A 110,125-nucleotide genomic window follows, 5' to 3' on the forward strand; every position below is an offset into this window, starting at 1 on the left:
TTCATCAAGGCGTCATAGTCCGTCTCGACCGCGAGGGACTTCAGCACCACGCGAACCATCATGCCGTCCGGACTCTGCCCCATGGGCGTCAGAGCGACCGGCGCAGCGAAAGCGACCCCCGTCAGACACGACAAGAGGACCAGCGCAACAGCAAGGTTCTTCAGTTTCACAATGACCAGCCTCCCACGATTTTTTTACGGCGTGCTCGCAGCGCGAACCCGATCAAACGACCAGGCGAACGCATTAAACTGGCGCCGCGTTGAATGTCATCATTCTAGAGCACTTCGCCCGTTTGTCAAACGATCGGCGCGGCTTCTGGAAGAGTGCCGACTAAAAGGAACCTTATCCGTAATTTTAAATCACAGGGGGATGGCACAATTTACTGTGCCATCCCCCTACAATTCTTCTTTCACCGCCGAAACACTGGCTGCGCTACGAACGCTTGCGCGCCACGTCAGCCCAAACCGCGGAAACGTCCGGCACGTTAAACTTCTTCGGGTCAAACAATGGCTTGACGCCACTGCGTTTCTGCTCCTCGTAGTCCTTCAGGATCGCGCAGGCCTTCGAGGAGAGGAGCAGGATAGCGATAATGTTGAACCACGCCATCAAGCCACACCCCGTATCGCCCATGCTCCAAACCACCTTGTTCTCAATCAGCACGCCCGCAAAGCAGGAGATGAGGAAAGCGATGCGAAAAGCCCAAATGGCCTTGGGGTTGCCGCTGGAAAGATAGGTCACATTGCTTTCAGCCTGATAGTAATAGCCCATCAAACTGGTGAAGACAAAGAGCACGATAATAATGGCCAAAAACTGACCGGACCAGGATCCCACGGCACGCACCAGCGCCGTCTGTGCCCACAGGATGCCGTAAGCGACGCCTGGAATGTGCTCCACGATCGCCTTTTCCTGAAGGTCCACAACGTTGTAGCTGTTCGTGAGGATGATGATGAGAGCGGAGGCCGTACAGATGACGAGCGTGTCGACGAAGACCGAAAAGGCCTGTACAAGCCCCTGCTCCGCAGGGTGATCGCACTCGGCTGCAGCGGCAACGATAGCACCCGACCCCTGCCCGGCCTCGTTGGAGTAGACACCCCGCTTGACGCCCCACGATATCGCCGCCCCGACGATTCCTGCGAACGCTTGCTCCATGCCGAAAGCGGAGCGGAAGATCAGCGCGAAAGCGCCAGGGACCTTGTCGATATTGACGGCGAAAATGTAAAGGGTGATCAGGATATACGCAACGCACATGACGGGTGCAAGGAGTTCGGCCACGACGCTGATTCTTTTAATTCCACCGCAGATGACCATTGCGACAAGAACCGTACACAGAACGCCGACGACAATGTCGTTGACCTGGAACGCCATGTCAAAGCTCAGGGCGATGGATTGTACCTGAACGCCAGGCATCAGAATCCCCGGCCCCAGAATCGTCGCAATCGCAAAGAGGATGCTCAGCGGCTTAAAGTGAAGCCCCTGCTCCGAGAAGTAAGCCGCGCCGCCTGCGTACTGGTTGTTGACCTTGACCTTATAAGCCTGAGCCAAGGCTGATTCTGCAAAAGCAGCGGCCGCGCCCAAAATGGAGATGAGCCACATCCAGAAGATAGCCCCCGGTCCGCCGAAGTAGATGGCTGTGCTCACGCCCGCAATGTTCCCCATGCCGACACGAGAACCTACCGTCGTTGCAAACGCCTGAAAGGAACTGATGCCGGACTGCGACCCCTTGCCGATCAGGAGGCGAACCATATCCTTGATCAACCTGATCTGAGGAAATTTCATCCGAACCGTAAAATAGACCCCCGTGATGAGACAGAGATAGACGAGCGCATCGCTCCAGACCAGATCATTGAACGCATTAACGTAGCTGCCGAAGCTTTCCATGAAAAACGACACCTCCCAAGCGTGATTGAATGAGTGTTGATCAGTTAATCATCAAAGCTGCCGGCGGGATAGAGCGGAAAATTAGCAATCAGTTTTTCCGCCTGTTCCCTGCAAGCCTTGAGGTTGGCTTCATCCTCCGGGGCACTGGAAACTTTGTCCATGATCTTCGCGATCGCCTCGATTTCCTTCTCCTTCAGCCCGCGCTGCGTGACCGAGGTCAGGCCAATGCGCACGCCGCTCGCGATCGTTGGCTTCTCAGGATCAAAGGGTATCTGGTTTTTGTTGACGGTAATGCCCACAGAATCCAGCGCATCCTGGAACACCTTGCCCGTAATCCCCTTGGGGCGAAGGTCGGCAAGGATTAAATGGTTATCCGTACCACCGCTGACGATTCGGAATCCGTACTTCGCCAACTCCTCGGCCAGCTTTTTTGCGTTCTTCACAACCTGCGTCATGGCCACCTTATACTCGGCGCCCGCCATTTGCTTAAAGCACCAGGCTTTCGCCGCCATCGTGTGCAGGTGCATCGAACCGAGTGCACCCGGAAAAACGCCGCGATCCAACTGTTTCGCAAACTCTTTTTTGCAGAGGACCATGCCGCTTCTCGGACCGCAGAACGTTTTTGTCGTCGATGACGAGACGAAGTCGGTGTGGGGAACCGGGCTGGGGATCACCTTCGCAGCAATCAATCCGCTCACGTGAGCCATGTCAACCATGGAAAACGCGCCAACGGACTTGGCAATAGCCCCAATCCGTTCGTAGTCGATCAGCCTCGGATAAGAGCTGCCACCCTCAATAATGAGCTTCGGCTGGAATTCTTTAGCCTTCTTTTCCAACGCCTCATAATCGATGGTTTCTGTCTCCTGATTTACACCATAGAAATCAAATTGGTAAACTTTTGAGAGGAAATTTGCAGGTGAGCCGTGCGTCAGGTGGCCTCCCTGGTCCAAGCGCATACCAAGCACCCTGTCGCCTGGCTTTAGCACAGCGGAATAGACAGCGTAGTTCGCCGTAGAACCCGAATAAGGCTGAAGGTTGACATGATCTGCACCGTAGAGGTCCATAGCGCGCTGATTGGCTAACGTTTCAAGCTTATCGGCGACGTGTGATCCCGCCTGGAAACGGGCCCCTGGATACCCCTCAAGCGTCTTGTTCGTCCAAATCGATCCGGTGAGTTCCATCACCTCAAGGGCAGCCGTGCTCTCTGAGGCGATCATTTCAATGTTGTGCTCCTGGCGCGTCAGTTCCTCTAAAGTCAACTTATAAACCTCGGGATCTGAAACGCGCGCGTGTTTCAACATGATTGATCACTCCTTGGATTTTTTAAATTTTCAGAAAGCGTTAGGGGAACGTCATGAAAAACCCCTCCGTTAGTGTTTAGTCTATCATCAGTATTTTATCACGTCAACTATTCATCACAATAGATTAAGCTCGAAATAAAATCCAAAAGTGCAATCTATTTCGGTGAGTAAGTGCGCTAAAAATTCAGAAAAAGCCATAAGCACTTCAACATCAACGACCGTATTCTAAAAGTGAGAGCAGGCTGAATTCAACACGGTCTGTCAAAACCATTACGTTGTTTTTTACAAGCCTGTTGCCACCATCGCGTCAGGCAAAACAAAGGGCGGCACCCGAATCCCCCGGTGCGCCGCCCGACCAACTCGCTTCAATGAACGCCTGACGTCTCCTCACTCTGCCGGCGCGGCTCCCTTCGCCTCCCAGCAACGCTCCACCTCGGACCTGGCATCCTCGGCGGTGAGGTTGAACCTCCTGGCCACCCGCGCCAAAGCCTCGTTCCTGGAGACGCCAAAGTCCCGGCAGGCGTTCACAAAGCCCTGAACGTTGCCCTTAGCAAGGCCTTTGGCGAGGCCTTCAGCGTTGCCCCTGGCAAGGCCTTCAGCGAGGCCCTCAGCGTTGCCCCTGGCAAGGCCTTCAGCGAGGCCCTCAGCGTTGCCCCTGGCAAGGCCTTCAGCGAGGCCCTCAGCGTTGCCCCTAGCGAAGCTTCGTTCCGCTGCCTCACGGCGCACCCTGTCAACGTAATTCCGCGTCGCCGTCTCCTGGTCAAACAGCATCGTCATGATGTCCATCACCTCCGCCTCCCTGTCCTCCAGATATTCCTTCAGCACGTCGCGCTCCTTGCAGATGCGTATCGTCTCACGGATCGTCCGCCTCGTCCGACCGTAAAGCTTCACCTGACCGCCGAGAACCCTGCAGAACGACGCATACTGGCTGATCACGTCCCCAGTCCCCTCGCCGTAGAGCATCCTGGCCCGCACCTCGATCGCAAACGGCTCCCCGCAGAAAAACTCCTCCGAAAGGGAGAGAACTTCAGGGCGCGCAACCCTCTCGCCCGTGTAGAGAACGTAGAACTCCGGTCGGGGGAGCGCAGCCCTGGGGGCGTGGTAAAGGTCCGCACCCGTCCTCGCAAAGTGGTTCCGCCACGTCTGCACAAGGTACATCGCACCGCGAATCAAAACGTTCTCCGTCCACGTGCTCTGCGCCTCCACGAGAACCACCAGACGGTCCGACACCATAAAACCCAGGTCGTTATAGATGTCGTCAACCAGCACGTTGTTGATGCTGACGTCCGTCAGGTCGTCCTCCACGGTCGTCGTATCCTCGGGGTGCAGCGTCCGGTAGAGCTGAAACAGGTACTTCTTGATCTTGAAGAGGTCGGAGAACACCGTGGCCTTGACCTCGCGGTTCATGCTCCCCGCCTCATCCCGCTCCGCCCTGTCCATGCCCTCGCCTCCCTCACTCTGCCGACGCGGCTCCCTTCGCCCCCCAGCAGCGCTCCACCTCGGACCTGGCATCCTCGTCGGTGAGGTTGAACCTCCTGGCCACCCGCGTCAAAGCTTCGCTCCTGGGGATACCAAAGTTCCGGCAGGCGTTCACAAATCCCTGCACGTTGCCCCTGGCAAGGCCTTTGGCGAGACCTTCAGCGAGGCTCTGTTCCGCCGCCTCGCGGCGCACCCTGTCAACGTAATTCCTCGTCGCCGTCTCCTGGTCAAACAGCATCGTCATGATGTCCATCACCTCCGTCTCCCTGTCCTCATTATACGCCTCGCGGATGCCCTGTCTTCCGTCCTGTTTCCGGAAAGTGCGCACGAATCGCAAAATCGGAGACGCCCACCTGAGGACCATCCGGCCCAGGGGACAACACAATTCGACGTTTCAGGGGAAGAGGTGGGGGGATAATGGATTATAATTAGGGAAGCGCTGATTAATTTTCAAAAGTTGTTGAAAGCAATCAAGGAACATCAATAAAGGGTATCCTTCAGCGCTTCCCTAAAATTTTAAAATGGGGCTACGCCCCAAGCCCCACGCGCTTCGCGCGGCCTGGTGAAGTTTCAGGCACTGAAGGGAGTCTATGCGGTTGACAGTTCTCAACGACTTAATCAGTGTTTCCTTAGGTGATTTGCCACCGGGAACACAGGCGGACGCGACGAGGTTCAGGCCTCAGGCGAAAGCCCTCGCGAGCGCCCGAGGGGACCGGCAGGGCAGGACGCCGGCCCGCCCTGTAGGCTGGGCCATGGAGGGACAGAGGGCAGGCAGGGCGAGCACGGGAGCTTGAACGCAAATTCCCCCGACAGGGCGCGACGGGGTACGAAAGGCGAGGTAAGGTTCATGAATCTTCAAGTGTTTCAGGGAATCCTGATCCCCTTTTTGGGGACGTCCCTCGGCGCAGCCTGCGTGTTCTTCATGAAGGGGGAGCTCAACGACACCATTCGGCGGGCGCTGACCGGCTTTGCCGCGGGGGTCATGACCGCCGCGTCGATCTGGAGCCTGTTGATCCCCGCCATAGAGCAGAGCGAGCCCCTTGGGGCCTTCGCCTTTTTCCCTGCGGCGGTCGGCTATTGGGCAGGGACCTTGTTCCTCCTCCTGCTGGACCGGGTCGTCCCGCACCTGCACATGGACGCTCAGGAGGCGGAGGGGCCCAAAACCCGCCTCCCGCGAACGACGATGCTCTCCCTCGCCGTCACGCTGCACAACGTCCCCGAGGGTATGGCCGTGGGGATCGTCTACGCGGGACTCCTGTCCGGCGTGGAGGAGATCACTGCGGGCGGCGCCATGGCCCTGGCGCTCGGCATCGCCATTCAGAACTTCCCGGAGGGCGCCATCATCTCCATGCCGCTCCACGCGGAGGGGGAGAGCCGGCGCCGCGCCTGCGTCGAGGGCATCTTGTCCGGCGCGGTGGAACCCATCGCCGCCGTCCTGATGCTCTGGGCCGCGGAGGTCTTCACGCCCCTCATGCCCTACTTTCTGAGCTTCGCGGCCGGGGCGATGTTCTACGTCGTGGTGGAGGAGCTGATCCCGGAGTTCTCGTCGGGCAAGCACTCCGACGTCGGCGGCCTGATGTTCGCCGCCGGGTTCACCCTGATGATGGCCCTGGATGTGGCCCTTGGGTAATCGAATGGGGCCTGCGGAGCCGCGTTTTTCAATTTTTATCGACTGGAGGGATTTCTCATGAAACCGAACTACAAGAACTGGGTGCCGAAGGGCCTGCTCGTCGCCCTCGCCGTCGTGACCGCCGTCGTCCTGCTGTTCTTCCTTGCCCTGGGAGTCCTGGGGACCGGCGTTTCCGACACGGCGCGGGGCGTCCTGGCCGTCGTGCTGGGGCTCGCAAGCGCCGCCTGCCTCGTCTTCCTGGCGCTCGGCACCGCGCTGTACCGGGCCTTCGACTACAACGGCAAAAGGCAGCTGGCGCGGGCCATCGTCGAGGGGGTCGCGCAGTACGTCCGTCTGCCCGACGGCGGATGCGGGCTCGACGTGGGCTGCGGCAGCGGTGCGCTGACCATCGCCTGCGCGAAGAGGAACCCTGAGGGAAGCATGACGGGGATTGACCTGTGGGGGATCACCTACGCCTCGTACAACAAGAAGCTCTGCGAGGACAACGCCCTGGCGGAGGGCGTGGGCAACGTCCGCTTCCTTCAGGGCAACGCGGTGAAGCTCGACTTCCCGGACGAGAGCTTTGACGCGGTCACCAGCAACTACTGCTACCACAACATCGTTGGGGTAAATCGACAGGACGTCCTCCTGGAGACACTGCGGGTCCTGAAGAAGGGCGGGACCTTCGCCCTGCACGACCTCATGTCCCGCGCCAGGTACGGGGACATGCAGGCGTTCGTCGAGAGGCTGCGGGGCATGGGGTATCAGGAAGTGCAGATCATCGACACGACGCAGGGCCTGTTCATGAGCCCCAGAGAAGCAAAATTCCTCTTCCTTGGAGGGTCCACGCTGCTGGTGGGACGAAAGTAGCCCGTCCAGCGCCGCCCCCTCAGGGGACGGAAACGCCATCCTCTCTCAGGGCCGGCCCTTGTCCGCAAAGGCCGGCCCTTCGCCCGCCCCCCTTACAACAGCGACTGCACGAGCGCCGGGGACGGACGGGGGATCACCGTGGAGGCGACCATGAGCTCCACCTTCGCGGCGGCTGCGGCCACGGCCGTCCTGACCGCCGACACCTGGCCCGTCAGCGTGACGAACCCCTTGCCGCCGACGGCCAGTCCCATGCGGACCTCGATCAGCGACACGTCCGCGGCCTTCGCCGCGACGTCGGCCGCCTTGACGGCGCTCGCGATGGAGAAGAACTCAAGCACCCCGACGGCTCCGAACGTCCGCACCTGAGAGGTCATCGCGATGGCCGGGGCCACCTGCGGATGGACGTTCGGGAGCAGAAGACAGTCCACAAGCGCCGGTCCGGCATTGGCGCGGCCCGTTTTCATGGAGGACTGCACGGCGCTGACCTCTCCGCCGACGATGACGATGTACTTTCCCGGACAGATGGTGGACGCCCTCAGGAGGTCCACCTGAGCGGCCTTCACCATAAAATCACACGTCTCTATGCCGATCGCAATGCTGTTCAGCTCCACCATGCCGATCGCGTTGTTCAACGTCCTCTCCCCCCTCTTGATTGTCCTTCCCCGATGCAGCCATCCTCACAGCGGGATGGGGCCGTCAACCGGCGACGATGAGCGCGCCGCTCTCGTCGATGGACTGCACCAGACCGGCAAGGCCCGTGTGGACGTTTGCCGACACGCCCTCCTGAGCGGAGGCGATGAGCGCGCCGCGCTCCACCCGGTCCCCGACGTGGACGATCGGGGCGGCGGGCTTGCCTATGTGCTGTCGGAAGGGGACGTAAACGCACTGAGGGGCAAGGGAGCGATGAGGCTCCCGGACGTGGACTCCGTGCCAGTCTCCCAGGCCAAGGCGGGCGTAGAGGCGGGACGTGGGCACGCGCCGCAGGTCGAGGAAACGCTGCGCCAGCGGCTCCATGTTGCGCTCCTTGTTCAGCCCCTTCTCCCGAAACCTCTGTTTGAACCAGCCGTTGATTCGCCTCGGAGAGAGCCCCATGGGGCACGAGAACATCTCGCACAGGCCGCAGTCGCAGCAGTTGAGGGCGCTGCCGAAGCAGCGGACGTACTCTTCGTCGGGAAGCGTCTCCTCGCGCCACACGTTTCGCATCACCTGGTGCGGCGCCACCTCGTGCCCGATGAGGTGGCGCGGGCACATGTCCGTACACATGCGGCACTGCACGCAGGCGCTGCGGGCCTGGTGCTTCATGTTCTCGATGGACAGGACCGACCGCGTGACGAGGTAGTGGTCCATCGGAAGGATCGCCAGGTTCCCCGTCGTCTTGGTGACGACGGTCCCGTCGATCGCCTTCGGGTCCGTCAGCACCCTGCCCATCATGGGGCCGCCCACCAGCACGGCGTAATCCCCTCCGACGGCGAGGTCCGCCGCGGCGATGCACTCGCGGACGTTCGTGCCCAGCGGCACGCGAAGGACGATGGCTTTTCTCGGAGAAGATGAGAGAAAGTTCCTTTGAGGGCGATTCTGGAAGTTGGCTGGTGGGGCGGGTTTGCGGGAATTGGAAATGAGAATTTGAAAACGGCGGTGGCGGAGATTTTGCCGGTTTTTCCGATTTTCGCTCGGATTTCGGCTTTTTGAAACCCTGACCATTTTAGAGCCTTCAAAAGCCCTTCAAATGTTTCAGACCCGGTTTAAAACTGAGGTTTACGAGGATGGCCCTGCCCCGTTGGCGGGGCTCTTTTTGTGCCCTTTGGTCAAATTTTAGGCTCGACTAAGCAACCTGGAGTAAGCAACTAAAAACACAGGTTGCTTAGTCTTTCTGTGGATAACTGGGGGCGAAAGTGTTACGATTCGCCCCTCTTGTCGTCCGGCCAGAACCACCAGTGAGACCGGGGGATGAGGCGACCAAACTCCTCCTCCATTCGTTCCCGATACTTCTTCCAGGTGAAACGGCTTCCTTTGGTTTCCCGGTAGCGCTGGAAGAAGATGCCCTGCTCGCGCCACCCCGCATACTTCTCAATCCAGCCGTCCAGGATGCCCCGCTCCTCCTCCGACAGTTCCGGGCGCAGGAAGTCGAACGCCGACAGCAGCTCCAGCTCCGGCCAGTCGTTCATGCGCTCCCACGGCTCCCAACCATCTTCTATCCAGAACGTCCCCGACACGGCAGCGATGTGCTCCAGGAGCTCGCGGCGGCTCATGTTGTTGTAGGATTCACGCTCTTCATCTATATAGGCATGAACCTTATCCATTTCATCACGCCCCTCGCGTTTTCCAGTTTCAGGGAGATGTCGTAGCCCCTCAGCAATGTCTCAAAACGCTTGTTGTTCGGCCTGAAGAACGTTGCGAACTGCTGCCCCTTGAGGTTGATGACCGCCGTTTCCTGAGTGCGTTCATCGCGGAAGATCAGGACCGGATATGGATGCTCCTTCTTCCGGATCACCAGATACACGTCCCGACCGGCTCGGCGCACCAGTGAAACAAGTCTTTGATTATACTCCTCCAGTGTCCGAAAGCCCATCTCCCTTTCCCCATGAGTTTTGAAGTGGACAAAAGCAGTTGGATGCTGGCGTCCATCGCCTCCGCGGGAGCGCTCCCAAACTCTCGGATGCGTACCCCACCGGGCGTTGCGGGCATAGTCGAGGAGCCTGGGTATCTCCCTTTTGGGGGCCTCCCCGTCAATGACCCAGTGACTGGCCTTCTGCCAGGTGTCGGCGGGCTCGAAGTGTGCCACCGTCGTGGTGCGGCACCGGAAGTGATACGGCGGCATCCCCACGCCCTGAGCGACGATCTTCGAGGTCTTCGGCTCCAGCAGCACCGCCGCCTCGCTGGCGCCGGACAGCATCGGCTGCGCCTTCCTGGCGGCCTTCATGTCCAGCTTTTTCGCCGCTTCCAGCAGGCGCTCCTTCTGGCTCGATAAGGCTGACGTCGGGATGATGCGGCCGTGCAGGTGGCGGCATATCGGGCTGGTGCGCTCGTCCAGCACCGCGACGATCTCTACGTACTCCACGCCGGCGCGCTCGTAACCCGTGACGTGCCCTATCTCCGCAATCCGCGTGGCGTTGTGGTCGGCCAGCAGGTCGAAGTACCCCTGCATGGTGGGTTCCTTCGACGTCAGGAAACGCTCCAGCCTCGCGGCCAGCTCGATGCGGGTCTTCCCCTCGGTGAAGTACTCGTTCAGCGCCTCCACCATCTCGTCCTGAAGCCAACGGGTGTAAGAGTTTTGCACCCAGAAGAGCGTCTGCCCCCGCAGGACGTCCAACGCCTCCATGTCCGGTAGCGTGAAGGAAAAATCGGCCGAGACGGCCTGAAGTCCTACGCGGTACGCGGCCACGTCCGCCTGCCAGACGGGGCGGCGGGCCGCCTCCGCCAGCCCCATGCCGAGGTATCCCTCCGCCCTGCCGACGAGCCGGCCCAGTTCCGCCTTGCTGGGCGACTCCTGGAGGCCCAGCGTCCGCCCATCCTCCAGCACGTCGAACAGGAGCGCCCGCCTCTGTTCCGTCCAGGTCTTGGATAGCGCCGTCTTGAGCGCCAGGATGATGGCGTTCAGAGGCAGCGCCGTCTTACGAACGGTATGGGGCGTCAACGCGCCTTACCTCCTCCTCCAACGTCCTGAACCAGGCGCGGCAGGCCTTGCACTGGCGAATCCGCTCGACGCTGTCGCCGAGGTCGTTCGTCACGCGCACGCCGGTCTTGTCCGCGCCGCACTTCGGGCATCGCATCTATCCCACCACCTTGAAGTTTCTTGCCGTCAACACGCGCCTCCGTCCCCCGAACTCCTTCACGGCCAGGGCCAGCGCCCAGAAGAGATCCGCGTGCTTGATCTGCTCGTTCCTGTCCGCGTCGTAGGTGAAGCCCTTTTCCGTGGGCTTGCGCTTGATGGCATGGAGCTGCATCACCAGGTCGCGGTCGTTCGGGATGCGGATGCGCTGCGTCTCGAACAGCTTTTTGACCGACAATGCCATCTCCTCCTTCTTCTCCCGTGTGAAGTGGACGCGCTCGACCTTTCCGGGATAGAGGCGCTGCATGTCCTCGGAGAGCTGCATCCCGATGCCGGTAGCGTCCATTGCCAGGCGCCGTATCTTCCAGCCCTCGACCAGGCCGGCCATGTGGGAACGCTGGCCGTCAAAGGCCATGCGCGCCAGCGTCTCCATGTGCCGGACGAACACCAGCTTCTCTGCCTCCACCTGGAGCTGTTCGGCCAGGACGATGGCCGTCACGTCCTTGGTGCGGCCGATGTCGACGCCGCCGTTCACCCAGGCCGAGACGTGGCGTAGGCAGTCGTCGTCGAGCACCGCGCGGACCTCGTCCGGCTGCAGCAGACAGAGTTCGTCGGCGAAGAACCGGCACTCGTAGGCTTGCGCGAAGGTTATGGCGTCGAACAGACCGCGCAACTCCTCGATGTCCACCTGATGACCGTCCTTCACTGCATCGTAGATCGTCACTGTGTGGCGGGAGAAGCGCGGGTATTTGTCCGGGTTCGTGACGATTTCCCCGAACATGTCCGTCTCGGTGTAGGGCGTGCTGGTGACGGTGAGGCGCTTTCCTTTCGTCGTTGCAGCGGGCACGGCAGCCTGCCACATAAGGCGGCCGCGCATGTGCCACGCGAACTCGTCCAGGTAGACGTCCCCGGTGTAGCCCTGCACGGTGCGCGGGTTGCAGGGCAGGAAATACGCAATGGCTCCACCGGGGAAAATGATATTGCCTCCATCCTCCAGGTAATCCACGTCCAAGTCTTTGCACCACTTGACGGCGTAGTTCCGCACGATGTCGGACTGATCCTGAGAGGCCGAGATGACAATCTGGTTATCACCTCGTTCAATCGCGCCCAGCAGGACCTCGAGCCCCAGCAGGAAGGAAAAGCCGATCTGGCGGCTCTTCAGGCAGACGCGAAAACGCGAGTCGTCCAGTAGGAACGAGCGCTGGTAAGCATAGAGCTTATCCAGCGCTTTCTCCTTGATATCCCCGATGACCTGGGCGTCCAGACCGGGCGGCGGGTCCCCTTTTTTTCGTTTCCGTCCCTTTTTCTCCCTGGCCTCCCTGGCTGCCGACCGTTCCATCCGCTCGACGGCCCTGGTGAGCTTGTCCAACTTCCGGGCCTGAGCCTCAGAGAGGGGCTCGTCGGATGCGCCGATGGCGGCAATCTGGCGCTTCACGCCCTCGATGCTCTCGTCCGCCGTCTCCTCGTCCCATTGGTACCGGGCGCGCCAGCGAAACACCGTATCCGGGTTGAGGTTCAGCTTCTCCGCCACCTCGTTGCAGCTCCAGCCGGAGCAGTACAGGCGTTTTGCCTCGCGCTTGATGGCTTCGCTGTAGGCCATTTACACCTCCGCATGTTCTTCGTTGTACTTCAGGATGCGCTCCAGGCCGGTGATGACGTTTCGTGCCTGCTCCACCGTCAGCCAGCGGACCTCGTCGACGCCCGTCACCCTGCGCAGCCACGCACTCAGGTTCTCCGGCTTCCATCCGAAACTGCGCGTCATGGCCATGATCTTTCGGTACTGCGGCTCGGTGAGCCTGTCGGGCCCCAGTCCGGCCGCTCGGCGGCGGAGCTCGCCGATGAACAGCTCCGCCTGGGCATAGGTGAGCGCGGACATCCGCTCGGCCTCGAACATCCCGAAGATGGCCGCGTACAGCTCGTCCCTCTGGATGCCGAGCTGTTTCCGGGCTATCGACCAGATGATCTTCTTCTGTGCTGCCGTTATGGTCTTGACCTGCACCATGCACACCTCCTTCGGCTGCTCATCAGACCCCGGACGCCGCTCCGGGATGACGCCCTCAACCGCCTTGGTCGAGGGCGTTTCGCAATGGGAAGGATACGGCCTAATTCTCCGCCAGCTTCTCCTGGGATATCTCGTAATAGAACTCGTCCTTCTCGACACGCTGGACGCCCACCAGTTCCAGGCGCTCCTTTGGCCACTCGGACATCGCTTCCTTGTCCGGCTCCTCCTTCACGCGGATGGCGTCCCTGAAGCCGTACTCCTTGAGCTTGCCCAGGACCTCCTTCCACGTGGAGCAGATTTTCTTGAGTGTTGCCAGCGACGTGCTCTTGCGGAACCCGATGGTTCCGAAGCCCAGGTCGCGGCTCTTGCGCTCCAAAAGCGGCGCGATCTCGTCCTGAGTGTTCTTCTTGAGGGCGTCGATGTCCTCGTTGAGCTGCTGGTTCGCCGCCGCAACCGCTCGGTCGATCTCCGCGATCTCCGCCAGGGCGTTGTCGGCCTCGGTCAGGTCCCGAATGGGGGCGATGATCTGCTTCGGTTTCTCTCGCGCCATTACCAATCCCGTCCTTTCAATGCGGTGTATTTTGTTCTGACGTAGGGGCCATCGACGTAATCCAGCCAGCGGGGCGGCTCCTGCTCCGTCGCCGCCAGAAGAAGCTCCAGAACGCAGAGCAGCGCGACCGCGGAAAATCCGGTACACAACGAAATGGCCAACATTTTTATCCGACTCCTTTCATAATCTCGATTTCCTTTATGTTTGTGAGATACATATCCTGATAGTCATCAAATTCGATGGACGCTTTCTGGCCGATGTGCCCGTTCAAGATGGCCTGGGCTTCCCACTCATGGCGGGCCACATCCAATAAAGGGTCTTCGTCTCGCGTCTCCATAAAGTCTCGGATAAGCTTTTTTGCCTGTTCTTCAGCCGTCTTTTCATCCTCCGCTTCTATCTCGATCGCGAAGGGGCTAAGCACTGTGAAGGTGGCCTCGCAGGCAACTTTCATTCTGAATTTCTTCATGTCAGGCTCCCTTTACATGGCCGCTGGCGGCGAAGAGGAACCGCAGGGCCTCCACCATGTTGTCGCCCAGCTGCCGGGCGATGTGCGCCGCCTTCTCCACGAAGCGCATGGAGCCGTTCTTCGGGGCCAGGGACAGGGCCCGCCGCGCCCCCTCCGTCTCCGGATCGACGCCCAGGTTTGCCATGTAGTGCCCCAACTCCCGCGCCGACGGGGCGCTCGCGCGTCGGAACATATCGATGCGGCTGGTCACGTAGGTCTCACCTACCGTTCGGAGCGCGGTGTCGAAGCTCTCCAGCCCGATGAGGGAGACGCCGATTCCGGCCTCCTTCACCTCCCGAAAGACGGATATCTTCTTGAGTATCTTTGGCCGGCTGCCGTCCGTCACCAGCAGGTCGGCCTCGTCCACCAGCAGCATCCGCACGCCGCCCTCAAGAAGCGCCCGGATGGCCCTTCGGAGCCTCTGGCTGTTGCTACCATAGCAGGGCGTTCCGGTCAGTTCCAGCAGGGCGTCGATGACGTCGCCCATACACATGCCGTCGGCGCAGCGCAGGTACAGGACGTCGGAGTATCCCTCTTTGAAGTTCAGGGCCGTGTAGGTCTTCCCTATTCCGGACGGGCCGACCACGACGGAGAACCCCCGCGTCGCGTAGGTGAGGCCCAGCATGGACTGAATGAGCTTCTGCCCGTCCGTGAACCACGCCTCACGAACCTCCTGCCGTTCCCTCTGGGCCTTGCGGTAAGCGACGAGCGACGCCTCAATCTCCCCAATCACCTCCGGACGGCCTTTGTACTTGCCGCCAAGGGCCTGCGAAACGGTCCCGGTGGACTTCCCGGAGATTCGGGCGACGTCCGCGTTGCTCAGCCCAAGGGCCTGTATAACTTCCTGAAGCTGGTTTATCTCGTTGCTTTGCATATCTTCCCCTCCTTGTGGTACCCTTGGAGCGTCGCCACGGTTTTCTAAACGAGGTGGTTCCCGTGGGGGTACTCGATAAAGAAAAAATTGATCTTCCATGTCCTGAGTGCGGGCGAGATATTGCCGTTACCTTCGGCGATATCCAAAAGAAGAAGTCTTTGCGGTGTAATCGTTGTGGCGCAACGGTTACAATCGATTCCAGCTCTGCCCGGAAAGCCTTGAAAGCTCTGGAGTCCATGTTCTCTAAGCTTTAGACTTTCCCCTCTTTACCGTGGCGACAATCGTGAATTCAGGCTGACAGTCCATGAGTGCGTTTAAAGCCTCAAGCCATCTCCTGTATTTCTTGAATCCTCTTGCAGAAAGGTGTATCCTTGCGACAGCTTTCCCCCTTTTCATCTTCCGGCACCTCCTTTCTCCGCTATTTAGCCTGTGCCGTCGGGCCGACGCCCATGCTTTCGGCCAGAGCGATGATCTTCCGGTCCAGCTCCGCGTCGTTCACGACCAACTCCTCCCGCACCGCCGCAAGCTCCTGCACCTCCGCGGCAGCCTTCGCGTAGGGCGTGAGGCGATGGACCTTCGTCTCCGGCCTGACAAGCTGCTTCGTCAGCTCCAGCCAGTGTTTGATCAGCTCGTTTTGGCGGCGTATCTTGCCGACCACGGCGTCCATGTCGTGCGGGTCCTCCTTGCCCCATTCCTCGGCAGTACAGATGAGCCCGTGGCTTTCCAAATCCAGACAATGGACGACGCTCCGGTCGTAGGGGTTGAAGCGAACCTCCACCTTCTTCCCCGTGCCTCGTCCGCAGTAGGAGGAAAGCTCCGGCGCGTACCAACGGCATTTCCCGAACCCCGGCAGAGTCATCTCGACCTGGCTGTTCCGGGCCTGCCGGACGACGGCGGGCCAAAAGAGGAAGTCGAGCGTCCGGTCATCTATACGGGTCAGCGGGCGCTGGATGCCCTCCAGGAAGCACCGTCCTGGCTCGATCTTCTCCTCGACCATCGTGTGCCGGTGCCACTCCTGTATGGTCTGGAGGACGATCTCGAAGAAGTCCCGTGCGTGGAGCAGTTTCCCGTCCTTGATCTCCTCGCGAAGCGTCGCCTGGATGAACTCGTTCCGCTTCTCGTCCTTCTTGTCCTGGCGGCTGTAGCCGGGAAGGTTCTTCTGCATCAATGGGTTTTCCAAGGCATGGAAGAACCAGCTCTCGATGGGCTTGGCCTGCGCGTTGCGCGGCTTCGCCTTCTTGTGGCCGATCTGTTCCTCGTCGCCGTCCATTGCCCTGAAAGCCGCATAGCCGGAGAGCTGCTTGCGGAGGTAGGCCACGTAGTCGCTGCGCTCCGGCCGTCCCCAGTCCGTGTACAGGTTCTCCGGAATGCCCCACCGGCAGGCCTCGCGGAGCGCGAACCCGACGGCGTATTTGTCGTAGTTGCCCATCACGGGCCAGATGCCGGAGAAGTAACGGCTTCGGAAATCCGCCCAGGCGAACATCTGCGGTCGAATTGGCGTGCCGTCGTCGTCAAAGACGGTGTAGTCAAAGATGTGCTGGTCGCCCACCAGGACCTCGTAGACCTTGTAGCAGCTGAAGTCGCGAAGCACGGCCGGCTTGACCATCAGCTCCAGGCCCCGGTGTCCGGTCCGGGTGAGAACGCGAACGGCGTCCGGCATCTCGTTCCACTTCCTGTAAAAGGAAGCCAGCGACCCCACCTCCCAGCCCTGTTTCTCCGCTTCCTCCGCGGTCTCAAGGTAGGCGCGCTTGACGTCCATGCGGGGGTTATTGGCTAGCAAGGACAGGCCGTACTCCAGTGCCTGGGGCGCAAAGGTGCGGCTCTTCACCGCCACCTCAAGCGGCCCCGACGAGAAGGAGAGTGCCACGGCAAGGGGCGCGCGGTCCGAGACGACCTTGCCCCTCTTCCGCTCCGTGAGCCAGCGGTAGATGGTGGGGACGGAGACGTGCTCGTCGGCCGCGATGCGGGCATACCACTCGCCGACGGGGATGCCTGCGGGGCACTCCGCCGCGCGCTTCAGGACGCGCAGGCGCTTTGCGGTCTTCTTGTCCAGTCGTTCCGGTGCTATGCCCACTTTCTCCGCCTCCTTCGCTGCCCGCACCCTCTCCCAGCGATCTCCCTTCAGCCCCAACGCCTCCCGCACTTCGTCCGGCACCGCCGGGTCCAGGGCCGAGACTTGCCAGACCTTGCCGCCTTGACCACATCCATGCCCGTCAATCTGCTGAATGTGCTGGTAACGACCTTCCTGCAGTGCTTTGCGCACGGCTTGAGGCGTTATATTCAGGAGTCCGGCAAGTTGGGAGACGGTCAGCCACATGTGCGCGCTTCCTTTCATGGTGTTCTGATGGAAACTGGCCTCATCAGCGTGGGGTTGACCCACGGACGCCCCCGGCCTTTCGACCGGGTGCAGAGGCTATGCCCCTGCGGGCGTTTCGGCCTGCCAATGCTCACGTGCTCCTGGGCGTCACGGCCATTTCCTTGAACTCCCTGCACAGTCGGTAAAGGGAATGGACGCTGCCGATCTTCCAGCCGTTCTCCTCCGCAAGGTCCTTCAACCGGTCGTAGGTTCCCTTGACCTCAAGGTCGGGGTTTTCGGCAAACTCGTTCAAGAACCACTGAACCGCTTCCTCATCCGCAGATTTTGATGCCTGTGTCCCGTTCAAGAGCTTCGATTACCCTCAAGGAAACACCACTCTTAGGGCGCTTTTCTTTCCCTGCAAAACGACTGACAAGCCCAGTCACAAGATTGGCAGTGTAGCCGTTTTCTCTTGCCCAAGCAGATAAAGTCAGTCCCTTCAACAGCAAAAGTCCCCTCAAAGATTTTTTTGTTGCGGTAGTTTGCAACATGGGGTATCATCTCCTCAAAAAGTGTCGTTTTAGGCAACTTTATTGAGTAGGATAATAAGACAAAATGGGCATATAGTCAAGGGGAAGATGTCATTTTGGACAACATTTATACTCGCCTCATTGAAATCCGTAAGGCTTTAGGCTTGACACAGAAGCAGGTGTCTGAAGGCGCGGGCGTAGCTCTTAGGACTTATTGTCGCTATGAATCAGGGGAAGGAAGTAGGGATATACCTTCGTCCCTTCTTAAGTTTATTGCCCAAAATGACGTCAATGTTAACTGGCTCCTAACCGGCGAGGGAGAGATGATGCGGGGCAAGGGCGAAGCTGAGAGCGTGGCCGCGGAGGCAATCGAGGCGTTGAGCGAGGACCGAATGCTGGAGAAGATCGTGCTGATGCTCGCGGAGATGTCCGACGATGAGCGGCGGGAGGTGTTTGACCATGTTTCAAAAGCGAAACACCTGAGCGACTTGGAGCGTCGGGTGCGGGAGTTGGAGCGGGCGGAGTAAGCTGGGCTGGAGTACCTTGTCGGAGGATGGGGTGTAGGAAGAAGTAAAGGAGGAGTCGTGATGTTACCACTGTTAATCTTGGTTTCTGGGTTACTTCTTGCCTTATATGTCGGACGCTTTATCTTTCGTCGTCTGCGTTTGAAGGGCCGCGGGAAATTTTTAAGCGGGTTCATTGCTGTCATCGTTGGGCCTTTTGTCTTTTTCGTGTATGTCGGCAGTCTCGCGAATGTGGCAATGCTTAAAGAGCAGGGGCCTTCTCTCTCAAAAGATGCCGTTCTCGATTCTCAGAAAGTATCTTCAGAAACAAAGCCAGCCGACGTTACTATCCTCGATCTTCCTGAAGAACCTCAGGAGGAGGTGCAGGATGAATCTGTGGTCCCTTTGCTTGGCTGCGATTCTAAAACATTCCAGAAAAAATTCAATCAAGCTGCAAAAACCTTTAAGTCAAACCTGCGCTGTGAGACTCTGAAACTTGAAACAGGAGCCGTCAACGATTCGTTTATTGCTTCGGTGACGGAGAATATTGCTTTGATTGGCAGCATTGATAAAAAGACGCAACAACTTCAATCCGTCACCATGATTGCCCAAGGAGATGGCACCATGCACAGCGGGGCTAACATCATGCTTGGGATCGGCCAGTTGATCATGGCAACAGCACCAGAATTGGACGCAAAAGGGCGCGGTCAACTGTTGAAGGATATGGGGCTCACGCCAGAAAATTTGGAGGACGGCAAAGAAGGCAGACACGTTATAGGGAACAAAAAATTCTTTTTCTCGATGTCTGACCTGATCGGCCTTTGGTTTGGAGTGGAGGCTGTCGAGCCTAAAGGCAAGCCATGAAACGTGTTCTTTCGCTTGGCATTCTCGCGGCGTTCCTGTTGTCTCTTGGGGCCACGCTTGTCTTTCAGGTGAGCGCGGAAGGCGAGGAGTACATGGTCTGGATCGCCACCTCCGGCAAGGGTAAGAAGTATCACGAGGAAGACTGCCGCACGCTGAAGAAAGGCAAACGCTCTATCCCGCTCTCCAAGGCGAAGGCTATGGGGTACGAGCCATGTGAGGTGTGCAATCCGGGCGATGGCGAAGACTGGTGAGCGCGAGGTGCGGGCGTTGAGGGTGGGGAAAGCAGAGTAGAGGTTCAGGATGATGACGGTCATCGCCCCGCCGGAGGATGGGGTGGAGGAGATAATCGCTTTTTATTTTGAGGGGGTATCCTATGAAATTCGAGTTCATTCACAACGACCTCGGTCAGCGTAACAAAGGGGAAATCGTAGAAGTCACTCTGACAATGGCTGCTAATGTCCAACTCATGGACAGTTCCAACTTTGCAAATTATAGAAATGGGAGAGACTACCGTTATATTGGCGGCTTAGCAAAACAATCCCCATTTTACCTTAGTATCCCCAGTCCAGGTCGTTGGCATGTCGCTATTGATACTCGTGGCCTTGCTAATGGCACGCGTGCATCTGTACGGATATTGCCTGCCCCTCTGCCAGAAGCGAAAGGGATTTCTCTATCTTCAATCCCCTCGTTGGTCAGGCAAGATGTGTCTCCTCCTTACACCACAAATCGAGATACCTACGATGTTTTTATCTCTCATGCTTCCGAGGATAAAGACGGCATTGTTCGGGAACTGGCGGAAGCTTTGCGAGAAGAGAGATTGAGGGTTTGGTATGACGAGTTCACACTTCAGATCGGAGATAGCCTTCGGCGAAAAATAGATCAAGGCTTGGCAAATAGCCGTGTCGGCATTGTTATCTTGTCTCCGGCCTTCATGAAAAAAGGCTGGACGAACTATGAGTTGGATGGGCTTGTAACCCGTTCCGTTTCCGGTGAGCAAATTCTATTGCCCATCTGGCATAACGTCACCAAGCAACAGGTGATAGATTACAGTCCATCTTTAGCCGACAAAGTGGCGCGTAGCACAGCAACGCATACACCAGCCGAGATAGCGAGGGAAATAGCCGATTTACTGCGTTCTTTTGTGAGATAAGGCACCGACGAAAGTAAGCTTTTGCCTCCTTATGAGGGATATTTCCCTTGCGATGCAAAGTGGGCATACGGACAGGAATTCTCCAGTGTAAACATCTTGAAAGACTAGAAAAAACTCTCCTTTATGAAGGACGGTTTTTCGGTAGGGAGCTTCTATTGCGCATAAACAGCAGTTTTTATCGATATGGGTATCCATCTTGGCGCCTTTTACCTCTTATATGATCCTGCACGCTATCCTTACTCCCAGTGTGGCGGCAAAAGCAAGGCCCCCCAGCGCCACCCATATTCCAAGCATGAGATTGGCCCACCAGATCAGGTGTTTGAGACACCCTATGATGACGTAATGAAAGCACTCTGCTGGGACAATAACAAGGGAGCACAGGATCAATATGGGGAGCAGTGCAAGCGTTATTTTCGTTGAGGGCAAATACGTGAGCATGAGCATGGTCACCATCAGTAACCATTTAGCTGCACTCAACAGGCTTGTTTTACAGATTTTCATTTTTTCTCCTCCTTGGAGGGCGTTTGCATAAAAACGGCGAAAGTGCAAAACGTTGGCATGCGATAGATGTCAACACTTTGCACTTTTTGCGCGTTTATGCAGGGACGCGGTTAAAACCCAAATACTACCCGCCAGCTTCGTCATAGGATTTAGGCTTACGCCTGAAAATACGAAACGCACAACTTGAGTTAGCCCTCAAGTTATGCGTCAGTCGAAGCTTAAGAGGCGCTTCGTCGGTTGCAATGCTACTAAGCATCAGTAATTATACCTACTGAAATAGTTTTGTAATCGGTAAAATCCCTGCCTCTTGGAAGGGATGTTCGTTCATGACAAGGGGGAATTTGCCGGAAAATGATGATTATGAGATCATTTACCGGTCGTGGATCACTCGCAACGGGGTGCGGATATATCCTCCGCGAGGACTGAAGGCATGGCCCTTGAGGGTTCCCAAAAGGGTGGTAGATTAGGTGAAGAAGGGGCCGGCTCGGCCCCTTCCTCATTTTCTAAAACCCAAACACGCCCCGGCGTGGTTTCTCGTCCACGCCGACGTGGACGCGGGTGGTGGTGCGTCCCCGGATGAGGTAGCAATACCGCAGGTATGGCAGCAGCTTGCGCCGGTGCAGGTCCTTGATGACCACTCCCAGGTCCCGGTTGCTCAGTCCCTCCACCCAGATGTCCGCGGCCTCTCCGGTCAGGTGCCCAGAGTCGGGTTTGCCGCCTATGTCGGCGTTCTTCTCCGCACAGCGGCAGCCGCTCTCGATGTGCACCGACTTCCCCACGGCCTTGCGGATGGCCTCAAGCGTGGCCAGGAGGCGCCCTCTGGCGTTGAACAGTCCGCACCCGCAGCGACACGCCAGCTCGTGCCTCGAAAAATGTTCCGTCAGGTCTCCCATGAAAAAATCCCCTCCAATTCAGCTATAGACTGCACCGGATCATTTCGTTGACGTCAACGAAATGATCCCCCCGTTCTCACAAGGCGATAGAAGCGCCTACTGTACCTTTACGTCAATTCCCTGCTTTCGGAGGTTGGCCGCCAGGTGCTCGGCCAGCTCGTCGTCCAGGGCAATACCGGCTATTTCCTTGTCAAGGTTCTGCTCGAAGAGGTCCGCGGCGCTGCGGAAGAACGGGCGGCCCTTCCGCGCCGGCTGAAAGACCTTCTTCGCAAAGAGATACTTCCCCTCCCCGCCCTTCCAGCGCAGGGCCTTCCTCCGCCTGGGCCGGATGATCAGGGCCTGGCGTCCCTCGTGGACGGCGCGGGCGTAGACCTTGTTGGTCCCTACCATGGCGCCGCCGGGGACAGAGGAAACGTGGATGGACTTGCGCAGCTCGCCGCCCGTGCGCTTTCCGCTATCCGGGTCGGGCTTTCCAACCGGCACCAGCTTTTCCCTTATAGCTATAGCCCGTATCCGGTGCGCTATACGGAGAGCGACCTTTTGGAGGTCAACCTCGCCGGCCATCAGAGCCCGCCCAAAAGATCGAGCCCCTTCAGGATTTCCGCCTCCACCACGGCCTTATCGGTGTCCCCTGTTTTTGCGTCGGCCTGCTCCTTCGGGATGGACGGCGTGATGCCCTTCAAGCGGAACTCCTCCGGCAGGCCTGCATCCCGCAGCAGCAGGTTGATTCGATTCTCCAGGTACTTCATTCGGGGCCGGACCTTCATCTCGATGAAGCTGAGCATCTGCCCCTCCATCTCGGAACCGCCGCCCAGCTGCCCGGCGGTGACGATGCCGACGAGTCGCGGAGGTACGCCGTGCGCCGCCAGAATCTCCTCCCGCGTAGCCTGGCTGAGCTTGTCGAAGGGCATATCCTTCAGTTCCGCCGTCAGGCGCTGGAACTCTATCTTGCTGTTCTCGAAGGGAACAGAGAGCAGCATGGTCTTGTGTGCGTTGTCCACGCCCTTAACCTGCTTGAAGCCTTCGCGTATGGTCTTCTCCGTTTCCTCGTCGAACTCGGCCCCCGTGAGCACCACGGCCAGGGACGGCACGGCGTAGTTGCGGAAGAAGGCGGCATAGAAGCTCTTCTTCTCCTGGTCGAGCCGCAGGGCCTCCAAGGCGGCCACCCATTCGGGCAGGCCGTACCAGGTGGAAAGGGGCGTGTAGCGCCGGAAGGCGAAGAGCTCGTTTCTCCCGTCCCGCGCGCCAAAGGCCGCGAACTCCACGGTTCCGTCCGTTTCCTGGACGTACCCGACCAGCCGGTTCTCGCGAACCCTGGAGAAAACGGTCTGGGCGTGGACGTGGTAGAGCTCGCCAATCTGCCCTTTGCGGGAACGCGCCACCTCCAGATAGGCGTTGCCGGTACACTCCCAGTCGAAGGCGACGCGGTGCAGGAGCTCCAGGAAGGGCTCAGGTCCGGAGATGGACTCCAGGAACGCCTCCGCCGGCTTCGGGGCCTCGTACTCAAGGCCCACGGCCATGTCGGCCTTGAGCGCGATGCACTGGGTATGGAAGGCATTGGAATAGGTCAGGGAAAGGATCTGTGAGAGGGGCAATGGTGGATAGACAAGGCCGTCCGCGAATCCCATCCCCTCCGCGGGGCGGGAGATTCGCGCCTTCAGTATGGGCTCCAGCCGTTCTCCTGCAACAGTTTGAAAGACAGGTACGGACACGTTTTCGCCTCCTCTCCGTTTTGCCGTTAGTTTAAGGGTCACGGTGGCTCATAACAATATAAATATATAGATTTATATTGTTTTAACAATAAAATTTTAATAATATCACACCGGGCAAGAGCCATGCGACAGGAGGCGATGAGCAGGATGCCTGTGGAACTGCGGGATATGAAGGTGGATTTTATATCGCTCGTGTCGAAGGGGGCGAACGGCAAGCGGATCATCTGGAAGGCTGGGGATGAGAGGCCCGAAGGGGCCGACGCCTTCGAGACGCCGCTCCGCAAGCTCGTGAAGAGCGACGAGAAGCGTGTGGTCTACGGGATCGTGTACGGGCCGGGCCAGGTGGACAGCCAGGGCGAGTACGCGGAGAAGGGCGAGATCGAGAAGGCGGCGTATGGGTTCATGAAGGGCCTGCGCCTGTTGAACGTCGACGCGCAGCACGACTTCGACCCCAAGGCGGCGTTTGTAGCCGAGAGCTGGATCACGAAGGGAGCGGACCCCCTCTTCCCGGACGAGCCGGAGGGCAGTTGGGCGGTGGGGATCCGTGTGGAGGACGAGGCGCTCTGGGCGAGCGTGAAGAAGGGCGAGCTGGCGGGCCTGTCGATGGCCGGGTACGCCGCGAAGGTGCGGAAGGGGGAGGACGGGGTATTGGCAAAGATGGAGCAGTTCTTTACCAGCCTATTGAAGGCGGTCGAAGGGGCGGAGGCAAAAAATGCCCAGCCTGGACAGCCTGCTGAGACAAAGCCTGGCGCGGGAGCGCCGGCTGGCGAAGCGGCGGCTGAGGCCGAAGCCGTGGCGAAGATCGCAAAGGCGCTCGAGGGCATTCCCGCATTGACCGAGAGCATCGCCAAGCTGGATGAGCGCATCAAGGCGCTGGAGACCGCCACGCCGGGGCAGATGTCCAAGGGCGTGGACGGCAACGGCGCGGACGACGGCAGTTATGGGTTTCTGTAGGGGGTGGGACGATGCCTGACAAAAGCTTCAAGGCAATGATGGAGGAGTTCCGAAAGGCCGGGGAGTTCACGCCGGAGATGGTGAACATCGGCGGCGTGGTACGCCCGGAAGAGACTGACAGGTTTATTGACCTGGTGGTCAAGGGCAATCCCATCCTGTCGCGGGTGACGGTGGACCGCGCCCGAAAGCTGACCAAGGACGTGAACGTCTGGGAACTGCTGCGCGGCGTGCTGCAGCGCGTGCCGCAGGGCACGAAGCCGGATAAGTTCACCAGCTTCAAGAACGTGGGCAAAAAGCTGGAGATGAAGGATGCGCAGCTCTTCGCCCATATCCCGATGGACTATCTCCGCGACAACCAGCACCGGCCGGGGCTCGAGAGCATGGTCGGGAGCCGCCTGGCGGAGACCTACGGCAACGACGTGACGCTGCTGGCCTTCACGGGCACAGCGGACGACTTTGCCGGGAAGGCCTTCGACAAGCTGAACAAGGGCTGGCCGCAGCTCCTGAAGGACGCTTCCGACAGCCACAAGGTGGATGTATCGGACCACACGGGCGGCACCCCTGCGGCCGTGAACTGGGAGGGGCTCTTCAGCGCGATGGTGGAGCAGCTGCCGGACGTCTACAAGGGCGAAAAGACCGTCTTCCTGATGAGCCGCGGCGACGCGGAGCTGTACCAGCGCCAGATTGGCCAGATGGTCGGCGGTCTCGGGCACCTGCTTGCCAAGCAGAACCTGACCTACCTCGGCTACGAGATCGTGTCCCTGAACGAGATGCCGCGGGGACACGTCATCTTCACGCCCCTGCCGAACCTGGTCTACGGCGTGAACACGAGCATGGAGCGGTACCGCGAGTACAGCGGCGAGGAGCGCTGCATCAAGTACACGTTCGACAGCTCCTTTGACTTTCAGGTTGCGGTGGACGACGCGGCCGTCATCGCCTGGGACAAGCCCTAGTAGAAGCGAGGTGAGTGAATGAGCGCGGAGAAGCAGCGGCTGACCGTCCTGAACCGCCTGAGCGCCGAATACCCCGCCTCCGTGTCTCTCGAAGAACTGAGGAAGGACACGGCCCTCCACGAGGCGGACTTTCGCCGGACCGTGGCGTACCTGGAGGAGAAGGCGCTAATTGACGTAGAGGACCTCAAGGAGGGGGTGGGCGGGGTCTTTGGCATGGCGCGCATCACAGCGTCCGGACTGGACTTCGTGGAGTGCAGCGCCAGGCGCGTGCGGGCGTCGTGGATTCGGTAGCCCATGCCGGAGATCGAGATCGACGTCGCCTATCTGCGCCGCCTGGGGAACCTGCCCGGCCCCGTCCAACTGGGGAATTCGGTGCTGGAGCCGCACGTCGAGAGCGCGGTGTCCGAGGTCCTGGCGATTCTGGGAGCGCGTGTTCCCCAGGGCGCGGTTGAAGAGGGACGCGTTCGTCTGGCGATGGGGTGCTTCGCGATGGCGAACGCTCTTCCCGTGCTGAACACGTTCTACCTCTCCCAGGCGGAGAAAGTGCCGCGCCAGGTGGCCCTGACGGATTACGTCTTTCATGACGCAGGCGAGCTCCTGAAGCTGGCGGCGTACTGGAAGAACCGGGGTTACGAGGCGTTGCGCGATGTGGGACGCACCGGCGGAACGGTCGGCGTGTCCGTGATCTGAACGAGGAGGTAAGGAATGAACTGGCTTTTGGAGAACGCGGCCCTTCTGAGCCTTATTGTTTCGACGGCCAGGGGCGCGCAGGTGCCGCCCGAAGTGGCGCTGGGGATCATCAAGATAGAGAGCGGCGGGGACCGGTATGCGGCGAAGATCAACCCGACGTATCCCTACATGATGATGCAGGCGAAGCGTCCGGCCGGATGCTCCGTGGACGTGGAGCGGTTGTTCCAGAAGACGGCCTGGGGCTTGATGCAGGTCATGGGTGCGACGGCCCGTGAGCTGGGCTTTGACGGCTGGCTGTCGGAGCTGGTCGTTCCGGAGACGAACGTCCGGCTCGGCATCGAGTTTCTGGGTCGGAAGATGTCGCAGCACCTTGAACGGGACGGCATCGAGGGCGTCGTAGCCGCCTACAACGGCGGCGCTCCGAGGCGCAGACCCGACGGGAAGTTCGTCAACCAGACCTACGTCGACAGGGTGATGGAGGCCGCGAAGCGTTTTGAAGCGGTCGTTTCAAAATTTGAAACCCTTGAAACACAGCCTGCCGCAAAGGTTGAGCGCAAAAAGAAGCGGGGCGGCCAGCTCGAGGAAGCAGCGCCCTCCGAAGAGGCTGAAACGCGAGACCCCGTAGAAGGGGCGTAGAGGCCCCCAGCAGGATTTCGGGGCGTGAGGCAACCTGCCCTACCTTAAAATTCTTAAAGCACGCCTCAAACGCTTTTTTAATCAATTCTAACGGGGGTATCGAATAGGGGATGGCAGCCAGGACACAAGAGACGGAAATGGAGCGACTCATTGAGACGATGCGGGGCATCGTCGGGGCGCTGAATGCCCACGGGCTGGGGTTGGGCGACGGGGTTTCCCTCGTCGACCGCCTGGCCCGTCTGGAGACGCGGCTGGATCATCTGGAGAAAACGCTGAACAACACGCAGAAGATTCTGGTGGGGCTGGCAATAAGCGTCCTGACCCTGCTCATCAAGATGGCGATCGAGGGGCTGTTGAAACGATGATCCCCCGCGTCGAAGAGGCCCTTATCGCCGAGCTGGAACGCCGTATCGTGGCGGCCATGCCGGAGACGGCTCCCGGCGATGGGAACATGCCGGAGACGTTCATAACCACCATTGAAAGCCGGACGGTGGTACCGAACGTGCAGGAGGAAAACGACCTGACGGTCTTCTGCATGGTGACGGCCGAGGTTTCCGTGATCTTCTACAGTCAGAAGACCCGCTGCGACTACTCCCCGTTGCTGGCGGACTTTTGCCGTCATCCCTGGATCGACCTGGGCGGGGTATATGCGAAGGTGCGGATTGAGGGGAGTGAGGCCGCGGAGGGGCCATACCTCTCCAACGACGCCTGGCTGTTCCGGGCGGAGTATCCGGTGTTCGAGGTCGAACCCGGCCACGCCTGGCAGACCCCGGCAATAGGGCACGTGTCGGTGGGCGTGCAGGATATCTACCCCAGAGCGCTACCGGACACGACGAACGAGCCGGAAGGAGGCGGACGATTTGTCCGGCGGTAGCGAGTTAGAGCGGCGGATTTCCGAGGTGCTGCGGGTCGGGGTGGTCTCCGAGGTGCAGCCGGAGAAGGGACTCTGCCGGGTGAGTTTTGGCGAGCGAGTGTCCCCTCTGTCGCCCTGGTTCGCCCCACGGGCCGGGAAGGACAGGGAGTTCTGGCATCCGGACGTCGGGGAACAGGCGGTCTACTTCTCGCCCTACGGCGACGGGTCCGAGGGGTTTGTCCTGCCGGGCATCTTCTCGAACAAGATGCCGCTGCCCAATGGAGCCCGCGAGGGGCTGCATATTATCGAGTACGAGGATGGCACGCGGATCGAGGTGGACCGGAAGGAGCACGTCGTGGAGATCAAGGACAGTTACGGGAGTTATATCCGCATGGAGGACGGCGACATCCTCATCCAGGCGACACGAGAGCTTCTTTTGAACGATGCGACTTAGGAGGCGAATATGCCCAGAGCGGCGAGAATCGGGGATATTGGGGCTTGCGCCGTACATGGTCCGAATTCTTTGGCAACCGGCAGCCCCAACGTTAAGATCAACGGCATACCGGCGCACAGGATTTCGGACTCGTGGAGCTGTGGAGCGGCACAGGCGGAGGGGAGCCCGAACGTGCGCGTCAACGGGTTGCCCCTGGGGCGCATCGGAGACCAGGGGGATCACGGCGGCCCTGTCGCTACGGGCAGCCCAAATGTATACGTTAACGACGGCCGCAGGGTGAGAGCATGAACCTTCTGGATGCCATCCCGGAGATAGGGAAAATTCTGGACGACCTGATCTCCACCCCCGAGGAGAAGCGTGAGGCGCAGCTCCGGTTGCGGGAGATCGACGTGCGCGAGGTCGAGGCTCGCCTGGGCGTACAAAAAGCATGGCTCTCGAACCAGTCCGTCTTCGTGGCCGGGGCCATCCCGACGGTGCTCTGGATGGTGAGCCTCGTCATCTTCTTCAATCACATCCTTGCACCGCTCCTGGCGCACTGGGTGCAAATTCCGACGCTGGATCTCCCGGCGTGGTACTCGCAGCTTGCGGGGACCATCGTCCTGGGGCTCTTCGGAAAGAAGGCGTGGGACTCCTCCGAGATCCACTGGGGCGGGCAGGTCGTGAAGCCGGCGAAGGAGAAGGTCGCAGCGGAGATCGAGGAGCCGAAGCCACAGGGAAAACCATCCAGACCTAAACCAACCCCTCGCAAGGCTGCTGCAAAGCCGGCAGAAAGCAAGGAAGAGGGAAGCCCCGAACCCAAGGCGGTCTCCGAGATGAGCGCTGAAGAAGTGGACGCCCGGCTGCGGCAGATGTGCGAAGAGCGCGGCATCGAATGGTGATGCAGACTGGGATGTCCCGTGCGCCGTCGGACGGGCGTTTCACCGTCCTGGAGCCGCTGGACCACATCAGGCAGTCCATTCTGGACATTGTTTCCACTCCTGTCGGCACGCGCGTGATGCGTCCTGAATACGGCTCCAGGGTGCCGAGGTTGGTGGACCAGCCCGTGACGAAGGGCTGGAAGCTCTCGGTCTACACGGCGGTTGCGGAGGCGTTGCACCGCTGGGAGCCGCGGGTCCGGGTGGACCGCGTGCGCATCGATGCCGTCGGCCCCGGCGTGGTCGAACTGGCCATCCTCTACAGGCTCCAGGATGGCACGACAAACGAAGCGAACGTAAAGGTGGGACGCCCAAAATGAGACACCTCATCGACCTCTCGAAGCTCCCGGCCCCGCAGCTCATCGAGGAGCTGGATTATGAAGCGATTTTGAACGAGATGAGAAAAAAGCTGCGCGAGCTCCTGCCGGAGTGGACGGGATACGAACTGGAATCCGACCCGGCGAACAAGGTTTTGGAGGTTGCGGCGTATCGGGAGATGCTGCTGCGCCAGCGCGTGAACGAGGCTGCGCGCGGCGTCCTGGTTGCCTTCGCCCAAGGCAGCGATCTGGACCATCTGGCGGCGTTCTACCCCGATAAGCGCCTGGAGGGGGCGTTGGCTACCTTTGCGGGCAAGTTGACCCTTGCGGCGCCCCTCGGCATGGATGTGATGATCCCAGCGGATTACCGCATCGTTGCTAAGAACGGAGCCGTCGAGGCCCGATTGATGAGAGCCGTAACGATTCCCAAAGGGGAGACGGTCGGTGCGGCCCACTTCGAGGTTGTGCGCCCCGCCGGATTGGACGCGAACGGCCTGAATTACGCCCGGAGCTGGGAGGCGATCAATCCGCTTCCGTTCGTCGTGCTGGTCGAGCAGACGGAGGTCTCCAGCGGTGGCAGCGACCCGGAAAGCGACGAGGCGTTCCGGAACCGTGCCCGCGAGTCGCTCCACCAGCACAGTACCGCCGGGGCCTACGGAGCGTATCGCTACCACGCTCAGTCGGCGGACGTGCGCATTCGCGACACGGAGGCCTGGAGCCCCGAACGGGGGCACGTGAGCGTCGCCGTGCTCTCGTCCGAAGGGGACGGCTCCGCGGACTCGATCATGCTCCGGCGCGTGGAGGAGCGGCTCTCCGGCGAGGACGTCCGTCCTGGCACGGACTTGGTGGCGGTCGTCAGTGCAGAGATCGTTCCCTACGAGATACAGGCCGTCCTGGAGCTCTACCCCGGCGTGGCAGGGTCGCCGCCGCTTGATGAGGCGAAGAAAAGACTGGAACGCAAGGTTGAGGAGCTGCACCGACTTGGCTGCGATGTCCCGCGAAGCGCCCTGATCGCCGCAGCGCACGTCTCCGGGATCAAGAAGGTCGAGCTGATCAAGCCCGAGGCGGATATCCCTATCGGACGTCATCAAGCCGCGCACTGTACCAGGATTGAGGTCGGGAGCCGGGTCGCCGATGAGCCGTAACCTGGACCTCCTCCCCTCGAACGCCCTACCGTCCGAGCGTGCCCTGTCCCTCGCGGCACGGTTCAGCGACGACATCCTGCCTGAGGACATCAAAAAGCTGTGGCGGCCGCAAGAGGCCCCAGCTGCCTTCCTTCCCTTCCTGGCCTGGGGGCTACACGTGGATTTCTGGCGCGACGAGTTGGCCAGCCAGGCGAAGCGCAATCTCATCGCTGGGGCGTTTGAGTGGCATCGCCTGGAGGGGACATTTGGGGCCATCCGCCGCATCTGCACGGCCGTGTTCGGCGAAACGCGGGTCCTGCCCTGGTATGAATACAGCGGCGAACCCTACGGCTTCAGGGTCACCACCGAGGGGCGTATGGGAACGATAGAAGACTGGGAATCGCTGCGCAAGGCCATCTGGTTCGCTCAGGCCCTGCGCGACTGGCTGGACGGCATAGAGATTCATCGCAACCTCAGGCTGGACCTCTCCCACGGCACGGCGACGTTCCGGAGCGGCCTGCATGAAATACGTCCGGAGTATCCGGAGCTGAACGAAACACGCCTCACGGTCGGTATCGCGACGGTTCAGGGCGGGTACGCGAGCGTGGGGCTCTCCAGGCCGAAAGGGACCCGGACGGCGGTGTTCTCCGGTATTGCGATGGTCCAGGTGCATTACGTTACCATCGGCCCCGCCGGGGCCTGACAGGAGGAATAGACAATGGCGAAATTCGGGGGCATGACCCTCACCAAGGAAGGACGGAACCTGCTCGCCAAGGCATTGACGGGCAAGGACCTGAAATTCGTCCGCGTGGCGGCCGGAGACGGTCGCCTACCGGGCGGACAAAGCATCTACGATATGACGGCGATGGCGCATCCGGTCCAAGACCTCCCCATCGCATCCTGCACAGTCACGGGTGTGGGCACAGCCACCATCCAGGCCGTGATGACGAATCAGGGGCTCGCCATGGGGTTCTTCGTACGGGAGATAGGGCTTTTCGCAACCGATCCGGACTCCGGGGCCGAGACGCTGTACGGGTACTGCAACGCCGGCAACGAGGCGGACTACATGCCCGGACAGAACGGGCCGGACGCGGTGCAGTATCTGTTCTCGCTCGTGACCGTCATCGACCAGGCGCAGAGCGTCACGGCCGTGATATCGAGCGACCTGGTCTTCGTGACCCATCCGGAACTGAACGCCCGCATCGACGAGCTGTTCACCGCCTCAGCGCCCATCTTCGAATTCTGGACGCGCGCGCAGGGCGACGACAAGAAACTGCGTCCGGCATCGCTGGACAAGGTTAAGCTGTCCATTCTCGGCACGCACGACATCGAGAACCTGGACGGCCGCATACGGGTCCTCGAGGACGTCGTCGCCCAAACGCTCCTCGAACTGGAGGTTTCTAACATCTACCCCAACTACACGCACTTCATCATCGAGGACTTCCGCAAGCCAGACCAGGCGGACATGTTCTCCTGCAAGGTGGTTCACGTCGTTGCGGGGTCGAGCGCCATCGACTGCGAGCGCATACAGGGGCTCGTCCCAGGCTGCACCTACACGCTGACGGACGGGGCGAGCCGGGAGCTGGTGCAGGTCCGCAGCGTAAATGTCGAGAACGGTCTGAACCGCATCGTGACGTCCGAGCCGGTCAAGAACACCTACCGAGGCGGCAAGACCCTCCTGTACCGCACCTCGGCAATAATAATGCCAGATAGCGCGGAGGGCGTTTCTGCCCCAATGATTGCTGCCTGGCGACCGATGGAGACCTGGAAGGGCGTAACTGGCAACACGGTGTTCGACGTTGTCGCGCCGACCAACCTGGCGTCGGCCGGTGCGTTCGAGCTAGAGGGAGATATCTCCTGGTCGGGGTCGACCGTAACTTTGGAGGTGAGCGCATGAGCATTCGGATGAGAAAATTCGGGGGCTACGGGATGGGCTCGCGCGGAACGGCAACCCTCTCCTCCGGACAGATAAACAGCTACGCCCCGATCTCGGCCATGACGGACAGAACCGTGACGATCGGCCTGAAGAACGTGGGGACGCTCGACGACTTTGCGCCTGACGTCGAGGTCCTGCTGCACGTCTCTGCGACGAAGGGCTCCGAGACGGCGAAGCTGGGAGAGTACGCCTTCGCCAGGATTCGGAGCATCGAGGGCTCGGTCCTGACGCTGGACAGGATGCCGGTCTGGTCCGTCTCGGATTCCGACCTGCCGAACTATTGGATTCAGGCGGTGACGGTCCCTAACTTTGAAACCCTGACGCTGAAGGGGGCGCTCCAAGCTGCCACCTATAGCGCAAGCACGCACTGCGGCGGCATCCTGGCATTGAAGTGCTCAAAAGAGCTGGTTTTCAACGGCGGACGCATGGACGTATTGAACAAGGGCATCCCTACGGGGGCGGCTGCGCTGCGTCCCGCCATTCCGGAAGAGGCTACCGAGGAGGGCAGGCTTTTTATCCATTCCGCCCTGCCTGTGATGAACAGGGGCAATGGCGTGGTGATGGTCTGCGCCAGGCGCACCACGTTCGACACCGTGGCCGTGATCGGGGCGTCGGAGTTCGGGAACCCCGATAAAGGCGCCGGAGAAGGCGGGGCTTCCATCCTGTTCGTCTCGGACGAGCTCGTTAACTTCAGGGCGGAGGCCATTTCCACGGGTGGCATCAGTGGCGGGGTCGGCCGGGGACGCTGCCGCATTGCCACCCGGTCGGAACCGGCGCTGCAGATCCCGTCACGCGAGCTCCTCTACGGGCACGACCTGATCCACGACCCGGATGCGCTGCGCAGACTGGGGTTCCGGAGCTTTGGGGACGGCCGACACAAGAGCGTGACGAACCCGACGGAGGTTCTGTGCGGCTACGCTCCCATCAGCCGCATCGGGGCGGACCTGAAGACCGCCGAGACGCAGTACCTCCAGAATGCATTCTACGCTCCGCTGGAGGAGGGCGCCCTGGCTCTGTTCCACGTCTCAGCTACGAAGTCAGCGCACATTCAGGATTACGGCCGGTATGCGATACGCCGGATAGTGCACCGAACGGCGAGTGGCAGCAATGCCGTCTTCTTGCTGGATGAACCGCTGCCCGTGCCGCAGAACATCACGGACAACTACTGGTGCCAGCTGATAGGCATCCCGCAGTTCGAGACCCTGACACTCCGGGACTTCACGCTGAACGTTCCCGCGTGGAACGACTCTGTGAAATGCGGGGCAATCCTGCCCCTGGCATGCAGTAACCTGCTGAGTCTGACGAACGCGAAGGTTTTGACGGAGCCGGGGAAATTCCCCGTCGGCAGGAGATGGGGCGATGATGATAACAAACGCTTCATCAATCAGACTAACGCGGTCGGAGCAACCCGCATGATGCTGGGTGAGAAGAACGGAGCGGTCCTGCTGTTGGCGAAGCAAATCGCGGCGGACGGGGCAAGCCGTGTCGGAGGCGAGCAAAGTCCCCTTCTGTTGGGTGGCAAGGGCGGAGAACCGTTCCTGTTTTCCGATTGCAAGTATCGGGATGAAGATGTTTGGGATGCTCCGTCCAAAGCAAGGGGAAAATCCGGGGGCTCCGGCTTCGGAGGCGGGCAGGGGGCCCACAGTGGCCAGGGTGCGTCGATCAATGTGTTTGGTGTGGCGGTCGTCAAGGGAACGACCCCTTGCCCCGCTGGAAACGATGCCGTTGACGGCTGGGGGGCTCCAAAAACGTCACAATATAGCGGCTTTCGCTACAGTATGCCCGGATACACAGGGGGTGGAGTCACCCAAGGCACTTGGAGTGGCCACGCGGAAGGCACAACTACTTATAGTGGTGCATCCGGGGCCTGCATCCTCGTCGTTTCGGAGACTTCCCCGGACGAATTGCATGCGGTGATGAGTAGCGGCGGACACGGTGGGAGGCCGGATATTGGGGTGGGCACCAAAAAAGACGGAATACGATTTTACCCCGGCTTCTGCGGCGGTGGTTCCGGACAGCTGATGTATTTCCACGTGGGAGGTGATGCGTGATGGTGACGACAAACATCCTGCGGTACGGTCTGGACGAGGCAGTTCTGGACCGTCGCGGTATGATCCGCACCCGAGATGGCTCCGAGTTGGACTGTTCAGGCGCGACCTCAGTCGAGGGTATTGAGGTTGGTGGTTCCGAGCCTCATGGAACGAAGCGCCGCGTCGCGTTCCGTGTCGGTGGAGCCTGGGGTGTCCTGGAGCCGTCCGGCACGCCCGGAACGGCTTTATTCGTCCCCTTCCTGGAACAGGGCATCTCGGCAAACTCCGTGATCGACGAGGGGAATACGGCGGACGAGCTCCAGGCGTTCTCGTCCGTCCCCGACTTCGCGGGGAAGAAGGTCGGCCTGGCCGTTGCCCTGTGTGCCAAGCTCGACGCGTCCGAGATGCCGACCCTGTCCCTGGCGCTGAAATGCAGGAACGTAAATGACACCTTCGTGAAGGTGCTCACCTCCCCGGAGCTGGACTTCGGCACCGCTTCCGAGATATCTTCCGCGCGGGTCGATCAGGCGTCCTCGAACGGTGGTTCCGTGTCCGTGAAGGCACGGCTGACCTTGCAGGACGGGACGGTCACCGACTGGCTGAACGTTTCGGAGATCGAGGGCCGGGCGGCGCGAAAGGTGCAGTACCAGGCCACCCTCCAGGCGGAGACGATCGGGACCTCCGTCGCTGTCCTAAACTCGGTCCTGACGGAGTACACCCGCGGCGTGGGCGTCATCTCCGGTAAGGGCACCGTCGAGATCGTCTCCGTGACGCGCAACTGGAACATTCCGCTGCGATCGCTTCGGATGCGGGTCCGGCACGCCAGGCTGAAAGACTCCGTTCTCTCCTGCCACGTCGCGTTCAGGGACCTCCCGAAGACCGTCGTCGGCGAGAACGTTGGCGTCGGGACCGGCGAAACGGCGACACACCAGTTGGCGCACGTAGGGGGCCTGCATCACGATTCGCTGCGTGTGTATTTCGACGGTGTGCGGCAGTACGCCGGATACGAGTTCAACGCCGAGGTGGGCCGCGTGACCTGCGCCGCGCCGGTGGGAGCGGTCGTGACCGTGGACTACGAGTACGGCTGGGGCATGGAGGAGTGGCAGGTCATGCGGAACAACGGGACTGTGCCCGGATTGGATTTCGACGCGACGGAGTTTGTCTACGCGCTGCCGCCTAGCAGTACGCCGAAATCCATCTGCGCGGTGAAAATCGCCCTGGAGACGACGGGCGGGACCGAACGGGGCGAGGCCCTGGGAGAGGGCGCGGGGGCGCTGAGGTCCTATCCCCTGGCACACGTCGCGAAACAGGGCAGCCCCGTGGTGTACTCGGATGGCGTGCGGCTCCCCGACACGGCGTGGAGCCTGTCATTGGACGGGACGACGCTCCGTGTGTTCGCAAGCTCCGGTGCGGCGCTGACGGCAGACTACGAATGGCTCTCCGAGACCCCGAAGGTCCGGCAGTTCGTGGCTGTGTTCGCGGAGTAGGGAGGAGGAAGGGATATGGGAATGTGCAGATGCCCGGCCCCGAAGACGATGTCCGGGATCGACCTCGATACGCTGAAGACGCTGAAACTGGATGAGCTCAGGGAAGCCCGGATTCGGGAGATAGAGACCGGCCGGGCGGAGATAGAGACGCGGGTCGGCAAAGTGCTTTTCTGGACGGCCCGGGACGCTGCGGCGGACCTGGGGTTTTACGTCCAGGAGATAGCCTTGGCGATGGCTTCCGGGCAGCAGCCGCAGAGCATCGTCCGGAAGTGGAAGACCGCCGGGGGCGTGATGGACCTGCCCGGCGACGTGGCAATCCACATCGGGAAATCCCTCGCGGATTGGAACCAGGTGCGATTCGATCGGGAGGCAGCGTTGGCCGCTAAGGTTGCAGCCGCCAAGACCCCCGAAGCCGTGCAGGCGATTACGTGGAACACGGAGGTGAATTGAATTGCCAGAGCAGTTTTTGCACGGAATTGAAGTAGTCGAGCTCGACGACGGCCCTCGCCCCATTCGGACGGTGAAGAGTTCCGTCATCGGGCTCATCGGCACGGCCCCGGAGGCGGACGCGAAGAAGTTTCCACTGGATACGCCCATCCTCATCGCAGGACGCCGCACCGAGGCAGCGGGGCTGGGGAAGACGGGAACGCTCCCGACGGCTATCGACGGCATCTTCGACCAATGCGGCGCGATGGTCGCCATGGTGCGTGTGGCAGAGGGAAGCGCCGAAGAGACGAAGAGCGCGGTCATCGGCGGGGTGGACAATGACACAGGGAAGCGCACCGGCCTGCAGGCGTTCCTGGACGCGCGGAACGCCATCAAGGTCACACCGCGCATCCTCGCCGCACCCGGCTTCAGCCACGAGCTGGCTGTGGGTACGGAGATGAACAGCCTGGCCCAGCGCCTCAAGGCCGTGGCCATCGTCGACGGCCCCAACACCACGGACGCAGCGGCCATCTCGGCACGCGAGAACTACGGGAGCGACCGCGTCTATGTGGTCGACCCCTGGGTGAAGGTCTGGGACGTGGCCCAGAAGAAGGAGGTCGTTCAGCCCGCCTCGGCCCGCGTCGCCGGGCTCATCTCCAAGATGGACAACGCCAGGGGCTGGTGGTGGTCACCATCCAACCAGGTCATCGACGGCATCGTGGGAACCGCGCGTGGCATCGACTTCGAGATATCCGACGTGAACTGCCGTGCCAATCACCTCAACGAGCACGAGGTCACGACCATCGTCCACGAGAGCGGCTATCGCCTCTGGGGCAACCGCTCCTGCTCGAAGGACCCAAAGACGGCGTTCCTCTGCGTCCGCCGCAGCGCCGACATGATCGCCGAGTCCATCCTCTACGCCCACCTCTGGGCCGTGGACCGGGGCATCACGAAGACGTATCTGGAGGACGTCCGCGACGGGGTGCGCGCCTACATCCGGCACCTCAAGAAGGTCGGGGCACTCATCGGCGGCGACTGCTGGGTGGACCCGGAGATCAACACGCCCGACCAGATTTCGCAGGGCATCGTCTACTGGGACTACGACTTCACGCCCGTCTACCCCGCCGAACATTTGGTCTTTCGTGCCCACATCACGGACCGCTACCTGACCGACCTGTTCCCGCTGTCCGCATAGGAGGGAAATAGAATGGACATAAAAACGCCAAGGGTTCTCAGGGGCTTCGACGTCTTCGTCGACGGCCGCGGCTATGCGGGCAAGGTCGAGGAGCTGGAGCTTCCCAAGCTCAGCATCAAGACGGAGGAGTTCCGCGCCGGTGGCATGGATGTCCCCGTCGAGCTGGACATGGGCATGGAGAAGCTGGAGTGCTCCTTCACTCTGGCAGACCTCCAGGCGGACGTCATGCGGCTGTTCGGCATCGGGCACAACCAGCCGGTGTCGCTCACCTTCCGGGGCAGCTTCGGCCTGGGCGACGGACGCACCGTGCCCATCGCCATCAAGGCCCAGGGCATGATCCGTGAGCTCGACCACGGCACGTGGAAGCCTGGAGAAAAGCTCCAGCAAAAGGTGACCGTCGCCCTCAAGTACTACAGCTACAGCGAGAGCGGCGACATGATCCACGAGATCGACGTCGAGAACATGGTCCGAATCATCAACGGCGTGGATATGCTGGCCGAGACCCGCGCCGCCATCGGCGCGTGAGTTAGGAGGATTTGATATGCAGATTAAATTGTCGCATCCGGTCGTGTCGGACGGGACGGAGCTGCGGGTTCTGAACCTGCGCCGCCCCAAGGTGCGGGACGTCCTCCTCGCCGCGAAGATCGGCGGGACGGACGAGGAGAAGGAAATCCGCGTCTTGGCCAATCTCTGCGAAGTCGCCCCCGACGTTGTGGAAGAGCTGGATATGGCCGACTACAAGAAGCTGCAGGATGGTTATCGCAGTTTTTTCGAGGAGGATGGCCGGGCCTAGCGGAACTGCGCAGGGCATGCGCTCTAATCGCCCACGCCCTGCATTTCTCGTTGTCTGAAATTCTGGAGTTGGATTTCGAGGAGTTTTACGACTGGCTTCAGGAGGCCTTATGGGTCTTGAAACACGTCGCCAGGTGGTAGAAGGGCATCAGGAGGAACAGGACCAGGATATAGAGAAGCCCCAGCGCCAGGCCCCACAGAGGCGCAGTCAGGGCGACTAGGACGCCGAACGCGCAGAAGGCCAGAGCCCCCAGCAGCACGGCGGCCAGAAGACCAAAGCCCAGGGCAACGAACCACCACGCGGCGGCGACAAACAGGGCCACGGCAAGAACGGCGACAAACGCCGCAAGCGCATCAATACAGGAACAGGAGCGGAGCATGAAGAATCTCGGCATCGGTCTCGTCATCGGGGCATCCCTCGCTTCCTCGGTTGGGGGCACGTTCAAGAGCCTCGACAAGAGTATAGGACAGCTCCAGGCAAAAGCCAAGGACGTCAAGCTGGGGATTGCCGCGGGGGAGAAGTGGAAGGACCTCCGCGGCGAGGCCCTGAAGTTGTCCTCTGCGCTTCAGGCCGGGAAACTGGACACTGCCGGAATCGCTCGCTTTAACCAGCTCAAGGCCGCGACGAAGGAGGCCGAGGCGGAGGCGAAGAAGTACGGCTTCACCCTGGGCGGGTTGAACAAACAGCTCGGGACGATGCAGCGCTTCTCCGCCGTCCAGAACGGCTTCCTGCGCCGCGCTGAAGCGCGGGATGCGCGCAAGCAGGAACGTGGTGAACTGCGCGGCCGGCTCGCGGGAACGGTGGCCGTCGGTACCGCGATGTTTGCTTATCCGCTGAAGGCCGCGATGGATTTCGAGCAGGGCATGGCCGAGGTTGGGGCCATCACCCGCGCTGACGATGCGGATATGGCGCGTCTCACCGAGAACGCCCGCGAGATGGGGCGGACGACGAAATTCTCCGCCACTCAGGCAGCACAGGGACAAAAATTCCTCGCGATGGCTGGGTTCAAGACGAATCAGATCATCAGCTCCATGCCGGGGATGCTGGACCTCGCGGCCGCGTCCGGTATGGACCTGGGCCGAACGGCGGACATCGCCAGCAACATCCTGACGGGTTTCGGTATGGAGGCCTCGGATATGACGCGGGTCGCCAACGTCATGGCCCTGGCCTTCTCCAGCTCCAACACAGACGTCGAGCAGTTGGGCTACGCCATGAAGTATGCGGCCCCGCAGGCGAAAGCCCTGGGCTTCTCCATCGAGCAGACGGCTGCCATCGTGTCGAAGCTGAGCGACGCCGGCATCCAGGGGCAGATGGCTGGGACCACTCTGCGCGGGATGATCGACAGCCTGACGGATAAGGGCAATGCTAAGAAGCTGAAGGCCCTTAAGGTCGATGTCGTCGACAAAAAGGGCAATCTCCGGGACCTCGGCACGATCATCAAGGAAATGGACAAGAGGATGTCCGCAAAGGGCTGGGGTAGTGCAAAGCGCGCCAGCTTCATCAAGGACGTCTTCGGAGCCCGAGCGGGGACCGGTGCAAATGCTATCTGGGACGCCGTCCTGTCGGGGTCGCTCGAGGAGCTGACTCAGAAGTACATCAACGAGCAGGATGGGGCCGTCCGGCGAATGGCCGACAAGATAAACGCAACGGCCAAGGGCTCTTTGACGCAGTTGGGTTCGGCGCTGGAGTCGGTGGGGATCGACTTGGGGAATGTGCTGCTCCCGCCCCTTGCGGAGACGGCGAAAGGTCTGGCGTCCATCGTGAGCAGCGTATCCCAATTCATGCAGAAGTGCCCGGTGTTGACCAAGTGGGTTGTCGGCCTTGGAGCTGGGTTTTTAGGTCTTAAGGCGGCGACGCTGGCCACGCGTATCGGCTGGTCGCATCTCCGTGACGGCGGCAGCATCGCCCTCGACATCCTCCAGCGCGTCCGCCCCTCCGTCATCGCCAACAGCCTGGCAATGGCTAGAATGCGCGGCGAGGGCTCCGCGCTCAAGGGCATGTTCACCGTCCTGAAGGGCGGCATCGGGAGCTTTGTGTCCGGGGCGTCCGCAGACCTCAAGGCCCTCGGCGGGGCGGTCAAATGGCTATGGGGCCTGTGCGCGGCTCACCCCTTCATCGCTATCGGGACGGCCGTCGCAGCGGTTGCTATCGCAGTTTATACCTATTGGGAACCACTCAAGGAGTGGTTGGGGGCGTTTTGGGAAGGGATTAAGGGGTACTGGGGCAAGTCCGTGGAATGGATTAAAACCTCGGTCTCCGGCCTCGGTGACGCCATAAAGTACCCTTTTGAAGTTGCGTTTGGCTGGATAGAGTCCACTATCGGGAAAATCCAAGGAGCATGGAACAGCTTTATGTCCCTCTTTGGGATGGGGGTGGAGGAGATCAATACAACCCCTATTTCCATCACAACCGACCTGGGCTCGGCTGCCGCCCCCGGCATCTCGCTGGGAGGACTGCAGGGTGGCGATATCGTGGGACACGCCTCCGGCGGCCTCATCAACCGTCCCGTCGTCTCCTGGGTCGGCGAGGACGGCCCGGAGGTTGTCGTTCCTGTCGGCTCCAAGCACCGCCAGCAGGGGCTCTTCTGGCTCGGCAAGGCCGCGTCTGCCCTGGGTATGTCACTCTCTGAAAAGGGCGATGGCGCGTCCGCAAGCTGGGCGGATCGCCTCCGGGAGTTCTCCGCCGCCGTGATGGCCGCTCCTCAGCCCGCCTTGGCGGGGGCTGGGGGAATGACCAATAATTTCACCATCAACCCGGCGCCGGGCATGGATGAACAGGGAGTGGCAGATTTGATCATCCGCAAGCTCGAGGACTGGCAGCGGGGGCAGGCAACCAAACAAAGGAGCTCATACCGTGATGATGCTTTCCTTGGGTGACTTTCAGTTCGGCGTCGACGCAGCTGCCTACGCCGAGCTGTCTCTGAAGGCGGAGTACCCCTGGGCGAAGGTCGACCGCCTCCAAAACACCCCGCAGCATCAGGCGATGGGGCTGGAGGTTCGGAGCGTCAGCCTGCGGGGCACGGTCTATCCTTCCTATCGCGAAGCGGGGCTGTCCCAGATAGAGGCCCTGCGGGAGGCCGCCGCCGAGATGAAGCCCCAGCCCCTCATGGCCGGAAACGGACGCTACCTTGGCAGCTGGGTCGTGAAGAGTATTTCGCAGACCGACTCCGTCTTCTTCAAGGACGGAGCGGCGCAGAAACAGGAATTTACGATGGAAATGGAACGCTTCGACCTTTAGAGAGGAGAAGAACGCAAAGGCCCCGCCGAAGCGGAGCCCTTGCGCCTGTCAGGATCGCACCCTGAACAGACGCCCGCTACACGATTCACAAGCAATCGCGCAGCCTCCTCATTTTACAGGAGGATACGCAATTTGCAACAAGTGCCATTTTTTACGACAAAGAACGGTATGCTCTACAGGGAGGACTGTTTCGACATATTCCCTGATATCCCGGACGGCAGCGTCGACATGATCCTGTGCGACCTGCCTTACGGTACGACGAACTTCACATGGGACAAGAAACTGCCCTTCGGTCGGTTGTGGACGGAGTATTCGAGGCTGATCCGGGAGCATGGGGCCATCGCCCTCACGGCGCAGCAGCCGTTTGCCACCGATCTCATCGTGGCGGGACGCAAACTGTTTCGATACGAGCTGATTTGGGAGAAGACCCTGGCCTGCGGCTTCCTCAACGCGAATCGGATGCCCCTTCGGGCGCATGAGAACATCCTGATCTTCTACAAAAAGCTCCCCATCTACCATCCCCAAATGGCGCTGGGAACGTCCTACTATAAAAAAGGCGGAGGAGACGGCAGCGTCTACGGTCGGAAATACCGCATCCAGGAACACCGCAATACCGGGCAGCGCTACCCGCACCTACACGAACAAGGGAGACCTCGTCCTGGACAACTGTCTGGGAAGCGGCACCACGGCAGTCGCCGCCGAAAGGCTCTCACGGCGCTGGTTGGGTATGGAGAAAGAACACGTGTATTGTGAGATAGCGAAGAGGAGGCTGGAGGAACTTGGAAACACGAACGGCAGTTGACGGGGACCGTCTCGACCTGATCTGCTGGAAGCACTATGGCTCTCTGGATGGGCGCATCGTGGAGACCGTCCTCAACGCCAACCCCGGCCTGGCCATGCATCAGCTTCTGAGTGCCGGCCGGGAGATTCAACTTCCTGCCATCGCCCCCAAGCCGAGGGAGCAGTCGCTATGGTAGAGCGCTATACCCCAACCGCCCGGATCGAGATAGATGGCGAGGACAGAACCCGCCCGATCTGGGAACACTTGGAATCTCTCACCTACTCCGACGCGGAGCAGGGTGAGGCGGACTCCCTGGAGATATCGGTCGCGAACGACCCGCCCTTCACCATGCCCCCCAAGGGCGCGAAGGTGCGTCTCTGGATGGGCTATAAAGAGGAGAGCCAAAGGCTCATGGGAACGTTCGAGGTGGACGAAGCCTCGGTAGAGCTGAAGCCCGCCGTCATGCGGATACGGGCGCGCTCGGCCTCGTTCTCGAAGGGGAAAGACAAGCAGAAGGAGGATATCGAGTGGGAGGGCATCACCCTGGCCGAGCTGGCCGAGAAGATCGCGGCCAGGCACGGCTATAAAGCTAAGGTGTCGATGGATATCCGTTACGATGCCATTGCCCAGACGCAGGAGTCCGACCTGCACTTCCTACAGCGTCTGGCGGAGGAAGCGAACGGCAGCTTCGCCATCCGGGACAACACAATCCTGATCTTCCCCCCGAACCTGAACAGCCGGCCGAAGACGACGCTGGTCTATACCGAAAGCTGCACAGGGTCCTTCACATTGGCGGATCGGGGGAAGTACGGCAGTGTCGAGGCGAAGTGGTGGGATGCCGCAGAGGCGGAAGAGAAGAGCATCGAGGTCGAGCGCGATGAGGGAGAGGCGGTCTACACCATTAAGAAGCGCTTCAGGAACGCCTCCGAGGCGAAGGTCGCGGCGGAGAACAAGGCGGAGCTGCTCCGACGGGGAACGATTCAAGGCTCGCTTACGGTACCGGGAGATGCCTCTATCGTTGCGGGAGCGGAGATTACGCTGGAAGGGTTTAAGCCAGATGAGCTGAATGGGGCCTATCTGGGGACGAACGTCCAGCAGACGATATCAAAATCCGGCTGGACCACTCGAGTAACACTCGAACGCCTGCCGGATTGAGTTATCCACAAAATAGGTTCTTAGTATGTGAGAAAACGGTTCTTATTTCGATTTCAAATTACCAACGACGGGCTTCACCACCGCACCCGTCACCGACAGGAACTTGTCCGTCACGGGCTTCCCCTCCAGGGCATCCGCGACGTTGAGCATCGTCCCCACGTTGTCCACCACCGCCCCGACGTTCAGGGGCAGGCCGCGCTCAGGGATGCTGCGGCCCGTCACGAGCTGGACCATGACCTGCTCGTCACCCGCAGGGTAGAAGGAGGGCATCTCGCAGAAGGTCACGCCGGCGCCCTGGGCCCGCACGGCCTCCTTCAGGGCCGCGATCTCCGCTTCGTACTCCGCCTTGATGGCGATGACGGCACGGCTCGCGCCGACCTGAGCGGCGGTCGCGGACACGGCCCGAACGATGCGGTCCGGGAAGGTGCGGCACAGGTACTTGTCCGTCTCGATCAGGGGCTCGCACTCCGCCGCGTTGACGATGAAGTACTCCGCCTTCGCGTCGAGCTTCACGTGGGTGGGGAACCCCGCGCCCCCCGCCCCCACGACGCCGGCGGATTTTACGCACTCAAGAAAGTCCATGAAACATCCCCCCAGATTCCCTCCGCCGCGGACGCCCCGCGGGCGGCGTCAGAACGCTTCCTCGTACAGCGCGATGACGTCGGCCCGGTCGAAGGGCCGCGGGTTCGTCGCCCCCACCGTCTCCAGAAGCGCCCTGTCCGCCAGCAGGGGGAAGTCCTCGCGCTTCACGCCGTGGGCCCTCAGGGACTCCTTCAGCCCCGCCTCGCGCTTCACGTCGTCGATCGCCTCAAGGCAGGCCTCCGCGTTCTCGCGATCCGGACGCCAGTCGTGGGCGACGCCGAAGGCCCTGGCGAGGGCTGCGAAGCGCGGGACCGTGTCGAAGGTCAGGTTGAAGCGGCACACCGCGGGCAGGAGCAGCGCATTGCACAGCCCGTGGGGCAGGTTGTAATGTCCTCCCAACGGGTGCGCCATGGCGTGGACCAGGCCCAATCCCGCGTTGTTGAAGGCGATGCCCGCCAGGAAGCTGCCGTAGCACATGCGCTCCCGCACCTCTACGTTCGTCCCCTCCTGAACGGCCCGCGGGAGGTTCTGAGCGATGAGGTTCGTCGCCGCCCAGGCCCGACCGTCCGTCAGGGGCGAGGACTCCGTCGAGATGTAGGCCTCAATGGCATGGGTCAGCGCGTCCATGCCCGTGGCGGCCGTGAGGGCGGGGGGCATGGAGAGCATCATCTCCGGGTCGTTGACGGAGATGGTCGGCAGCATGTCCCGGTCGTTCAGGGTCATCTTGTTGTGGTTCGCGTCGGAGATCACCGCGAACTGCGTCACCTCGCTGCCCGTCCCGGCCGTCGTCGCCACGGCGATCAGGGGCGGGATGGGGGTCCTGACCTTATCCACCCCCGCGTAGTCCTCGATGCGGCCGCCGTTCGTCGCCAGGATGCCGATGCCCTTGGCCGCGTCCATGGCACTCCCGCCGCCCACGGCCACCAAAAACCCACAACCCCTTTCCCCGTACAGGGCAAGGCCCTCCATCACCGTCTCCTCGAGGGGGTTGGGCGTCACCTTGCAGAAGAGCTCCGCGTCGATTCCGGAGCCCTTCAGGACGTCCGCAATGAGCTGCGCCTGAGCCAGTCCCACGTCCCCCGTCGAGGCCACCACCAAGGCCGTCTTTGAGCCGAAGCGCGCGGCCATGGAGCCGATCTCCTTCACGCTGCCGCGCCCCACCACGTTGACCGTGGGGATGGTGAACACCTTCATGAAACTTCCCTCCATAGACAACGGTTTTTCGGATGAAATCAAATGATTCGGAAGGCTCCGTGCAGCACGCAGCGCCGCGTTCGGCAGAACGAGGCCGGGGTCGTTGGCCCCTCGCCCGTGGCCGTCGCGATGGTGAAGGCGGTCGGGCAGTCCCCGCCCACTCCGATGGCGGCCAGGGTCGGCGCGTTCTTGACGAACACCGTGGTCTGCATCTCGCGCGCCATGCGGCTCATGTGGTTGACGTTGCTGCTGTGGATGCAGGCGGAGTGACGGAAGCCGTGTTCCAGGCGCTTCGCCATGGCCAGGGCCTCCTCGAAGTCCGCTGCGCGGATGAGGGGCAGGATGGGCATCAGCATCTCCTCCTGCGCGAAGGGATGGTCCTCCCCCGTCTCCACCAGGATGATGCGCGTCTTGGGCTCCACCTTGTACCCCAACTGCTCCAGGAGCAGCGAGGCCGGACGCCCCACCCACTTTCGGCTGGGCTTACCCTTCTCAAGGGTCATCTTCAGGAGCTCGTCGACCTTCGCCGGGTCCTTCAGCTCGAAGGCGCCGTTCCTCAGCATGGCGGCCCTCAGGTCGTCCGCGATGCAGTTGACGGCGATGATCTCCTTCTCCGCGATGCACTGCAGGTTGTTGTCAAAGCTCGCGCCCGTGATGATGTCGATGGCCGCCTGCTCAACGTCCGCCGTCTCGTCCACGACGACCGGCGGGTTGCCGGGGCCCGCTCCGATGGCGGGCTTTCCAGACTGCAGCGCCGCCCGCACCACGCCCGGCCCTCCCGTAGCGGAGATCAGGTTCACGTTCGGGCTCGTCATGAGCTCGTTCATGGCGTCCAGCGAGACGTGCTGGAGCGAGGAGATCAATCCGTCCGGCGCACCGCTCTCGCGGAGCGACTTCATGACGATCTCCACCGTCCGGTGCGTACACTTCGCCGCGCCGGGGTGCGGAGCGAACACCACCGCGTTGCCGCCCGCGATCATGCAGATCGTGTTGTTGATGACGGATGCGACGGGGTTCGTCGAGGGGCAGATCGAGGCGATGACGCCAAAGGGCGCCAGCTCCTCCAGCACCAGGCCGTTGTCCCCGGACACGGCGTGCGTCGTGAAGAACTCCGGCCCCGGCGTCTTCTCGATCGCCACCCTTTTCTTCAGGACCTTGTCCTCGAAGCGGCCCATCCCCGTCTCCTCGCAGGCCATCTTCGCTAACTCCTCGACGTGCGGGCGAAGGTCCTGGCGCAGCCTGGTGATGACGGCCGTCTTGGCCGCAATGTTGAAATCGCCGTGCCATATCGCCTGAGCGGCCCGCGCACGCTCCGTCAGGACCGCGACCTCGCTCCCGTTCCCCTCGCCCCGCTCCTCCTGCATCCTGAGGATGACATCGCGGACGATCTTCTCCATCTGCCGGGTGTCCATTGCCTGGCGCCTCCTCCCGGGGCCTCCGCCCCGCCCTCAAAAATTCAGACGTTCAAGCCCTAAAAGTACCGAACCTCACGGCACCTGCGCGCCCGCCCGCCGAAGCCCCTCGAAACAGCGCACCGCCGCGTCCGCCACGCCCGTGTCCTGCTCCACCGTCCCGCCGCTGACCCCCACCGCGCCCACGATGACGCCCTTGTCCATCAGGAGCCGGCCGCCGCCGAAGGCCACGATGTCCGGGTCGTTGTTCAGGCCGTAGAGCGGCGCGCCCGGCTGGACCAGGGGGGCCAGTCGGTCCGTGTCCATCTTCATCTTCAGCGCCGTCGCCGCCTTGCTGGCGGCCAGGCGGACGCTCACCGGAAGGGAGTCCTTCATCCGCTGAAAGGCGACGGGCACGGCGTCCGGCGAGCAAACGGCGACGACCACGGGAAGCCCGATCGCCTCCGCCGCGGTCCGGGCACACTCGATCACCTCGAGCGCCTCGTCCAGCGTGACCTCCTGCGCCGGGGCCTCCGGTCCGCGGGACGGCCCCGCCTCCCCTTCGCTGATGGTCCGGACGATGCGCGCCACCTGCGTCTCGACGTCCGCCTTGTGCGCCAGGACGTACAGGAGGTCCGACAGTCGGTTGATGAGGCGGTAGGCCTCCTCCTCGATCACCCCTCCGCCGTCCCACAGCGGCAGAGCCACTCGCTCCGCCCTCCGCGCGACGGCCCGCGCCGCGTGCAGCGCGCCGCCCGCGGGCGAATCGCCCGGAAGGACGAACTCGGGCCGCATCGGGTAGCCCTCCAGGAGCTCGTCGATCCACGCCTCAAGGGAGGAGGCCGCCGGGACCTTTGCCTCCCGACGCCCCCGCGCAACGTACGCCATCAGGTCCTGCAGCAGCCTCTGGACCCTCAGCAGGTCGTCCTGCATCGCCGCGGGCCCCAGGCCCCGCGCCAGCCCGATGAGGGCGCCGGCCTCGTCCAGCGTCCCGTTCAGCTCGATGCGCGGGTCCCGCTTCGACACCCTCTGTCCGTCCCACAGCCGGGTCTCGCCGCGGTCGCCCCCGCCCGTGTAGATTCGTGCGCTCATCGTCAAGCCCCCCTCAGGACAGGTCCACCTCGTCCACGATGCCGATGATGCAGGCATCGATGGGGGAATCCGGAAGGGACACGGCCGCGCGCGCCGTGGACCCGCTGACGAGGAGGACCGTCTCGCCGCGCCCCGCGCCCACCACGTCCACGCTCACCAGCATTCGGTCGCGGTCCCCGTCCAGGGCCCCGTCGCCGCGGCGGACCAGCGGCTCCACCAGGAGCAGCTTCTGCCCCACAAGGCGCTCGTCCTTGCGGGTGGCGACGATGGAGCCGACCACCTTTCCCAGCATCATGAGATCTTTCCTCCGTTTCGCAGGGCGTTCAACACCTGATCGATCTGCGAGGGCGTGCCGATGAAGGCGACGGAGTTGATGTGCTGCGGGCAGTTGCCCAGAAGCTCGGTCACAGCCACGTCCGCAGCCTTCGCGCCGATATCCGCCGCGGCCAGAACCTCGATGACCATGCCCTGCACCAGCAGCACCGCGCCCCAGTTCGGCGAACCCAGGTTCGCGTCCCCCCGCGCCCGACGCCGGATCATCTCCTGCGTCCCGCGCGACGGGGCCCGAATCAGCTCATACTTCATCGACACGTCCTCTCCCCCCGACCCTTTGGACCCGCCTCAGGGCCTCAGCCCCGCGGCGGCTTTCGTTAATCGCGCAGCGCGATCCGAAGCCGCGCCAGCCGGTCCCGCGCCTCCGGCGTCAGCCGCGCCCCGGCCTCCAGGCGCACGGCGGCGACGCCCCTCAGGTCGTGCCGCGCCGTCAACTCGCCCCAGGTTGTCCACCCCGGCTCCTTCAGGACCAGCGTCCCCCCCGGAGCTGCGGCGTCGGCTCCGACAACCGAGGGTCCAAGGACCTGGACGCCCCATTCGCCGAGGCGGGCGAGACGCCCTTCAAGCCAGGCGCTCCAGGGCGACGCGCCCCCGCGCCAGCGCTCGATCCAGGTTCCGTCCAACAGCACCGGCAGGCCGCGCGCGAGGCACCCGAAGATCAGGGCCCCCTCCGCCGTGCAGGGGATGCCGTCCAGGAGCTCCTTCAGCAGCGGAAGGGGCGGCTCCAGGACGGCCAGCAGGCGAAGGCCCGCTCCCTCTGCCTCCGGGCGCCGAACGCCCTCCAAGGCGCCGTCTGCGCCGCGGGCGTAGGCGATCCACTCGAAGCGGTCCGTCTCGGGCAGCGGGGGAAGGGGCGCACAGGCCACCAGACCGACGCGCGGTCGCCGGAGCCGCTCCAGCACCCTCTCGACCAGGAACTCCAGGTCATCCTTTCCCAACGTCCCCACCTCGCTCTCCCGCCTTCCGTCCTCCTTCGCGAACGTCGCGCCAAAGGCTCAGGGCGATCCCCGACGGCGTGACCAAGAGAGGGTGGGGGGCCATGGACACCGGCGTCTCCACGGCTGCCGTCAGGACGGCCGCTGCGCCGGGCAGGTCCGCGCCGCCGCCGCAGACGATCGTCGGGACCAGGCCCCAGTAGCCGCTCGCCTCGAGGTGGCGCCTCACGATCGAGCCCATCTTCTCCAGCACCGGCCTCAGGACGGGGAGTAGCTCCCTCTGGCGCGCTGGGTCCCGCTTCACGTCCTCCGCGGCCTCAAAGCTGACGTCCATGTTCCCCGCCAGCACTAGGGTCATGTGCGTGCCTCCCGTGGGCTCGTCCGCCGTGTAGACGGACTTTCCGCCCTGAAGGATCGTGATGCCCGTCGTGCCGCCGCCAATGTCCACGATCGCCGCGTCCTCCAGCCCAAGCGCGGCCGCGGCCGCCGTCGGCTCCTCGTACAGCCCCGCGCAGTCGAAGCCCAGGGCCTCCACGACGTTGGCACACACCTTCGCCGTCTTCGCGCTGACGCCGGGCGGGAAGGCCGCGGCCCCCAGGGCGTTGAGGTCTGCCCTCCCCAGACGGCGCTTCAGGCGCTCAAGGCATTTCCGCATCCCCTCGACCGAGGCCATGTAATCGACGATCACGCCGTCCCGGACGGAGGATCGGGAGCTCTCCATCACGGCGGACACGGGACGCCCTTCCTCGTTCAGCGCCACCAGCACCAGGTTCGTCGTCCCCAGGTCGAAACCGAGAAAGAGCTCCTTGAAATCGTTCAGCGGCTCATCCCGGTCGAGAGCGCCCTCGAGGGCGCCGAGGAGCTCCACGGCCTTCGGGTCAAAGGACGGCGCCGCCGTCCCCCCACGCCCCGCCGCGCCCTGGCCCCTCGCGCCGGGCTCCTTCTCCTTCGCGTTCCTCCCGCCGCTCATCGCAAGAGCCAGCCCCCTCGCCGCCTAGTCCTCCTCGACGCGGAAGTCCCTGCGCCGAATCCCTCGTTCGCCGTCCTCCGGGGCGGGCTCCTCCGGACACAGGAACAGCCGCTCCGTCTGCTCGTCCGGCCGCGCGATCACCGCCGCGCTCACCTCGGCTTCCTCCGGGTCGTAGAACGCCGCTTGCGTGGCTTCTTCGCCTCATCCTCCGCAGGCTCCGGGGCGGCCTCGACAGCCTCCGCTCCGCCGGCGACTTCAACGGTCGTTGAATCCTCCGCTTCAGCGGGCGCAGCGGGCTGGACCTTCATCAGCGCCCTCGGACCCGCCACGGCAAGCCCGGCCTCGCCCGACCGAGGCGCCCGATCCTCCTTCGGGAGTTCAGCGTCCCGCTCGGCCTCGGATTCCGGTCCCTCGCCCGCGGCGTCCGGCGCCTCTTTCGCCCCGCAGGGCGCCGGCGCAGGCGGCGCGGGCTTCAGGAGCTCCACCCCCATCGTGTTCTCGTTCCGGACGAGGCAGTCCCCAATCCCCTCCGCAGGGCGCGGGATGGCGAGCACGGAGTGAACGCCCCGCACGCCCTCCGCGGCGACGCGGGCCGCCGCCAGCGCGGCCTGCACCGCGGCGACGTCGCCGGCTATCTTCACCGTCATGAAGCCGCCGCCGCGGGAGTTCTCGCGCCCGACCAGGACGACGTTGGCCGCCTTCAGCGCGGCGTCCGCCGCGGCGATCGCCGCAGGAAGCCCCTCCGTCTCGATGAGGCCGACGGCGCCTCGGACCCTCTCCCTATCGTTCACCTCTCGTGCCCCCTCCCGAATCCGATTCGGCCTTGGCGTTTTCCGTTGCCGCCCCAGGCTCCCGAAGGCGCCTCATGACCTCCTGCGTCACCCTGGCGACCAACGCATCCACGGCCCTCTCGCGCTCCTCCTCGTAGGGCGCGCGCATGGGAAGGAGCCCCACCTCCGGCTCCGGCAAGGGCGAGGGCGCAGCGGGCGGCGCAACGGGGTCGGGCTCCGGATCGCAATCGGGGACCTCGCCCGGCCGCGGCGGCATGGGCTGCCCCTTCACGATCCGGGCTGCCGCCTGCCCCACCCAGCGCCAGTCCGCCGGCCCGGCCGCTCCGACGTCCAGCCACGGGCGGTCCGGGATCTGTGCGACGCCGACGGCCGCCCTGGCTTCCATGACCAGGACCCCCACGTCCAAGCGGGACCTCAGCGAGGCCGCGTGGGCCGTGTCCTCCGGCGTCAGGGCCCTCGCCCAGGCGGCGGGGATTCCCTCCTCCTCGCACCCGGTGCCGATGGCCTCCGCGACGCGCTCATCCACGCCGGACGCCAGCAGGAGGACGATGCACGGCCGCTCCGGCGGCACGTCGGCCAGGCGCTCGCACCAGCCCTTCATGCCCCGGCCTCGTCCAGGTAGGAGAGCACCAGGCCCGTGGCCACCGCGTTGCGCGGCCCTTCCGTCCCGCGGATGTTGCCGCGTCCCGCCACGACGCCGTACTGGGACAGGACCTGCGTCACCATGGGGGAGATCTCAAAGTCCATCGAGGACCCCCCGACCAGCACGACGAAGTCGATCAGGCGGACGTTGCCCGCCGGCGCGACGCGCTCCAGGGCGCGAACCGCGTTCGCCGCGAAGACCTGCTGCTTTGCGCTGCGCCGGATGCTTCGGATGCGGTCCATCGGGACGTTGTTCAGAGGGAGGGGCTCCAGGTCCGTCTCGCTGTGCAGGAGGCAGACCCTGCCGAAGACGTGAGGGGGCAGCGGCTTGTCAAAGAAGCGCACCGTCCCGTCCTCGAGCCGGATGTTGTAGACGCTCTCCGCCTTGCAGAGGGGCGTCCGCTTGATGGACTCCGCCAGGTCCATGCTGTCGATGCCCAACTCGCTCGCGATGATCGTGTTCACCATCTGGCCCGCTCCGGCCAGGTGGATCAGGCTCTCCGAACCGTCCTCGCGCATGAAGGAGGCGTCCGTGCTGCCCGCCCCCATGTCCAGGATGGCCATGGGCTGCCGGGTCCCCGGCGTGGTGAGGGCGCCCTTGATCGCCATCTCCGCCTCGATGCCGCCGATCTCCACCTTCACGCGCAGGTCCGCCTCGATGGCGGCCGCGAGGCGCTGCATGGGCAGGTCCACCGTCTGCACCATCACCGCCAGGGCCACGCCGTTCTCCAGCGAGAACTCCTCCGCCAGGCCCCCCACCACCTTCTGCGGCACCTGGGTGTCCACGGCCAGGAGGTCGCGGATGTGTACGTCCGCCAGGGGGATCTCCGTCAGGTTGGACATGGTGCGGCGCACGCGCTCCATCATGCCGCCGACGTTCGTCCCCGGCTCGCCGAAGACGTCCGAGATGGGCTGCGAGGCGGAGACGAGTTTCATGATCTTCTCCGCCCCCTCGTCCACGGCGATGCCGCGCTTGCCGTTGGGGCCCGCGATGGTCAGCTCCCCCGCGGGGATGCGGCGCTCCTTCACCTCGCCGAGGGGCGTCCGGATCACCACGGCCGACCGGTTGCCGACCAGGGCGCGCGCCACCGGCACCACCTGGCGCGTCTCGTCCGGCGAGAGCCCGAAGATCGTCGCGATGTCGTAGGGGTTGGCCAGGAGCTCCACCACCCTGCCCGGCGGGGCCACCTCCACGCAGGCCTGCATCCCCAGCGGCACGCGGTCGATGGCCCGCACCTCGTCCACGATGGGGATGGCGCGCGGAAGCCGGTTTGCGATGAGGACGCCGTCGTCGTTCCGGCAGATGGCGCAGGTAACGTCAACGCCGTGCTCCATGGCGGCGGCGATGCCCGCGGCCGCCCGCTCGTAGTCCACGGAGCCGGGGACCACGACGGTGCAGGCCCTGCCCGGAGCGCAGTTCGAGAGCCCGTCGAACGCCACCGTCTCCCCCTGGCCGACGCCGACGCCGCCCGGAGTGGAGGGGTTGTGCCCGATCATGGTGGACTCCGTGATGATCGTCTCCGTCACGGTCTCCATGGCGACCTCCCCGATGACGGGGGCCGCCCGGTTGATGCGGATGAGGTCCACCCTGGAAAAGTCGTCGCGCCCCCACCCCGCCCTCTCCAGGGCCTCGGAGAGGGCGTTGCGGACGCCCAGGACGTTCTGCGTCGTCCCCTTGATGCCGGAGGTGTAGGCGATGGAGGAGGACAGGAAGCTCACCCGTCCGTCCTCCACGCGCCCAAGGGCGACTTCGGTCGTCGAGTTGCCGATATCGATACCCGCTATAACCGCCATGGAACAGCCTCCTTCACCGGCAAACGTCCCCGCCGGCGCGGCCCGGTGGCCGCGCCGGCCCGGTCCGTGCGCGCGGACTTCGATCAGGACTCCGGACGATCGCCGCGAAGGAGCTTGCGGCGCCTGTACACGTCGGCCGCCTCGCGGACGTGCGCCGCGCAGGTGTGCGCCTGATACTTGTCGTCCAGCTCGTCCGCGATGGCGATCAGCTCGTCGAACGTGGAGCGGTGGGGCCTGAGCGCGTTGTAGATCTCAAGCACCCGCTCGTCGGCAATGCGCGTCAGCTCGGCAGCGCGCCGCATGTTGCGTCCGATCTGGGGCCTCCCTGCGGACTCGGCCACCTGCGCCTGAAGCTCAAGGGCCTCCGGCGTGATGGTGAAGTCCTTGAACGTGGCCACGTCCTTCACCACGGCGTCCAGCGTCAGCTCGTCAAGCTTCTTGCCGGTGGGGGACCGGATCAGGTCCGGCCTGTTGGTCCCAAGGGGATAGTCCTTCGCCGTAACCCTGCCGTCCGACGTCTCTGGCCGCTGCGGCGCGGGCGCGCTCTCCGCAGGCGCGGAGCCGGAGGCCATGCCCTTCAGCACCTGCCGCACCATCTCAGCGATAACCTGTTCGTTCATCTCAGCCATCATCAGTCACCTTCCCTCATCTACGCGATCTCGACCTTGAACTCCACGGGGGCCTTGGTGCGGTCGAGGAAGCTGGCCTCCTTGTTGTGGAGCAGGGCCGCGATGCCCTGGTAGCGCGGGCGGGCCATGGGGTCGTTGCGCGTCGGCACCGGCATGGGGTTCTCGCCCTTGGCGTACTTCGCCGCGTTCCGCCCGATCTGGCGGAAGACCTCCGCGTCCAGGAGCGGGCTCTGGGGGAAGAGCTCCAGGTTGGCCAGGGGGGCCAGCTCTCGCTGGTGGATGACGGCCGTGCCTCGCGAGAGGATGCCGATGCCGATCCCGGACCCGGAGAGCCGGGCGCCGGCGTGGGCGATGAACGCGACGTCCGCCGTATGGTAGACCTTGACGACGCGGTGGTTGCAGCCCTCCTCCTCGATCCCCGCGAACACCTGACGCAGCACCTCGGCGTGAGGGACGTCGATGATCGTGGCCTGAAACTCCGTGCCGAAAGCCGGCGGCAGCGCCACCACAACCTCCTTGGGGTCCGTGCCGCGTTTGGCGGGCCCCACCTCCGTGAAGCGGAGCCTCGCGCCGGCGGGCAGGGCTCCTCCGGCCGGCGACGCCGGAGCCGGCTCAGGCGTCGCCGGCGCGCCCTGAGCCGCGAACTCCGCGATGACCTCCTCTATGACCTTGCGGACAAGCTCTTCATTGACCTGCATCGTCTGTCCCTCCCCTTATACGTCCTCAGGACGAATGGCCCACGGAATGTTCTTGATCTCCTCCCAGCGTTCGGGGGAGAGCTGGTAGCCGGTGCCCGGTCCCGTGTACGTGTTGGGATCGTTGACGGCGCTCCAGACGTAGCCGTCCTTCGCGACCCAGGAAGAAGTCTGCAGGTAGTCCCCGGAGATGCGCTGCTTCAGCATCATCAGGACGTTCTTCGCGATGTCCTCAAAGCCGCCCTTCGCAAGCGCCTTCACGACGCTCGCGCCGTTGATGCCCTCCTTCAGCAGCCGCTCAGCCGCCTTGAGGTCCTCGGGGATGTTGCGCGGCGTGATGTCCTTGCTGCCGTTGGCGTAGGTCGCCAGCTCGACCTCTTCGTCCGTGATGGGCGGGAAGCCCAACTCCCTGTAGACGGCCTGAAGGGCGCGGGCGGCCTTGTTTCGGACCGCGACGACGTCCGCCTCCAGCACCGGACGGTTGCCGCCGTCCACCTTGAAGTCGCGCTGCAGCGCCAGGTAGTCGTCCTCGTCCTCGATGTCCCAGTTCGAGCCCGCGAACATGTTGTCGTAGTTCGGCACGCCGGAGTAGCCGGAGAACACGAAGTCCGTCCCGGCAAAGAACTGAGGCATGGTGCGGGCCGTGCGGCGCAGGTCGGAGTGGGAGAAGGTCTGGTCGTTCCCGGAGGCCACCTCGAGGTCCAGGGCGGTGGTCACCAGGTTCTCCGCGGCGACCGCGCGCAGCCCGGAGGGGACGGCGCCCGGAACGCCGATGCAGGAGATGGAGCCGTTCTGCAGCCCCTGCACGCCCGCGCCCTTCGTCAGCATGATGCAGAGGACCTCGAGGTACAACATGGACTTGCCCTCGGCGGCGCCCATCTGCACCTCGCTCCCCGTCCCGGAGGTGAAGCGCATCTTGAGGCCGCGGGAGGCGTAGCAGGAGGCCAGGAAGGCCTTGGACCACGGGGTGTCGTCGCCGTCGATGAACACGTTCTCCGTACCGTAGACGGAGATCGTCTCCGCGTAGGCCGTCAGGCCCCTCATGCCGATCTGAAGCTCGAAGGCCTCCTCGAGGGAGCACTGCGTCAGCGTGCCGGGCCGGCCCGTCTGAGAGCCGATGAGCAGGGAAAGGGCGTTCAGGGGCGCATAGCGCACGACGGCTACCGTCGTCTCCACCTCGAGGAAGCCGCGCAGGGCGCCCTCGGCCGCGTCCGCCACCAGGAGCACGGGGTTGTCCGTCGCGCTCGTGATGTGCGCCTGGTTTCCGGGCTTCCCGCGGGTGCGCATCTTGTGCATGGCCAGGATGATCTCCGCGATGTCCAGCTTGTCCATCACGCCGGCGATCTTGGCAGGCGTCAGGCCCTGCATGACCTTCGTGCACTCCGTGCGCGGGACGTTGATGTCCACCAGCATGTGGGCGATCTCCTGCTCGCTCATGGCCATGGCCTTGGGGGCCATGGCGAGGTCGATCGCGTAGTCCGCCACGAACTGCTCGTTCATGTTGAAGTCCTCGCGGCGCACCCCGTCCATCTCCACGACCTTGCCGTTCTCGATCTTGATGGAGGGCTTGGGGTCGTTGGGGCTGCCCATGGCGTAGAGGCCGACGTCAACCCACTCGCCGATGAATCCATCCTTGTGGACCGGCCGGTTTTCGAGGACTTCAAACCGCTTGTTGCGTTTTGTCTTCGGCAAAACAGTTCACCTCCACGTACTCGCGCCCTGACGCGCTAAATGTAGGAGACCGAAGCGGACTTCGGCTCCGACCCCATGGCGCCCAGGAGCTTCAGCCCCACGTCGCGCGCGGCGCGGATGGCCTGGCGCACGGCGCCGGAGTCGCCCGTGATCGAGATGAACGCCTCGTTCGTGTAGGACGTCTTGGACGGGGAGGCGTAGGAGAGGACCTCCACCTCGGCCGCCTTCACCGCCGTATCGCAGATGACGACGCCGATGCCCGCCGGAGCGCCCAGCACAAGCCCGTAGGCCTTGCCGAGGGGGCCGCCCAGGCCCTTGTTCACGGCGTAGCTGGCGCGCGCGGTGTACTGCAGCTCGAGGTACCCCACCTCGTTGCCCCACACGTCGCCGAAGTAGTTCTGGACGTTGGAGAGCGCCACCTCGACGGCCCTGCGGGCGTCCGAAACGTCCTCTGCGCCCAGCAGGATGAGGCAGCCGTGGCCCGCGCCGCCCTCGGTGTCACGCGGCAGCTCGATGGAGAGCACCTCGGTATTCGTGGCCTTGACCGCCTCGTCCGTCGCCATGATCTGAGGGCCGGCGCCGACGCGGTCGGAGATGATGCCGATGGAGCGGTACTTCGGGTCGAGCCCCATGACCTGGTGCAGGATGGGGTCCACGTTGGCGATGACCGCGCCCATGGTGTGGCCCTGGGCCGTGCCGACGAACTCCGTCACCCCGATGTTGGCGAAGCAGGGCTCCACGCCGGCCGACGCCTTCTCAGCTCCAGGGGCCGCGGGAGCGGGGGTGTCGCCCAGCCTCTTCATCACTGCATCCATAACCTGATTTACCATGTCCTTATCCATAACTCACCCCTCCTTAAAATCGAGAACCGTGCATTATCCCGCTCGAGAGGGGACTACTCCCCGGACTTGGGAAGAAGCTTTTCCGTGTCGGAGTGGGGTCTTGGGATCACGTGGACCGACACGACCTCGCCAACGCGCTTCGCCGCAGCCGCGCCGGCGTCGACGGCGGCCTTCACCGCGCCCACGTCGCCGCGGACCATGACGGTCACGTAGGCGGAGCCGATCTTCTCGTACCCGATCAGGTGGACGTTCGCCGCCTTCACCATGGCGTCTGCGGCCTCGATGGCCCCAACCAAACCGCGGGTTTCGATCATTCCAAGAGCTTCACCGTTCATAAACTACCGCACCTCCTCAAAGTATTTGTTGATGCAATCCCTGAGAGCCTCCACGCCCTCCCCCGTCACGGAGGAGACCATAAATACCTCCCTGGCGCCAGCCTGAATCAGCATCCGCCTGGCATGGTCCAGGCTTTTGGGGTCCGCGATGTCCGCCTTCGTCACGACGCCGATGGCGTGGGCCCTGAGGACCGCGGCGATCTGCGGCGGGAACGACGAATGCTTCAGCGGGTCCATCAGCAGCAGGACCACCTCCGCCTTGGCGGAAAGCGACATGAACGTGTTCTTGAAGATCGGGGACTCCAGGAACTCCCCCGGCGTGTCGATGCACTCCGGCGTGAAGCACACCGCCTCCGTCTTCGTGACGGGGCCGCTCAGGTACCCCATGGCCGTCATGAGCGTCGTCTTGCCGGCGCCGCTGCGGCCGATGACCATGATGCGGCGGGGGCGGCTCATGAGTGGGTGATGGGGGCCGGGAAGAAGCCGAGGATGTCCTTCAGCGACTGGACGGTGGCCCGCAGCGCCGTCTCGACCGCGGACACCTCCCCCGTGAACAGGAGGCACCCCGTGAAGCGGTCCACGAACTCGATGTTGACCGTCGCGGACTTGGACGCGATGTCCGCCGCGATGATGGACCCCTCGCCCGGCGTGATGGTCATGAGCCCCAGCGCCCCAGGATGGTCCACGCCGACGGAGGAGCACAGGGACTTCCTGGGGTTGCGGATCACGTGGGCCAGCGTCACCTGCTTGCCCGGAACGTACTCCAGGGTCCCGCGAAAGTTTCCGGAGGAGCCGCGTTCCTCCACCGCGTCCTCCCTCTGAAACGGCGAATCCGGCATCGCTATCCCCTCTCCTTCCTCAACGCCCCGACATATAAAAAAGGGCACTGCCGAAGTCATCGGCGCACAAACGCACGCCATGACACTCAGCAGCGCCCCGAACTCCTCGCGGGAGGCTGCACTATGCCGCATGGATCGGTCTCCTGGCTCGTCTTCACCCTCGGCTGCCCCTTCCCGAAACGCTCAGTGGCACGGCAGCTTCGTCAGACTTACAGTGGCGGGCCCGCCCCGGAATCTCACCGGACTTCCCATAACATCGATGCGGCACAACTCTGACCCCGGCGCGCACTCGCGCGCCGAATCCCAACCCGGTCCTTCTTTGCTGTAACGATTCAAAGTTAGTATACAAAGTTTCCTTTTGTGTGTCAACCTCGCCGAGGCGCTTTGCGGGGCCCGGCCCGAACGAGGGCGGCTGCGCGATAATCAAAACGTCGAAGGAGGGGTAATACCAATCCCTCGATCATCCCCTGCACTCAGAGGCAGCTCGAAGGGGGCGCCTTAGACTCCACACGCCCCCCGATCTCGTCCCTCCGAACCTCACGCCCCTTCCCGTCAGCGACGATTCCGTCCGACGGCCGGCGTCCTGAGGGCGCACAATCAGCGTTTTCCCCTTGTCCGGAAGTCGGGTTTCCGATACACTGAAAACCACAGGCTCCGCGGGCGGAATGCCGCCCTGCGGGTCCGATCACGATGGGGGGAATATGTCATGGAACTGCTGAACGTCTGCAAGTGCGCGAAGTGCGGCAACATGGTGGAGGTGCTTCACGTGGGCGGCGGCACGCTGTCGTGCTGCGGAAAGCCCATGAAGGTCATGGCGGAGAACTCCACGGACGCGGCCCAGGAGAAGCACGTGCCCGTCCGGGAAGGCGTGAACATCAAGGTGGGCAGCGCGGTCCATCCCATGGAGGCGGACCACTACATCGAGTGGATCGAGGTCATCAACGGTGAGCGCGTCTGCCGCTGCTTCCTTAAGCCAGGCGAGAAGCCCGAAGCCGCCTTCGACAGCGCGGAGCCGGGCGCCACAGCACGCGAGTACTGCAACAAGCACGGGCTCTGGAAGGCGCAGATCTAAGCGCTTCAAGACGGCCCATTCAAACAGCAAATTACGTAAGGGGGACGGCCGTCGCCGTTCCCCTTCCTTCAATTTTGGGAGGCGATCACGATGTCCAACACGGAGGGGCGAGATCGGCGGCTCAGGGCGTTCCTGGATGGGCTCTACTTCGCCTACAGCCGGCGCGAGCTCATCAGCCCGGACCCCCTTGAGTTCCTGAAGCCCTACGACCTGCCCGACCGGGAGGTCGTGGCCCTCGTGGCGTCGTCGCTGGCCTACGGCCGCGTGGCGCAGATCCTGCGGAGCGTCCGCCGCGTCCTGAACGCGCTGGGCCCCCACCCCCGCCAGTTCCTCCTGGAACGTTCCGAGCGCCTTCCGGAGGCCCTCTCCGGCTTCAAGCACCGGTTCACCACGCCGGAGGACGTGGTGACGCTGCTCTCCCGCACGGCGCTGGCTCTGCGGGAGCACGGCAGCCTCGAGGGCCTCCTGCGCGCCTGCCTGGCGGAGGGCGGAGGGCGGGACCTCCTGCCGGCTCTGGACCGCTTTGCGGACACTCTGTGGCCGGCGGATCGAAGGGGCTTTCCCCTGATCGCGGCCCCCAGGGACGGCAGCGCCTGCAAGCGCCTCTTCCTCTTCTTGAAGTGGATGGTTCGGTGCGACGACGTGGACCCCGGCGGCTGGACGGTCCTCGGTCCGGAGGACCTCATCATGCCGGTGGACACCCACGTCCACGCCATCGCCGTAAGGCTTGGCCTGACCGGACGGAAGCAGGCGGACCTGCGCTCCGCCATCGAGATCACGGACGCCTTTCGGCGGATCTGCCCCAGGGACCCCACGCGCTACGACTTCGTCCTGACGCGCTTCGGCATCCGCAGCGGGATGAGCGAGGAGGACCTGACGGCCGAAGCGCCCCGCTGAAGCGCCCCCCGCCGTCACGCGGAGGCAAAGGCCGCGACGCCGCCCCGTGCGGTTGGCTGTTTTGGACGATAGCAATCCACGCCGCCTCCTGTATAATGAAAAGTCGAAAAAGTCTTTTGCCCCGCTCTGCCGTGCGGCCCCGCGGGCAAAAAATACAGATTCCGGAGGCCTCCCATGACCTTTTTATCGCCTGAGTTCAAACACGAGGACCTTTTGAAGATCGCGCCGAAGGACCTTCCCGCCCTGGCCAGCGAGGTGCGGCAGGAGATCATCAGGACCGTCAGCGAAAACGGCGGACACATCGGCTCCTCCCTGGGGGTGGTGGAGCTGACCATCGCCATGCTTCGCTGCTTCAACCCCGTCCAGGACCGCATCATCTTCGACGTCGGGCACCAGTCCTACCCCTACAAGCTCCTCACCGACCGGGCGGGCCGCTTCAGCACGCTGCGCCTGAAGGACGGCCTCTCCGGCTTTCCCCGCCGATCCGAGAGCCCCTGCGACCACTTCAACACGGGGCACAGCAGCACCTCCATCTCCGCCGCGCTGGGCTACGCCAAGGCCCGAGACCTGCTGGGCGAGGACCGGCACGTCGTCGCCTTCATCGGGGACGCCTCCCTCATCAACGGGCTGGCGCTCGAAGCCCTGAACTACGTTCAGGAGACGAAGACGAAGGTCATCATCGTTTTGAACGACAACAAGCACTCCATCAGCAACTGCGTGGGGGGGTTCTCCACGATGCTGGCGCACCTCTCCGCCAGCACGTCCTACAACAAGATCAAGTCCGCCATCAAGGACGCCTGCCGCGTGCTGCCCGCGGGCGGCGTCCTGCAGCGGAGCCTGGAGGGCATCCACGACCAGATCAAGAGCCTCGTGAAGCCGAACAACATGTTTGACGACCTGGACATCAACTACTGGGGGCCCTTCGACGGCCACGACGTCGAGGCCTGCCAGGTGGTCTTCGAGCTGGCGAAGCGCTACGACCGCCCCGTGCTGCTGCACTTCAACACCGTGAAGGGCAGGGGGATGCCGGAGGCGGAGGCGGACCCCACGAAGTACCACCAGATGTCCCCCCGCTCTAGCGCCAGGGGACCCAAGCGGCGCAGCTGGAGCGAGGCGGCGTCCGAGGCGACGGAGGCGATGGCGGAGACGGATCCGCGCGTCGTCTGCTTCACCGCCGCTATGTCCACCGGCGTCAAGCTGGAGCGCTTTCGGACGCGCTTCCCGGAGCGGTTCTTCGACGTGGGCATCGCCGAGAGCCACATGCTGACCATGGCCGCGGGCCTGGCGGCGGGGGGGATGCGGCCGTGGGTCTTCATCTACTCCACGTTCCTGCAGCGCGCGATGGACCAGCTGATGCACGACGTCGCCCTGCAGAACCTGCCCGTCGTCCTGATGGTGGACCGCGCGGGGCTGGTGGGCTCGGACGGGGACACCCACCAGGGGCTGCTGGACGTCCCCTGGTCCCGCCCCATCCCCAACCTGGAGGTCTACACGCCCTCCGACGAGCCCTCTCTGCGGCAGATGATGGCCTGCGCGGCGCGGCGCGAGGGCCCCACCCTGATCCGCTACCCCCGCGGCTCGCTGCCCGCCCACAACGACCTCTTCGCCGGCACGGAGCCGCTGCGCGCGTTCCAGCTCCGGGACGGCACGGAGTGGGCCCTCATCGGGCACGGGGTGACGGTACACACGATGCTCGCGGCGCGCGAGGCCGCGGACGCCGCCGGGCTGCCCCTCCCCGCCGTCTACGACCTGCGCCGGCTCAAGCCCCTGGACGTGGAGACGCTGGACGACGTCCTGCACCGCTTCCCTCTAGTGGCCGTCGCAGAGGAGAACTACATGGAGGCAGGCGTCGGGGAGGCCGTCGCCGCCCGCATCGCGGAGACGGGGGCCCCCACCCTGCTGCGGCGCTTCGGCGTGCCGGACGTCTGCGTCCCCCACGCGACGCCGGAGGAGCAACGGGCGCTCTACGGCATGACGCCTGAGAACGTCGTCGAGGTCTGCCGGCCCTGTCTGGGCCTCTCGCAGGCCGTCTGACCCGTCCCGCGGCGCCGTTTCCATTTTCCATTGGAAGGCTGAACCATGAAGGCCAGGGAGAGGCTGGACCGGCTCATGGTGGACCGCGGGCTGGCGGAGACGAGGAACAGGGCGCAGGCCCTCATTATGGCGGGGCGGGTGCGCGTTGAGGGGCGGCCCGTCACGAAGGCGGGGACGGCCATCCCCCTGGACCTCCCCATCGAGGTGGACGAGGGCACGCGCTGGGCCAGCCGCGGCGCCCACAAGCTCCTGCAGGCCTTTGAGGCCTTCCCCGACCTCTCGGCGGAGGGGCGCACCTGCGCGGACCTGGGCGCATCGACCGGCGGCTTCACGGACGTGCTGCTGGCCCACGGGGCCCGGAGGGTCTTCGCCGTGGACGTCGGCTACGGACAGCTCCTGTGGCGCCTCGCCTCCGACCCGCGCGTCGCCGTCATGGACCGCACGAACGCCCGCAGCCTGACGGCGGCGGACTTTCCGGAGGCGATCGACCTCGCGGTCTGCGACGCCTCCTTCATCTCCCTGAGGCTCATCCTGCCGGCCATCGACGCCCTTCTCTCCCCGGCCGGGGAGGCGGTCGCACTCATCAAGCCGCAGTTCGAGGCGGGGCGCGAACGGCTGGGCGCCCACGGCGTGGTGCGGGACCCGGCGGTGCACGCGGCCATCCTGCGCGAGGTGACGGGCTTCGCCGAGGCGGAAACGGACCTCTTCGTGTCGGACATCACCTGGTCCCCCATCCTGGGGCCGGAGGGGAACATGGAGTTCCTCTGCCGGCTGACCCGCGAGGACCACGGCTTCCTGCCCGGCCTCGACCCGGAGGCGCTGGTCCATGAGGCCCACGCGGCGCTGGACGGGAAACGGAGCCTTTGATCCTTCGATTTGACCCTTCGACCGGAGTGTGATTGAACGTGATAACGCGGACGTTCCTTGAGCGCATCTTCTCGGCGGCCAGCATGAAACGCTGGAACGACCACCCGCACCCCGCCGTGTTCACGGAGCTGGGCAAGCAGGCGCACAAGATGGTCACAGCGTGGGTGCTGGGCAAGTGCGAGGAGGACCGCGGGGAGAGCGTGGACTGGGGGGCGCTGATCCGGGGCGGGATATTCGAGTTCCTCTACCGCGTCGTGGTGACGGACATCCGTCCGCCGGTGTTCCACAAGCTGATCCAGGACCCGGAGACGAAGGCGGAGCTCGACGCGTGGGTCGCGGAGCGCCTCGCGCCGGACCTCGCGGCCTTTTCGTCCGACATGGACCGGGCCTTCCGGGACTACCACCGCCGCGCGGGAGAGCGGACGCTCGAGCGGCGCATCCTGGGCGCGGCGCACTACATGGCCACGAGCTGGGAGTTCGCGTTCATCCTGCACTGGAGCGCGGACATGTACGGCATCGAACGGACGCGGCGCGAGGTGGAGGCCAACGTCGCCGCCATCGACCTGCCCTCCGCGCGGGCCATGCTGGACGCGCGGGACGGCTCCCCCCTGTGGGGGTTCATCTCCATGGTGGGACAGCTGACCTTTCAAAAACGCTGGGCTCAGACCGACCGAGTGCCGCAGACCTCCGTCCTGGAGCACCTCCTGTTCGTTGCCGTCGTCTCGTGGCTTTTGTCGCACGAGATCGGCGCGTGTCCGCGGCGGCTCTACAACAACTTCTTCTGCGGCCTGTTCCACGACCTGCCGGAGGTCCTGACGCGCGACATCATCTCTCCCGTCAAGGCCTCCGTCGAGGGGCTGGACAAGATGATCCGCCGCTACGAGCACGAGGCGATGAACGAGCGCATCCTGCCCCTGCTCCCGGACGGGTGGCACGACGAGCTGCGCTGGTACACGGAGGAGGAGTTCACCAACAAGACGTGGCAGAGCGGGCAGATCGATCCCATCCAGCGGCACGGGGGCGACATCCCGGCCGAGCTGAACCGCGACGACTGCAACCCGATGGACGGCCAGCTCATCGGGGTGTGCGACAAGCTGGCCGCCTACATCGAGGCGTCGGCCTCCATCCGCACCGGCATCCGTCCCACGGAGCTGGAGGACGGCAAGCGCGCCCTCTACCGGCGCTTCCGGAACGCGAAGGTCGCCGGCCTGCAGCTGGGGTACCTCTTCGAGTACTTCAGGTAGGGCGTCAACGCAGGCGGGCCCGCGCTCACACGGTTCTCTGCGATATCCCCCTGATGCGGCACACGGCCCAGTTTTTGCTGGAGGCTATCACCGTGCCGCCGCAGTAGGAACAGCGGGCCGATGCGTTGATGTCGAGGGGCGCGCCGCAGTGGGGGCAGTAGACCGCCTTCACGCCGCCCTTGGCCCGGTCCGTCCTCTCGCCACTCCTTCGCGTGAGCTCCCACTCGTACTCCATGAACTTCTCCCGATTCCTGCTGCCGGAGACGACCCGCCCCGTTCGGTCGTCCAGCGTGTACACCGTGATGCGCGTCCGAATCGCGGCCACGAGGAAATCCATGCCGCCCGCCTGGTAGTAGCCCTTCAGGCTCGCCTCCAGCACGGCGATGCGCTCGATGTAGTCCGTCTCGCGCTTACTGCGCATCGGGGCCAGCAGGCCCTCCATCTGATTGTAGAACGCATCCGTCAGCCACGGCCGCACGGGCTCGATGTTTTTGTTGTGCCAGCAGTTCTGCATCTGCACGTAGAGGTTGGCCATGTGCTCCTGGACCCCCGTCGCGCTGAAGTCCGGGTCCAGCTTCAGGTAATCGCTCATCGGCAGGAGGACTCTGGAGAGAACGACGACCTCGGGCATGTCCATCCGCTCCCTTTGGCGTTTTCCGACGAAGAACCCCCTGTCCCCGAAGAACCGGACGACGAAGTACAGGAACAACAGCATCGTGAAGACGTCGATGGAACCGCCGACCCAGCCCAGGTTTATGAAGCCGCCGCCGCTCCACCCGTCGCCCCAGCTGCTGCCGCCACTCCATCCGCCGCCCCAACTTCCGCCGTAGTCGCTGTTCCCCGCGAAGTTGCCGAAGTCGGAGCTCTCCCCGACGCTCAGGGGCAGGGCGCTGCCCAGACAGGCCAGCAGCAGGAGCAGTGCAAGATACGGCAACGCCTTTTTGAAAACGTCCTTCATGGTTCCTCCCTCCGCAGGCACACCCCGATGGCACCGCTGTCGGAAAACGCGCGGCAGCGCACTTCGCTTTGGCGCTTCCCTAAGGAAACACTGATTAAGTCGTTGAGAACTGTCAACCGCATAGACTCCCTTCAGTGCCTGAAACTTCACCAGGCCGCGCGAAGCGCGTGGGGCTTGGGGCGTAGCCCCATTTTAAAATTTTAGGGAAGCACTGAAGGATATCCTTCGTTTTGATGCTCCTTGATTGCTTTCAACAACTTTTGAATATTAATCAGCGCTTCCCTAAGTATAGCATTGCCGCGTTGAACCCGTCCGCGGTTTTGTTCTATAATACTTCCGTCCGAATGAATCCATGCCAAAGGCTTTGAGCCGCCTCGCAGGGCGGCCCTGCGAAATTCGTTTCCCGAACGGGAGGAGAGACTGAGATGACGAATCTGGAAATTGCGATGACCCGAACGTGGGCGGAGATCGACCTCGACGCGCTGGAGGGCAACGTCAGGTCGTTGAAGGGGCTGCTGAAGCCGGGGGTCAAGTCCCTCGCCGTGGTCAAGGCGGACGCCTACGGCCACGGCATCGTGGAGGTCGCGAGGAAGCTCGAAACGTGCGGGGTCGACATGCTGGCGGTGGCCTACGTCATGGCGGCCGTGACGCTGCGGAAGAACGGCATCAAGCTGCCCATCCTGTGTCTGGGACAGTCGGCACCGTCTCTGGCCCCCCTGATGTGGGAGTACGACGTCACCCAGGCGGTGGGGGACCTCGAAAACGGCCTCGCGCTCTCCAGGGCGGCCAGCGCCGCGGGGCGGACCATCAAGATCCACGTCAAGGTGGACACCGGAATGGGGCGCATTGGCTTCTACTGGCCGGAGAGCGGCTGGGAGGCCGTGGCCGACGAGATGGCGACGCTGTGCCGCCTGCCGGGGCTCGAGGCCGAGGGGCTGTTCAGTCACTTCGCCAACGCGGACGGCGACCCCGAATACACCCGCATGCAGATGGCGAAGTTCGCCGCGGCCCGTCAGGCGCTGGCGGATCGCGGCGTCACGTTCCGGCTGGGGCACATCGCGGCCAGCCTCGGCGTGCTGAGGTACCCTGAGGCGCATTTGGACATGGGCCGTTTCGGGCTGGTGCTCTACGGCTACGCCTCTTCGGACGAGGAGGTGGAGTCCCCCGCGGAGCTGAAGCCCGTCATGACGCTCAAGGCCCGGATCGCTGCCGTCCGAGAGCTGCCGAAGGGGGCGAAGATCGGCTACGGCGGCACGGCGGTCCTGAAGCGCGACTCCGTCCTGGCCGTCCTGCCCACGGGATACGCCGACGGGTACCCGCGCGCCCTCTCCAACCGGATGAGCGTCTACATCCACGACCGGCTCTGCCCGGTGGTGGGGCGCGTTTGCATGGACATGTTCATGGCGGACGTCACGGACGTTCCGGGGGTCAGGGCGGGGGACGAGGCCGTGCTCCTCGACGGGCGCCTGATGCTGAAGGCGGCCCTCGCGGGACACACGATCATCCACGAGCTCCTGAGCTGCATCATGCCGCGGGTGCCCCGCGTCTTCATCGAGAAAGGCGAAAAGAGGCTTTAGGAAGCCAGACCCGAATCCACCAAAATCAAAACGAAGGGCACGGGGCGGAAGAGCGTCAATTCCGCCTCTTCAGCGCCGAGGCCAGGGCGTGAGCCTCCGCCAGCTCCTCGGCGGTGGCCGCGCCCTGTTTCATCCTCGCGTTCAGCGCGGCAAGGCGGGCCTCGCCCCTGCGCCGCCTCAGCGCCGCGCAGACGACGCCCCAGGGGTCCGCGCCGTCGGGGGAGGCGGCAAGCTCGTCGCAGAAGGCGTCGCCCCGCGCCAGCAGGGCCAGGGGGTATCGGTCGTTCAACGACAGCCAGCGCGCCTCCAACGCCGCGGGGGACTCCATCAGGATGGCCAGGGCCACCTCCTTCACCCGCTCGTCGGAGAGAAGCGCCAGCACCTCCTCCGCAGGCGTCCGGCGGCGGGTCCCGTCGCGCCAGAGGAGGGAGCACAGCGCGGACTCGAGCGGGTCCAGCACCAGCTTCCGTTGAGGCTCCCGTTCCTCCGGCGCGGCGGGGGGCTCCTCGCGGCGGGACGAGGGGCGCGGAGCGCGGCGGCGAAAGTCCTCGAGCTCCCTCCAGAACTCGTGGGGGTAGAGGTTCAGCGCCCCGGCCAGCGTGGGGACGTGAGGGGCTATGCTGGAGGGGTCCAGCTGCAGGAGGCCGTTCATGAGGGACTCCACGCCGGCCCGGCGACCGTCCGGAGACTCCAGGGCCCCCCGGACGGCCGCCAGGTGCTGAAGGATCAGGGGCCGCGCGTTCGCGATCGCCTCCTCGAAGCGATCGGGGCCTCCGGACGCCAGCAGGAACTCGTCCGGGTCCTTCCCCAACGGCAGCGAGACGACGCGCACGTCGAGCCCCAGCTCCTGCAGGACGTACATGCCGCGCAGCGTCGCCTCCTGACCCGCCGCATCGCTGTCGTAACAGATGTAGCAGGTGTCGCTGAAGCGCTTGAGCAGCCGCGCCTGGTCCTCCGTCAGGGAGGTCCCCAGGGAGGCCACGGCCTCCGGAAAGCCGCACAAGTGCAGCCGCAGGGCGTCCATGTAGCCCTCCACCAGGATGGAGCGCTTTCGCTCCCGAATGGCGCTCCGGGCCTCGTGCAGCAGGTAGAGGTTCCTGCGCTTGCTGTAGATCTCCCCCTCCGGGCTGTTGATGTACTTCGCGCCCTCGCCGTCCACGAGGCGTCCTCCAAAGGCGATGACGCGCCCCGCGACGTTCCGGATGGGGAACATCAGCCGCCCTCGGAATCGGTCGTAGACGCCGCCCCGCTGCCCCTCCAGCGCCAGCCCGCAGGCGACGGCCTGACGCTCCGTGACGCCCTGGCCCCGAAGGTGTCGGGTCAAGGCGTCCCAGGAGCTGCCGCTCCAGCCGAGGCCGAAGCGGTCCGCGTCCGCCGGGGCAAGGCTGCGCCGCTCCAGGTAGGCCCGCGCCGCCGCGCCCTCCGGCCCCCGGAGCTGCGCGCCGAAGAACCGGGCCGCCTCCCCCATGACCTCGTACAGGTCGCCGAGCGCACGCTTCCCGTCGCCGCGGCGCGTCAGCGTCACCCCCGCCCGCGCCGCCAGAAGCTCAAGGCACGCGCGGAAGTCCAGCCCCTCCGTCTCCATGACGAAGGTGAAGACGTCGCCCCCCTTACCGCAGCCAAAGCAGTGGTAGTTCTGCCGCTCCTGGGACACGTGGAAGGACGGCGTCTTCTCGTTGTGGAAGGGGCACAGGCCCACGAAGTCCCGCCCGGCGCGGCGCAGCCGCACCCGGTCCCCAACGATGTCCACGATGTCCAGTTTTTCCTTGACGAGCTGCACGTCGTCGTTTGCCATAGCGGAAGGCTCCTTTCGCGAGCGGCTCGAGAGCGGGGGGTTGAGGCGTTCGAGACAGAAAAATTCGGGAGGGCGGACGCCCCCCCGAACTTCAGTCGATATCCCGCCGGCCGTCCGGTTTATTCCATCTCCAAAATCAAGTTCGTGGACGAGGCGGCTTTTGTGAGCGGAAAGCGGAATTTAGAACAGCGGGGCCAGCACCAGGGACACCACGGTCATCAGCTTGATCAGGATGTTCAGGCTGGGGCCGGCCGTGTCCTTGAAGGGGTCGCCCACCGTGTCGCCCACGACGGCCGCGGCGTGGTTCCTGGAGCCCTTGCCGCCGAAGTTGCCCTCCTCGATGTACTTCTTGGCGTTGTCCCAGGCGCCGCCCGCGTTGGACATGAAGATGGCCATCATGACGCCCGTGACGATGGCGCCGCCCAGCAGGCCGCCCAGCGCCTCCTTGCCCAGCAGCCAGCCCACCAGGATGGGCGAGACGATGGCGATGCAGCCGGGGAGGATCATCTGGGTGAGGGCCGCGTGGGTGGAGATGGCCACGCAGTTTTCGTACTCCGGCTTGCCCGTCCCCTCCATGATGCCGGTGATCTCGCGGAACTGACGGCGCACCTCCTCGATCATCGCCTGAGCCGCCTTGCTGACGGCCTCGATGGACAGGGCGCAGAAGATGAAGGGCAGCATACCGCCCAGGAACATGCCCACGATGACCTTCGGGTCCATGATGTCGATCTTGCTGATGCCCGCGGCCTGGGAGTAGGCAACGAACAGGGCCAGCGCGGTGAGGGCCGCGGAGCCGATGGCGAGGCCCTTGCCCATGGCGGCGGTGGTGTTGCCGATGGCGTCCAGGTGGTCCGTGATCTCGCGGACCTCTTCGGGCAGGTCGCTCATCTCGGCGATGCCGCCCGCGTTGTCGGAGATGGGGCCGTAGGCGTCCACGCTGAGGGAGATCCCCGTGATGGAGAGCATCCCCACGGCCGCGACGGCCACGCCGAACATGCCGGCCAGCCAGTAGCTGAGCAGCGTGGAGGCGCAGATCAGGAGGACGGGGATGCCCGTGGAGATCATGCCCAGGGAGAGGCCGGAGAGGATCACCGTGGCGGCCCCCGTCTCGGAGGAGGCGGCGACGCCGCGGACGAAGCGGTAGTCCCCCGAGGTGTAGATCTCGGTGACGTAGCCGATCAGGATGCCCGCCAGGATGCCGGAGGTGACGGAGAGGAACACGCTGATGGAGTTCGTGAAGAAGAAGAGGAGGCTGAAGATGAGCGTCCCCAGGATCATCAGGATGCCCGCCGCGAAGGTTCCGGTGCGCAGGGCAAAGGCGGCATCGCCCTGATCGATCCGGTCCATGACCCGCTCCATGCCGGGGAGCAGCCGGATGAAGCTCACGACGATGTCGGAGAAGGGCGCCTTGCGTGAGATCATCATGCAGCCTACGATGGAGGACAGGACGCCCCAGGAGGAAAGGATCAGCGGGAAGCCCACGCCCCACAGGCCCAGCGTGTCGCCGTCCTTCGTGAAGGAAAACGCGAAGCCGATGGCCATGGCGGCGATGATGGCGTTGACGTAGGACTCGAAGAGGTCCGCGCCCATGCCGGCGATGTCGCCCACGTTGTCGCCCACGTTGTCCGCGATGACGGCCGGGTTGCGGGGGTCGTCCTCAGGGATGCCGGCCTCCACCTTGCCCACCAGGTCGGCGCCCACGTCGGCCGCCTTGGTGTAGATGCCGCCGCCCACGCGGGCGAAGAGGGCGATGCTGCTGGCCCCCATGCCGAAGGCCGTCAGGACGTTCACGTCGTTCAGGAAGAGGTAGGCAGCGGCCAGTCCGATCAGGCCCAGGCCCACGACCACCATGCCCACGATGCTGCCACCCGAAAAGGCGACCTCGAGGGCGCCGCCCGCCGCGTTGTCCTTCGAGTTGTCCGACGCGGCATAGGCGGTGCGCCCGTTGGCCTGAGTGGCCACGTGCATTCCGATGTAGCCCGCCCCCGCGCTGCAGAGGGCCCCCAAGACGAAGGCAAAGGCCTGCCCCACACCGAGGAGAATCCCCAGGAGCACCGCGACGACCCCTACGAAGGGAGCCAGCCAGGAGTACTCCTTCTTGAGGAACGCCATCGCTCCCCCGTGAATGATGCCCGAGAGCTCTGAAATCCTGTCGTTTTTGATGGAGCTCTCCGAGAGCTTTTGAAAGACCGTCCAGGCGTAAGCGCCGCCAAGGAGACCAAAGACCAGAGTGATAAACACAAGAACCAGCCACACAGCGAAAAACCTCCCACCTTGATTTTTTGGACGATTCCGGACGCCAACACGAAGGACGGCGCCCCTTCCTCCCGGTGCGTCGGTCCCTTCGCGGCGTCCAAAACTTCCTACTGTAGAAGATTATAGCGTATTCAGAGGGAAATCGAGGGAAAAAATCGATTGACATACTCCCACGAACAATTCCGTGCCCAGGCGCCCAAAAGGCGGGGCGTACTATGGCCTTTCCCGCCGCACTGTCGTAAACCGACGGCCCCGCGGACTCCCCGCGGGGCCGGAAAATGTGTGCGGGCTCTATCCGAATGGGACCGTTCCGCTCCGCATCAGGGGGCCTGCGATCCGGAGACGATCGAGGAATCCACCTTCTGGACGGCCTTCAGGACGTCGGTCGGAACGGGGAGCTCCAGCTCCGCCTCGTCGGCCTGGATCAGGAGATAATCGCCGCCCTGGAGCGTTCCGAAAGCGGGGAGAACGAACAGGGCATGTCGCCGTTCGTCCACTGGGCCGTGTTTTCTGACTGACCAGGGGGTCTTTTTCAATGCGGCGATATCCATGAAAAACAGGACGTTGTGCAGCTGCAGGGGCTCCGTGTGGGTGAACAGAACCGCTCCTCCGCCGCCTTTAAACTCCATTTTCAAATCGGTCCTGCCAAGGGAGCGTCCGTCCAGCATTCCCTGCCGGTCGGGGCGGAACAGGCTCTCCGCCAATCGGGAGAACGCTTCCGGGGCGACGCGGTAGGCGTTGAAATAATAGTTTCGGGTCAGCACATAGATGTTGGCGAATCCCCCGCCATCGGGAAGATCGATGTAGAAGTTTCCGTCCCGCAGGTCCATGAGCTCCCGATAGCGGGGGAGGGAGTCCACGGAGACCGGGGGCGTGATCGAGACGGGGTCCCCGCCCGACAGGGGAAACAGGAAGGGGACGTCTTTGGCGCTGGACTCGGAGACGTAGTCGAGAACGGAGACCAGCTGCGGCACGGCTTGAGAAAAAAACAGTTCGCGGTCGAACGTAAAGTGGATGCCGAGCTTCAGCTTTTCGGAGCCGGACTGGAACGAGGTCCCCTCCGTGGAACAGCGGATAAAATTCGACAACGGCATCGAGCGGAACACGTCGACCAGAATATCTCCGGCCTCCTGAACCTGCTGCTCCCGTGTCGCGGCGCGCGTCACCAGGCTCACGCCGTCCAGCACCGAGCGGCTGGGGTCCTTCTGAAGCAGTCCGGCGAGCAGGTTTTCCTTTCTTATCCAGGCCCGGATGGACACGGTATGGCGCCCCTTCTCCTCCCTTTTGGCCGTGACCTCGTATTTTTCGATGAACGCCCGGCTGAGACGGACGATGTTCTCCTCCGTTTGCCCGTCCTGCGTTCGGGTCAGCCCCTGGGAGAGAAAGCCGATGGCCTGCTGGACGGCGCGCCGGCGCGCGTCGGCCAGGGCCTGCTCCTCCGAAGTCCCCGTCCCCTCCGCGTCCGCGACGATGAACGCGTCCGCCTCCCGCGCGGCGAGCGCGGCGAAGGCGGCGGCGCAGGAGAGCGCCAGCGCGCAGAGTGCGGAGAAAAACCAAGCCAACAGGATTTTTCGTGTCATAACTCCCGCCCTACCTTTCCAGCTCCAGGGAGACCGTGATATCGGAGACGCGCGTCAGCTGGGACTGAGGCAGCCGGAACTCGAAGGGCTGGCGGTGTTCTCGGAAGAAGGCATATCCCCTGCCCGAGGCCGCCCCGAAAAGGGGGGCCGCGATCAGCGAGAGCTGATTCCTGTCCTTCCGCTCCTCGATTCCGGCGAAGAACCACGGGTTTCCCGTCTCGCTCCGCCGGTCGGAGAAGAGGAGCACGTTGGAGAGGTTCAGGGGAACGGGGAGCCGCTCCAGTTCCGATCCCGAGGCGTCGCGCAGGGAAAAGTGCAGCCACGCGCGACGGTGCGTGCGCAGCGTCGCCCTGCCGAAGTCGTTCAGCCGTGCCCCCCGCCTCGCGGCGTCCAGGAAAGCGGCGGGCAGCGTCCAGGCGCGAAACGATAGATTGGGCCCCAACAGGTAGAACACCGCGGCGCTTCGCTCCGAAGGGGTCTTGTACTCCTCAGCGAGCTCCGAGGCCAACCCGGCGGAGTTCGCGACTCTGTCCATGAGGCGGGCCAGAGGCTCGGAGAAATCCCGCTCGAAGCGCGCCTCGTTCAGGGAAAGGGCGACGCCGGCCGTCAGAAGACCCTTGCGGACGTCGAGCGTGCGATCCTCGATGCGGACATCCAGAAAACGCGCCAGATCCAGGGATTGGAAGAAGGTGTGCAGGCCGTCCTGCCCTGCGTCCAGCAGGGGCGTGCTCCTGCGGGCGAGGCCCCCGGAGGTTCCGCCCTTTCGGATCGTGCGGGCGGCCTCGCGCACCGCCTGCGGGTCCACCGTCACCTTTACGATCAGGACGACGCCGTTCTCGTCCTGACCGGACTCCAGAACCTCGTACCGCGTCGCCGTGCCTCGGGAGAACTGCACCAGCCGCTCCTTCAGGCGATCCCCCGCAAGCTCCTCGGCGCCGGACAAAAGCGTCCCCAGGTTCTTGCGGATGGCCTCGTCGAGGGCGTTGGCCACGGCCGCCTCCTTCGTCGCGCCGGAGGCGCGCACCACCGTCTCGAAGAGCCCTTCCGCCGCCGCGGCGCTCCACGCCAGCGCCAGTGTGAGCGCACAGGAAAAAATCGTCTTCTTCATTAGTCGTCACCTTTCAGGGCCAGCCTCCATCGGACCCGCTCTACAGGCTACTCCTTCTTCGACTTGTCCTGGACCTGCACGTTGCGGAACACCAGTTCATTGCCGTTGAAGTAAAAGGTCATGCGGGCGAGGAAGGGGTTCCCGTAGCTGGCGTCCATATGATATAGGAATACGACAGGCGTCTTGATTCCGCCGATAATCTCCCGTTCTCTGGTGCTCGCGTTCCCTATGTATGCATCGTAGTTCCAGTTAAACTCATTGCCGTTATCGTCAAAAAATGAATTTCCATCGACCTTAAGCGTCGTGTCCTGCTGAGGTTCTACGATGAACCTGAAGAAAATATAATTTTTGTTGTCGTCATTGGCACCACGGAACGCGCCCAAAAAGGTTACATGGATACCCCCCTCCAGCTCGCGCTCCATGGCCTCGTCCCCGCCCTTGTCCCCGCCGCCGACCAGAGGGGATGCCATCGCGGCCGCCGCGGTCAGGAGCAGCGCCGCCATCGCCAGGCAAATCGTCTTGCACGCCGTCCTCATCGTCCTTTTCATTTCCAAAAGCCTCCCTGTGATTTGTGAAAAAGGTTTGTGTTCCTTACCGGATTGCCGCGTCAAAAGCAAGGTGCTTTCTATTCTTTCTTCGGCTCGTCCTGGACCTGCACGTTGCGGAACACCAGTTCCTTGCCGTTGAATTCGAATGTCATGCGGGTGAGGAAGGGATTCCCGTAGCTGGCGTCCACAGAATACCGAAATCTAACACGTGTCTTGACATCTCCGATGATCTCTCGTTTGTAGGTGTTCTCATTTCCTATGTATGGAGAGTCGTCGTACGATCTTTTAAATTTGTTGCCCTTATTGTCAAAAATCAAACCTTGAGAAACCTCAAGAATTGAGTCCTGCTGGGGCTCTACGATGAAATCAAAGAAAATACGGTTATCTCTACGGAACGCGCCCAAAAAGGTTACATGGATACCCCCATCCAGCTCGCGCTCCATGGCCTCGTCCCCTCCCTTGTCCCCGCCGCCGACCAGAGGGGACGCCATCGCCGCCGTCGCGGTCAGGAGCAGCGCTGCCATCGCCAGGCAAATCGTCTTGCACACCATCTTCATCGTCGCCTTCATTGCTCAAACCTCCCTAAGGATATTGTGCCCTGTTTTGCACGGCGGGGTACTTAAGGCCCCAGAACCGTTCAATCCTCGATGATTTCCGCTTTCAACGCCTCGACCTCGTCCACGGGCAGCCCGGTCGCCTGGGCGATCTTATCGAGGTCCAACCCCATCCGAATCAGGTTTTGGGCGGTTTCGGCCCTGCCCTTCGCCTCGCCCCTGGCCTCACCCCTGGCCTCACCCTTGGCCTCACCCCTGGCCTCCCGGCTTCTCACATAGTTCTCCCAATCGGACTGCTCCCTCTCCCGTATCAGATAATTTACCCACAGCTCGGGCGTCTTTACGAACGCCTCCTCCATTTTCAGAATTCTCCTGATGTCGGAGTCGTACGCCGCGATCTCGTTCAAAGCCTCGGTCTCTCCCACCGTCCCCATGTACATCAACATCCTCTCCAGTCCTGTCATCCTATCGGGGGATTTTCCCCTCCCAAACTTCCTCATCTTCGGGAGCTCGAGAAAGTGCATCTCAACTCCGTTGCAGTAGCACTTATGGTTCTCCACGTCCAGCATACGCTGAACGGAGTGGTAGGCGTCCGGCTTGTCGGGAAACGCATTGAAGTCCAGCACGGCGATGAATACGACCTCTCCCAGCTTCCCGTAGGGCTCGCCGACGACGATCTGCGAGGTGTAATTCGCGCAGGTGTAGAAGAGGCAGCGTTTGAGGAAATCGTCTTCGTCCCGAATCTGGACCTCGACCTGGAAAAGGCGTCCGTCGGACGTCTTCGCCCTTACGTCGAAGCGCGTTCCCCTTCCCCGAAGGATGGGCGGGTCCGCTTCCCTGTCGAGGTACTCGATGTCGGCGATAACCCTGTCGGAGTCGTCCAGGACGTCGTTCAGGAAGCGTATCAGGTTCGCCTTGTGCTGCCTCGAGGCGAAAATGTACTTGAACAGCCTGTCGTTCAGCCTGTTGAGGCCGTGTTTTTCTTTCGCCGACGCATTGTCCTTCATGGTCTCCGCTCCCCGTGGGTTTCAGATGGCTTTATTATAACGTACCTTCCGTTGCTCTCGGGTCCAAATTACCCTGTCCTGCGGGCATTCTATCTTACGGCGGGAACGCCGGCAAATGCGTCTGATCCGTATTCTCATCAAACGCATTTGTGCTGGAGGCGTTTTCGGGGTAAAGTATTCGCGTGGATGGCAGGGGCCGTCCCAGCGCCGTTTATTGTGAGCATCAGAACAAATCAGAACAAAGGAGTGGTTGATGATGAAGGGAAGCAAGTGGATTTTGTCCGCGGGGTTGTTTTGCGTGGGGCTGGCGGGGCTGCCGTCGCCGGGGGAGGCTGCGGCGACGCTGTCCGCCGACGATTTTCTGCCGATCGTGCAGGCGCCGGAGGAACAGCGCGGCGAGCTGAGCGCCGTCCGGCAGCCGGATGCCGTCAAAACGGAGGCCGACGCCGTTCTGGAGCAACCCGTCACCTCCGCGGCGACGGTGCAGGACGCCATCAACGCCGTCGTCGCCGAGCGCAAGCAGGGGTGCACCATGATCGCCGTTCCCTCCGGCGGCTATGGATTCGTCGCCACGGGCATCGGCACCTACAGAAAGAATATGGATAACATCACGGCGGAACGCATCGCCCAGCGCAACGCCTACGTCGAGGCGTATATGCAGGCCAAGAGCCAGATGGCCTCGCTGCTCGGGGAGATGGCGGTCAAGGGGGTCACGACCTTCGACAGGAAGACGGAGACCCTGGACACGGACAGCAAGGCCCTGCGCAACCAGACCAGGGACCTGAACGAACACCAGAAGGCCGTCGTGTACGGCGTCCTGAAGGGTTACGTGACCTACGAGGTCCACGATGACATCGACAAGGGGATCGTCTACGTGACGCTGGTCAGCACGCCGAGGACGCGCGGGCAGTACGCGCGGCCCGACTCCGACACCCTGATTGCGGCGACCCTCAACGAGGGGCTCAACACGATGCTCTCGGAGATCCAGAACAACCTGGTGCCCCCTGTCGGCGGCCGTATCATCGACGTTCCCACCACGGGCGAGGTTGCCTTTGTGGGGTTCGGCAGCGCCGTCGTTCGTAAAGACAAGGACCCTGCCCTTCAGAAGGACCTGACCCTTTCGGCGGAGAGGACGGCGGAGCTGCGGGCCTCCGACGCGCTCTGCGGCATCATAACGGGGGAGAAGGTCTCCGCGGCGAGCGCTCTTGACGAGAGCACGCAGACGGCGGTCAGGGATTTCGAGACGATCGCGCAGAGGGACCCCACAACCGGCGTCGTCTCCCAGGTGGACGTGGCCAACGCGGAGGGACGCAAAAAGGAATTCCGCAGCAGACAGACGTTCCAGCAGACGATCGAGAGCGCCCGACAGGGCCTCCTGCCTCCGGGGGTACAGCGCCGCACCTGGACGGACAAGGACGAGGCTTTCGCCTGGGGCATTGCCGTCTACGCGCCGTCTTTGACCGATGCCGCTGCCGCGGGTGCCCGTGACATGGAGAACGCTCAGATCGTCCAGCCCGTCCAGCCGAAGCAGGCGCCCCAGCCCGAGAGCTCGGATAAGTTGGAACAGGGCGTCTCCGGAACGGTGAAACAGGAGCTTTAGATGATGAGGGGTTCACGCGGCGCTTTGTTCCTTTGGGCCCTGATCCTGGCGCTTTGGGGCGCTTCGGGGGCCGAGGCCGCTGTGGGCAGGGAAGGGGAGGCTTTGGCATGGCTCCGCTCCCTGACGATCTCGGACGCGGTGAAGAACGAGTTGGGGGACAGGCTGGCCACGATGTCCCCCGAGAAATCCCAGGGGTGGGTTGTCTCCGGGCCTCAGGCCGTTTACGTGTTTGGCCTTGTGCCCGTTCCGCAGGACGACGATCCGGAGCTCCAGGTTTCCCTCGATGCGGAGGCTCAGAACCGCTCGGCCCTCAAGGCGCTGACGCTTCTGGCCCGGCGCATGACCGAGGGGCGGCTGGATCGGAAAAAATTCGAGGACGAGGATGCCGCCGACTACGCTTTGGGAAGCTACTACCAAGAGGCCCTGAAGGGTGGCGTGCAATCCCGGTCGGCGGTGTTCGGAAGGACGGCGTATACGCTGCTCTGGGTCGCGGAACCGATGGCGGGCAGGCTCCTGACGGAGGAGCTGCCGGAGAAGCGCCTCACGGTCAGTTATTGTGAGCGGCTCTACCAGAGAGGGTCGGAACTGATGAAATCCGGAGACTACGAAGGGGCCCTGAGCGTCTTTCACAAAATACACTATCTGGAGTGGGCCAACGTCGGGGCCTACCTCGATGCGGCCGAATGTTTCCTCAGGGTGAAAAAGAACGAAGACGCCGTGCTGCTGGCGCAGGAGCTGCTGAAGACGCTCGAGGCGAAAATGAGTCCGGGGGAGATGGCCCGCGCGGGCAGGATCCTTTTCCGCGGGGGGAGGACGGACGAGGGCTTTGCAGTTTTGGAGAAGGCCTGCGTCATGGCGGGCGTTTTGGCCCCGTAATCCCATGGCCCGCGACTTTAGTCGCGGGCTTTCCCGTCACACTGCCGTAAGAGGCGGCAGGCCGGCAAAAGAAAGGGGGCCGTCCTCACGGACGGCCCCCGCTCATCTGCGCTCTACGCGGCCCGCCTGCGCCCGCGGACAAAGGTCAGGACGAGGAAGACGGCGGCAGCCACCAGGAGGGAGCCGGACAGGAGCGGGCGGAAGCGCACCCACGCCACGGCGATGACGACGAAGGACCAGGCGAGCCCCAGCAGAAGGGACACCAGGCCGATCCCGGCGCCCACGAGGCTCTCCAGGATGGGAAGGACCCCCACCAGGACGGCCAGGGGGCTCAGCACGGTGCGCAGGCCCACGATGACGATGAAGATTCCAAGGACGCGAAGGATCCAGGCCATGGTGTTGTTCTCGCTCTTGGCGTCCTCAAACATCTTCTCCATGCTGACCTTCCCCATGGCCAGACGGCTGAAGGTGTAGCCGTTCGAGGAGACGTACTCCTCAAAGGTGTCGGACATCACCTTCGCGATGATGGAGACGTCCGCGGGGGGCGTGCGCCGGAACGTGACGCGCACGTCGCCGATCCTGGGCGTGCCGGGGTTCTGCCCGATGTAGACCGTGCTGCCCGCCACGTGGACCAGGGCGTCCGCGGAGACGGGAGTTTCGAGATAACGCCTCGCGTAGAGGTCCGATACGTGGATGGCTCCCGCGATGGCCTGCAGGTCCACGCTCTCCGGCGAGAGCGTCATGGCCACGGCCCCGCCGATCCTGTGCACGAGGAAGGGCGGCAGCTTGTAGGCTCCGAAGGAGACGTTCTGCGCGTAGACTTCCTCGTCCTCGAAGTCGGCCAGCGTGTCGTTGGGGCCCATGTCGTTCCTGCTGAGGGGCTGCTCCGTGCTGTACAGAGGGTCGTGGAAGGCCGAGGAGTCAATGGGGCTCGCGACCCACTCCCGGCTGTAGGTGTAGGTGGTGACGGTCTCCTCGCCGCCCCCCAGCTTCTTGCGCGTCTCACTCTTCGAGTGCTCCTCCCACTGATAGTACTCCACCTCGCGCGAGAGGGCGATGGCCGTCGTCGACACGCCAAACGCCGGGTCCGTCAACACGTCCGTCGTGTCCGCCCTGCCCATGGCGTGGACAACCCTGCCCTCCAGCGCCGGGTCCGCCGTGCCGATGTCCGCCACGTCCTGCGTCTGCACCATGGCCTCGCCGATCGCCCCGGCCTGCTTGTAGGTGCGCCCCTCGTTCCACCAGAGCAGCCACGACCCCAAGAAGATCAGGACAAGCCCCACCACAACCCCCTTAAACGCCCCGCCGAGGCGCTCGCCCCAGCTCGTGTTCTTCGTCTCCGTGTACGCCATGCCGCAAAGTCCTCCTTAACCGTTTATTTGGCTTCCAGGACAGCCCCTTGAAATATAGCACAGAAAAATGCGGGGCGAAAGCGTCCGGACCGGCGCAAAGGGGCGGTCTTTGGGATGGTTTTTTTAATCCGCATGCGCCCGCGCCTTTTGAAATTTCCGGCCGGAATGTTAGAATGTGCAGATACGTTCCCGCCCCCCCACACGACGCCGGGAACCTCTGAGAACGCCGCCCCCCTGGGGGCGATATTTTTATATACAATCCGAATATATAAGGAGAGCTGAGAATGGCATTTTTTTATGAGGAGCCGTCGCACACCTTTTCCGAGTACCTTCTGGTCCCCTCCTACTCCTCTGCGGAGTGCATCCCCTCGAACGTGTCCCTGAGGACGCCCCTGTGCCGCTTCCGCAGGGGGGAGGAACCGCCCGTTTCGCTGAACGTTCCCCTGACCTCCGCGGTGATGCAGTCGGTCTCCGACGACCGCATGGCCGTCGCGCTGGCCCGGGAGGGGGGGCTGTCCTTCATCTTCTGCTCACAGCCCATCGAGAGCGAGGCGGAGATGGTGCGGCGTGTCAAGCGCTACAAGGCCGGCTTCGTGGCGAACGATTCCTCCATCGGGCCGGACGAGACGCTGGCCGACATCCTGGCGCTGAAGGACCGGACGGGGCACACCACCGTGGCGGTGACCCACGACGGCAGCCTGACGGGCAGGCTCCTGGGCATCGTCACCAGCCGCGACTACCGCGTCAGCCGCATGGACGCCTCCGCCCCCGTGCGCGACTTCATGACGCCCATCGACAAGATCGTCTTTGCGCGGGACGGCCTGACGCTCAGCGAGGCGAACGACATCCTGTGGGAACACAAGCTGAACGCCCTGCCCGTGGTGGACAACGAGGGCAACATGGTGGCCTTCGTGTTCCGCAAGGACTACGACATGCACAAGGAGAACCCTCTCGAGCTCCTGGACGCCCAGAAGCGCTACGCCGTGGGGGCGGGCATCAACACGCGGGACTACGAGGATCGCGTGCCGGCCCTGGTGGACGCCGGGGCGGATGTGCTGTGCATCGACTCCTCCGAGGGCTTCACGGAGTGGCAGCGCCGGACGCTGGCCTGGATTCGAGGCCGGTACGGGGACGCCGTCAAGGTGGGCGGCGGCAACGTGGTGGACGAGGAGGGCTTTCGCTTCCTGGCCGAGGCCGGAGCGGACTTCGTGAAGGTGGGCATCGGCGGCGGGTCCATCTGCATCACGCGGGAGGCCAAGGGCATCGGGCGCGGTCAGGCCACGGCCGTCATCGAGGTGGCCCGCGCCAGGGACCGGTACTTCGAGGAGACGGGGGTCTACGTGCCCATCTGCTCCGACGGCGGGATCGTGCTGGACTACCACATCACGCTGGCGCTGGCCATGGGCGCGGACTTCTGTATGCTGGGGCGCTACTTCGCCCGCTTCGACGAGAGCCCCACGAACCGCGTGATGGTGAACGGCAACTACGTCAAGGAGTACTGGGGCGAGGGCTCGTCCCGCGCGCGCAACTGGCAGCGCTACGACTCCGGGGACTCGGCGTCCATAAAGCTGTCCTTCGAGGAGGGCGTGGACTCCTACGTGCCCTACGCGGGCACGCTGCGCGAGAACGTGACGGAGACGCTCAGCAAGATCCGCTCCACGTTCTGCAACTGCGGCGCCCTCTCCATGGCGGAGATGCGGCGCAAGGCGAAGCTGACGCTGGTGTCGCCGGTGACGCTGGTGGAGGGCGGCGCCCACGACGTCATCCTCAAGGAAGCCGTCAAGAGGGCGAAGTAGTCCCTGAAGGAGCGCGGGGCTCCGCGGCGTCCGGCCGCGAAGCCCCGTCCCCCCGCCCCTAGAGGCTCCTGGACAGGAAGCTCTCGAACCCGCAGCCCAGGTGGCTGACGTCCCCCAGGAGGCTCAGCTGCGGGCCGTCGCCGTTAAAATCCAGACAGGACACGCCGCAGTTGGGGATTCGGATCCGCCAATAGCTCGTGAGCGGCAGGCCGATATAGTGGCAAATCAGCACCTTCCCCACGGCGTCGTGCGTCGCCAGCAACACGTCGCCCTCGTACTTCCCCAACGCGACGCGCTCCAGCGCCTCCACGGCACGGCGCCCGACGTCGGCCAGCGACTCCCCTCCCGGCCCCGGCATCGTGACCCGCTGCGGATCGGTGCGCCAGAGCCTCAAAAGCTCCCCGTCCCTTCGAGCCACCTCGTCCGTCGTCACGCCCTCCCACGCGCCGTGGTTGATCTCCTGAAAGCCGTCATCGACGACGAAGGCGTCGCAGTCCGCCGCGTCGAAGATCCGCTCCCCCGTCACGCGGGCGCGGGACAGCGGACTGGCGAGGACGGCGGCCAGGGGGTAGCCCCGGAAGCGCTCCGCCACCCGGTCCGCCTGAAGCATCCCCGCCTCGTTCAGGGGGACGTCGAGCTGCCCCTGAAACCGTCCCTCCCGGTTCCACGCCGTCTCACCATGCCGCACGATGAAAAGCCTCATCGCTTCCGTCACCCTTCCCCCGTCTCTCCATTTTTCCGTCCGGCGTCCGGCGTCTGTCCCCCAACGCCCCCTCCAGGGGAGCGCCGTCGTCCCGACGCACAAAATCATAAACAACGCAGGGGCTCGGCACAACGAGGACAAGGGGGGCCGTGTCACCCGTGAACGCCCCCCCTTCACAGCGCCAGGCCCACCGCGCAGAGCGCCAGCAGTCCGGCCATCGCGATGTTGACCGCGAGCCTGTGGTCGGCGAAGATGCGGCGCAGCGCGACGCCGGCGAATATCCACGCCAGATTGCAGACCGGGCCGGTGAAGGGAAGGAAGAGCCCAACGGCGAGGAGCGCCTTGAACGAGCGCGTGTGCGGCAGCACGTAAGCGGAGAGCGCGGTGACGCAGAAGACGATGACCTTCACGTTGGTGAGCTGGATGAGAAGCCCCGTCGTGAAGGTGCAGGACTCCCTGAACTCCCCACGCGAGTCGTCGTCGTTCCTCAACATCTGGAACGCCAGCCACAGGATGTACGCTGCGCCGACGTAGGACAGGACCTTGACGTATCGATGCAGGACCTCACCGAGGAAAAACGTCACGAACACCGCCCCCATGGCGTCCAGGAAGAAGCCCGTGAGGAGCCCGCGCCACTGTCGCAGGGCGCACTCCCGTCCATACTTCAGCGCGGCGGCCAGCGAACAGAGGTTGGCCGGCCCCGGCGTGATGCCCGTGATGAAACAGTAAAAAAGGAAAGACGGAACAAGCGACAAAGGCATTCTGCACACTCCTTCGCGGCGTCTTGAGGGGCTGCACGATCCCGTGAGGTTCAGGCACGAACTGCCCACAGCCGAGCGAAGGGCGCGGACTCCGCGTCCTTCGCTCATGCCGTTTCAGGATATCATAGCGTAATTCTCAATGTCTTAATAAAAAGCCTCAGAGGGCCGTTCTACTTCACTTCGCCCCGTTTCTTCTTCGCGTCGTAGTCCTTCACGACCCGGCGCAGCGTGAGGGAGAGGATGAGCAGCCCCACGAGGTTGGGCAGCGCCATGAGCCCGTTCAGGGTGTCCGAGATGTCCCAGATCTGGTTCAGGAAGACGTTGCCCGCGGAGCCGAACAGCTGCGCGCCGGACGCGCCCAGCAGGATCATGGCGATCCACAGCACCTTCATGACGGGCTTGAACCAGACGCCAAACAGGTAGGTGACGGCCGTCTCCGCGTACCAGTACCAGCCCAGGATCGTGGTGAAGGCGAAGAGCAGGAGGGCGACCGACAGGACGTAGCGGCCCACCCCCATGCCCAGAGCGTTCTCGAAGGCCTGCAGCGTCAGCTGGGAGCCCGTGAGCTCCGGATGCCCCGTCAGCGTACCGGTCGTCATGATGACCAGGGAGGTCATGGTGCAGATCACGATCGTGTCCACGAAGACCTCGAAGATCCCGTAGAAGCCCTGCTGAACGGGGTGTTCCACGTTCGCCGTGGCGTGGACCATGGGGGCGGAGCCCATGCCCGCCTCGTTGGAGAAGACGCCCCGCGCGATCCCCTTCTGGACGGCCTCCTTGACGCACCAGCCGGCCAGCGCTCCGGGCACCGTCTCGCCGGGGTTCTCGAACGCCAGCTTGAAGACGGTGGCGATGGCCTCCGGGATGTGGGCGGCGTTCATCACCAGGACGACGATCGACGTGATGATGTAGAAGACGGCCATGATGGGAACCAGGTACGTCGTGACCATGGAGAGGCTCTTCAGCCCACCGACGATGACCAGCCCCACCAGCGCGGCGATCGCGATGCCGCTGTACAGGTGGTTGACGCCGAAGCCCATCGACAGGCCCTCCGCCGCGGAGTTGGACTGCGTGGCCGCGCCGATGCCGAAGGAGGCCAGGAAGGCGAAGATGGCGAAGATCACCGCCAGCCACTTCTGCCCCGCGCCGTGCTCCAGGATGTACATGGTGCCCCCGCGCCAGTCGCCGTGGGCGTCCTTCTGCCGGAAGTGGACGGCCAGGGTGACCTCGGCGAACTTGGTGCACATGCCGAAGAAGGCGGAGATCAGCATCCAGACGAGCGCGCCGGGGCCACCGAGGTGCAGGGCCGTCGACACGCCGGCGATGTTGCCCGTGCCCACCGTCGCGGCCATGGCCGTCGCCATCGCGGCGAAGGAGGAGATCGACTTGTCGGCCTCGTTGGCGCCCCGCGCGGACGTGAACACCTCCTTCATGGCCGCCACGAAGTAGCGGATCTGCGGAAGCCCCAGCAGGACGGTGAGGTAGATGCCCGTACCCACCAGGAGGATCAGCACGGGGGCACCCCAGACGAACCGGTTGACCACGTCGTTCACCTTCATGATGGCGTCCATCACAGACATGCTAGCAGTGACGTCGGCAGAAATCGGGTTCATGATTCCATCTCCTTTTTCAAAATTGACCGCTGTTTTTGAATATTTAGCCACATCGAAGGCCGAAAAATGCCCCCCTCCTCTCATGGGTTCGGCCTCTTCCCCAAATAAAAATGGCGAAGCGCCCGGCCAGAGGGCGCGTCCTCGCCTTGAACGTTCACGTCCGTGTTCGTGTATCTATCATATCACATTCCTCCCCGTTCAAGCACGAATCTTCCAAAAACATCGCCGCCTCCGCCTTGAGACGTTTCCGGTTTCGGCGTTCGGGTATATAATCAACCTCAAGAGCAAGAGACGAGACTTTCGGTTGATTCGTCCCCGGCGAAGGCGAGTGGCAGGCTCAACGGGCCGCGCGCCGACGCTCAGGCCGGGCGGAACTCCACTCAATATTTCAGGAAGCGACGACGAGCGTCCGCCGGACACCATGCCCTGCGGCGCGGGTCGGCGTCTTCTTTCAGAACACGGCGCGTCAGCGCGCCGAAAGGTCCGCCGCGGCATCGGGCGACCGATTCTTTGGGGGGAAAACATCATGAACGCGTCAAAGGTATTCTTCACGGACATGCACACGACGCCCGACGAGAACCTGCTTCAGAAGCTGAAGCGCCTGATGAGGGCCACAGGGTTCGAGGCCCTGCCCTTCAAGGGCGGCAGGTTCGCCGCGGTGAAGGTGCACTTCGGCGAGCCGGGGAACCTGGCCTTTCTGCGGCCGAACTACGCCCGCGTCGTCTGCGACTACGTCGTTCAGCTGGGCGGTCGGCCCTTCGTGACGGACTGCAACACGCTCTACGTCGGAGGACGCCGAAACGCGCTGGACCACCTGGACAGCGCCTACGCCAACGGCTACAACCCCTTCGCCACAGGCGTCCACACCATCATCGCGGACGGCCTGCGGGGGCTGGACGAGCGGCTGGTCCCCCTCGAGGGCTGCACCTACGTCAAGGAGGCCAAGATAGGCTCGGCCATCATGGACGCGGACGTCATCATCTCCCTCTCCCACTTCAAGGGGCACGAGCTGACGGGCTTCGGCGGAGCGCTGAAGAACCTGGGCATGGGCTGCGGCTCCCGCGCCGGCAAGATGGAGATGCACAGCGCGGGCAAGCCCCACGTGGAGCAGGAGAAGTGCATCTGCTGCGGCCGGTGCGTGCGCATCTGCGCCCACGACGCGCCCCACGTGACGCCGGGCAGGGGCGCCACCATCGACCACGACCGGTGCGTGGGCTGCGGCCGCTGCATCGGAGCCTGCCCCGTGGACGCCGTCGCCCCGGACTACGACGAGGCCTTCGACATCACCAACTGCAAGATGGCGGAGTACACCAAGGCCGTCATCCAGGGACGGCCCCACTTCCACATCAGCCTGGTCGTCGACGTGTCCCCCTTCTGCGACTGCCACGCGGAGAACGACATCCCCATCGTGCCGGACGTAGGCCTGTTCGCCTCCCTCGACCCCGTGGCGCTGGACCGCGCCTGCGCCGACGCGGTGAACCGCCAGCCCGCCGTCGAGGGGAGCCTGCTGGCCAAAAACGGCCACGCCCACCACGACCACTTCACCGACGTGTCGCCCGACACGCACTGGATATCCGCCCTGGAGCACGGCGAAAAGATCGGCATCGGCACGATGAACTACGAGCTGATACAGATCTAAAGTCTAAATCGGCTCCGGCCGTGAAGGGACTTTCCGAAACCATGAACCATGCGAGGGGGGCGTCGCGGGAGCGCCTGATCTTCCACGTGGACGTCAACAGCGCCTTTCTGTCCTGGGAGGCGGCCCGCCGCGTCCGGGAGGGAGGAGCCGACCTGCGCCTCGTCCCCTCCGCCGTGGGGGGAGCCCCGGAGGACCGGACCTGCGTCGTCCTGGCGAAGTCCATCCCCGCGAAGAGGTTCGGCGTCCGGACGGGGGAGCCCGTCGCCATGGCGCTGCGCAAGTGCCCAGGGCTCGTCCTGGCCCCGCCGGACTTCAGGCTTTACGACCGGTGCTCCTGCGCCCTCATGGACGTCTGTCACCAGTTCTCCCCCGCCGTCGAGAGGTTCTCCATCGACGAGTGCTTCCTCGACATGACGGGCACGGGCCTTCTGTACCCGGACCCGCTGGACGCGGCCTACGCCCTGAAGGACCGGATACGGGACGAGCTGGGCTTCACGGTGAACGTCGGCGTCAGCTCCAACAAGTTCCTCGCCAAGGCGGCCAGCGACTTCGAGAAGCCGGACCGCGTCCACGCGCTGTGGCCCGGCGACCTGGAGGACCAGCTGTGGCCCCTCTCCGTGGGAGAGCTCTTCTCCGTGGGACAGGCCACGGCCGCGCGCCTCACGGGCGCGGGGATCCGCACGATCGGCGATCTGGCCCGCGCGGACCCGAAGCGCCTTCAGGCCGTCGTCGGCGCGGGCATGGGGCGCCGCCTCCACCGCTATGCGAACGGCGAGGACGATTCGCCGGTGCTGGCGGACCCCGCGGAGGCGAAGGGATACAGCATCTCCACGACCTTTCGGGAGGACCTGACGGAGATGAGCGCGGCGCGTCTCGTGCTCCTGGACCTGGCCGACTCCGTCACCGCCCGCATGAGGGCCGACGCGAAGCGGGCGGGCGGCGTCTCCGTGACGTTGCGTTCCAGCGACTTCCGCGACCGCTCGCACCAGACGCGCCTGAGCGAACCCACGGACGTGACGGACGAGGTCTGCGAGACCGCCCGCCGCCTCCTGGCGGAGGCGTGGAACGGACGGACGCCCCTGAGGCTCCTGGGGATCGCGCTGACCCACCTGACGAGCGAGGACGCCCTGCAGCTCTCGCTCTTCAGCGACGAGCGCAGGGAGAGGGCGCGCCGCATGGATAAGGCCGTGGACGCGTTGCGCCGGGACCTGGGCTTCGACATCATCCGGCGCGGCGGCGGCGCGGACGTGGGGCGCAAGTATCGGGCACAGCTGGAGAACCGGCGGGAACGCCGTCCCTGACGCCACGTCGATCCTTCAGCACCTCCTCAGCGCGGCGGAGGGGGCGGCTTGACACCGCCTCGCCAAAATGATTAAAATGTTCTATAATTTTTGCGGAAGGTTGAAAACAGCGTTTCCGCCCTGCGCTTCGGGCAGCGGCGGATCGGCGTCCCTCACCCGGCAGAGTCGGACGAAGGGACAAGAGCGACATTCATTTTATGGAGGGATGAGAGATGAGGAAGCTGGCTTTGGTAATGGTCCTGGCGTTGCTCTCCGCCGGCGCAGCGGTCGCCGCGGAGAAGGGCGGTATGCCGGGAGGCGGGACGCTGACCTTCACCACGGGAGGCGCCCAGGGGACGTACTACGGCTTCGGCGGCGTCCTGGCGGGCAAGGTGGGCGAGACCACCAGCACCACGGTCACGGCCATCACGTCCGGCGGCTCCCAGGCCAACGTCGAGGCCATGGACGCGGGGGACGCCCAGCTGGGCTTCGTGCAGACGGACGTCGGCGCCTACGCCTACAACGGCACGCGCCTCTTCGAGAAGCAGGGCAAGGTCGAGGGCTTCTCCACCGTCGCGAACCTCTACATGGAGCAGGTGCAGATCGTCACGCTGAACCCGGACATCAAGACCGTGGCCGACCTGAAGGGGAAGAACGTCTCCGTCGGCGCGGCGGGCAGCGGCGTGTTCTTCAACGCCGTGGACGTGCTGACCGCTTACGGCCTCGACGTCGAAAAGGACATCAAGCCGACGTACCAGTCCTTCGGGGACAGCGTCGACGCGCTGCAGGACGGCAAGATCGACGCCGCGTTCATCGTGGCCGGCGCCCCCACGACGGCCGTCACCTCCCTGGCGGCCACGAAGAAGGTCAGCCTCGTCAGCCTTGACGAGGAGCACGTCGAGGCGCTCCTGAAGGCCTCCCCCTACTACAGCAGGAACGTCATCAAGAAGGACGTCTACAACACGGACGGCGACATCGCCACCGTGGCCGTGGGAGCCGTGGTCATCGCCCGCGACGACGTGTCCGAGGCGGACGTCTACAACTTCCTGTACGGCGTGTTCGAGAACCTGGACGCCATCAAGGCCGCCCACGCGAAGGGCGCGGAGTTGAACCTCGATTTCGCCGCGTCCTACGGCGCCGTGCCCTACCACCCCGGCGCGGTGAAGTACTTTGCGGAGAAGGGGATCACGGTCCAGGGCAAGTAGCCTTCCGGACCGCAACCTGAAAACTGCAGCGGCTGTGGCTGACGGTACGCGCCACAGCCGCTTTTATGGGCCCGGCCCGATCCATTGCCACATCCATTTTAGAAGGGGGATCGTCTCTTATGGACTCCGATAGAAGGGACAGCGCACCGCAGGCCGACGTCGGCACGATACAGGATGTCGAGGCGGTGATGAAGAAGTACGACAGGGAGTCCAACGTCCGCATCTGGGAGGGCGCGCCGAAGCAGGCCGTCCGCCTGCTGACCGCGGCGTTCTCGCTCTACTGCGTCTGGGTGACTCTCTACAGCACGGCCATGCCGGAGATACGGCTGAACGTCTTTCTGGGGCTCATCCTCACCATCGGCTACCTGAACTACCCCATCAAGAAGGGGCTCTCGCGGGTCAATCACTTTCCGTGGTACGACGCGCTCATCCTGCTGGCGGGCATCGTCCCGCTCTTCTACTTCGCGTGGAACGCCAAGAGCATCATCGAGATGGCGCTGCGCGTCACCAACCCCCGGAACCCGGACTACCCGTTCTACACGACCATGGCCGTCCTGGCCGTCCTCTCCACCATGGAGCTCTGCCGCCGCTGCGTGGGCATCCCCATCCTGTGCGTGGTGGGAGGCCTCATGGCCTACGCCTTCAGCACCGTCCGCTTCGGCAAGGTGCTCTACGACCTCTACTACTCCACGGGCGACGGCCTGCGCAGCACGCCGATCGTGGTCTGCGCGCAGTACATCGTCGTGTTCATCCTCTTCGGGGCCTTCCTGGAGCGCACGGGCATCTCCGCGTTCTTCATCGACCTGGCCAACGCCGTGGCGGGGGCCTCCGCCGGAGGACCGGCGAAGGTGGCCGTCATCTCCTCCGCGCTCTGCGGCATGGTGTCCGGCTCCTCCGTGGGCAACACGGTCACGACGGGCTCCGTCACCATCCCCATGATGAAGCGGACGGGCTACAGGTCGGAGTTCGCGGGCGCCGTGGAGGCCGCCGCGTCCACGGGCGGGCAGATCATGCCCCCCATCATGGGCGCGGCGGCGTTCCTGATGGCCGAGTACATGGGCATCCCCTACGCGCAGGTGGCGCTGAAGGCCATCCTGCCCGCGGCGCTGTACTTCGCAGGCATCTACATCGCCGTACACCTCGAGGCCAGGAAGCTGGGCCTGAAGGGCATCCCGCGGGAGGAGCTGCCGCGGCTCCTGTCCCTGCTGCCCAAGGTGTACCTGCTCCTGCCCCTCGTCGTCCTGGTGGTCATGGTGTCCCTCAACCTGAAGACCATGCAGTTCTCCGCGACGGTGGCCATCGGCATCGCCATCCTGGTGGGGATCGTCAACCCGGACGATCGGCTGACCCCGACGAAGTTTCTGGACGCCCTCGAAGCGGGCGGCAAGGGCACCATCACCGTGGCCGTGGCCTGCGCCATGGCGGGCCTCGTGGCGGGCTGCATCACCTCCACGGGCCTGGCCTCCCGGCTCATCACCATGGTGGTCAGCATATCGGGCGGGCACACCTTCATCGCGCTGGTCCTCACCATGGTCTGCTGCATCATCCTGGGCATGGGCGTTCCCACCACGGCCAACTACTGCATCATGGCGGCCACCTGCGCCCCCATCCTGATGTCCCCTGAGATCGGCATCCCCAAGATATGCGCCCACTTCTTCGTCTTCTACTTCGGCATCGTCGCGGACATCACGCCCCCCGTCGCGCTGGCGGCCTACGCGGGCTCGGCCATCGCCAAGGCGCCCCCCATGAGGACGGCCGTCAACGCCACCAAGCTGGCCATCGCGGCCTTCATCGTGCCCTACATCTTCGCCTTCAGCCCCTCCATGCTCTTCGAGGACCTCCATCCCCTCCTCCAGATCGCGGGCGCGGGGGCGTTCCTCAACCACGCCCTGACCTTCGCCGAGGTGGCCGTCATCTGCGTCACCGCGCTCCTCGGCATCTTCGGCGTGGCCGCGGCCCTGAACGGCTACCTGTTCCGCCCGCTCAACCCGGCCTTCCGGGTCCTCATGGCCGCAGGGGGGCTCTCCATGATGGTCCCCGGCACGACGTCGGACGCCGTCGGCCTGGCGGTCCTGAGCGCCGTGTGCGCGATCCAGTGGAGCCGAAGCCGGGGGCGTGCCGCAGCCTAGTCTTGCCCCACGCCGTCCGGCGGCGTAGAGAGTGGTACAATTCAGGCGAGGCCCCGGAGGCCTCGCCTGAATTGTACCGGAACGCGCCGGGCTGAAGAGGCGAAAGCCCGATGCGCCGGGAGCATGGAACGGTGGAAGGAGTGTCGGCGATGGGTCCCTTTGCGCTGGAGCCCGTGTGCAAGGATTACCTTTGGGGGGGGACGCGGCTGAGGGACGAGTGGGGGCTGGGGGGCGGGATGCCCCGCGTGGCCGAGAGCTGGTCCCTCTCGGCACACCCGGACGGGGACGGCAGGATATTGAACGGCCCCTGCGCCGGGATGACCCTGTCCTCGGCCCTGCGGCGCCTTCCGCAGCTCGCGCCGCAGGACGCGCCCCTCCCCCTGATGGTGAAGCTCATCGACGCGGCCCTGCCCCTCTCCATTCAGGTCCACCCGGACGACGCCTACGCCGCGCAGCACCACGGGGAAGAGAGGGGCAAGACCGAGATGTGGTACGTCCTGGACCGGACGCCGGGGGCCTTCGTCTACCTGGGCTTTCGGCACAGGGTGTCTCGCAGAGAGGCCGGGCTCCGCGCCCGCGACGGGACCCTGCCGGAGGTCCTCAGACGGGTCGAGGTCCGGCCCGGAGAGGCCCTCTTCATTCCGTCGGGGACCGTCCACGCCATCGGGGGCGGCATCCTGCTGGCGGAAGTGCAGCAGAGCTCAAACCTCACCTACCGCCTCTTCGACTACGGGCGCCTCGGCGCCGACGGCAGGCCGCGCCCCCTCCACGTGGAGAGGGCCCTGGACGTCGCGCGCCTGGCCCCCGCCGACCCCACGCCTCCGGGCGCCCTCCCCTGGCAGGCCCTCACGGGCGGGCAGCTTCGCGTCCTGGCGAACTGCCCGGCGTTCCGGAGCGGGGTCCTGAAACTCGAGGGCGCCTGCACGATCCCAGCTCAGAGGCGTTTCCTCTCCCTCCTGTGCCTGGCGGGGGAAGCGGCGCTGTCGGGGGAAGGGGCTTCCCTTGCCATGAGCAGGGGGACCAGCCTCCTGATCCCGGCCGGGGGGGGCGCCTGCCGCCTCGAGGGAGACGCCAAACTCCTCCTCACGTCGACGGGCGGAGGCGGGTCTGACAACTTCGCATTCACAATTGGCGGCATTAATGTATAATAGTCTAGCATCAATCTTTTGGACGCTTAAGAGGCGCTCTGCGTCTCGACGGGCCCGCCTGCTGAGACAAGGGGCATCTTAAAAAAGAACCGCGTCAGGCCACCCGCGGGGTGGCGGCAACAAGGGGTTGCACAGCTTCGAGGGAGGAAACGACATGCGGCTGCAAAAAAGGCTTTTTGCGATGGTCATGGGTATCCAGCTCCTCTTCATCCTCCTCATGAGCATCACGACGAATTACAGGACCATGCAGGCCTTTACCTCCATAGAGCAGCGTTTCTTCACCCTGCAGATGTCGGGCGCGCAGAAAGCCGTCAACAACGAGTCTCATGCCCTTCAGAACTCGATCTCCGACTGGGGCGCGTGGGACCGCATGTACGCCTTCATGGAGACGAAGGACGTCACGCGCTTCGAGGAGCTTCTGAACGGCAGCATTCTGCGGGCCCTGAACATCGACTTCATCGCCGTGCTGGACACGGACCTGAAGCCCATCGTCGCCTATCGGGTGGACGACATCGGAAACGAGCTTCCCCTCGACGACGAGATGCTGGACACCCTCCACCGATCGGCGGAGAAGATGCGCGCCGCCCAGAACATCGACGCCATGACGCCGGACGTCTTCGGCCCCGAAGAACCCGCCTCCCCAGGCCCGGACCTCCTGAAGCTGGGGGACGACATCTTTCTGTTCAAGAGCGCTCAGATTCTGACCACGGAGTGGAACGGGCCGACGCGCGGCATGGTGGTGGCGGGCCGAAACTTCAACCGGGTCCTGGAGGACGTCTCATCCTCCCTGGGGGCGCCCTGCCAGTTCCTTCCCGTCTCCTTCGACGTCGCCAGCTCCAACTCGGCGGCGTGCGTCAGCGAGGACCGGGCCCTCGTCATCATCACGCGTGAGGATAACACGGCCTTCGTTCAGCAGCCGGGGCGCCCCATCCTGGGGACGGACACGCCCTACGCCCTGGCCTTCGTCATGCCCCGCGACATCTACGCCGAGGGGCAGAGGTCCATGTACAACTCCTACGTGTGGCTCTTCTACAGCGGCATCAGCCTCGCCGTCCTGATGGTCTACTTCCTGTCCCGGGTCATCCTGAGACGGCTGAACATCATGCGGGGCGTCTTCACCCGCATCATCCACGAGGTCAACTTCGACCTGCGCTTCACGGCCACCCGCCAGGACGAGATCGGCGACTTCGCGGTGTCCGTCAACGTGCTGCTGGACACCCTGGAGCACGTCATCATGCAGATCCCCGACGCGCTGATCATCAACGACGCCTCGGGACGGGTGGTGTTCCTGAACCTCGAGGCACGGAGGCTTTTGAACCGGATGAACTTCTCCCGTGAGACGGACACGATCTTCGTCAAGGACATCCTGAGCCGAACGGAGAGCAAGGTGCTGGGGCCCACGAGCGACCAGTTCGTCTACGAGGGGGTGTTCCGCCGGGAGGACGGCTCCACCGTCCCCGTCGAACTCCACAAGAACACGCTGTCCCTGGGGCCGCAGAGGGTGGTCCTCTACCTGGCGCGGGACCTGACGGAGCGGCACAACCTGGCCGCCCGCATCGACTGGAACGACCACCACGACGCCTACACGGGCCTGCCGAACCGCAAGTCCTTCGTCGATACGCTGAACGGGCTGCTGAAGGCGGACAATACCATCTTTGGCAAGAGCGGCACACGGCCGGCTCCGGAGCCCCTCACGCTGGTGGTCATCAACATGGACCACTTCAAGAGCATCAACGCCGAGGTCACCAACACGGGAGGGGACATCCTCCTCGCCGTCATCGCCGAGCGCATCAAGAACGCGCTGGAGGAGCGCGGCGCCCTCTTCCGCACCAGCGGCGACGAGTTCTCCATCCTCTTCACGAAGGACGAGGACGGAAAGATGATCTCCCAGGAGGAGCTGATAGCCCTCCTGGGCAAGATCCGGGATGACATTTCCCTGCCTTGTCAGATGGGCGAGAGGATGGTGCATCCCTCCGCCAGCATGGGCGTCCTGTTCGACGCGCTGAGCTACGAGAACTCCTCCCTCATCATCGAAAAGGCCACCACGGCGCTGAAGGCCTCCAAGAGCGCCGGCCTGGGCCTCATCACGATCTACAAGGAGAAGGAGGACGGCGGCGAGGTGGACGCCTCCTTCGCCGCGAACATCCTGCGGATGCGCTACGAGATCCAGGAGGGCATCGAGCAGGAGCAGTTCATCCCCTACTTCCAACCCGTCTACGACATCAAGGAGCGGCGGCTCAGCGGGTTCGAGACCCTGGTGCGTTGGCAGCACCCGACCCGCGGCTTCCTCACCCCCTACCACTTCGTGCCCTACGCGGAGCGCATCGGCGTCATCGGCGAGATCGACCAGCACATGATGCAGTGCGCCATGAAGGCCATCGCGGACTCCCCGGCCCCCTACTACTTCTCCGCGAACGGCTCCTCGAACCTGATGCAGAAAACTGACGCCGCGGACCTGATCTGCCAGATGCTGGACAGGGCCAAGATCGACTCCTCCCGCTTCGTGACGGAGGTGACGGAGAGCGTCCTCATCGACAACCTGTCGGGCGTGCAAAAGGCCCTGGAAAAGCTGGGGACGCGGAACGTCAGGATTTTCCTGGACGACTTCGGCACGGGCTACTCCTCCCTCGAATATCTCCATGCCCTGCCCTTCAACTGCATCAAGCTGGACCAGTCCTTCGTCCGACGCGTCTTCGACTCCGAGCAGGACGCCAAGATGCTGCGAGCCATCATCAACCTGGCCAACGTGCTGGAGATGGACACCATCGCGGAGGGCGTCGAGACGGAGGAGCAGCTCGTGTGGCTGGGAGAGGCCGGGTGTCGAAAGGCACAGGGCTACTTCTTCGCCAAGCCCCTCCCATGGTCGGAGGCCGACGTGCTCATCAAGAGGGAGTACGCGCGGCTTCGGACGGACGAGGCCGCAGCCGGAGGAAAGAGCGCAGGGTAAAGAGCGAAGGACGGCTGCCTTCTCGCCAACGTCCTCCTCTTCTTTAGCGCCTTTTGGACTACAGCGAATCGGAATCTTTTAAAGGGGCGGTGCTGCGTCATGAAACGCGTTCTGTGTTTGTGTCTGTGCCTGGCTGTCCTTTGCCCCGGCGTCTTCCCTGCGTCCCGAGCCTGCGCAAAGGACGGACGGGTGACGATCCTGACCATCAACCACCTGCTGGGTCAGCTCCTTCCCGTCGTGGAGAAGGTCAATCGGGACACCCTGTTCCGAGGCGGGCTGGCCAAGGCGGCCACCGTGATCCAGCAGATCCGAAAGAAGGACCCGAACGCGATCCTGGCCGTGACCGGTCAGTCCGTGTTCGGGCCGATCTGGCACTACTTCGGGGGACAGCCGGAGTTCACCTCCCTCAGCCTGCTCGGCGTGCAGGTGGGGATGATCAGCAAGCACGAGCTGGACTACGGCTGGAGCCACCTGGAGTCGGCCCTGCAGTATGTCACCTATCCCATGCTGCTCTCGAACGCCACCGTTCCGCAGAGCGTCGCCGACAAACTGCGGAAGACCATTATCGTGACCTACAAGAACTTGAACGTGGGCATCTTCGCCTTGATCTCCCCCACGCTCTTCGCCGCGACGACCCGCTGGGGCGCGAAGGACAGCGACGACGTGGAGTTCACGATCGTGCCGGACATCGTCGGCGCGGCCCGCGCGATGACGGAATCCCTGAAGGAACAGGGGGCGGACGTCGTCGTCATGTTCGGTGACCTTACCGAGGAGGAGAACGATGAGGTGGCGAGGGCCGTGTCGGGCATCCACCTCATCTTCGGGCGCGGCTCCAACGGAGATAGCCCCTCAAAGCCCGTCTTCGTCACCAACGAGGCGGGCTGGACCACCATGCTGGCCTGGGGAGGGGATCGGGGCCGGCTCATCGGAAAGGTCAATATCGAGCTCAAGGACGGCAGGGTCGCGGAGGCCGGCTCCACGTGGGAGGTCGTCCTCGTCACGCAGAAGACGCCGTTCGACCCCAACATCTACAACCTTGCCTCCGACTTCGAGGCGAAGCTCAACGCCCAGAGGGAGAAGGTCATCGGGTCCTTCGAGACGGAGGTCAACACCCAGAAACCCCTCGTCCGCAGCCGGGAGATGCCCATCGGAAACTTCCTGGCGGACGCCCTGCGCAACGTGTTCAAGACGGATGTGGGCCTCGTCAACGGCGGTTCCATCCGTGCGGACAAGACGTTTTCGATGGGTAACTTCTCGGAGAGAACGTTCCTCGATATCTTCCCCTACGGGAACGACGTCAGCCTCGTCACGGTTCCGGGCAGGGTCCTGCGCCAGGCGATGGAGTGTTCCGCCTCCGCCCTCATCGCAGGGCCGGGGGACGACTACGACACCTCCCGCCGCACCCCGACGGGCGGATTTCTTCAAGTTTCGGGCATTCGCGTCGTCTACGATTTGAAAAAACAGCCCATGACCTTCAACAAGGAGACCAACCAGGTCGACCGGCAGGGCGAGCGCCTCGTGACCCTCGCGATTCAGAGGGGGGACGGCCACTGGACCGAGGTGGACGACGACGCAAAGTACACCGTCGCCCTCAGTGCCTACCTGGCGAACGGCGGGGACCGCTACTTCATGTTCAAGGACGCGCCGAAAACCGACACCGACGCCAGCGACCTGGACACCACGCTCAAGTACATCCAGACCTTCTCCGAAGGCAAGCTGAACCTCACGAAGGACGGGCGCATCACGATCCTTACGCAGGAGGCGCCACAGCGCAAGAGCAACTGACGGGGTCCGGCACAGACGGGACGCCATCATCCACGCTGTCCAAGCACTAAAGAGAAAGCCGAACCCAACCTTTTGAACCATGGAGGAATCCAAATGAGGCAAAAGTTTTTTGCGGCGCTGTGTGCGCTGTGTGTCTGCCTGCTCTCCGGGACTCTGGCGCAGGCAAAGGACGGAACCATGACGCTCCTCACCCTCAACCGCCTGTCGGGGCAGCTCCTGCCCATCGTCACCAGGGTCAACAAGGGGACCGTCGCCATCGGCGGGCTGGCCCACGCGGCGGGCGTGGTGCAGAAAGTGCGGGAAACCGAGCCCAACGCGATCCTGGTCGTCAACGGAGGGTCCGTGTACGGTCCCATGTGGCGCTACTTTGGCGGCCTGCCGGAATTCACCTCCCTGAACCTCGCGGGCGTTCAGGTGGGCACCATCGGCATGCGCGAGCTGGACTTCGGCTGGGAGCACCTGAAGGGGGCCCTCCAGTACATCCGGTTCCCCCTGGTCCTCTCCAACGTGGACGTCCTCGACCCGGAGGCCGCCCCATTCTTCAAAAAGAACGTCATCGTCCAGGCGGGGGACCTGAAGGTGGGCTTCTTCTCGATGCTCTCCCCCCAAATCCTTACCGCCACGACCCAGAAGGTCGATGAGCTTCAGCTCTCCAAGGCGGGTCTCGTGGAGACGGCAAAGGCGATGGTGGCCGACCTGAGGGCACAGGAGGCGGACATCATCGTCATGCTCAGCAACCTGACGGACCTCGAGAACCAGCACACGTTGGAACAGGTCAGCGGCATCCACGCGGTGTACGGTCGCACGCTCGGCCTCACAGAGGACCCGCTGCCGGGTTTCGTGCGCGGCCCGGACGACTGGCTGACGACGATGCTCTGGAGCGGGACCGTGGCTCGATTCGTCGGCAGGCTGGACCTGACAACGAGGGACGGGCGGATCACCGAGGACAGCGTCAAATGGCAGCTCCTCAGCGTGACGCCAAAGGTGGAGCCCAACGCGGCCATCCTGAATCTGGCCACTCAGTACGAGGAGAAGCTGAACAAAAAACTGGAGACCATCATGGGGTCTTTCAACGTTCCAGTGGACGCCCGTAAGGAGGTCCTGCGCAGCGGAGAATCCCCTATCGGAAACTTCCTGGCGGATGCGATGAGAACCCGTTTCAGGACGGACGTCAGCCTCGCCAATGCGGGGAACATCCGGGGCAACAAGATCTTCCGTGAAGGGAAGTTCTCCGAGAAGACACTGCAGGAGCTCTTCCCCTACCAGAGCCGGGTTGACATCCTCACCGTCAGCGGCGACGTGCTGCGCAAGGCGATGGAGATATCGGCCTCCGCCCTTGCGGCTCACGGCGACGGCTACGACACGTCGTTCCGGACCCCTACGGGAGGCTTTCTCCAGGTGTCGGGCCTCAGGGTGGTCTACGACCTGAAAAACCCTCCAACGACCTTCAACGAGGACGGCCTCGTGGCCCAGTGGGGCAGCAGACTCGCAGACCTTCGGGTGGAGAAGGACGGCGCGTGGGAGCCCGTGGAGGACAGCGCGTACTACACCGTAGCGATCAGCTCATGGCTGTCGGAGGGTGGCGACCGCTACTACCTCTTCAAGGGCCTCCCCAGCCAGGATTCGGGCCTACTGGACTACGAGGTCCTGGTCGGCTACATCAAGACCTTCCCGGACGGGGCGCTGAAGCTGGCCCCGGACCAGCGCATCACGGTCCGGAAATAGCGCGATCGGGAAGACGAGGCGGGACTGCCCTGCGGCAGCCCCGTTTTTTATGGCATCGCGATCAAGTTTTGATTTTCCATCGTTAAAGGAAGCGTGCCGCTTCCGACGCGGATCATCAACTTGAAGGACAAGGCGCTTTGGGAGCGGTACAGAAAAGACGTCATACCAATTTGCGTCTAAAGGGAAAGAAAGGCCCCCCTGCAAGGGGGGCTGCCCCGAAGGGGCTGGGACTGACGGCCCGTGAGCGGTAGCGAACGGCAGCCGGAAGGCTCCCCGAAGGGGAGGGGTGTTTTTCATAAGGCGGGCCTGTCTGACATTCCCCGCCAACGCCTCCACAAGGCAATCAATTGCCTTGCTTCGGCACAGCCGACCGACCGACCGCCGCAATCCTCCCGAAAGATCGGCTTGCGTGAGGCCGGTCGTCTGGCCGAACCCCTCCGGTTCGCTGACGCGAACCACCTCCCCTTTCAGGGGAGGCAATCCGTATTAAACGCGAATTGGTATCAAGAGGATAAAGGGGGAGAGCGAGATGATGTCCTTTTGGGATGAGGAAATGGAGCAAAGTCGTGCAAAAGGCCGCGCCGAGGGCCGTGCCGAAGTGGTGCATCGGATGCTCGCCGTACCGCTTCCCGTGAATCAGATCTCAGAGCTCACGGGGTTGACCTTCTCCGAGATCGATGCTCTGAGAAAGAACGAGTTGGTTCATTTGGCTAAACCTTGAGGCCATCGGTTTATTGAACATGGGGTACAAGGCGGCTCAATCCAACCGTTGGACGTGTGGTGGTGTACGCCTTCTCCAACGAAGGGCATCTCTCAGTGCCACAATTTTAACACAGGGCTCAGTCCTTCTTCGGGGAGCCTTCCGCCTTGCGTAAGCTGACCTCTGCCACGCCTGTGCGGAGGGAACTTCAAGCGGCCCCGACCGTCGTTCAAGGCGTGTCGGGGCCATGGGCAAGGCGCGTTCTACAAACTCGGATTCACGACCCACGCGCAGCCCTTGAGGGCGGGCTACGCCGTCTGCGCCGCGCGGCGGTCGCCGCTGCAGTCGAACACGAAGGCCGGGGGGACGTTGAGAGGCACGAACTTGCGGCGGACCTGCGAGAAGCGCGCGTTCAGCATCGGGCGCATGATGTTGGAGTACTGATAGGCCACGAAGCGCCCCTCCGGGCGCAGCGCATCCTGCACGGCGTTCAGGATGTTCGTCCCCACCTCCCGTGGAAGGACGGTGAAGGGCAGGCTTGAGATGACGAAGTCCAGCTTCTCGATGCCCTCGTCCTTCATGATGGAGAGCAGGGCCTGCGCGTCGCCGTACAGCCTCAGGCCGGGGTACTCGCGGCGGATCATCGCCTGAAGCGCCGGGTCCACCTCGAACACCAGCACCCTGGCGTCGGGCCTGGCACGCTTCACCACCTCCCGCGTGAACACACCCGTCCCGGCCCCCAGCTCCGCGACACTCAGGGCGTTCTCCCAATCCACGCAATCCAGCATCGCGCGGGTCAGAAAGCGCGAGCTTGGGGCGACGCTCCCCACCTGGCGCGGCGCGCGGAAAAAACGCTTCAAGAAGACCATGCCCTCCCCAAGGCGGGAACGGGGCCTTCGCCGCGAATCCGACCTTTCATCCTTTTTTTCTTTCTTCGACACGATACCACCTCCGGAACAGCGCCGTCGTGCGGCGCGCTAACGCTGTTATTTTACTCAAAGTGTGCGATAATAAACCTGTTTTCATTGTAAATCGCGAGGAGGGATTTGTCCATGAGCGAAAAGACCGCCGGGAGTGGGGCGAAGAAGCGCCTGGTTGCCCTGACCGGTGCCGGCATGAGCGCGGAGAGCGGCTTCAAGACCTTTCGCGACGAGGGCGGGCTCTGGGAGAACTACGGGGTTGAGGACGTGGCCAGCACCGAGGGGTGGCGCCGCAATCCCAACCTGATGGTGGACTTCTACAACAACCTGCGCACCCAGCTGGAGCATGCGGAGCCCAACGAGGGGCACCGAATCCTTGCCGGCCTCGAGGAACACTTCGACGTGGGGGTCATCACGCAGAACGTGGACAATCTGCACGAGCGGGCGGGCAGCACCCATGTGCTGCACCTTCACGGGGAGCTGACGAAAGCCCGGAGCGTGGACGACGACTCCCACCCCATCGACATCGGCTACCGCAGGATGGAGTACGGCGAACGGGGCCCCGATGGCGCCCTGCTGCGGCCCTTCGTCGTGTGGTTCGGCGAGGCCGTCCCCATGATCCCGGAGGCTGCCCGCTGGGTCCGGGAGGCGGATATCTTCGTCGTCATCGGTTCGTCCCTCGTCGTCTACCCCGCGGCAGGCCTGGTTCACGACCTGCGGGGCAGCACCCTGGCCTACCTCATCGACCCCAAGGAGGTCAGCACCCCCTCGAGCCACCCCTTCACCGTCATCCGCGAGGGCGCGTCGCGCGGCATGGCCATCCTGCGGGACGAGCTCCTGGCCACCCTTCCGAGGCTGTCATGAGTGCCCCCCTTTTCCCGCGCTGGAAGGATGTGCCCGAGGTGGCGTCGACGTCGTCTACGTTGACGGACCTCAGCCAAAAGTACACGACGCTTGCGAACTCCGGAAAGTCGGAGAACCGCAGCGAGGCGCTGAAGCTCTGGACGAAGGCCGCTGGCGCCTGGTGGGACGCGCTGTTCGCCCTCCTCCGCGCCTGCACCGAGGACATGCCGGAACAGCTCTCCTTCGACGAGCCGGAGCGCCTGTTCATCGACTTCGGCTGTCCGGGCGCGCCGGGGTCGCTCCTGCCCGCCCACCAGGACTTCAAGGCGGACCGCGCCCTGAACGCGCACTGCGGCGCGGGCATCTTCCCAACCTTCGCCCTGTCGGACTACATCGCCTCCTGTTGGGCCATGATCACGGGCGCCGAGTGCCCGGCTCCCTCCATCGGCCTGCCGCCGGCGGACCGCGCGAAACGCCTCGAGGAGGAACTTCAAAAGCTCCAGGACAGGCGGGGCGCGGAGCTCTCCCGCATCGCCGCCGAGCACCGCGACGCAGCCGCCGAAGCCGACAGGCTGATCCAGGACCTGAACGCTTTCGAGCTGACGGCGACGAAGGTGGAGATGCGCGTTCCGGAGTACCGCGAGGCGAAGGAGGACCTGCGGGCCTCCCTCTCGCAGGATCGCTTTCGCTACGCGGAGGCGGAAAGCGCCATGCGCCTCATGATCTCGAGCGCGCAGAAGGACGCCGAAAAACCCCTTCCCCTGCCGGACATGGAGGCGTTTCTGGCGCTGCACGAGGAGACGCGCACCACGGCGCGAAAGATCCTCTACTGCCAGATGGACGTGCGGAAGGTCGAGCGCCGTTTCAAAAAGGTCACGGACGCCTGCTCCCAGTTCTCCGACGCCATGAAACGCAGCGAGCTCAAGGAGATGGTCCAGCGCAAGAGGGAGTACATGGCCGTCCCCGGCAAGATCGCGCGCTGCGACACGACGCCGCTCTGCCCCTCGGACGCGGCCCCCATCGACCGCGCGGCCAACCTCGCCCGGCTCGAGGCGATGTGCAGCATGGACATGGACATGTTCGCCGTGCCGCGCATCCGCATGTACGGCATCCCCAGCGTCATCTTCATCCCCGGCCAGGGGCTTGGCGCCTACGACTGGCAGGACCACGCGCTGCTCCTTCCGGTCTTTCCCAACGGCGGCGAGGACAAGTCCCTCAGCTACGCCCTCGGCGCCTTCCGCTGGGACAGCGACGAGGAACGCCGGCTGAAGAACCCCTACGAGCACCTGAAGGACAACCGCAACAAGTCCATCCTCGCCATGGCGGCCTCCTTCTACAAGGACTACTTCCTCTGGATGACCAAGGAGAAGAAGGGCTACCGCATCCTGCCGCGGGAGACGCACAAGGCTTTCGAGCTGATGTTCGCTCCCCGCAAGGAAGAGCTCTAGAGCCCTGTAGTTTCCGGACGTCCACTCGATACGAAAGACAAAGGCCCGAAGCCCGTTCCCGCTTCGGGCCCGACCATGAGGTTTTCCCCGCAAACTTCCTTGGAAAAGGAGGCGTTCTGCCATGACATGATGCGCAAGGTGAAACCGCTCACGGCGGGAAGCGTGCTTCCCGTTCGCGTCCTCTGCGTCCTCATGTTGCGGGGGAACGTCCCCGGCCTCATCGCGCTCCATGGGCCCCCCCGCAGGCGTCCGCTCTGACCGACACTCAGGCGGACCTGTCCCTGTGCCCCAGACTATGGAGGTCTTGTATCATGGATAAGTTATTGACGTCCCGCAACGGTCCCTGGATCGCGGGCGGGATCATCGGGCTCATCGCCGTGCTGCTCGTCAAGTTCGGCAACCCCGGCAACATGGGCTTCTGCGTGGCCTGCTTCACGCGGGACATCGCGGGAGCGCTGGGCCTGCACCGCGCGGCGGTGGTGCAGTACATCCGGCCGGAGATTCCGGGCTTCATCCTGGGCGCCTTCCTGTCGTCGCTCCTGTTCCGCGAGTACGCGCCCCGCGGAGGCTCCTCCCCCGCCGTGCGATTCGTCCTCGGCATCTGCGCCATGTTCGGCGCGCTGGTGTTTCTGGGCTGCCCCTGGAGGGCGTACCTCCGCCTGGCGGGCGGTGACTGGAGCGCGGTCTATGGGATCGGCGGCCTGATCGTCGGCGTGCTGATCGGCATCGGGTTCCTGTGGAACGGCTTCAGCCTCGGCGCCGCCGAGCGCACCCCAAAGGGCGCGGGCCTCGCGATGCCCGTCCTGGCTCTCGGTATCCTGGCGCTTCTGTTCCTGAAGCCGACCATCGAATCCGTCGGGGCCGACGGCGCGAAGGCCGTGACGTCCCTCATCTTCTTCTCCGAGAAGGGACCGGGGGCCACGCACGCAGCGCCCCTGATCTCCCTGGCCGCCGGCCTCATCGTTGGATGGCTGGCCCAGCGCAGCCGGTTCTGCACGGTGGGAGCCCTGCGCGACCTCTTCATGATGGGCGACGCCCACCTCTTCAAGGGCATCGTGGCCTTCACCGTCGTGGCCTTCGCCGCGAACTACGGCTTCGGCTTCTTCAAGCCGGGCTTCGGCAACCAGCCCATCGCCCACACCAACGAGACCTGGAACTTCCTGGGCATGGTGCTCTCCGGCCTGGCCTTCACCCTCGCGGGCGGGTGCCCCGGACGCCAGCTCATCATGACGGGGGAGGGCGACAACGACGCCGCCGTCTTCGTCCTGGGCATGCTGGTGGGCGCCGCGATGGCGCACAACTTCTCCGCAGCCTCCAGCGGCGCAGGCCTTGGCCCCATGGGCATCCCCGTGACGATCGCCGGCCTCGTCTTCTGCCTGGCCGTCGGCGTCCTGTTCCGTCCGGCGCGGGCCTGACGCGGTCAGGCTCCGCAGCCTACCCAATTCAAGGAGGTCTTGGTCATGAGCGAAACGATCACGGTGGATGCGAGGGGGCTCTCCTGTCCTCAGCCCGTCATGGCGGCGAAGAAGGCCCTCTCCGGCCTGATGTCCGGTCGGGTCGAGGTGCTCGTCGATACGGGCACCTCGCGGGACAACGTCGCGCGCTTCGGCGAGAACAAGGGCTGGCGCGCCGCGAAGGAAGAACGCGAGGGCGGCTGGAAGGTCGTCCTGGAAAAGTAAGCGCAGCGCGGCCTCCGCGGCCGACGTGCGTTTTGAGGCCGGTCGGTTTTCCCGACCGGCCTTTTTTGGAAGACGAGTGATGGCGGCCCCTTGGGGCCGCCATCATCTGCCATGTCCATCCTCAGGTCCGCAGGGCGACTACATACCCGCAGGCGGGACCAGGAGGCTCGAGTAGATCCCCGCCAGGATGACGGAGGTGATCGTCACGGTGATGAACCCGCCCGTCAGCATCCTGGGCAGCATGTGGCTCATCAGGAAGTTGTACGTGTCCTCGTCGCCGCCCGCCAGGGCCTTCGACGCCTCGTCCGTGAGGACGTAGTTCGGCGGGAAGCCGTAGAGGGCCGTCAGCGAGAGCGCCATGGACATGGGCAGGGTGTAGCCCAAAACCGCGCCCACGATGCAGGAGGCGACCAGAAGCCCGGCGACGCCCACCACCACCACCACCGCGATGGGGCGCACAAGCTGCGGCAGCATCTCGGGCGTTGCGCTGTTCAGCATCCCCATGATGAAGACCATCAGGATCGTGATGAGGTAGCCCATGGCGCCGGCCTTGTTCATGGGCCTGCGCTCCACGATGCCGAGCTCCGCGGCGATGGCGCCGAAGATGAGGCAGATCACCAGCGGGTGCAGCGCGTAGCGCACCCACTCCGGGTTGAGGTAGGCCAGAAAGGATTTCAACCCGATCGATGAAAGGTCGGCCAGGGAGGCCACCAGCGCGACGCAGGCGATGTGCGTGTAGGTGGTCTGGTACTTCAGGGGAACGAGGTGGAAGCCCGAACCCGTCGCCGCATCCACGTCGGACCGCGCGGCCTCGGCCCTGCCGTCGGCCCGGAGCTTCAGCAGGCGCTTGCCCTCGCTCTTCAGGCAGAGCGCCGTCAGCGGGTAGCCCACGAAACCCTGCACGATGTAGATGAGCATGGCCATCACGGCCATGTCCTTCATTCCCAGGTCACCTGCGGCCTTGCCCATGATGATGGCCGCCACGACGCCGCCCGAAAGCGGGGGCGTGCCCGTGACGATCGCGTTGCGGTCCGTGAACAGGGGGCCGACGTACCACAGGAGGAGGGCCATTCCCGCAAGCCCCGCCACGGCAATGACGACCGTCTTCCACTCCCGGCACAGCTCGCGGACGCTCATCATGGTGCCCATGTGGGTGATGAGCAGGTACATGGAGAGCGTAGCGATCGGCGCGCCCATCTGGGCCCGATCCACGACGTCCTTCGGCAGCCAGCCGCCCCAGTAGCCGGCCAGGAACAGGACCGCCGCGACGAACACGGACGGCACGAACGCCTTCGTCTTCATGGAGACGATGTCGCCAATCGACATGAACACCAGGACGACGAGGAGACACATGATCGGCGTCAATGTGACTTCCAACGAAAAGACCTCCCTGACACAAAAAATTTTCCCCCCGCTGCAAGGCGGCAGACGGAATTCAAAAAATTATAGCGCATTTTTCCCCTGGAGCTCTCATTCTGTCTTGAAAACAACGTATTCAAGAATCAGATAGTTGATTCAACGTCGTCAAAAAGGAGCGCAGCGGCGCCGCGCCGGGGAGCAAAACGCCCCGATGGGAAATCCCACCCCCTTCGCCCGGCGCTGACGCGGAGCTCCCACGCCGGGCCGATTCGGACTGCCCGATCCTCGCCTCAGCGGACATCAAACGCATTTTACAAAGCACGCCCGGTCGTATAGAATGACAGCGTGGAGAAAGGGATTTCTTCGCCACTTCTCCGCAGCGCGTTTCTTCAGTCCACACGAACTTTTAGATTTTTATCATGATTCTGCTGGGAGGGATTGACGTTGTTTATGACGTCGCTGAAGGTGGTCATGGTTTCGCTGGCGTTTGCGGGCCTCGCCCCGAACGTCCCCGACGCGGGGGGGGAGGCAATATTCACGGAAGAGGGCACCCCGACAGTGGAGGCCACCGTCTCCGCCGAGGCCGAGGGCGATACGGAAGCCGAAAAGGTTGCGGAGGCCAAGGCGACCTTTGACGAGCAGGACCATGCCGTGCAGTCTCTGAAGCTCGCGGAGCGCGAGGCCGAGTTGGCGCGGCGCGAGGCGGAACTGAGCAGGCGGGAGGCCGATCTGGTGAAACAGGACGAGGCCTCTTCCGCGTCGTCCATCGAGCTTGCGGAGCGGGAGGCGGAGCTGTCCAGACGGGAGGCCGACCTGGCGGGGCGTGAGGCCGAGTTGGCGAGTCAGGGCAAGGCGTCTTCCGAGTCGTCCGCGGAGCTTGCGGCGCGCGAGGCAGCGCTGGCCGAGCGGGAGACCGACCTGGCGAAGCGCGAGGACGCGCTGGCCAATCAGGACAAGGTCGTCGTCGCGTCGTCCGCGGAGCTTATGGCCCGCGAGACGGCGCTGAGGGAGAAGGAAGTGGCCCTCGCCGCGCGGGAGGCCGACCTGCAGAAGAAGGATCAGGCCTCATCCGAGTCGTCCGCGGAGCTGGCGGCACGCGAAGCGGAGCTGAAGCGGAAGGAAGCGGCCATGGCGGACAAGCGCGAGGCGGAGCTTGCGGCCCGCGAAGCCGAGCTTCAGAAGAAGGAGGCCCTGCTGGCGGAAAAGCATCAGGCGGACCTCGAGGCACGGGAGGCGGAGCTGAAGAAGAAGGAAGCCGCTCTGACCGAAAAGGAGTCGGCCCTTCAGACCAAGGAGATCGCCCTGATGGACAAGTCCCCCGTCGTCGCGCAGGCGGAGGTCGCCGTGCCCGACGTCAACGGGCCTGGGGCGGTCGTCGTCAAGACGGAAAACGGCCTGATGAACTGGACGGAGAACTACATCGAGGCCACGGGCATGGCGGTGGCGCCCACGGGAAAGAAGGGCGGCCAGGGCAAGGCGCTGGCGCGCAGGGGCGCGACCCTGGACCTTCAGCGCAACCTGCTGGAGTTCATGAAGGGCGTCCGGATCGACGGACAGACCACGATGAACGACTTCATGGCGGAGGACCGCGTGCGCTCCGAGATCTCCGGCATCATCAAGAACGTGGAGGTCATGCGCGGCGAGTGGGACGGCGAGACCTACACGGTCACCGGCCGGATCAAGCTGCCCCCGGTCCGGGCCGTCGTCGCACCGAAGATCCCGGTGGACAAGTCCCATAAGGAGGCCAAGCCCAAGAAGTCCGCGGGGCGCTACACGGGCCTCATCATCGACGCCCGCCACCTTCCGCTGGTCCCCTCGATGAGCTTCCGCGTCCTGGACGAGTCGGGCAAGCCGGTGTACGGCATGGAGTTCGTGGATCAGGACCGCTTCCTCCAGTCGGGGCTCTGCGCCTACTACAACAACATCAACTACGCGAAGGGCGAGGTTCACGTCGCCAGCAACCCGATCGTCACCAAGGCGGTCAAGCTGAAGAACGGAAACGTGGACATCGTCATCCCCAACTCGGCTGCGGCCAAGGTCCGCGGCAGCTCCTACGACTTCCGCAAGGACTGCAAAGTGATCGTGGTCTCCAAGTAGGCGGCACCCCATGCGAGAGCGATCGGCACGAAATGCGTTTCAGCCCCTCCCCTTCGGAGGGGCTTTCAGGATGGCGGCGCTCGTGGCGCTGTGCCTCGCCCTGATGCTGGGCGCGGCCATGGACGCCTGGGCCGCGAAGAAGACAGCTCCCAAACCTCCGATCGGAAAGCTCATCACGGTGGAGGCGGAGGGGTACGCCCCCATCGTCGATGGGGCGAAGAATAAGGCCCGCGAGGAGGCCAGGCGCTCCCTCATGCGCGACGCGCTGGAGAAGGCCCTAGGCGCCTACGTCACTGGCATCACGGAGATGAAGGACTTCGAGGTGGTGAAGGACAAGGTCTTCTCCCAGTCCCAGGGCCTCGTCAAGCGGATGGATATCTTGAAGGAGTGGGAGGACGCCGACGGCCTGCTCCACCTGTCCGCCTCCTGCGACGTAGCGGAGGCCGCGCTGGACGGGGTGCTGGGCCCGGTGGTCATCGACGCGCTGGGGAACCCCCGGATCATGGTCCTGCTGGACGAGCGGATCGGCGACAAGCCCTCCTTCCTCTCCACCGCGGAGGGCGAGGTGCTGCGGGTCTTCGAGAAGGCGGGGTACCTGCTGGTCGATCCGACCCAGGCCGGGGCGCTGAAGGAGATCGACCTGGCCGCGGCGCGGAGCGCGGGGGACCCGGAAAAGCTGCGGGACATCGCCCGCAACTTCCAGGCGGACGTCCTGATCTACGGCAAGGCCTACGCCAGCGCCTACGCGAACCAACAGGTGAGCGGCGTCCGCATCTATGGGGTTCGCAGCACGGTGCAGCTCAAGGCGGTGCTGTCCGCTTCGGCCTATCAGCTGGGCTCCGACACCTACGAGGAAAAGCAGAAGGGCACCTCCGTCGAGGACGGCGCGATCAGGGGCCTGAAGCCGACGGCGAGCCGCGCGGGCAAGAGCCTGGTGAACAAGATCGCCTACGCGCTGATCTCCGGCTCCGCGGGAGGCATCCCCGGGCGGACGGTCAAGCTCAAGCTGACCGACGTCGCCTTCAAGGAGGCGAAGGCCCTCAAGGAGGAGCTGTCCGGGCTCGAGGGCGTGACGGGGGTCTACCAGCGGCAGTTCCGCAAGGGCGAGTTGGAGCTGGACGTCGTCTCGGACAAGACGGCGGAGGACCTGGCCTCGATCCTCTCGGACCGGGGCTGCGAGATCGAGGGCGTCTCGGAGGCCCTCGTCGAGGGCCGCGGGATGGAGGCCACCGCGCCATGAAGGGCCTGAAGCGCCGGGTTGAACGAGGGGCCCTCGCGGCCGTCCTGGCCCTTTGCCTCGCGGGGAGGGCGGCGGCCCAGCTTGCCGAGCCCGTCCAGGCCTCGACGGAGGACCTGCTGCAGATGACGGAGGAGAGCCTCTACGCCGACTGGGAGGAGAACCGCGCGTTCGTTCGCGGCGTGGGGCGCGTGGTCCAGAACACGGCCCAGGGCAGGCTTCTGGCCCGTCGGGCGGCCCTGACGGACGCACGCCGGGGGCTTTTGCTGCTGCGCGGGCACATCCTCGAGGACCCCGCCCTGAGGGAGCGGACGCTGTGGCTCTCCGGCCCCGTTCCCCCGGTGCGCATCCTCTCCGAGAGGATCGAGGGCGGGCTTTATTTCATCGAGGTGGAGACGGCGCTCTCCCGCCTGCTGAACAAGAACGGCGGCATCTACGTGGCGGGCGAGATGCAGCGGCTGAAGCGCAACAACGCCCCTGCGCGCTAAAGCCCAATAAGCCCGTCAAGCGCGATTTTGTAACCAAACACTCTTACACTCTTTCAAGGAGGAGAGGTCAATGGCATTGAAACATTGGAGGAGCGCGCTCGCCCTCGTCCTGGGGTTGGTTTTCTGTCTGACGGCGGGGACCGCCCACGCGGTTCTGCCCAAGGGCTCGATCGCGGTGCTCTCCAAGAGCGCCTCCGCCCAGGAGGCGGCGCAGGTGGCTTCGGTCTTCACGCGCCAGCTGCTGGCCAAGGGCTACAAGGTGGTGGACCCCAAGAAGCTGGACGCCATACGGCGCAGCAAGGCCGCAGCTCTGGCCCTGGACGGCAACGTGGACGCGATCATGAAGCTGAGCAGACAGTACGGGTTCAGCACCCTGATCACGGCCCAGTCGGAGGCCGGACGCCCCGTTCTAAACGAGTTCCAGCTCTACACGGGCACATCCTCCATCGCCGTCATGGTCACGGCCTCCAACGGAAGCCAGATCTACGCCGATACCGTGGCGGGGAAGCAGGTGGGCTACACCCCGTCGGAGGCCCAGCAGAAGTCGCTTGAGGCCGCTGCAGCCCTGGCCGTCAAACGCATGACGGAATAGCTCCGGCTCGAAGGGAAGGGAGAGGTTGACCATGAGACGAAATCGGAACCTGCGCCCGCTCATCCTGACGGGGCTCCTCGTCGGAGCGCTGGCCGCCGGGGCGGAGGCCAGGCCGACCCTGGCGGTCCGGGAGTTCACGAACAAGGCGGGGGGCAGCGTCCCCGCCTCCGCCATCACCGAGATGATGACCACCGAGCTCTTCGAGGCGGGCCTCTTCACCCTGGTGGAGCGAGAAAAGCTAAACTACGTCGGGGAGGAAATCCGGCTGGGACAGTCGGGCCTGATGGACGAATCCACCGCCCCGGAGCTGGGGAAGATCAAGGGGGCCCGCTACTCCATGACGGGGGCCGTCACGGAGTACCACTACAAGGCCGCGGGCGGGGCCGTCCCCATCCCCGGCGTCGGCGGGGTCGGGGGCGCCTCCAACACGGCCTACGTGACGCTCGACATCCGCCTCATCGACAACCAGACGAGCGAGGTGGTCTACGCCGCCGCGGAGCGCGGGGCCTCCAACCAGACGCTGGGGGGGCTCGTCACGAAATACGGCGGGTTCGGAGCGGGGAAGATCAACGGCATCCTGGCCGCGGCCACGCGCAAGGCCGTGGTGAAGCACGTGGAGGCCATGAGGAGCCTGAAGCTCGACTGAACGGCGACCGGGGACGATAGACAGACTTTGAGCCCGCGTTCCGGCGGAGTTTTCGCGCGGGCGCGGGTTTGGGGATGGAGCGT

117 protein-coding genes, 1 other RNA gene, 1 pseudogene and 1 riboswitch (1 of these 120 cut by a window edge) are annotated in these 110,125 nt (G+C 63.9%); of the genes and pseudogenes, 60 read left to right on the forward strand and 59 right to left on the reverse strand.

What is annotated here, in order from left to right:
* The 5 genes from ACK28C_RS02045 to ACK28C_RS02065 form a co-directional block, all read right to left on the reverse strand.
* Positions 1-170: the beginning of a DUF6305 family protein gene (locus tag ACK28C_RS02045; RefSeq protein WP_208873389.1), read on the reverse strand. The gene continues 376 nt to the left of window position 1, outside the view; 170 of the gene's 546 nt are visible here — the first part of the coding sequence; its start codon is at positions 168-170; its stop codon lies off the left edge, out of view.
* Between the two features lie 262 nt (positions 171-432).
* The gene (locus ACK28C_RS02050; RefSeq protein ID WP_015556750.1) at positions 433-1,878 is read right to left on the reverse strand and encodes a sodium:alanine symporter family protein; all 1,446 of its coding nucleotides are present in this window, start codon (positions 1,876-1,878) and stop codon (positions 433-435) included.
* A 44-nt stretch (positions 1,879-1,922) separates the two neighbouring features.
* Positions 1,923-3,179 carry a serine hydroxymethyltransferase gene (gene glyA / locus ACK28C_RS02055; protein WP_015556749.1) on the reverse strand — a complete coding sequence of 419 codons (1,257 nt, stop codon included), beginning with the start codon at positions 3,177-3,179 and terminating at the stop codon, positions 1,923-1,925.
* Between the two features lie 387 nt (positions 3,180-3,566).
* Complete coding sequence (locus ACK28C_RS02060) at positions 3,567-4,619, reverse strand: hypothetical protein (protein WP_015556748.1); 1,053 nt, start codon at positions 4,617-4,619, stop codon at positions 3,567-3,569.
* Positions 4,620-4,632: 13 nt separating this feature from the next.
* On the reverse strand, positions 4,633-4,911 hold the full coding sequence (locus ACK28C_RS02065) for a hypothetical protein (RefSeq protein WP_409152389.1): 279 nt from the start codon (positions 4,909-4,911) through the stop codon (positions 4,633-4,635).
* A 594-nt stretch (positions 4,912-5,505) separates the two neighbouring features.
* Here ACK28C_RS02065 and ACK28C_RS02070 point away from each other — a divergent pair.
* Complete coding sequence (locus tag ACK28C_RS02070; protein WP_015556747.1) at positions 5,506-6,288, forward strand: ZIP family metal transporter; 783 nt, start codon at positions 5,506-5,508, stop codon at positions 6,286-6,288.
* Between the two features lie 57 nt (positions 6,289-6,345).
* On the forward strand, positions 6,346-7,137 hold the full coding sequence (locus ACK28C_RS02075) for a class I SAM-dependent methyltransferase (RefSeq protein ID WP_015556746.1): 792 nt from the start codon (positions 6,346-6,348) through the stop codon (positions 7,135-7,137).
* Between the two features lie 92 nt (positions 7,138-7,229).
* On the opposite strand, the gene ACK28C_RS02080 is transcribed toward ACK28C_RS02075, so the two are convergent.
* The 16 genes from ACK28C_RS02080 to ACK28C_RS02155 all read right to left on the reverse strand — a co-directional run bounded on the left by ACK28C_RS02080 (position 7,230) and on the right by ACK28C_RS02155 (position 17,684).
* Positions 7,230-7,769, reverse strand: coding sequence for a BMC domain-containing protein (locus ACK28C_RS02080; protein ID WP_208873386.1), 540 nt, complete (start codon positions 7,767-7,769; stop codon positions 7,230-7,232).
* 64 nt (positions 7,770-7,833) lie between these two features.
* Positions 7,834-8,655, reverse strand: a complete 822-nt coding sequence (locus ACK28C_RS02085) for a 4Fe-4S dicluster domain-containing protein (RefSeq protein ID WP_208873384.1) — start codon at positions 8,653-8,655, stop codon at positions 7,834-7,836.
* Positions 8,656-9,032: 377 nt separating this feature from the next.
* Entirely contained in the window at positions 9,033-9,437 is a 405-nt protein-coding gene (locus tag ACK28C_RS02090) for a hypothetical protein (RefSeq protein WP_208873382.1), read from the reverse strand.
* Positions 9,413-10,771 (reverse strand): hypothetical protein, encoded by a 1,359-nt coding sequence (locus tag ACK28C_RS02095; protein ID WP_208873380.1) that lies wholly within the window; start codon positions 10,769-10,771, stop codon positions 9,413-9,415. The genes ACK28C_RS02090 and ACK28C_RS02095 overlap by 25 nt, the downstream gene beginning before the upstream one ends.
* Positions 10,749-10,907, reverse strand: a complete 159-nt coding sequence (locus ACK28C_RS02100; protein ID WP_015556744.1) for a hypothetical protein — start codon at positions 10,905-10,907, stop codon at positions 10,749-10,751. Before ACK28C_RS02100 ends, ACK28C_RS02095 begins: the two co-directional genes overlap by 23 nt.
* Positions 10,908-12,506: a terminase large subunit domain-containing protein gene (locus ACK28C_RS02105; protein ID WP_015556743.1), complete on the reverse strand. Its 1,599-nt coding sequence runs from the start codon at positions 12,504-12,506 to the stop codon at positions 10,908-10,910.
* Entirely contained in the window at positions 12,507-12,908 is a 402-nt protein-coding gene (locus ACK28C_RS02110; protein WP_015556742.1) for a phage protein GemA/Gp16 family protein, read from the reverse strand.
* 9 nt (positions 12,909-12,917) lie between these two features.
* An RNA gene (locus tag ACK28C_RS02115) (hammerhead ribozyme type II) lies at positions 12,918-12,993 on the reverse strand.
* A 15-nt stretch (positions 12,994-13,008) separates the two neighbouring features.
* Complete coding sequence (locus tag ACK28C_RS02120) at positions 13,009-13,458, reverse strand: host-nuclease inhibitor Gam family protein (RefSeq protein ID WP_015556741.1); 450 nt, start codon at positions 13,456-13,458, stop codon at positions 13,009-13,011.
* A complete protein-coding gene (locus ACK28C_RS02125) occupies positions 13,458-13,622 on the reverse strand; it encodes a hypothetical protein (protein WP_015556740.1) in 165 nt (54 codons plus the stop codon). The genes ACK28C_RS02120 and ACK28C_RS02125 overlap by 1 nt, the downstream gene beginning before the upstream one ends.
* Before the next feature lie 2 nt (positions 13,623-13,624).
* Entirely contained in the window at positions 13,625-13,924 is a 300-nt protein-coding gene (locus ACK28C_RS02130; protein ID WP_015556739.1) for a hypothetical protein, read from the reverse strand.
* Position 13,925: 1 nt separating this feature from the next.
* Positions 13,926-14,837: an ATP-binding protein gene (locus ACK28C_RS02135; RefSeq protein WP_015556738.1), complete on the reverse strand. Its 912-nt coding sequence runs from the start codon at positions 14,835-14,837 to the stop codon at positions 13,926-13,928.
* Between the two features lie 243 nt (positions 14,838-15,080).
* On the reverse strand, positions 15,081-15,233 hold the full coding sequence (locus tag ACK28C_RS02140) for a hypothetical protein (RefSeq protein ID WP_208873378.1): 153 nt from the start codon (positions 15,231-15,233) through the stop codon (positions 15,081-15,083).
* Positions 15,234-15,255: 22 nt separating this feature from the next.
* Entirely contained in the window at positions 15,256-17,154 is a 1,899-nt protein-coding gene (locus ACK28C_RS02145) for a DNA-binding domain-containing protein (protein ID WP_208873376.1), read from the reverse strand.
* Positions 17,155-17,284: 130 nt separating this feature from the next.
* Positions 17,285-17,446 carry a DNA-binding domain-containing protein gene (locus tag ACK28C_RS02150; protein WP_208873374.1) on the reverse strand — a complete coding sequence of 54 codons (162 nt, stop codon included), beginning with the start codon at positions 17,444-17,446 and terminating at the stop codon, positions 17,285-17,287.
* A gap of 19 nt (positions 17,447-17,465) precedes the next feature.
* Positions 17,466-17,684 (reverse strand): hypothetical protein, encoded by a 219-nt coding sequence (locus tag ACK28C_RS02155; RefSeq protein ID WP_208873372.1) that lies wholly within the window; start codon positions 17,682-17,684, stop codon positions 17,466-17,468.
* Positions 17,685-17,779: 95 nt separating this feature from the next.
* On the opposite strand from ACK28C_RS02155, the pseudogene ACK28C_RS02160 reads away from it, so the two are divergent.
* The 5 genes and pseudogenes from ACK28C_RS02160 to ACK28C_RS02180 form a co-directional block, all read left to right on the forward strand.
* Positions 17,780-17,974: pseudogene (locus tag ACK28C_RS02160) on the forward strand (helix-turn-helix domain-containing protein); the annotation flags it as partial.
* Positions 17,975-17,986: 12 nt separating this feature from the next.
* Positions 17,987-18,190 carry a hypothetical protein gene (locus tag ACK28C_RS02165; protein WP_409152664.1) on the forward strand — a complete coding sequence of 68 codons (204 nt, stop codon included), beginning with the start codon at positions 17,987-17,989 and terminating at the stop codon, positions 18,188-18,190.
* A 60-nt stretch (positions 18,191-18,250) separates the two neighbouring features.
* The gene (locus ACK28C_RS02170; RefSeq protein ID WP_015556737.1) at positions 18,251-19,030 is read left to right on the forward strand and encodes a hypothetical protein; all 780 of its coding nucleotides are present in this window, start codon (positions 18,251-18,253) and stop codon (positions 19,028-19,030) included.
* A complete protein-coding gene (locus tag ACK28C_RS02175; protein ID WP_015556736.1) occupies positions 19,027-19,281 on the forward strand; it encodes a hypothetical protein in 255 nt (84 codons plus the stop codon). Before ACK28C_RS02170 ends, ACK28C_RS02175 begins: the two co-directional genes overlap by 4 nt.
* A gap of 122 nt (positions 19,282-19,403) precedes the next feature.
* Entirely contained in the window at positions 19,404-20,180 is a 777-nt protein-coding gene (locus tag ACK28C_RS02180) for a DUF1883 domain-containing protein (protein WP_409152390.1), read from the forward strand.
* A 213-nt stretch (positions 20,181-20,393) separates the two neighbouring features.
* Here ACK28C_RS02180 and ACK28C_RS02185 read toward each other — a convergent pair whose 3' ends face one another.
* The 4 genes from ACK28C_RS02185 to ACK28C_RS02200 form a co-directional block, all read right to left on the reverse strand.
* Positions 20,394-20,681 (reverse strand): hypothetical protein, encoded by a 288-nt coding sequence (locus tag ACK28C_RS02185; RefSeq protein ID WP_015556735.1) that lies wholly within the window; start codon positions 20,679-20,681, stop codon positions 20,394-20,396.
* A 503-nt stretch (positions 20,682-21,184) separates the two neighbouring features.
* Positions 21,185-21,574 carry a D-Ala-D-Ala carboxypeptidase family metallohydrolase gene (locus tag ACK28C_RS02190; RefSeq protein ID WP_015556734.1) on the reverse strand — a complete coding sequence of 130 codons (390 nt, stop codon included), beginning with the start codon at positions 21,572-21,574 and terminating at the stop codon, positions 21,185-21,187.
* Positions 21,575-21,670: 96 nt separating this feature from the next.
* Positions 21,671-22,057 carry a hypothetical protein gene (locus tag ACK28C_RS02195; protein WP_208873367.1) on the reverse strand — a complete coding sequence of 129 codons (387 nt, stop codon included), beginning with the start codon at positions 22,055-22,057 and terminating at the stop codon, positions 21,671-21,673.
* A gap of 80 nt (positions 22,058-22,137) precedes the next feature.
* Positions 22,138-23,286 carry a phage portal protein gene (locus tag ACK28C_RS02200; RefSeq protein ID WP_409152391.1) on the reverse strand — a complete coding sequence of 383 codons (1,149 nt, stop codon included), beginning with the start codon at positions 23,284-23,286 and terminating at the stop codon, positions 22,138-22,140.
* A gap of 138 nt (positions 23,287-23,424) precedes the next feature.
* Between ACK28C_RS02200 and ACK28C_RS02205 the strand changes: the two genes are divergently transcribed.
* The 20 genes from ACK28C_RS02205 to ACK28C_RS02300 all read left to right on the forward strand — a co-directional run bounded on the left by ACK28C_RS02205 (position 23,425) and on the right by ACK28C_RS02300 (position 38,048).
* The gene (locus tag ACK28C_RS02205; protein WP_208873365.1) at positions 23,425-24,240 is read left to right on the forward strand and encodes an XkdF-like putative serine protease domain-containing protein; all 816 of its coding nucleotides are present in this window, start codon (positions 23,425-23,427) and stop codon (positions 24,238-24,240) included.
* An 11-nt stretch (positions 24,241-24,251) separates the two neighbouring features.
* A complete protein-coding gene (locus ACK28C_RS02210) occupies positions 24,252-25,193 on the forward strand; it encodes a phage major capsid protein (RefSeq protein ID WP_015556731.1) in 942 nt (313 codons plus the stop codon).
* Between the two features lie 18 nt (positions 25,194-25,211).
* Positions 25,212-25,484: a hypothetical protein gene (locus ACK28C_RS02215; protein ID WP_015556730.1), complete on the forward strand. Its 273-nt coding sequence runs from the start codon at positions 25,212-25,214 to the stop codon at positions 25,482-25,484.
* 3 nt (positions 25,485-25,487) lie between these two features.
* Positions 25,488-25,883 carry a hypothetical protein gene (locus tag ACK28C_RS02220; RefSeq protein ID WP_015556729.1) on the forward strand — a complete coding sequence of 132 codons (396 nt, stop codon included), beginning with the start codon at positions 25,488-25,490 and terminating at the stop codon, positions 25,881-25,883.
* A 15-nt stretch (positions 25,884-25,898) separates the two neighbouring features.
* Positions 25,899-26,519, forward strand: coding sequence for a transglycosylase SLT domain-containing protein (locus ACK28C_RS02225; RefSeq protein ID WP_015556728.1), 621 nt, complete (start codon positions 25,899-25,901; stop codon positions 26,517-26,519).
* A gap of 137 nt (positions 26,520-26,656) precedes the next feature.
* The gene (locus tag ACK28C_RS02230) at positions 26,657-26,884 is read left to right on the forward strand and encodes a hypothetical protein (protein WP_015556727.1); all 228 of its coding nucleotides are present in this window, start codon (positions 26,657-26,659) and stop codon (positions 26,882-26,884) included.
* Positions 26,881-27,393 (forward strand): hypothetical protein, encoded by a 513-nt coding sequence (locus ACK28C_RS02235; protein WP_015556726.1) that lies wholly within the window; start codon positions 26,881-26,883, stop codon positions 27,391-27,393. The genes ACK28C_RS02230 and ACK28C_RS02235 overlap by 4 nt, the downstream gene beginning before the upstream one ends.
* On the forward strand, positions 27,380-27,826 hold the full coding sequence (locus ACK28C_RS02240; RefSeq protein ID WP_208873363.1) for a phage baseplate assembly protein V: 447 nt from the start codon (positions 27,380-27,382) through the stop codon (positions 27,824-27,826). The genes ACK28C_RS02235 and ACK28C_RS02240 overlap by 14 nt, the downstream gene beginning before the upstream one ends.
* Positions 27,827-27,835: 9 nt before the next feature.
* Positions 27,836-28,114, forward strand: coding sequence for a PAAR domain-containing protein (locus ACK28C_RS02245; RefSeq protein ID WP_208873361.1), 279 nt, complete (start codon positions 27,836-27,838; stop codon positions 28,112-28,114).
* Entirely contained in the window at positions 28,111-28,704 is a 594-nt protein-coding gene (locus ACK28C_RS02250; protein ID WP_015556725.1) for a 3TM-type holin, read from the forward strand. The genes ACK28C_RS02245 and ACK28C_RS02250 overlap by 4 nt, the downstream gene beginning before the upstream one ends.
* On the forward strand, positions 28,698-29,060 hold the full coding sequence (locus tag ACK28C_RS02255) for a GPW/gp25 family protein (RefSeq protein ID WP_015556724.1): 363 nt from the start codon (positions 28,698-28,700) through the stop codon (positions 29,058-29,060). The genes ACK28C_RS02250 and ACK28C_RS02255 overlap by 7 nt, the downstream gene beginning before the upstream one ends.
* Positions 29,057-30,202: a baseplate J/gp47 family protein gene (locus ACK28C_RS02260; RefSeq protein ID WP_015556723.1), complete on the forward strand. Its 1,146-nt coding sequence runs from the start codon at positions 29,057-29,059 to the stop codon at positions 30,200-30,202. Before ACK28C_RS02255 ends, ACK28C_RS02260 begins: the two co-directional genes overlap by 4 nt.
* Positions 30,192-30,884, forward strand: a complete 693-nt coding sequence (locus ACK28C_RS02265; protein WP_015556722.1) for a phage tail protein I — start codon at positions 30,192-30,194, stop codon at positions 30,882-30,884. The genes ACK28C_RS02260 and ACK28C_RS02265 overlap by 11 nt, the downstream gene beginning before the upstream one ends.
* Positions 30,885-30,899: 15 nt before the next feature.
* A complete protein-coding gene (locus ACK28C_RS02270; RefSeq protein WP_409152392.1) occupies positions 30,900-32,078 on the forward strand; it encodes a hypothetical protein in 1,179 nt (392 codons plus the stop codon).
* Positions 32,075-34,168: a hypothetical protein gene (locus tag ACK28C_RS02275; RefSeq protein ID WP_015556720.1), complete on the forward strand. Its 2,094-nt coding sequence runs from the start codon at positions 32,075-32,077 to the stop codon at positions 34,166-34,168. The genes ACK28C_RS02270 and ACK28C_RS02275 overlap by 4 nt, the downstream gene beginning before the upstream one ends.
* Complete coding sequence (locus ACK28C_RS02280) at positions 34,168-35,634, forward strand: hypothetical protein (protein ID WP_015556719.1); 1,467 nt, start codon at positions 34,168-34,170, stop codon at positions 35,632-35,634. Before ACK28C_RS02275 ends, ACK28C_RS02280 begins: the two co-directional genes overlap by 1 nt.
* Positions 35,635-35,649: 15 nt before the next feature.
* Complete coding sequence (locus ACK28C_RS02285) at positions 35,650-36,084, forward strand: DUF4376 domain-containing protein (protein WP_015556718.1); 435 nt, start codon at positions 35,650-35,652, stop codon at positions 36,082-36,084.
* Between the two features lie 16 nt (positions 36,085-36,100).
* Positions 36,101-37,255 (forward strand): phage tail sheath subtilisin-like domain-containing protein, encoded by a 1,155-nt coding sequence (locus tag ACK28C_RS02290; RefSeq protein WP_409152393.1) that lies wholly within the window; start codon positions 36,101-36,103, stop codon positions 37,253-37,255.
* A gap of 12 nt (positions 37,256-37,267) precedes the next feature.
* Entirely contained in the window at positions 37,268-37,780 is a 513-nt protein-coding gene (locus tag ACK28C_RS02295) for a phage major tail tube protein (protein WP_015556717.1), read from the forward strand.
* Positions 37,781-37,796: 16 nt separating this feature from the next.
* Entirely contained in the window at positions 37,797-38,048 is a 252-nt protein-coding gene (locus ACK28C_RS02300; protein ID WP_208873355.1) for a phage tail assembly protein, read from the forward strand.
* Between the two features lie 97 nt (positions 38,049-38,145).
* Here ACK28C_RS02300 and ACK28C_RS02305 read toward each other — a convergent pair whose 3' ends face one another.
* Positions 38,146-38,442: a hypothetical protein gene (locus ACK28C_RS02305; protein WP_208873353.1), complete on the reverse strand. Its 297-nt coding sequence runs from the start codon at positions 38,440-38,442 to the stop codon at positions 38,146-38,148.
* On the opposite strand from ACK28C_RS02305, the gene ACK28C_RS02310 reads away from it, so the two are divergent.
* From ACK28C_RS02310 to ACK28C_RS02330, 5 genes are all read left to right on the forward strand, one after another.
* Positions 38,426-40,924, forward strand: coding sequence for a phage tail tape measure protein (locus tag ACK28C_RS02310; protein WP_015556715.1), 2,499 nt, complete (start codon positions 38,426-38,428; stop codon positions 40,922-40,924). The two genes, ACK28C_RS02305 and ACK28C_RS02310, sit on opposite strands and share 17 nt — an antisense overlap.
* Positions 40,905-41,285 (forward strand): phage tail protein, encoded by a 381-nt coding sequence (locus ACK28C_RS02315; RefSeq protein WP_015556714.1) that lies wholly within the window; start codon positions 40,905-40,907, stop codon positions 41,283-41,285. The genes ACK28C_RS02310 and ACK28C_RS02315 overlap by 20 nt, the downstream gene beginning before the upstream one ends.
* A 547-nt stretch (positions 41,286-41,832) precedes the next feature.
* The gene (locus ACK28C_RS02320; protein ID WP_409152630.1) at positions 41,833-42,087 is read left to right on the forward strand and encodes a DNA methyltransferase; all 255 of its coding nucleotides are present in this window, start codon (positions 41,833-41,835) and stop codon (positions 42,085-42,087) included.
* On the forward strand, positions 42,065-42,262 hold the full coding sequence (locus tag ACK28C_RS02325; protein WP_208873351.1) for a tail protein X: 198 nt from the start codon (positions 42,065-42,067) through the stop codon (positions 42,260-42,262). The genes ACK28C_RS02320 and ACK28C_RS02325 overlap by 23 nt, the downstream gene beginning before the upstream one ends.
* Positions 42,256-43,221, forward strand: a complete 966-nt coding sequence (locus tag ACK28C_RS02330) for a phage late control D family protein (RefSeq protein WP_015556713.1) — start codon at positions 42,256-42,258, stop codon at positions 43,219-43,221. Before ACK28C_RS02325 ends, ACK28C_RS02330 begins: the two co-directional genes overlap by 7 nt.
* A gap of 42 nt (positions 43,222-43,263) precedes the next feature.
* Here the strand turns inward: ACK28C_RS02330 and ACK28C_RS02335 are convergent, their stop codons facing one another.
* From ACK28C_RS02335 to ACK28C_RS02425, 19 genes are all read right to left on the reverse strand, one after another.
* Positions 43,264-43,803: a Respiratory-chain NADH dehydrogenase 51 Kd subunit. gene (locus ACK28C_RS02335; protein ID WP_015556712.1), complete on the reverse strand. Its 540-nt coding sequence runs from the start codon at positions 43,801-43,803 to the stop codon at positions 43,264-43,266.
* A gap of 48 nt (positions 43,804-43,851) precedes the next feature.
* Positions 43,852-44,997 (reverse strand): iron-containing alcohol dehydrogenase, encoded by a 1,146-nt coding sequence (locus ACK28C_RS02340; RefSeq protein ID WP_015556711.1) that lies wholly within the window; start codon positions 44,995-44,997, stop codon positions 43,852-43,854.
* Between the two features lie 38 nt (positions 44,998-45,035).
* Positions 45,036-46,409, reverse strand: a complete 1,374-nt coding sequence (locus tag ACK28C_RS02345) for an aldehyde dehydrogenase family protein (RefSeq protein ID WP_015556710.1) — start codon at positions 46,407-46,409, stop codon at positions 45,036-45,038.
* Positions 46,410-46,484: 75 nt separating this feature from the next.
* The gene (locus ACK28C_RS02350; RefSeq protein ID WP_015556709.1) at positions 46,485-47,480 is read right to left on the reverse strand and encodes a cob(I)yrinic acid a,c-diamide adenosyltransferase; all 996 of its coding nucleotides are present in this window, start codon (positions 47,478-47,480) and stop codon (positions 46,485-46,487) included.
* Between the two features lie 13 nt (positions 47,481-47,493).
* Positions 47,494-47,775: a EutN/CcmL family microcompartment protein gene (locus tag ACK28C_RS02355; protein WP_015556708.1), complete on the reverse strand. Its 282-nt coding sequence runs from the start codon at positions 47,773-47,775 to the stop codon at positions 47,494-47,496.
* Entirely contained in the window at positions 47,772-48,065 is a 294-nt protein-coding gene (locus ACK28C_RS02360) for a hypothetical protein (protein ID WP_015556707.1), read from the reverse strand. The genes ACK28C_RS02355 and ACK28C_RS02360 overlap by 4 nt, the downstream gene beginning before the upstream one ends.
* Before the next feature lie 65 nt (positions 48,066-48,130).
* A complete protein-coding gene (locus tag ACK28C_RS02365; RefSeq protein WP_208873345.1) occupies positions 48,131-48,751 on the reverse strand; it encodes a hypothetical protein in 621 nt (206 codons plus the stop codon).
* Entirely contained in the window at positions 48,738-49,718 is a 981-nt protein-coding gene (gene eutJ, locus ACK28C_RS02370; protein WP_409152394.1) for an ethanolamine utilization protein EutJ, read from the reverse strand. The genes ACK28C_RS02365 and eutJ overlap by 14 nt, the downstream gene beginning before the upstream one ends.
* Positions 49,719-49,742: 24 nt before the next feature.
* On the reverse strand, positions 49,743-49,871 hold the full coding sequence (locus ACK28C_RS02375; protein ID WP_279369732.1) for a hypothetical protein: 129 nt from the start codon (positions 49,869-49,871) through the stop codon (positions 49,743-49,745).
* Positions 49,868-50,509, reverse strand: coding sequence for a BMC domain-containing protein (locus ACK28C_RS02380; RefSeq protein WP_409152395.1), 642 nt, complete (start codon positions 50,507-50,509; stop codon positions 49,868-49,870). The genes ACK28C_RS02375 and ACK28C_RS02380 overlap by 4 nt, the downstream gene beginning before the upstream one ends.
* The gene (locus tag ACK28C_RS02385; protein ID WP_409152396.1) at positions 50,499-51,110 is read right to left on the reverse strand and encodes a glycerol dehydratase reactivase beta/small subunit family protein; all 612 of its coding nucleotides are present in this window, start codon (positions 51,108-51,110) and stop codon (positions 50,499-50,501) included. The genes ACK28C_RS02380 and ACK28C_RS02385 overlap by 11 nt, the downstream gene beginning before the upstream one ends.
* Positions 51,107-52,945: a diol dehydratase reactivase subunit alpha gene (locus tag ACK28C_RS02390; RefSeq protein WP_409152397.1), complete on the reverse strand. Its 1,839-nt coding sequence runs from the start codon at positions 52,943-52,945 to the stop codon at positions 51,107-51,109. The genes ACK28C_RS02385 and ACK28C_RS02390 overlap by 4 nt, the downstream gene beginning before the upstream one ends.
* An 83-nt stretch (positions 52,946-53,028) precedes the next feature.
* Positions 53,029-53,565, reverse strand: coding sequence for a diol dehydratase small subunit (locus ACK28C_RS02395; protein WP_409152399.1), 537 nt, complete (start codon positions 53,563-53,565; stop codon positions 53,029-53,031).
* Between the two features lie 29 nt (positions 53,566-53,594).
* Complete coding sequence (locus tag ACK28C_RS02400) at positions 53,595-54,272, reverse strand: propanediol/glycerol family dehydratase medium subunit (RefSeq protein WP_409152400.1); 678 nt, start codon at positions 54,270-54,272, stop codon at positions 53,595-53,597.
* A 15-nt stretch (positions 54,273-54,287) separates the two neighbouring features.
* The gene (locus ACK28C_RS02405; RefSeq protein WP_409152401.1) at positions 54,288-55,961 is read right to left on the reverse strand and encodes a propanediol/glycerol family dehydratase large subunit; all 1,674 of its coding nucleotides are present in this window, start codon (positions 55,959-55,961) and stop codon (positions 54,288-54,290) included.
* 35 nt (positions 55,962-55,996) lie between these two features.
* The gene (pduB, locus tag ACK28C_RS02410) at positions 55,997-56,803 is read right to left on the reverse strand and encodes a propanediol utilization microcompartment protein PduB (RefSeq protein WP_015556706.1); all 807 of its coding nucleotides are present in this window, start codon (positions 56,801-56,803) and stop codon (positions 55,997-55,999) included.
* 53 nt (positions 56,804-56,856) lie between these two features.
* The gene (locus ACK28C_RS02415) at positions 56,857-57,138 is read right to left on the reverse strand and encodes a BMC domain-containing protein (RefSeq protein ID WP_015556705.1); all 282 of its coding nucleotides are present in this window, start codon (positions 57,136-57,138) and stop codon (positions 56,857-56,859) included.
* A gap of 3 nt (positions 57,139-57,141) precedes the next feature.
* Positions 57,142-57,594: a EutP/PduV family microcompartment system protein gene (locus ACK28C_RS02420; protein WP_409152402.1), complete on the reverse strand. Its 453-nt coding sequence runs from the start codon at positions 57,592-57,594 to the stop codon at positions 57,142-57,144.
* Positions 57,591-57,977, reverse strand: coding sequence for a BMC domain-containing protein (locus ACK28C_RS02425; RefSeq protein ID WP_015556704.1), 387 nt, complete (start codon positions 57,975-57,977; stop codon positions 57,591-57,593). Before ACK28C_RS02425 ends, ACK28C_RS02420 begins: the two co-directional genes overlap by 4 nt.
* Positions 57,978-58,092: 115 nt before the next feature.
* Positions 58,093-58,253, reverse strand: a riboswitch (cobalamin riboswitch).
* 430 nt (positions 58,254-58,683) lie between these two features.
* Here ACK28C_RS02425 and ACK28C_RS02430 point away from each other — a divergent pair.
* The 5 genes from ACK28C_RS02430 (at position 58,684) to ACK28C_RS02450 (ending at position 64,091) form a co-directional block, all read left to right on the forward strand.
* Positions 58,684-59,049 carry a desulfoferrodoxin gene (locus ACK28C_RS02430; protein WP_409152403.1) on the forward strand — a complete coding sequence of 122 codons (366 nt, stop codon included), beginning with the start codon at positions 58,684-58,686 and terminating at the stop codon, positions 59,047-59,049.
* Between the two features lie 90 nt (positions 59,050-59,139).
* The gene (locus tag ACK28C_RS02435) at positions 59,140-59,946 is read left to right on the forward strand and encodes a TIGR02757 family protein (RefSeq protein WP_409152404.1); all 807 of its coding nucleotides are present in this window, start codon (positions 59,140-59,142) and stop codon (positions 59,944-59,946) included.
* A gap of 174 nt (positions 59,947-60,120) precedes the next feature.
* On the forward strand, positions 60,121-61,980 hold the full coding sequence (gene dxs / locus ACK28C_RS02440) for a 1-deoxy-D-xylulose-5-phosphate synthase (protein ID WP_409152405.1): 1,860 nt from the start codon (positions 60,121-60,123) through the stop codon (positions 61,978-61,980).
* 45 nt (positions 61,981-62,025) lie between these two features.
* Positions 62,026-62,847, forward strand: coding sequence for a TlyA family RNA methyltransferase (locus ACK28C_RS02445; RefSeq protein WP_409152406.1), 822 nt, complete (start codon positions 62,026-62,028; stop codon positions 62,845-62,847).
* A 38-nt stretch (positions 62,848-62,885) separates the two neighbouring features.
* Complete coding sequence (locus tag ACK28C_RS02450; RefSeq protein ID WP_409152631.1) at positions 62,886-64,091, forward strand: HD domain-containing protein; 1,206 nt, start codon at positions 62,886-62,888, stop codon at positions 64,089-64,091.
* 25 nt (positions 64,092-64,116) lie between these two features.
* On the opposite strand, the gene ACK28C_RS02455 is transcribed toward ACK28C_RS02450, so the two are convergent.
* Entirely contained in the window at positions 64,117-65,049 is a 933-nt protein-coding gene (locus ACK28C_RS02455; RefSeq protein WP_409152407.1) for a zinc-ribbon domain-containing transport protein, read from the reverse strand.
* 425 nt (positions 65,050-65,474) lie between these two features.
* Between ACK28C_RS02455 and alr the strand changes: the two genes are divergently transcribed.
* Positions 65,475-66,626, forward strand: coding sequence for an alanine racemase (gene alr, locus ACK28C_RS02460; RefSeq protein ID WP_015556702.1), 1,152 nt, complete (start codon positions 65,475-65,477; stop codon positions 66,624-66,626).
* Between the two features lie 55 nt (positions 66,627-66,681).
* Here the strand turns inward: alr and dnaG are convergent, their stop codons facing one another.
* From dnaG to ACK28C_RS02495, 7 genes are all read right to left on the reverse strand, one after another.
* On the reverse strand, positions 66,682-68,421 hold the full coding sequence (gene dnaG, locus ACK28C_RS02465) for a DNA primase (RefSeq protein WP_409152408.1): 1,740 nt from the start codon (positions 68,419-68,421) through the stop codon (positions 66,682-66,684).
* A gap of 180 nt (positions 68,422-68,601) precedes the next feature.
* On the reverse strand, positions 68,602-70,677 hold the full coding sequence (locus ACK28C_RS02470) for a sodium-translocating pyrophosphatase (RefSeq protein WP_409152409.1): 2,076 nt from the start codon (positions 70,675-70,677) through the stop codon (positions 68,602-68,604).
* Positions 70,678-70,997: 320 nt separating this feature from the next.
* Positions 70,998-72,257, reverse strand: a complete 1,260-nt coding sequence (locus tag ACK28C_RS02475; RefSeq protein ID WP_015556699.1) for a hypothetical protein — start codon at positions 72,255-72,257, stop codon at positions 70,998-71,000.
* A 10-nt stretch (positions 72,258-72,267) separates the two neighbouring features.
* On the reverse strand, positions 72,268-73,365 hold the full coding sequence (locus tag ACK28C_RS02480) for a hypothetical protein (protein ID WP_015556698.1): 1,098 nt from the start codon (positions 73,363-73,365) through the stop codon (positions 72,268-72,270).
* A 47-nt stretch (positions 73,366-73,412) separates the two neighbouring features.
* Positions 73,413-73,913, reverse strand: coding sequence for a hypothetical protein (locus ACK28C_RS02485; protein ID WP_015556697.1), 501 nt, complete (start codon positions 73,911-73,913; stop codon positions 73,413-73,415).
* A 77-nt stretch (positions 73,914-73,990) separates the two neighbouring features.
* Entirely contained in the window at positions 73,991-74,482 is a 492-nt protein-coding gene (locus ACK28C_RS02490; RefSeq protein WP_015556696.1) for a hypothetical protein, read from the reverse strand.
* 68 nt (positions 74,483-74,550) lie between these two features.
* The gene (locus ACK28C_RS02495) at positions 74,551-75,474 is read right to left on the reverse strand and encodes an Rpn family recombination-promoting nuclease/putative transposase (RefSeq protein WP_015556695.1); all 924 of its coding nucleotides are present in this window, start codon (positions 75,472-75,474) and stop codon (positions 74,551-74,553) included.
* 253 nt (positions 75,475-75,727) lie between these two features.
* Between ACK28C_RS02495 and ACK28C_RS02500 the strand changes: the two genes are divergently transcribed.
* Both ACK28C_RS02500 and ACK28C_RS02505 read left to right on the forward strand, forming a co-directional pair.
* Complete coding sequence (locus ACK28C_RS02500) at positions 75,728-77,074, forward strand: hypothetical protein (protein WP_409152410.1); 1,347 nt, start codon at positions 75,728-75,730, stop codon at positions 77,072-77,074.
* Positions 77,075-77,950 (forward strand): hypothetical protein, encoded by an 876-nt coding sequence (locus ACK28C_RS02505; RefSeq protein ID WP_208873331.1) that lies wholly within the window; start codon positions 77,075-77,077, stop codon positions 77,948-77,950. It abuts the gene before it with no gap.
* Positions 77,951-78,063: 113 nt separating this feature from the next.
* Here the strand turns inward: ACK28C_RS02505 and ACK28C_RS02510 are convergent, their stop codons facing one another.
* Complete coding sequence (locus ACK28C_RS02510) at positions 78,064-79,302, reverse strand: TMEM43 family protein (protein WP_015556693.1); 1,239 nt, start codon at positions 79,300-79,302, stop codon at positions 78,064-78,066.
* 284 nt (positions 79,303-79,586) lie between these two features.
* Here ACK28C_RS02510 and ACK28C_RS02515 point away from each other — a divergent pair, with 284 nt between their 5' ends.
* On the forward strand, positions 79,587-81,098 hold the full coding sequence (locus tag ACK28C_RS02515; protein WP_015556692.1) for an IMP dehydrogenase: 1,512 nt from the start codon (positions 79,587-79,589) through the stop codon (positions 81,096-81,098).
* 58 nt (positions 81,099-81,156) lie between these two features.
* Here the strand turns inward: ACK28C_RS02515 and ACK28C_RS02520 are convergent, their stop codons facing one another.
* From ACK28C_RS02520 to ACK28C_RS02530, 3 genes are all read right to left on the reverse strand, one after another.
* Positions 81,157-81,801, reverse strand: a complete 645-nt coding sequence (locus tag ACK28C_RS02520) for a histidine phosphatase family protein (RefSeq protein ID WP_015556691.1) — start codon at positions 81,799-81,801, stop codon at positions 81,157-81,159.
* A gap of 173 nt (positions 81,802-81,974) precedes the next feature.
* Positions 81,975-82,562, reverse strand: a complete 588-nt coding sequence (locus ACK28C_RS02525; RefSeq protein WP_208873329.1) for a LysE family transporter — start codon at positions 82,560-82,562, stop codon at positions 81,975-81,977.
* Between the two features lie 170 nt (positions 82,563-82,732).
* The gene (locus tag ACK28C_RS02530) at positions 82,733-84,133 is read right to left on the reverse strand and encodes a sodium:alanine symporter family protein (protein WP_015556690.1); all 1,401 of its coding nucleotides are present in this window, start codon (positions 84,131-84,133) and stop codon (positions 82,733-82,735) included.
* A gap of 568 nt (positions 84,134-84,701) precedes the next feature.
* On the opposite strand from ACK28C_RS02530, the gene ACK28C_RS02535 reads away from it, so the two are divergent.
* The 9 genes from ACK28C_RS02535 (at position 84,702) to ACK28C_RS02575 (ending at position 98,754) form a co-directional block, all read left to right on the forward strand.
* Positions 84,702-85,814, forward strand: a complete 1,113-nt coding sequence (locus tag ACK28C_RS02535) for a DUF362 domain-containing protein (protein ID WP_015556689.1) — start codon at positions 84,702-84,704, stop codon at positions 85,812-85,814.
* A gap of 41 nt (positions 85,815-85,855) precedes the next feature.
* Positions 85,856-87,115, forward strand: coding sequence for a DNA polymerase thumb domain-containing protein (locus ACK28C_RS02540; protein WP_015556688.1), 1,260 nt, complete (start codon positions 85,856-85,858; stop codon positions 87,113-87,115).
* Between the two features lie 212 nt (positions 87,116-87,327).
* A complete protein-coding gene (locus ACK28C_RS02545) occupies positions 87,328-88,299 on the forward strand; it encodes a TAXI family TRAP transporter solute-binding subunit (RefSeq protein WP_208873327.1) in 972 nt (323 codons plus the stop codon).
* Between the two features lie 119 nt (positions 88,300-88,418).
* Positions 88,419-90,428, forward strand: a complete 2,010-nt coding sequence (locus tag ACK28C_RS02550) for a TRAP transporter permease (protein ID WP_015556686.1) — start codon at positions 88,419-88,421, stop codon at positions 90,426-90,428.
* Positions 90,429-90,577: 149 nt separating this feature from the next.
* Entirely contained in the window at positions 90,578-91,576 is a 999-nt protein-coding gene (locus ACK28C_RS02555; protein WP_208873325.1) for a type I phosphomannose isomerase catalytic subunit, read from the forward strand.
* A gap of 154 nt (positions 91,577-91,730) precedes the next feature.
* A complete protein-coding gene (locus ACK28C_RS02560; protein WP_208873324.1) occupies positions 91,731-94,523 on the forward strand; it encodes an EAL domain-containing protein in 2,793 nt (930 codons plus the stop codon).
* Between the two features lie 99 nt (positions 94,524-94,622).
* The gene (locus tag ACK28C_RS02565) at positions 94,623-96,308 is read left to right on the forward strand and encodes a bifunctional metallophosphatase/5'-nucleotidase (RefSeq protein ID WP_409152411.1); all 1,686 of its coding nucleotides are present in this window, start codon (positions 94,623-94,625) and stop codon (positions 96,306-96,308) included.
* A 93-nt stretch (positions 96,309-96,401) separates the two neighbouring features.
* The gene (locus tag ACK28C_RS02570) at positions 96,402-98,033 is read left to right on the forward strand and encodes a bifunctional UDP-sugar hydrolase/5'-nucleotidase (RefSeq protein WP_015556684.1); all 1,632 of its coding nucleotides are present in this window, start codon (positions 96,402-96,404) and stop codon (positions 98,031-98,033) included.
* 529 nt (positions 98,034-98,562) lie between these two features.
* Positions 98,563-98,754 (forward strand): hypothetical protein, encoded by a 192-nt coding sequence (locus ACK28C_RS02575; protein WP_409152412.1) that lies wholly within the window; start codon positions 98,563-98,565, stop codon positions 98,752-98,754.
* 287 nt (positions 98,755-99,041) lie between these two features.
* On the opposite strand, the gene ACK28C_RS02580 is transcribed toward ACK28C_RS02575, so the two are convergent.
* Positions 99,042-99,602, reverse strand: a complete 561-nt coding sequence (locus ACK28C_RS02580; RefSeq protein WP_409152413.1) for a class I SAM-dependent methyltransferase — start codon at positions 99,600-99,602, stop codon at positions 99,042-99,044.
* 183 nt (positions 99,603-99,785) lie between these two features.
* Here ACK28C_RS02580 and ACK28C_RS02585 point away from each other — a divergent pair, with 183 nt between their 5' ends.
* From ACK28C_RS02585 to ACK28C_RS02605, 5 genes are all read left to right on the forward strand, one after another.
* A complete protein-coding gene (locus ACK28C_RS02585) occupies positions 99,786-100,517 on the forward strand; it encodes an SIR2 family NAD-dependent protein deacylase (protein WP_409152414.1) in 732 nt (243 codons plus the stop codon).
* A gap of 38 nt (positions 100,518-100,555) precedes the next feature.
* A complete protein-coding gene (locus ACK28C_RS02590; protein ID WP_409152415.1) occupies positions 100,556-101,944 on the forward strand; it encodes a hypothetical protein in 1,389 nt (462 codons plus the stop codon).
* A 126-nt stretch (positions 101,945-102,070) separates the two neighbouring features.
* Positions 102,071-102,202, forward strand: a complete 132-nt coding sequence (locus ACK28C_RS02595; protein ID WP_409152416.1) for a hypothetical protein — start codon at positions 102,071-102,073, stop codon at positions 102,200-102,202.
* Positions 102,203-102,255: 53 nt separating this feature from the next.
* A complete protein-coding gene (yedE, locus tag ACK28C_RS02600; RefSeq protein ID WP_015556683.1) occupies positions 102,256-103,359 on the forward strand; it encodes a YedE family putative selenium transporter in 1,104 nt (367 codons plus the stop codon).
* Positions 103,360-103,404: 45 nt separating this feature from the next.
* The gene (locus ACK28C_RS02605; protein WP_015556682.1) at positions 103,405-103,623 is read left to right on the forward strand and encodes a sulfurtransferase TusA family protein; all 219 of its coding nucleotides are present in this window, start codon (positions 103,405-103,407) and stop codon (positions 103,621-103,623) included.
* A gap of 138 nt (positions 103,624-103,761) precedes the next feature.
* Here the strand turns inward: ACK28C_RS02605 and ACK28C_RS02610 are convergent, their stop codons facing one another.
* Positions 103,762-105,000, reverse strand: a complete 1,239-nt coding sequence (locus ACK28C_RS02610; protein ID WP_409152417.1) for a hypothetical protein — start codon at positions 104,998-105,000, stop codon at positions 103,762-103,764.
* A 426-nt stretch (positions 105,001-105,426) separates the two neighbouring features.
* Here ACK28C_RS02610 and ACK28C_RS02615 point away from each other — a divergent pair, with 426 nt between their 5' ends.
* The 5 genes from ACK28C_RS02615 (at position 105,427) to ACK28C_RS02635 (ending at position 110,042) form a co-directional block, all read left to right on the forward strand.
* On the forward strand, positions 105,427-107,079 hold the full coding sequence (locus tag ACK28C_RS02615) for a hypothetical protein (RefSeq protein ID WP_409152418.1): 1,653 nt from the start codon (positions 105,427-105,429) through the stop codon (positions 107,077-107,079).
* Positions 107,080-107,149: 70 nt separating this feature from the next.
* Positions 107,150-108,319 (forward strand): hypothetical protein, encoded by a 1,170-nt coding sequence (locus ACK28C_RS02620; RefSeq protein ID WP_409152419.1) that lies wholly within the window; start codon positions 107,150-107,152, stop codon positions 108,317-108,319.
* Positions 108,316-108,804, forward strand: a complete 489-nt coding sequence (locus ACK28C_RS02625) for a hypothetical protein (protein ID WP_015556681.1) — start codon at positions 108,316-108,318, stop codon at positions 108,802-108,804. Before ACK28C_RS02620 ends, ACK28C_RS02625 begins: the two co-directional genes overlap by 4 nt.
* A 70-nt stretch (positions 108,805-108,874) precedes the next feature.
* Positions 108,875-109,396 carry a hypothetical protein gene (locus ACK28C_RS02630; protein WP_409152420.1) on the forward strand — a complete coding sequence of 174 codons (522 nt, stop codon included), beginning with the start codon at positions 108,875-108,877 and terminating at the stop codon, positions 109,394-109,396.
* Between the two features lie 31 nt (positions 109,397-109,427).
* Positions 109,428-110,042, forward strand: a complete 615-nt coding sequence (locus tag ACK28C_RS02635) for a CsgG/HfaB family protein (RefSeq protein ID WP_015556679.1) — start codon at positions 109,428-109,430, stop codon at positions 110,040-110,042.
* Positions 110,043-110,125: the final 83 nt, after the last annotated feature.

Source organism: Fretibacterium fastidiosum (genome assembly GCF_964642095.1).
Taxonomy (GTDB): domain Bacteria; phylum Synergistota; class Synergistia; order Synergistales; family Aminobacteriaceae; genus Fretibacterium; species Fretibacterium fastidiosum.

What these genes read in the sequence shown, in the direction of transcription:
- ACK28C_RS02595 (WP_409152416.1), top strand. Translation starts at nt 102,071, where the DNA reads ATGATGCGCAAGGTGAAACCGCTCACGGCGGGAAGCGTGCTTCCCGTT.
- ACK28C_RS02430 (WP_409152403.1), top strand. Translation starts at nt 58,684, where the DNA reads ATGGAACTGCTGAACGTCTGCAAGTGCGCGAAGTGCGGCAACATGGTG.
- ACK28C_RS02565 (WP_409152411.1), top strand. Translation starts at nt 94,623, where the DNA reads ATGAAACGCGTTCTGTGTTTGTGTCTGTGCCTGGCTGTCCTTTGCCCC.
- ACK28C_RS02495 (WP_015556695.1), bottom strand. Translation starts at nt 75,474, where the DNA reads ATGAAGGACAATGCGTCGGCGAAAGAAAAACACGGCCTCAACAGGCTG.
- ACK28C_RS02355 (WP_015556708.1), bottom strand. Translation starts at nt 47,775, where the DNA reads ATGATGCTGGGAAAGGTGGTCGGCTCCATCGTCGCCACCCGCAAGGAC.
- ACK28C_RS02275 (WP_015556720.1), top strand. Translation starts at nt 32,075, where the DNA reads ATGAGCATTCGGATGAGAAAATTCGGGGGCTACGGGATGGGCTCGCGC.
- ACK28C_RS02145 (WP_208873376.1), bottom strand. Translation starts at nt 17,154, where the DNA reads ATGTGGCTGACCGTCTCCCAACTTGCCGGACTCCTGAATATAACGCCT.
- ACK28C_RS02415 (WP_015556705.1), bottom strand. Translation starts at nt 57,138, where the DNA reads ATGAACGGTGAAGCTCTTGGAATGATCGAAACCCGCGGTTTGGTTGGG.
- ACK28C_RS02500 (WP_409152410.1), top strand. Translation starts at nt 75,728, where the DNA reads ATGATGAAGGGAAGCAAGTGGATTTTGTCCGCGGGGTTGTTTTGCGTG.
- ACK28C_RS02220 (WP_015556729.1), top strand. Translation starts at nt 25,488, where the DNA reads ATGCCGGAGATCGAGATCGACGTCGCCTATCTGCGCCGCCTGGGGAAC.
- ACK28C_RS02215 (WP_015556730.1), top strand. Translation starts at nt 25,212, where the DNA reads ATGAGCGCGGAGAAGCAGCGGCTGACCGTCCTGAACCGCCTGAGCGCC.
- ACK28C_RS02270 (WP_409152392.1), top strand. Translation starts at nt 30,900, where the DNA reads ATGGCGAAATTCGGGGGCATGACCCTCACCAAGGAAGGACGGAACCTG.
- yedE (WP_015556683.1), top strand. Translation starts at nt 102,256, where the DNA reads ATGGATAAGTTATTGACGTCCCGCAACGGTCCCTGGATCGCGGGCGGG.
- ACK28C_RS02180 (WP_409152390.1), top strand. Translation starts at nt 19,404, where the DNA reads ATGAAATTCGAGTTCATTCACAACGACCTCGGTCAGCGTAACAAAGGG.
- ACK28C_RS02335 (WP_015556712.1), bottom strand. Translation starts at nt 43,803, where the DNA reads ATGGACTTTCTTGAGTGCGTAAAATCCGCCGGCGTCGTGGGGGCGGGG.
- ACK28C_RS02520 (WP_015556691.1), bottom strand. Translation starts at nt 81,801, where the DNA reads ATGAGGCTTTTCATCGTGCGGCATGGTGAGACGGCGTGGAACCGGGAG.
- ACK28C_RS02545 (WP_208873327.1), top strand. Translation starts at nt 87,328, where the DNA reads ATGAGGAAGCTGGCTTTGGTAATGGTCCTGGCGTTGCTCTCCGCCGGC.
- dnaG (WP_409152408.1), bottom strand. Translation starts at nt 68,421, where the DNA reads ATGGCAAACGACGACGTGCAGCTCGTCAAGGAAAAACTGGACATCGTG.
- ACK28C_RS02420 (WP_409152402.1), bottom strand. Translation starts at nt 57,594, where the DNA reads ATGAGCCGCCCCCGCCGCATCATGGTCATCGGCCGCAGCGGCGCCGGC.
- ACK28C_RS02620 (WP_409152419.1), top strand. Translation starts at nt 107,150, where the DNA reads ATGGCGGCGCTCGTGGCGCTGTGCCTCGCCCTGATGCTGGGCGCGGCC.
- ACK28C_RS02235 (WP_015556726.1), top strand. Translation starts at nt 26,881, where the DNA reads ATGATCCCCCGCGTCGAAGAGGCCCTTATCGCCGAGCTGGAACGCCGT.
- alr (WP_015556702.1), top strand. Translation starts at nt 65,475, where the DNA reads ATGACGAATCTGGAAATTGCGATGACCCGAACGTGGGCGGAGATCGAC.
- ACK28C_RS02315 (WP_015556714.1), top strand. Translation starts at nt 40,905, where the DNA reads ATGATGCTTTCCTTGGGTGACTTTCAGTTCGGCGTCGACGCAGCTGCC.
- ACK28C_RS02250 (WP_015556725.1), top strand. Translation starts at nt 28,111, where the DNA reads ATGAACCTTCTGGATGCCATCCCGGAGATAGGGAAAATTCTGGACGAC.
- ACK28C_RS02100 (WP_015556744.1), bottom strand. Translation starts at nt 10,907, where the DNA reads ATGCGATGCCCGAAGTGCGGCGCGGACAAGACCGGCGTGCGCGTGACG.
- pduB (WP_015556706.1), bottom strand. Translation starts at nt 56,803, where the DNA reads ATGGATAAGGACATGGTAAATCAGGTTATGGATGCAGTGATGAAGAGG.
- ACK28C_RS02525 (WP_208873329.1), bottom strand. Translation starts at nt 82,562, where the DNA reads ATGCCTTTGTCGCTTGTTCCGTCTTTCCTTTTTTACTGTTTCATCACG.
- ACK28C_RS02340 (WP_015556711.1), bottom strand. Translation starts at nt 44,997, where the DNA reads ATGAAGGTGTTCACCATCCCCACGGTCAACGTGGTGGGGCGCGGCAGC.
- ACK28C_RS02255 (WP_015556724.1), top strand. Translation starts at nt 28,698, where the DNA reads ATGGTGATGCAGACTGGGATGTCCCGTGCGCCGTCGGACGGGCGTTTC.
- ACK28C_RS02280 (WP_015556719.1), top strand. Translation starts at nt 34,168, where the DNA reads ATGGTGACGACAAACATCCTGCGGTACGGTCTGGACGAGGCAGTTCTG.
- ACK28C_RS02560 (WP_208873324.1), top strand. Translation starts at nt 91,731, where the DNA reads ATGCGGCTGCAAAAAAGGCTTTTTGCGATGGTCATGGGTATCCAGCTC.
- ACK28C_RS02330 (WP_015556713.1), top strand. Translation starts at nt 42,256, where the DNA reads ATGGTAGAGCGCTATACCCCAACCGCCCGGATCGAGATAGATGGCGAG.
- ACK28C_RS02625 (WP_015556681.1), top strand. Translation starts at nt 108,316, where the DNA reads ATGAAGGGCCTGAAGCGCCGGGTTGAACGAGGGGCCCTCGCGGCCGTC.
- ACK28C_RS02490 (WP_015556696.1), bottom strand. Translation starts at nt 74,482, where the DNA reads ATGAAGGCGACGATGAAGATGGTGTGCAAGACGATTTGCCTGGCGATG.
- ACK28C_RS02455 (WP_409152407.1), bottom strand. Translation starts at nt 65,049, where the DNA reads ATGAAGGACGTTTTCAAAAAGGCGTTGCCGTATCTTGCACTGCTCCTG.
- ACK28C_RS02345 (WP_015556710.1), bottom strand. Translation starts at nt 46,409, where the DNA reads ATGGACACCCGGCAGATGGAGAAGATCGTCCGCGATGTCATCCTCAGG.
- ACK28C_RS02630 (WP_409152420.1), top strand. Translation starts at nt 108,875, where the DNA reads ATGGCATTGAAACATTGGAGGAGCGCGCTCGCCCTCGTCCTGGGGTTG.
- ACK28C_RS02385 (WP_409152396.1), bottom strand. Translation starts at nt 51,110, where the DNA reads ATGAAGGGCTGGTGCGAGCGCCTGGCCGACGTGCCGCCGGAGCGGCCG.
- ACK28C_RS02360 (WP_015556707.1), bottom strand. Translation starts at nt 48,065, where the DNA reads ATGAAGTATGAGCTGATTCGGGCCCCGTCGCGCGGGACGCAGGAGATG.
- ACK28C_RS02515 (WP_015556692.1), top strand. Translation starts at nt 79,587, where the DNA reads ATGGCATTTTTTTATGAGGAGCCGTCGCACACCTTTTCCGAGTACCTT.
- ACK28C_RS02540 (WP_015556688.1), top strand. Translation starts at nt 85,856, where the DNA reads ATGAACCATGCGAGGGGGGCGTCGCGGGAGCGCCTGATCTTCCACGTG.
- ACK28C_RS02050 (WP_015556750.1), bottom strand. Translation starts at nt 1,878, where the DNA reads ATGGAAAGCTTCGGCAGCTACGTTAATGCGTTCAATGATCTGGTCTGG.
- ACK28C_RS02475 (WP_015556699.1), bottom strand. Translation starts at nt 72,257, where the DNA reads ATGACACGAAAAATCCTGTTGGCTTGGTTTTTCTCCGCACTCTGCGCG.
- ACK28C_RS02435 (WP_409152404.1), top strand. Translation starts at nt 59,140, where the DNA reads ATGTCCAACACGGAGGGGCGAGATCGGCGGCTCAGGGCGTTCCTGGAT.
- ACK28C_RS02165 (WP_409152664.1), top strand. Translation starts at nt 17,987, where the DNA reads ATGATGCGGGGCAAGGGCGAAGCTGAGAGCGTGGCCGCGGAGGCAATC.
- ACK28C_RS02090 (WP_208873382.1), bottom strand. Translation starts at nt 9,437, where the DNA reads ATGGATAAGGTTCATGCCTATATAGATGAAGAGCGTGAATCCTACAAC.
- ACK28C_RS02295 (WP_015556717.1), top strand. Translation starts at nt 37,268, where the DNA reads ATGGACATAAAAACGCCAAGGGTTCTCAGGGGCTTCGACGTCTTCGTC.
- ACK28C_RS02190 (WP_015556734.1), bottom strand. Translation starts at nt 21,574, where the DNA reads ATGGGAGACCTGACGGAACATTTTTCGAGGCACGAGCTGGCGTGTCGC.
- ACK28C_RS02350 (WP_015556709.1), bottom strand. Translation starts at nt 47,480, where the DNA reads ATGAGCGCACGAATCTACACGGGCGGGGGCGACCGCGGCGAGACCCGG.
- ACK28C_RS02125 (WP_015556740.1), bottom strand. Translation starts at nt 13,622, where the DNA reads ATGTTGGCCATTTCGTTGTGTACCGGATTTTCCGCGGTCGCGCTGCTC.
- ACK28C_RS02065 (WP_409152389.1), bottom strand. Translation starts at nt 4,911, where the DNA reads ATGGACATCATGACGATGCTGTTTGACCAGGAGACGGCGACGAGGAAT.
- ACK28C_RS02570 (WP_015556684.1), top strand. Translation starts at nt 96,402, where the DNA reads ATGAGGCAAAAGTTTTTTGCGGCGCTGTGTGCGCTGTGTGTCTGCCTG.
- ACK28C_RS02580 (WP_409152413.1), bottom strand. Translation starts at nt 99,602, where the DNA reads ATGGTCTTCTTGAAGCGTTTTTTCCGCGCGCCGCGCCAGGTGGGGAGC.
- ACK28C_RS02605 (WP_015556682.1), top strand. Translation starts at nt 103,405, where the DNA reads ATGAGCGAAACGATCACGGTGGATGCGAGGGGGCTCTCCTGTCCTCAG.
- ACK28C_RS02120 (WP_015556741.1), bottom strand. Translation starts at nt 13,458, where the DNA reads ATGGCGCGAGAGAAACCGAAGCAGATCATCGCCCCCATTCGGGACCTG.
- ACK28C_RS02135 (WP_015556738.1), bottom strand. Translation starts at nt 14,837, where the DNA reads ATGCAAAGCAACGAGATAAACCAGCTTCAGGAAGTTATACAGGCCCTT.
- ACK28C_RS02245 (WP_208873361.1), top strand. Translation starts at nt 27,836, where the DNA reads ATGCCCAGAGCGGCGAGAATCGGGGATATTGGGGCTTGCGCCGTACAT.
- ACK28C_RS02105 (WP_015556743.1), bottom strand. Translation starts at nt 12,506, where the DNA reads ATGGCCTACAGCGAAGCCATCAAGCGCGAGGCAAAACGCCTGTACTGC.
- ACK28C_RS02400 (WP_409152400.1), bottom strand. Translation starts at nt 54,272, where the DNA reads ATGCAGGTCAATGAAGAGCTTGTCCGCAAGGTCATAGAGGAGGTCATC.
- ACK28C_RS02110 (WP_015556742.1), bottom strand. Translation starts at nt 12,908, where the DNA reads ATGGTGCAGGTCAAGACCATAACGGCAGCACAGAAGAAGATCATCTGG.
- ACK28C_RS02155 (WP_208873372.1), bottom strand. Translation starts at nt 17,684, where the DNA reads ATGTTGCAAACTACCGCAACAAAAAAATCTTTGAGGGGACTTTTGCTG.
- eutJ (WP_409152394.1), bottom strand. Translation starts at nt 49,718, where the DNA reads ATGAGCGGCGGGAGGAACGCGAAGGAGAAGGAGCCCGGCGCGAGGGGC.
- dxs (WP_409152405.1), top strand. Translation starts at nt 60,121, where the DNA reads ATGACCTTTTTATCGCCTGAGTTCAAACACGAGGACCTTTTGAAGATC.
- ACK28C_RS02505 (WP_208873331.1), top strand. Translation starts at nt 77,075, where the DNA reads ATGATGAGGGGTTCACGCGGCGCTTTGTTCCTTTGGGCCCTGATCCTG.
- ACK28C_RS02175 (WP_015556736.1), top strand. Translation starts at nt 19,027, where the DNA reads ATGAAACGTGTTCTTTCGCTTGGCATTCTCGCGGCGTTCCTGTTGTCT.
- ACK28C_RS02575 (WP_409152412.1), top strand. Translation starts at nt 98,563, where the DNA reads ATGATGTCCTTTTGGGATGAGGAAATGGAGCAAAGTCGTGCAAAAGGC.
- ACK28C_RS02265 (WP_015556722.1), top strand. Translation starts at nt 30,192, where the DNA reads ATGAGCCGTAACCTGGACCTCCTCCCCTCGAACGCCCTACCGTCCGAG.
- ACK28C_RS02185 (WP_015556735.1), bottom strand. Translation starts at nt 20,681, where the DNA reads ATGAAAATCTGTAAAACAAGCCTGTTGAGTGCAGCTAAATGGTTACTG.
- glyA (WP_015556749.1), bottom strand. Translation starts at nt 3,179, where the DNA reads ATGTTGAAACACGCGCGCGTTTCAGATCCCGAGGTTTATAAGTTGACT.
- ACK28C_RS02060 (WP_015556748.1), bottom strand. Translation starts at nt 4,619, where the DNA reads ATGGACAGGGCGGAGCGGGATGAGGCGGGGAGCATGAACCGCGAGGTC.
- ACK28C_RS02535 (WP_015556689.1), top strand. Translation starts at nt 84,702, where the DNA reads ATGAACGCGTCAAAGGTATTCTTCACGGACATGCACACGACGCCCGAC.
- ACK28C_RS02390 (WP_409152397.1), bottom strand. Translation starts at nt 52,945, where the DNA reads ATGGCGGTTATAGCGGGTATCGATATCGGCAACTCGACGACCGAAGTC.
- ACK28C_RS02425 (WP_015556704.1), bottom strand. Translation starts at nt 57,977, where the DNA reads ATGCCGGATTCGCCGTTTCAGAGGGAGGACGCGGTGGAGGAACGCGGC.
- ACK28C_RS02310 (WP_015556715.1), top strand. Translation starts at nt 38,426, where the DNA reads ATGAAGAATCTCGGCATCGGTCTCGTCATCGGGGCATCCCTCGCTTCC.
- ACK28C_RS02530 (WP_015556690.1), bottom strand. Translation starts at nt 84,133, where the DNA reads ATGGACGCCATCATGAAGGTGAACGACGTGGTCAACCGGTTCGTCTGG.
- ACK28C_RS02130 (WP_015556739.1), bottom strand. Translation starts at nt 13,924, where the DNA reads ATGAAGAAATTCAGAATGAAAGTTGCCTGCGAGGCCACCTTCACAGTG.
- ACK28C_RS02445 (WP_409152406.1), top strand. Translation starts at nt 62,026, where the DNA reads ATGAAGGCCAGGGAGAGGCTGGACCGGCTCATGGTGGACCGCGGGCTG.
- ACK28C_RS02635 (WP_015556679.1), top strand. Translation starts at nt 109,428, where the DNA reads ATGAGACGAAATCGGAACCTGCGCCCGCTCATCCTGACGGGGCTCCTC.
- ACK28C_RS02140 (WP_208873378.1), bottom strand. Translation starts at nt 15,233, where the DNA reads ATGAAAAGGGGGAAAGCTGTCGCAAGGATACACCTTTCTGCAAGAGGA.
- ACK28C_RS02480 (WP_015556698.1), bottom strand. Translation starts at nt 73,365, where the DNA reads ATGAAGAAGACGATTTTTTCCTGTGCGCTCACACTGGCGCTGGCGTGG.
- ACK28C_RS02555 (WP_208873325.1), top strand. Translation starts at nt 90,578, where the DNA reads ATGGGTCCCTTTGCGCTGGAGCCCGTGTGCAAGGATTACCTTTGGGGG.
- ACK28C_RS02285 (WP_015556718.1), top strand. Translation starts at nt 35,650, where the DNA reads ATGGGAATGTGCAGATGCCCGGCCCCGAAGACGATGTCCGGGATCGAC.
- ACK28C_RS02260 (WP_015556723.1), top strand. Translation starts at nt 29,057, where the DNA reads ATGAGACACCTCATCGACCTCTCGAAGCTCCCGGCCCCGCAGCTCATC.
- ACK28C_RS02205 (WP_208873365.1), top strand. Translation starts at nt 23,425, where the DNA reads ATGAGCAGGATGCCTGTGGAACTGCGGGATATGAAGGTGGATTTTATA.
- ACK28C_RS02550 (WP_015556686.1), top strand. Translation starts at nt 88,419, where the DNA reads ATGGACTCCGATAGAAGGGACAGCGCACCGCAGGCCGACGTCGGCACG.
- ACK28C_RS02230 (WP_015556727.1), top strand. Translation starts at nt 26,657, where the DNA reads ATGGAGCGACTCATTGAGACGATGCGGGGCATCGTCGGGGCGCTGAAT.
- ACK28C_RS02070 (WP_015556747.1), top strand. Translation starts at nt 5,506, where the DNA reads ATGAATCTTCAAGTGTTTCAGGGAATCCTGATCCCCTTTTTGGGGACG.
- ACK28C_RS02395 (WP_409152399.1), bottom strand. Translation starts at nt 53,565, where the DNA reads ATGAACGAACAGGTTATCGCTGAGATGGTGCGGCAGGTGCTGAAGGGC.
- ACK28C_RS02225 (WP_015556728.1), top strand. Translation starts at nt 25,899, where the DNA reads ATGAACTGGCTTTTGGAGAACGCGGCCCTTCTGAGCCTTATTGTTTCG.
- ACK28C_RS02305 (WP_208873353.1), bottom strand. Translation starts at nt 38,442, where the DNA reads ATGCCGAGATTCTTCATGCTCCGCTCCTGTTCCTGTATTGATGCGCTT.
- ACK28C_RS02170 (WP_015556737.1), top strand. Translation starts at nt 18,251, where the DNA reads ATGTTACCACTGTTAATCTTGGTTTCTGGGTTACTTCTTGCCTTATAT.
- ACK28C_RS02585 (WP_409152414.1), top strand. Translation starts at nt 99,786, where the DNA reads ATGAGCGAAAAGACCGCCGGGAGTGGGGCGAAGAAGCGCCTGGTTGCC.
- ACK28C_RS02510 (WP_015556693.1), bottom strand. Translation starts at nt 79,302, where the DNA reads ATGGCGTACACGGAGACGAAGAACACGAGCTGGGGCGAGCGCCTCGGC.
- ACK28C_RS02210 (WP_015556731.1), top strand. Translation starts at nt 24,252, where the DNA reads ATGCCTGACAAAAGCTTCAAGGCAATGATGGAGGAGTTCCGAAAGGCC.
- ACK28C_RS02300 (WP_208873355.1), top strand. Translation starts at nt 37,797, where the DNA reads ATGCAGATTAAATTGTCGCATCCGGTCGTGTCGGACGGGACGGAGCTG.
- ACK28C_RS02485 (WP_015556697.1), bottom strand. Translation starts at nt 73,913, where the DNA reads ATGAAAAGGACGATGAGGACGGCGTGCAAGACGATTTGCCTGGCGATG.
- ACK28C_RS02075 (WP_015556746.1), top strand. Translation starts at nt 6,346, where the DNA reads ATGAAACCGAACTACAAGAACTGGGTGCCGAAGGGCCTGCTCGTCGCC.